The sequence below is a fragment of the Streptomyces violaceorubidus genome, from assembly GCF_000717995.1.
GTDB lineage: Bacteria > Actinomycetota > Actinomycetes > Streptomycetales > Streptomycetaceae > Streptomyces > Streptomyces violaceorubidus.
Genome location: NZ_JODM01000008.1, coordinates 1 through 115,343, shown reverse-complemented (window position 1 = coordinate 115,343; position 115,343 = coordinate 1). Strand labels below are relative to the sequence as shown.

92 protein-coding genes and 7 pseudogenes (1 of these 99 running past the window's edge) are annotated in these 115,343 nt (G+C 71.7%); 48 read left to right on the top strand and 51 right to left on the bottom strand.

Annotated features, from left to right (window positions below):
* From IE94_RS0113810 to IE94_RS0113735, 16 genes are all read right to left on the bottom strand, one after another.
* Nucleotides 1-608 carry the 5' portion of a glycosyltransferase family protein gene (locus IE94_RS0113810; protein ID WP_030183139.1) on the bottom strand. Its footprint begins 202 nt before the window's first position, so the window shows 608 of its 810 coding nt (coding positions 1-608); it begins with the start codon at nt 606-608; the stop codon falls past the left edge of the window.
* Entirely contained in the window at nt 605-1,855 is a 1,251-nt protein-coding gene (locus tag IE94_RS0113805; protein ID WP_030183137.1) for a class I SAM-dependent methyltransferase, read from the bottom strand. The genes IE94_RS0113810 and IE94_RS0113805 overlap by 4 nt, the downstream gene beginning before the upstream one ends.
* The gene (locus tag IE94_RS0113800; RefSeq protein WP_030183134.1) at nt 1,852-3,093 is read right to left on the bottom strand and encodes a glycosyltransferase; all 1,242 of its coding nucleotides are present in this window, start codon (nt 3,091-3,093) and stop codon (nt 1,852-1,854) included. Before IE94_RS0113800 ends, IE94_RS0113805 begins: the two co-directional genes overlap by 4 nt.
* Before the next feature lie 2 nt (nt 3,094-3,095).
* Nucleotides 3,096-4,328 carry a membrane protein gene (locus IE94_RS0113795; RefSeq protein ID WP_030183133.1) on the bottom strand — a complete coding sequence of 411 codons (1,233 nt, stop codon included), beginning with the start codon at nt 4,326-4,328 and terminating at the stop codon, nt 3,096-3,098.
* A gap of 1 nt (nt 4,329) precedes the next feature.
* Entirely contained in the window at nt 4,330-5,901 is a 1,572-nt protein-coding gene (locus IE94_RS0113790) for a right-handed parallel beta-helix repeat-containing protein (protein ID WP_030183132.1), read from the bottom strand.
* 26 nt (nt 5,902-5,927) lie between these two features.
* Entirely contained in the window at nt 5,928-7,895 is a 1,968-nt protein-coding gene (locus IE94_RS0113785; RefSeq protein ID WP_030183131.1) for a heparinase II/III family protein, read from the bottom strand.
* Entirely contained in the window at nt 7,892-10,090 is a 2,199-nt protein-coding gene (locus IE94_RS0113780; protein ID WP_030183130.1) for a bi-domain-containing oxidoreductase, read from the bottom strand. The genes IE94_RS0113785 and IE94_RS0113780 overlap by 4 nt, the downstream gene beginning before the upstream one ends.
* A 52-nt stretch (nt 10,091-10,142) precedes the next feature.
* Entirely contained in the window at nt 10,143-12,077 is a 1,935-nt protein-coding gene (gene asnB / locus IE94_RS0113775; RefSeq protein WP_030183128.1) for an asparagine synthase (glutamine-hydrolyzing), read from the bottom strand.
* Nucleotides 12,078-12,080: 3 nt separating this feature from the next.
* A complete protein-coding gene (locus tag IE94_RS0113770) occupies nt 12,081-13,643 on the bottom strand; it encodes a Wzz/FepE/Etk N-terminal domain-containing protein (protein WP_030183125.1) in 1,563 nt (520 codons plus the stop codon).
* Nucleotides 13,640-15,007: a Wzz/FepE/Etk N-terminal domain-containing protein gene (locus IE94_RS0113765; RefSeq protein WP_030183122.1), complete on the bottom strand. Its 1,368-nt coding sequence runs from the start codon at nt 15,005-15,007 to the stop codon at nt 13,640-13,642. Before IE94_RS0113765 ends, IE94_RS0113770 begins: the two co-directional genes overlap by 4 nt.
* Complete coding sequence (locus IE94_RS0113760) at nt 14,997-16,319, bottom strand: glycosyltransferase family 4 protein (protein WP_030183119.1); 1,323 nt, start codon at nt 16,317-16,319, stop codon at nt 14,997-14,999. The genes IE94_RS0113765 and IE94_RS0113760 overlap by 11 nt, the downstream gene beginning before the upstream one ends.
* The gene (locus tag IE94_RS0113755) at nt 16,309-17,634 is read right to left on the bottom strand and encodes a nucleotide sugar dehydrogenase (protein WP_030183117.1); all 1,326 of its coding nucleotides are present in this window, start codon (nt 17,632-17,634) and stop codon (nt 16,309-16,311) included. The genes IE94_RS0113760 and IE94_RS0113755 overlap by 11 nt, the downstream gene beginning before the upstream one ends.
* 70 nt (nt 17,635-17,704) lie before the next feature.
* Nucleotides 17,705-19,186: a sugar transferase gene (locus tag IE94_RS0113750; RefSeq protein ID WP_030183115.1), complete on the bottom strand. Its 1,482-nt coding sequence runs from the start codon at nt 19,184-19,186 to the stop codon at nt 17,705-17,707.
* Between the two features lie 418 nt (nt 19,187-19,604).
* Nucleotides 19,605-20,693 carry a MerR family transcriptional regulator gene (locus tag IE94_RS0113745; RefSeq protein ID WP_209441063.1) on the bottom strand — a complete coding sequence of 363 codons (1,089 nt, stop codon included), beginning with the start codon at nt 20,691-20,693 and terminating at the stop codon, nt 19,605-19,607.
* A gap of 224 nt (nt 20,694-20,917) precedes the next feature.
* Nucleotides 20,918-21,313 carry an ankyrin repeat domain-containing protein gene (locus tag IE94_RS0113740; protein ID WP_030183109.1) on the bottom strand — a complete coding sequence of 132 codons (396 nt, stop codon included), beginning with the start codon at nt 21,311-21,313 and terminating at the stop codon, nt 20,918-20,920.
* A 104-nt stretch (nt 21,314-21,417) separates the two neighbouring features.
* Nucleotides 21,418-22,881 carry a catalase gene (locus tag IE94_RS0113735; protein ID WP_030183106.1) on the bottom strand — a complete coding sequence of 488 codons (1,464 nt, stop codon included), beginning with the start codon at nt 22,879-22,881 and terminating at the stop codon, nt 21,418-21,420.
* Between the two features lie 122 nt (nt 22,882-23,003).
* Between IE94_RS0113735 and IE94_RS0113730 the strand changes: the two genes are divergently transcribed.
* The 3 genes from IE94_RS0113730 to IE94_RS0113720 all read left to right on the top strand — a co-directional run bounded on the left by IE94_RS0113730 (nt 23,004) and on the right by IE94_RS0113720 (nt 24,407).
* Complete coding sequence (locus IE94_RS0113730) at nt 23,004-23,417, top strand: Fur family transcriptional regulator (RefSeq protein WP_030183105.1); 414 nt, start codon at nt 23,004-23,006, stop codon at nt 23,415-23,417.
* Nucleotides 23,418-23,534: 117 nt separating this feature from the next.
* A complete protein-coding gene (locus IE94_RS0113725) occupies nt 23,535-23,873 on the top strand; it encodes a hypothetical protein (protein ID WP_030183102.1) in 339 nt (112 codons plus the stop codon).
* Nucleotides 23,874-24,407 (top strand): hypothetical protein, encoded by a 534-nt coding sequence (locus tag IE94_RS0113720; protein WP_030183098.1) that lies wholly within the window; start codon nt 23,874-23,876, stop codon nt 24,405-24,407. It begins immediately after the preceding gene.
* Between the two features lie 106 nt (nt 24,408-24,513).
* Here IE94_RS0113720 and IE94_RS0113715 read toward each other — a convergent pair.
* Nucleotides 24,514-25,047, bottom strand: a pseudogene (locus IE94_RS0113715) (nitroreductase family protein); the annotation flags it as partial.
* Between the two features lie 117 nt (nt 25,048-25,164).
* Nucleotides 25,165-25,596 (bottom strand): cold-shock protein, encoded by a 432-nt coding sequence (locus tag IE94_RS0113710; RefSeq protein WP_030183093.1) that lies wholly within the window; start codon nt 25,594-25,596, stop codon nt 25,165-25,167.
* Nucleotides 25,597-25,865: 269 nt separating this feature from the next.
* On the opposite strand from IE94_RS0113710, the gene IE94_RS0113705 reads away from it, so the two are divergent.
* From IE94_RS0113705 to IE94_RS0113685, 5 genes are all read left to right on the top strand, one after another.
* Entirely contained in the window at nt 25,866-28,880 is a 3,015-nt protein-coding gene (locus IE94_RS0113705) for a glycosyl hydrolase (RefSeq protein WP_030183092.1), read from the top strand.
* A 218-nt stretch (nt 28,881-29,098) separates the two neighbouring features.
* Nucleotides 29,099-31,687 carry a glycoside hydrolase family 127 protein gene (locus IE94_RS0113700; RefSeq protein ID WP_030183089.1) on the top strand — a complete coding sequence of 863 codons (2,589 nt, stop codon included), beginning with the start codon at nt 29,099-29,101 and terminating at the stop codon, nt 31,685-31,687.
* A 63-nt stretch (nt 31,688-31,750) separates the two neighbouring features.
* On the top strand, nt 31,751-35,146 hold the full coding sequence (locus IE94_RS0113695; RefSeq protein ID WP_030183086.1) for a glycosylhydrolase-like jelly roll fold domain-containing protein: 3,396 nt from the start codon (nt 31,751-31,753) through the stop codon (nt 35,144-35,146).
* 46 nt (nt 35,147-35,192) lie between these two features.
* Nucleotides 35,193-38,450: a family 78 glycoside hydrolase catalytic domain gene (locus tag IE94_RS0113690; RefSeq protein WP_030183083.1), complete on the top strand. Its 3,258-nt coding sequence runs from the start codon at nt 35,193-35,195 to the stop codon at nt 38,448-38,450.
* A 91-nt stretch (nt 38,451-38,541) separates the two neighbouring features.
* Nucleotides 38,542-39,276, top strand: a complete 735-nt coding sequence (locus IE94_RS0113685) for a YoaK family protein (RefSeq protein WP_245235246.1) — start codon at nt 38,542-38,544, stop codon at nt 39,274-39,276.
* A 44-nt stretch (nt 39,277-39,320) separates the two neighbouring features.
* Here the strand turns inward: IE94_RS0113685 and IE94_RS41020 are convergent, their stop codons facing one another.
* Nucleotides 39,321-39,554 (bottom strand): DUF4432 family protein, encoded by a 234-nt coding sequence (locus tag IE94_RS41020; RefSeq protein ID WP_245235251.1) that lies wholly within the window; start codon nt 39,552-39,554, stop codon nt 39,321-39,323.
* Nucleotides 39,555-39,761: 207 nt separating this feature from the next.
* Here IE94_RS41020 and IE94_RS0113675 point away from each other — a divergent pair, with 207 nt between their 5' ends.
* The gene (locus IE94_RS0113675; RefSeq protein ID WP_030183077.1) at nt 39,762-40,340 is read left to right on the top strand and encodes a hypothetical protein; all 579 of its coding nucleotides are present in this window, start codon (nt 39,762-39,764) and stop codon (nt 40,338-40,340) included.
* Between the two features lie 15 nt (nt 40,341-40,355).
* On the opposite strand, the gene IE94_RS0113670 is transcribed toward IE94_RS0113675, so the two are convergent.
* The 3 genes from IE94_RS0113670 to IE94_RS0113660 are packed head-to-tail and all read right to left on the bottom strand — an operon-like array spanning nt 40,356 to nt 43,623.
* A complete protein-coding gene (locus tag IE94_RS0113670; protein WP_030183075.1) occupies nt 40,356-41,378 on the bottom strand; it encodes a C-terminal binding protein in 1,023 nt (340 codons plus the stop codon).
* On the bottom strand, nt 41,365-43,155 hold the full coding sequence (locus IE94_RS0113665) for an IlvD/Edd family dehydratase (protein WP_030183071.1): 1,791 nt from the start codon (nt 43,153-43,155) through the stop codon (nt 41,365-41,367). The genes IE94_RS0113670 and IE94_RS0113665 overlap by 14 nt, the downstream gene beginning before the upstream one ends.
* 9 nt (nt 43,156-43,164) lie before the next feature.
* Nucleotides 43,165-43,623 (bottom strand): universal stress protein, encoded by a 459-nt coding sequence (locus tag IE94_RS0113660; protein ID WP_030183068.1) that lies wholly within the window; start codon nt 43,621-43,623, stop codon nt 43,165-43,167.
* Nucleotides 43,624-43,858: 235 nt separating this feature from the next.
* Here IE94_RS0113660 and IE94_RS0113655 point away from each other — a divergent pair, with 235 nt between their 5' ends.
* Nucleotides 43,859-45,685: a glycoside hydrolase family 15 protein gene (locus tag IE94_RS0113655; protein ID WP_030183065.1), complete on the top strand. Its 1,827-nt coding sequence runs from the start codon at nt 43,859-43,861 to the stop codon at nt 45,683-45,685.
* The gene (locus IE94_RS0113650; RefSeq protein ID WP_030183062.1) at nt 45,682-47,106 is read left to right on the top strand and encodes a glucose-6-phosphate dehydrogenase; all 1,425 of its coding nucleotides are present in this window, start codon (nt 45,682-45,684) and stop codon (nt 47,104-47,106) included. The genes IE94_RS0113655 and IE94_RS0113650 overlap by 4 nt, the downstream gene beginning before the upstream one ends.
* Nucleotides 47,107-47,465: 359 nt before the next feature.
* On the opposite strand, the gene IE94_RS0113645 is transcribed toward IE94_RS0113650, so the two are convergent.
* From IE94_RS0113645 to tap, 4 genes are all read right to left on the bottom strand, one after another.
* Nucleotides 47,466-47,921, bottom strand: a complete 456-nt coding sequence (locus IE94_RS0113645) for an SRPBCC family protein (protein WP_106977850.1) — start codon at nt 47,919-47,921, stop codon at nt 47,466-47,468.
* 151 nt (nt 47,922-48,072) lie between these two features.
* Entirely contained in the window at nt 48,073-48,615 is a 543-nt protein-coding gene (locus tag IE94_RS0113640) for a GNAT family N-acetyltransferase (RefSeq protein WP_030183056.1), read from the bottom strand.
* Between the two features lie 149 nt (nt 48,616-48,764).
* Nucleotides 48,765-49,322 carry a telomere-protecting terminal protein Tpg gene (gene tpg, locus IE94_RS0113635; RefSeq protein WP_030183054.1) on the bottom strand — a complete coding sequence of 186 codons (558 nt, stop codon included), beginning with the start codon at nt 49,320-49,322 and terminating at the stop codon, nt 48,765-48,767.
* A 6-nt stretch (nt 49,323-49,328) separates the two neighbouring features.
* Nucleotides 49,329-51,530 (bottom strand): telomere-associated protein Tap, encoded by a 2,202-nt coding sequence (gene tap / locus IE94_RS0113630; protein ID WP_030183052.1) that lies wholly within the window; start codon nt 51,528-51,530, stop codon nt 49,329-49,331.
* 180 nt (nt 51,531-51,710) lie between these two features.
* Here tap and IE94_RS0113625 point away from each other — a divergent pair, with 180 nt between their 5' ends.
* A complete protein-coding gene (locus IE94_RS0113625; RefSeq protein WP_030183050.1) occupies nt 51,711-52,202 on the top strand; it encodes a DUF2975 domain-containing protein in 492 nt (163 codons plus the stop codon).
* Complete coding sequence (locus tag IE94_RS0113620) at nt 52,202-52,459, top strand: helix-turn-helix domain-containing protein (RefSeq protein WP_051777498.1); 258 nt, start codon at nt 52,202-52,204, stop codon at nt 52,457-52,459. Before IE94_RS0113625 ends, IE94_RS0113620 begins: the two co-directional genes overlap by 1 nt.
* A 27-nt stretch (nt 52,460-52,486) precedes the next feature.
* Here the strand turns inward: IE94_RS0113620 and IE94_RS0113615 are convergent, their stop codons facing one another.
* Nucleotides 52,487-53,338: a helix-turn-helix transcriptional regulator gene (locus IE94_RS0113615; protein WP_030183046.1), complete on the bottom strand. Its 852-nt coding sequence runs from the start codon at nt 53,336-53,338 to the stop codon at nt 52,487-52,489.
* Nucleotides 53,339-53,474: 136 nt separating this feature from the next.
* Between IE94_RS0113615 and IE94_RS0113610 the strand changes: the two genes are divergently transcribed.
* On the top strand, nt 53,475-53,786 hold the full coding sequence (locus IE94_RS0113610) for an Atu4866 domain-containing protein (RefSeq protein ID WP_030183044.1): 312 nt from the start codon (nt 53,475-53,477) through the stop codon (nt 53,784-53,786).
* Between the two features lie 206 nt (nt 53,787-53,992).
* On the opposite strand, the gene IE94_RS0113605 is transcribed toward IE94_RS0113610, so the two are convergent.
* Nucleotides 53,993-55,501, bottom strand: a complete 1,509-nt coding sequence (locus tag IE94_RS0113605) for an FG-GAP and VCBS repeat-containing protein (protein ID WP_030183042.1) — start codon at nt 55,499-55,501, stop codon at nt 53,993-53,995.
* Between the two features lie 399 nt (nt 55,502-55,900).
* Here IE94_RS0113605 and IE94_RS0113600 point away from each other — a divergent pair, with 399 nt between their 5' ends.
* Nucleotides 55,901-57,412, top strand: a complete 1,512-nt coding sequence (locus IE94_RS0113600; RefSeq protein WP_030183040.1) for a carotenoid oxygenase family protein — start codon at nt 55,901-55,903, stop codon at nt 57,410-57,412.
* 23 nt (nt 57,413-57,435) lie between these two features.
* Here IE94_RS0113600 and IE94_RS35535 read toward each other — a convergent pair.
* Nucleotides 57,436-58,433: pseudogene (locus IE94_RS35535) on the bottom strand (aldo/keto reductase family protein).
* Nucleotides 58,434-58,633: 200 nt separating this feature from the next.
* On the opposite strand from IE94_RS35535, the gene IE94_RS0113590 reads away from it, so the two are divergent.
* Nucleotides 58,634-59,407, top strand: a complete 774-nt coding sequence (locus tag IE94_RS0113590; protein ID WP_030183037.1) for a glycosyltransferase family 2 protein — start codon at nt 58,634-58,636, stop codon at nt 59,405-59,407.
* A 9-nt stretch (nt 59,408-59,416) separates the two neighbouring features.
* Here the strand turns inward: IE94_RS0113590 and IE94_RS0113585 are convergent, their stop codons facing one another.
* Nucleotides 59,417-60,022: a dihydrofolate reductase family protein gene (locus IE94_RS0113585; protein WP_030183034.1), complete on the bottom strand. Its 606-nt coding sequence runs from the start codon at nt 60,020-60,022 to the stop codon at nt 59,417-59,419.
* A 111-nt stretch (nt 60,023-60,133) separates the two neighbouring features.
* On the opposite strand from IE94_RS0113585, the gene IE94_RS0113580 reads away from it, so the two are divergent.
* On the top strand, nt 60,134-60,727 hold the full coding sequence (locus tag IE94_RS0113580) for a TetR/AcrR family transcriptional regulator (RefSeq protein ID WP_030183024.1): 594 nt from the start codon (nt 60,134-60,136) through the stop codon (nt 60,725-60,727).
* Between the two features lie 14 nt (nt 60,728-60,741).
* On the opposite strand, the gene IE94_RS0113575 is transcribed toward IE94_RS0113580, so the two are convergent.
* The gene (locus IE94_RS0113575) at nt 60,742-61,773 is read right to left on the bottom strand and encodes an SMP-30/gluconolactonase/LRE family protein (protein WP_030183021.1); all 1,032 of its coding nucleotides are present in this window, start codon (nt 61,771-61,773) and stop codon (nt 60,742-60,744) included.
* Between the two features lie 171 nt (nt 61,774-61,944).
* Here IE94_RS0113575 and IE94_RS0113570 point away from each other — a divergent pair, with 171 nt between their 5' ends.
* The gene (locus IE94_RS0113570; protein WP_030183018.1) at nt 61,945-63,756 is read left to right on the top strand and encodes a flavin-containing monooxygenase; all 1,812 of its coding nucleotides are present in this window, start codon (nt 61,945-61,947) and stop codon (nt 63,754-63,756) included.
* Between the two features lie 94 nt (nt 63,757-63,850).
* On the opposite strand, the gene IE94_RS39905 is transcribed toward IE94_RS0113570, so the two are convergent.
* A complete protein-coding gene (locus tag IE94_RS39905) occupies nt 63,851-64,000 on the bottom strand; it encodes a hypothetical protein (protein ID WP_157849355.1) in 150 nt (49 codons plus the stop codon).
* Here IE94_RS39905 and IE94_RS41015 point away from each other — a divergent pair.
* Together IE94_RS41015 and IE94_RS0113560 are read left to right on the top strand one after the other, a co-directional pair.
* Nucleotides 63,941-64,078, top strand: a pseudogene (locus IE94_RS41015) (TetR/AcrR family transcriptional regulator); the annotation flags it as partial. The gene IE94_RS39905 and the pseudogene IE94_RS41015 overlap by 60 nt on opposite strands.
* A 7-nt stretch (nt 64,079-64,085) precedes the next feature.
* Nucleotides 64,086-64,361 (top strand): annotated as a pseudogene (locus tag IE94_RS0113560) (glycosyltransferase family 2 protein); the annotation flags it as partial.
* A gap of 99 nt (nt 64,362-64,460) precedes the next feature.
* Here the strand turns inward: IE94_RS0113560 and IE94_RS37990 are convergent.
* Nucleotides 64,461-64,813, bottom strand: a pseudogene (locus IE94_RS37990) (sulfite oxidase); the annotation flags it as partial.
* 377 nt (nt 64,814-65,190) lie between these two features.
* Between IE94_RS37990 and IE94_RS41725 the strand changes: the two are divergent.
* From IE94_RS41725 to IE94_RS0113530, 5 genes are all read left to right on the top strand, one after another.
* On the top strand, nt 65,191-65,283 hold the full coding sequence (locus tag IE94_RS41725; protein WP_342450755.1) for an Ms4533A family Cys-rich leader peptide: 93 nt from the start codon (nt 65,191-65,193) through the stop codon (nt 65,281-65,283).
* 193 nt (nt 65,284-65,476) lie between these two features.
* Nucleotides 65,477-67,201: an ABC transporter substrate-binding protein gene (locus tag IE94_RS0113545; RefSeq protein ID WP_030183013.1), complete on the top strand. Its 1,725-nt coding sequence runs from the start codon at nt 65,477-65,479 to the stop codon at nt 67,199-67,201.
* 19 nt (nt 67,202-67,220) lie between these two features.
* Nucleotides 67,221-68,219, top strand: coding sequence for an ABC transporter permease (locus tag IE94_RS0113540; RefSeq protein WP_030183010.1), 999 nt, complete (start codon nt 67,221-67,223; stop codon nt 68,217-68,219).
* Nucleotides 68,220-68,224: 5 nt separating this feature from the next.
* On the top strand, nt 68,225-69,223 hold the full coding sequence (locus IE94_RS0113535; RefSeq protein ID WP_030183008.1) for an ABC transporter permease: 999 nt from the start codon (nt 68,225-68,227) through the stop codon (nt 69,221-69,223).
* Nucleotides 69,220-70,854, top strand: a complete 1,635-nt coding sequence (locus IE94_RS0113530; RefSeq protein WP_030183005.1) for a dipeptide ABC transporter ATP-binding protein — start codon at nt 69,220-69,222, stop codon at nt 70,852-70,854. Before IE94_RS0113535 ends, IE94_RS0113530 begins: the two co-directional genes overlap by 4 nt.
* Before the next feature lie 103 nt (nt 70,855-70,957).
* On the opposite strand, the pseudogene IE94_RS0113525 reads toward IE94_RS0113530, so the two are convergent.
* From IE94_RS0113525 to IE94_RS0113495, 7 genes and pseudogenes are all read right to left on the bottom strand, one after another.
* Nucleotides 70,958-71,290: pseudogene (locus IE94_RS0113525) on the bottom strand (SDR family NAD(P)-dependent oxidoreductase); the annotation flags it as partial.
* 48 nt (nt 71,291-71,338) lie between these two features.
* Nucleotides 71,339-72,310: a fumarylacetoacetate hydrolase family protein gene (locus IE94_RS0113520; protein WP_030182999.1), complete on the bottom strand. Its 972-nt coding sequence runs from the start codon at nt 72,308-72,310 to the stop codon at nt 71,339-71,341.
* Nucleotides 72,311-72,408: 98 nt separating this feature from the next.
* Nucleotides 72,409-73,347, bottom strand: coding sequence for a VOC family protein (locus IE94_RS0113515; protein WP_030182998.1), 939 nt, complete (start codon nt 73,345-73,347; stop codon nt 72,409-72,411).
* A gap of 13 nt (nt 73,348-73,360) precedes the next feature.
* Complete coding sequence (locus tag IE94_RS0113510) at nt 73,361-74,386, bottom strand: amidohydrolase family protein (RefSeq protein WP_030182995.1); 1,026 nt, start codon at nt 74,384-74,386, stop codon at nt 73,361-73,363.
* Complete coding sequence (locus tag IE94_RS0113505) at nt 74,383-75,513, bottom strand: FAD-dependent oxidoreductase (protein ID WP_030182993.1); 1,131 nt, start codon at nt 75,511-75,513, stop codon at nt 74,383-74,385. The genes IE94_RS0113510 and IE94_RS0113505 overlap by 4 nt, the downstream gene beginning before the upstream one ends.
* A 23-nt stretch (nt 75,514-75,536) precedes the next feature.
* The gene (locus tag IE94_RS0113500; protein WP_030182991.1) at nt 75,537-76,499 is read right to left on the bottom strand and encodes a cyclase family protein; all 963 of its coding nucleotides are present in this window, start codon (nt 76,497-76,499) and stop codon (nt 75,537-75,539) included.
* Nucleotides 76,496-77,497, bottom strand: a complete 1,002-nt coding sequence (locus IE94_RS0113495; RefSeq protein WP_030182990.1) for a fumarylacetoacetate hydrolase family protein — start codon at nt 77,495-77,497, stop codon at nt 76,496-76,498. The genes IE94_RS0113500 and IE94_RS0113495 overlap by 4 nt, the downstream gene beginning before the upstream one ends.
* Nucleotides 77,498-77,624: 127 nt before the next feature.
* Between IE94_RS0113495 and IE94_RS0113490 the strand changes: the two genes are divergently transcribed.
* Nucleotides 77,625-78,542 (top strand): LysR family transcriptional regulator, encoded by a 918-nt coding sequence (locus tag IE94_RS0113490; protein ID WP_030182987.1) that lies wholly within the window; start codon nt 77,625-77,627, stop codon nt 78,540-78,542.
* A gap of 111 nt (nt 78,543-78,653) precedes the next feature.
* Here the strand turns inward: IE94_RS0113490 and IE94_RS0113485 are convergent.
* Nucleotides 78,654-79,709, bottom strand: a pseudogene (locus tag IE94_RS0113485) (VOC family protein); the annotation flags it as partial.
* Between the two features lie 23 nt (nt 79,710-79,732).
* Here IE94_RS0113485 and IE94_RS0113480 point away from each other — a divergent pair.
* Nucleotides 79,733-80,842 (top strand): hypothetical protein, encoded by a 1,110-nt coding sequence (locus tag IE94_RS0113480; RefSeq protein ID WP_030182984.1) that lies wholly within the window; start codon nt 79,733-79,735, stop codon nt 80,840-80,842.
* 51 nt (nt 80,843-80,893) lie between these two features.
* Nucleotides 80,894-81,754: a DUF3592 domain-containing protein gene (locus IE94_RS0113475; RefSeq protein WP_030182982.1), complete on the top strand. Its 861-nt coding sequence runs from the start codon at nt 80,894-80,896 to the stop codon at nt 81,752-81,754.
* Nucleotides 81,755-81,844: 90 nt separating this feature from the next.
* On the opposite strand, the gene IE94_RS0113470 is transcribed toward IE94_RS0113475, so the two are convergent.
* Nucleotides 81,845-82,969: an SMI1/KNR4 family protein gene (locus IE94_RS0113470; RefSeq protein ID WP_030182980.1), complete on the bottom strand. Its 1,125-nt coding sequence runs from the start codon at nt 82,967-82,969 to the stop codon at nt 81,845-81,847.
* Between the two features lie 344 nt (nt 82,970-83,313).
* Between IE94_RS0113470 and IE94_RS0113465 the strand changes: the two genes are divergently transcribed.
* The 3 genes from IE94_RS0113465 (at nt 83,314) to IE94_RS35520 (ending at nt 87,214) form a co-directional block, all read left to right on the top strand.
* Nucleotides 83,314-83,703, top strand: coding sequence for a hypothetical protein (locus IE94_RS0113465; protein WP_030182978.1), 390 nt, complete (start codon nt 83,314-83,316; stop codon nt 83,701-83,703).
* 171 nt (nt 83,704-83,874) lie between these two features.
* The gene (locus tag IE94_RS0113460) at nt 83,875-84,876 is read left to right on the top strand and encodes a hypothetical protein (RefSeq protein WP_245235245.1); all 1,002 of its coding nucleotides are present in this window, start codon (nt 83,875-83,877) and stop codon (nt 84,874-84,876) included.
* A 1,126-nt stretch (nt 84,877-86,002) separates the two neighbouring features.
* Complete coding sequence (locus IE94_RS35520) at nt 86,003-87,214, top strand: M48 family metallopeptidase (RefSeq protein ID WP_245235244.1); 1,212 nt, start codon at nt 86,003-86,005, stop codon at nt 87,212-87,214.
* 361 nt (nt 87,215-87,575) lie between these two features.
* Here IE94_RS35520 and IE94_RS0113450 read toward each other — a convergent pair whose 3' ends face one another.
* Both IE94_RS0113450 and IE94_RS0113445 read right to left on the bottom strand, forming a co-directional pair.
* Nucleotides 87,576-91,337 (bottom strand): S8 family serine peptidase, encoded by a 3,762-nt coding sequence (locus tag IE94_RS0113450; protein WP_106977842.1) that lies wholly within the window; start codon nt 91,335-91,337, stop codon nt 87,576-87,578.
* A 594-nt stretch (nt 91,338-91,931) separates the two neighbouring features.
* Complete coding sequence (locus IE94_RS0113445) at nt 91,932-92,120, bottom strand: hypothetical protein (protein WP_030182971.1); 189 nt, start codon at nt 92,118-92,120, stop codon at nt 91,932-91,934.
* 232 nt (nt 92,121-92,352) lie between these two features.
* Here IE94_RS0113445 and IE94_RS0113440 point away from each other — a divergent pair, with 232 nt between their 5' ends.
* The 5 genes from IE94_RS0113440 (at nt 92,353) to IE94_RS0113420 (ending at nt 96,252) form a co-directional block, all read left to right on the top strand.
* Nucleotides 92,353-92,559, top strand: coding sequence for a hypothetical protein (locus tag IE94_RS0113440; protein ID WP_245235243.1), 207 nt, complete (start codon nt 92,353-92,355; stop codon nt 92,557-92,559).
* 542 nt (nt 92,560-93,101) lie between these two features.
* The gene (locus tag IE94_RS39900) at nt 93,102-93,251 is read left to right on the top strand and encodes a hypothetical protein (protein WP_157849354.1); all 150 of its coding nucleotides are present in this window, start codon (nt 93,102-93,104) and stop codon (nt 93,249-93,251) included.
* A gap of 73 nt (nt 93,252-93,324) precedes the next feature.
* The gene (locus IE94_RS0113430; RefSeq protein ID WP_157849353.1) at nt 93,325-93,534 is read left to right on the top strand and encodes a hypothetical protein; all 210 of its coding nucleotides are present in this window, start codon (nt 93,325-93,327) and stop codon (nt 93,532-93,534) included.
* Between the two features lie 128 nt (nt 93,535-93,662).
* Entirely contained in the window at nt 93,663-95,468 is a 1,806-nt protein-coding gene (locus IE94_RS0113425; protein WP_030182967.1) for an NHL domain-containing thioredoxin family protein, read from the top strand.
* A 232-nt stretch (nt 95,469-95,700) separates the two neighbouring features.
* Nucleotides 95,701-96,252 carry an EF-hand domain-containing protein gene (locus IE94_RS0113420; protein ID WP_030182965.1) on the top strand — a complete coding sequence of 184 codons (552 nt, stop codon included), beginning with the start codon at nt 95,701-95,703 and terminating at the stop codon, nt 96,250-96,252.
* Between the two features lie 45 nt (nt 96,253-96,297).
* Here the strand turns inward: IE94_RS0113420 and IE94_RS0113415 are convergent, their stop codons facing one another.
* The gene (locus IE94_RS0113415) at nt 96,298-97,311 is read right to left on the bottom strand and encodes a serine hydrolase (RefSeq protein WP_030182963.1); all 1,014 of its coding nucleotides are present in this window, start codon (nt 97,309-97,311) and stop codon (nt 96,298-96,300) included.
* 226 nt (nt 97,312-97,537) lie between these two features.
* Nucleotides 97,538-97,885: a DUF6281 family protein gene (locus tag IE94_RS35515; RefSeq protein WP_157849352.1), complete on the bottom strand. Its 348-nt coding sequence runs from the start codon at nt 97,883-97,885 to the stop codon at nt 97,538-97,540.
* A gap of 306 nt (nt 97,886-98,191) precedes the next feature.
* Between IE94_RS35515 and IE94_RS0113405 the strand changes: the two genes are divergently transcribed.
* Nucleotides 98,192-99,028, top strand: coding sequence for a MerR family transcriptional regulator (locus IE94_RS0113405; RefSeq protein WP_030182957.1), 837 nt, complete (start codon nt 98,192-98,194; stop codon nt 99,026-99,028).
* A gap of 34 nt (nt 99,029-99,062) precedes the next feature.
* On the opposite strand, the gene IE94_RS0113400 is transcribed toward IE94_RS0113405, so the two are convergent.
* Nucleotides 99,063-100,310 (bottom strand): MFS transporter, encoded by a 1,248-nt coding sequence (locus tag IE94_RS0113400; RefSeq protein ID WP_030182954.1) that lies wholly within the window; start codon nt 100,308-100,310, stop codon nt 99,063-99,065.
* Between the two features lie 122 nt (nt 100,311-100,432).
* Here IE94_RS0113400 and IE94_RS0113395 point away from each other — a divergent pair, with 122 nt between their 5' ends.
* Together IE94_RS0113395 and IE94_RS0113390 are read left to right on the top strand one after the other, a co-directional pair.
* Nucleotides 100,433-100,990, top strand: a complete 558-nt coding sequence (locus IE94_RS0113395) for a TetR/AcrR family transcriptional regulator (RefSeq protein ID WP_030182951.1) — start codon at nt 100,433-100,435, stop codon at nt 100,988-100,990.
* A gap of 213 nt (nt 100,991-101,203) precedes the next feature.
* Nucleotides 101,204-101,671 (top strand): hypothetical protein, encoded by a 468-nt coding sequence (locus IE94_RS0113390; protein WP_245235241.1) that lies wholly within the window; start codon nt 101,204-101,206, stop codon nt 101,669-101,671.
* Between the two features lie 279 nt (nt 101,672-101,950).
* Here IE94_RS0113390 and IE94_RS0113385 read toward each other — a convergent pair whose 3' ends face one another.
* A complete protein-coding gene (locus IE94_RS0113385) occupies nt 101,951-102,934 on the bottom strand; it encodes an alpha/beta hydrolase (protein WP_037922580.1) in 984 nt (327 codons plus the stop codon).
* A 159-nt stretch (nt 102,935-103,093) separates the two neighbouring features.
* On the opposite strand from IE94_RS0113385, the gene IE94_RS0113380 reads away from it, so the two are divergent.
* Nucleotides 103,094-103,459 carry a hypothetical protein gene (locus tag IE94_RS0113380; protein WP_030182943.1) on the top strand — a complete coding sequence of 122 codons (366 nt, stop codon included), beginning with the start codon at nt 103,094-103,096 and terminating at the stop codon, nt 103,457-103,459.
* A gap of 320 nt (nt 103,460-103,779) precedes the next feature.
* On the opposite strand, the gene IE94_RS0113375 is transcribed toward IE94_RS0113380, so the two are convergent.
* A complete protein-coding gene (locus IE94_RS0113375; RefSeq protein WP_030182940.1) occupies nt 103,780-104,412 on the bottom strand; it encodes a TetR/AcrR family transcriptional regulator in 633 nt (210 codons plus the stop codon).
* A 52-nt stretch (nt 104,413-104,464) separates the two neighbouring features.
* Here IE94_RS0113375 and IE94_RS0113370 point away from each other — a divergent pair, with 52 nt between their 5' ends.
* On the top strand, nt 104,465-105,229 hold the full coding sequence (locus IE94_RS0113370; protein ID WP_030182938.1) for an SDR family NAD(P)-dependent oxidoreductase: 765 nt from the start codon (nt 104,465-104,467) through the stop codon (nt 105,227-105,229).
* An 858-nt stretch (nt 105,230-106,087) separates the two neighbouring features.
* Here IE94_RS0113370 and IE94_RS0113365 read toward each other — a convergent pair.
* Nucleotides 106,088-107,509: a hypothetical protein gene (locus IE94_RS0113365; protein WP_037922577.1), complete on the bottom strand. Its 1,422-nt coding sequence runs from the start codon at nt 107,507-107,509 to the stop codon at nt 106,088-106,090.
* 664 nt (nt 107,510-108,173) lie between these two features.
* Here IE94_RS0113365 and IE94_RS0113360 point away from each other — a divergent pair.
* The 3 genes from IE94_RS0113360 to IE94_RS0113350 all read left to right on the top strand — a co-directional run bounded on the left by IE94_RS0113360 (nt 108,174) and on the right by IE94_RS0113350 (nt 109,512).
* The gene (locus IE94_RS0113360) at nt 108,174-108,509 is read left to right on the top strand and encodes a hypothetical protein (protein WP_245235240.1); all 336 of its coding nucleotides are present in this window, start codon (nt 108,174-108,176) and stop codon (nt 108,507-108,509) included.
* 115 nt (nt 108,510-108,624) lie between these two features.
* Nucleotides 108,625-108,933 (top strand): hypothetical protein, encoded by a 309-nt coding sequence (locus IE94_RS0113355; RefSeq protein ID WP_157849351.1) that lies wholly within the window; start codon nt 108,625-108,627, stop codon nt 108,931-108,933.
* Between the two features lie 237 nt (nt 108,934-109,170).
* Nucleotides 109,171-109,512 carry a hypothetical protein gene (locus tag IE94_RS0113350; protein ID WP_157849350.1) on the top strand — a complete coding sequence of 114 codons (342 nt, stop codon included), beginning with the start codon at nt 109,171-109,173 and terminating at the stop codon, nt 109,510-109,512.
* 866 nt (nt 109,513-110,378) lie between these two features.
* On the opposite strand, the gene IE94_RS0113340 is transcribed toward IE94_RS0113350, so the two are convergent.
* A complete protein-coding gene (locus IE94_RS0113340; protein WP_030182921.1) occupies nt 110,379-110,780 on the bottom strand; it encodes a hypothetical protein in 402 nt (133 codons plus the stop codon).
* A gap of 515 nt (nt 110,781-111,295) precedes the next feature.
* On the opposite strand from IE94_RS0113340, the gene IE94_RS37980 reads away from it, so the two are divergent.
* The 4 genes from IE94_RS37980 to IE94_RS0113320 all read left to right on the top strand — a co-directional run bounded on the left by IE94_RS37980 (nt 111,296) and on the right by IE94_RS0113320 (nt 115,260).
* Nucleotides 111,296-112,003, top strand: a complete 708-nt coding sequence (locus IE94_RS37980; protein ID WP_157849349.1) for a class I SAM-dependent methyltransferase — start codon at nt 111,296-111,298, stop codon at nt 112,001-112,003.
* Between the two features lie 51 nt (nt 112,004-112,054).
* A complete protein-coding gene (locus IE94_RS0113330) occupies nt 112,055-113,149 on the top strand; it encodes a PLP-dependent transferase (protein WP_037922574.1) in 1,095 nt (364 codons plus the stop codon).
* Nucleotides 113,150-113,505: 356 nt separating this feature from the next.
* Entirely contained in the window at nt 113,506-114,783 is a 1,278-nt protein-coding gene (locus IE94_RS37175; protein ID WP_051777492.1) for an ATP-grasp domain-containing protein, read from the top strand.
* Nucleotides 114,784-114,954: 171 nt separating this feature from the next.
* Nucleotides 114,955-115,260: a transposase gene (locus IE94_RS0113320; RefSeq protein WP_030182909.1), complete on the top strand. Its 306-nt coding sequence runs from the start codon at nt 114,955-114,957 to the stop codon at nt 115,258-115,260.
* Nucleotides 115,261-115,343: the final 83 nt, after the last annotated feature.

The window sequence follows — 115,343 nt, the reverse complement described above, 5'->3', positions numbered from 1 at the left end:
TTCTCCGGGATGTGGTCGAAGACCTCCTGACGGAGCACGAAGTAGCCGCCGTTCTCCCACAGCGGCAGATCGCTCACGGGGGTGATGCCACCCACCAGACCGTCCTCGCCCAGGTCCACGCAGTGGAACGAGGACTGCGGCGGCACCACCATCATCGACGCCCCGGCGTCCCGCCGCGCGAAGGAGTCGATCATCTGCGGCAGGGGTGCGTCCGTGAGCACGTCGGCGTAGTTGGCGAGGAACATCTCGTCGCCGTCCAGATGGTGCCGCACCCGGCGCAGACGCTCCCCGATCGGTGACTCGATGCCGGTCTGCGCGAACGTGATCGTCCAGTCGGCTATGTCGGCGGACAGCAACTCGGTCCGCCCGCCCCGCAGCACGAAGTCGTTGGACGTCGTCTCCTCGTAGTTGAGGAAGAAGTCCTTGATGTGGTGGGCGCCGTAGCCCAGGCACAGGATGAACTCCCTGTGCCCGAAGTGCGCGTAGTAGCGCATCACGTGCCAGATCAGCGGCCGGGGACCGACCATCGCCATCGGCTTGGGCACGTCGTCCAAGGCGCCCTCGCGCATCCGCATCCCGTAACCGCCGCAGAACAGTACGACCTTCATGCTGTGACCTCTCGGGACGCGGCCTCGACGATGCTCAGTTCCGGAACGGGGAACACCAGCCGGCCGCCCCACTCGTGGACGAACGAGAGCTGTTCGACCAGTTCGGCCCGCAGGTTCCACGGCAGGACCAGGACGTAGTCCGGTCGGTCGGCGGCGATCCGCTCGGGCGGCAGGATCGGGATGCGGGTGCCCGGGGTGTACCTGCCGTGCTTGTAGGGGTTGCGGTCGACCGTGTAGGGGAGCAGGTCGGGCCGGATGCCGCAGTGGTTGAGCAGGGTGTTGCCCTTGCCGGGCGCCCCGTAGCCCACCACCGTCTCACCGCGCTCGGCCGCCTCGATCAGGAACCGCAGCAGGTCCCGGCGCACCTTGGCCACCCGGGCGGAGAAGTCGGTGTAGCCGGACAGCTCCCGCAGTCCGGCCGCCTTCTCCCGGTCCAGCACCTCGGCCACCCGTCTGCCCGGCTCTCCGGCCACCTCGGCCGGCCGGGCCCACAGCCGGACGGACCCCCCGTGCGTGGGCAGCAACTCGACGTCCACGAGGGCGAGTCCGCCACTGGCCAGCGCCCGGATCGCGGAGGCGACCGTGTAGTACTGGAAGTGCTCGTGGTAGATCGTGTCGTACTGGTTCTCCTCGATCAGCGTCAGCAGGTGCTGCACCTCGATCGAGACCCAGCCGTCGTCGGCCACCAGGGCGCGCAGCCCCTTGGTGAACCCGATGACGTCCGGGATGTGCGCGTACACGTTGTTGGCCACGACCAGGTCGGCCGGGCCGTGCTCGGCGCGGACCGCCGCACCGGTGTCCGGGCTCAGGAACTCCGTCAGCGTGGGCACGCCCGCCTCCCGGGCCGCCGCGCCGACGTTCACCGACGGCTCCACGCCGAGGCAGCGGATCCCCCGGTCCACCATGTGCCGCAGCAGGTACCCGTCGTTGCTCGCGACCTCGACGACGAAGGCGTCCGGGCCGAGGCCCAGCCGCTCCACGGCGCCGGTGACGAAGGTCCGCGCGTGCTCCACCCAGGAACTCGAGTAGGAGGAGAAGTACGCGTACTGCGTGAACGTCTCCTCCGGCGTGATCAGCGCGGGAATCTGCGCCAGCCAGCAGTCGGTGCAGACCCGCAGGTGCAGCGGGTACGCCGGTTCCGGCCGGTCCAGTTGGTCCGCGGCGAGGAAACTCTCGCACGGCGGAGTCGCTCCGAGATCGACGACGCTCTCCATCGCCGCCGAACCGCAGAGTCGGCATCGTGTCATCTACTGCCCCCATCCCCCCTGCCCGCGCGGGTGTCCCCGCCACGAGCCAGTGCCGACCGCCCCGCGATCGCGGTGCGGTACCCCTCCAGCAGGCGCTCCAGCCCGACGGCCGGGCTGAACCCCTGCTCGTACCGGTGCCGGGCCGCCCGGCCCATCTCCTGGTTGCGGTCCGGCTCCGCCGTGATCCGGCGCAGACACGCCGCGAGCGAGGCGGGCTCGCCCGGCCGGTGCAGCAGCCCCGTCACCCGGTCCTCGACGAGTTCGGCGAAGGCGCCGTGTCCGGCGGCGACGGCCGGGACCCCGGCCGCCATCGCCTCCACGACCACCAGACCGAACGCCTCCAGCCAGGTCGAGGGAGCCACCACGGCCACCGACCGCGCGAGGGCCCGCCTGCACTGCCGCGGGTCGTACAGACCGACGTACCGCACGTCGTCCCGGCCGGCCGCCCAGGCGGTCACCTCGCGCTCCAGCGGTCCCGTGCCCGCGACGACGAGCGGGACCCCGACCCCTCCGCCCGCGGCGATCTCGTCCCAGGCGGTCATGAGCAGCCGTACGCCCTTGGCCTCGGCGAGCCGGCCGAGATACAGCAGCTGCTCGCCGGCCCCCGTGCGGCGCTCTTCCGGCTCGGGCACGAAGTTGTGCTTCACCGACAGCCGCCCGGCCGGCATGCCGGACCGCACCAGCACCTCGCGCTGCGCCGCGGAGATGCAGAAGAACCGCTCCACACCGGACCACCAGCGCCGCCGGTTGGCCGACAGGCTGACCGCGAGCGGCACCGTCGCCAGCCGGGAACCGCGGTAACAGCCGTGCCGGACGGCGGGCAGCGGCGTCGACCCGACGCACTCGGTGCACGGCCGCCCCTCGCGTTGCAGCGTGCCGGGCGGGCAGACCTGCGTGTAGTTGTGCAGCGTGGCGACGGCGGGCACCCCGGCGTCGGCGCAGGCGGCCAGCACCGCCGGGGACAGGAGCGGGAAGACGTTGTGGACGTGCACCACGTCCGGCCGCTCGGCGCGCAGCCGGGCGGCCAGCTCCTTGCGGACCGCCGGGTTCCACGGCACCAGGAGCGGCACGGCGACCTTGCCGGGCAGTGACCGGCCGCCGATGTCGTCGCTGCGGCGCTCGAACACCCCGACCCGGTGGCCGGCCGTGCGCAGCAGCTCCACCTCCTGGTCGACGACGTTGTTCTCGCCGCTCGGCTGGGCCGAGTTGTACCGGTTGTGCACCACGAGGACGTGCATGTTCAGGTCACCTCCGAGGTCCGCGCCCAGCGCGGGACGCGGCGTCGAGGGGGGTCGGGCACCGGCAGCGGCGTGGCCGCCGCGGGCTGCGCCAGCAGGGAGGCGGCCACGGCGAGGTGCAGCAGGTACGGCGAGGCGTCGCCGAGGCCCGCCTCGGTGTACGACGCGAGCGCGCAGTAACTGATCAGGAAGATCGCGCAGGCCCTGGCCAGTGACGGCGGCCGCAGCAGTGCGACGCCGCCCAGCACGACGAAGACCCCCGCCACCAGGGTGACTCCGGTCAGCCCCTGCTCGTGGTAGACGGCCAGCCAGCTGTTGTCGATCGGCAACCCGTCGAACGACTTGTCGCCCAGGCCCATGCCGAAGACCTTCTCCCCGGTCGTCCGGGGCGCCGCCAGCAGCGCGTCCCACACCTTGGCCCGGCCGGTGAGATTGCTGAAGTTCTCCTCGCTCTGCCCCCGCAGGAACCACGACCGCAGCGCGGCGGCGAACACCACGGCGGCCACCGCGGCGCACAGCACCGCCCAGGAGAAGAACCGGCGGGCGGCGGCGCTGGTCAGGGTGAGCGAGCCGATCGCGAGCGTCAGGCCGACCAGCAGGCCGAGCGTGGCCGTCCGGGTGTGGGTGAGCACGAGCAGGACGAGTGAGGGCACGACGACCAGCGCCGCGCTGCGCCGGTCGGTGCGGTGGCCCACCACGAGCAGCACCGCGAGCCCGATGATCACCGCGGCGTACTGTCCGATCTGCGGCGGGGTGAGGGGCCACAGCGCGCCGACCAGGCGCCCGCCGTAGAGGTCGGGCATGGCAGCGCCCGGCGAGACGAGCGCGCCGGCGGCCACCGAGCACAGGACGACGAAGTACATCCGGATGTGGTGCCGGACGAACGTCACGCCGCCGTCCCACCAGCGGCTGAGCAGCCACAGCGTGGCGACGAAGAGGGCCATCCGGCCGCAGCGGAACAGCGCGCCGAGCCCGGATTCGAGGTCCGCGCTGGCGATCACGCCGGGTACCAGCAGCAGGGTGAGCAGGAACAGGAAGGCGCTGGGGCGCACGCGCAGCCGGGGATTGAGCGCGAGCGCCAGCAAGAACGCGAGGACCAGCGCGCCCATGGTGACCATCTGGATGAGCGAACGGGGGAGCGGGACGACGGTCTCCGCCCCGGTGGAGCCCAGCGTGTTGAGGATCAGCAGGCCCCAGGCCGTCCCGACCAGTCCCGGTGTGCGCCGCTCGTCCATCTCAACCACCGTCCCGGGCGCGCAGGGTGCTGCCCGCGTCCTGGCGGTAGGGCGCGCCCTGCCACTGTCCGAAGTCGAGGACCGTGCTCGGGTCGTGGGCGACGAACTTCCACGGACCGACGTAGACGTTGTCGTGCCAGCGGTTGTCCTGCCGGTGGGTGACGGCCTCGGCCACCCGCTCGCCCTGGTACGGCGACCAGTCCGGATAGGTGCCGTAGTTGGCCAGCAGCGCCATGCGGTCGCAGTTGCGCGTGCACTCGACGACGGTCTTGTCCAGGACGAAGCGGTTGTCGTGGACGTCCACCCGCTGGGTCTTCCAGCGGCAGTCGGCGTACAGCGGTGCCTTGGCGATCGCCGGGCGCGCGCAGCGCCCGACGTCCTTCACCAGCAGTGTGCAGTCGCCGGAGGAGGTGTTGGCCGGACTGTTGCAGAAGCGGTCGGCGTTCTCCCACAGGGTGATGCCGGACCAGTTGTCCTCCATGAGGTTGCCGTAGATCTCGATCTTGTCCGTGCGGGCCTCGACCCGCGGTTCACCGCCGGACTCGGAGACGTAGACGGTGGCGAACGGGAAGTCGTCGCCGCCGTCGGTGTTCGCGCGGCCCTCGACCCAGTTGTTCCGCCGGATCGTGTTCTTCCGGACGACCGCGTTGTAACTGGTCTCGTAGATCAGCGCGGCGCCGTCGTTGGACTCGACGACGTTGCCCTCGATGAGGAAGTCGTTGTTGTTGGTGTCGGCCCACAGGCCGGTCCCGCGGTTGTCGTGCACCCAGTTGCCGCGGATGTCGGCGCCCTGGACGGCCCAGAACTTGACGCCCCCGGTGCAGCCGCAGCCCGGCCGCTCGCGCTCCCAGTCGCCGGTGTTGTTGCCCACGATCTCGTTGCCCTCGACCACCAGGTCGTTGATGGTGCCGTCGCCCTTGTACGCGTTCAGGCCGTACTGGCCGTTGCGGCGCAGACAGCTGGCGCGGACCACCTGGCGGTCCCCGGCCATCAGCCCGGCGCCGGAGTTGTCCTGGACCGTGGCGTGCTCGATCACCCACCCGTCGGCCGAGTCGTGGTTGACCACGCCCTCGTCGTGCGGCGCGACGAAACCCCGCACGGTGAGATGGCTGACGGTGACGTCGTGCGCGGTGCCGCCGAACGCGTACCGGTTGGTCCTGGCCCCGTCGAGTACCGCGCCCGGTGCGCCGAGGTAGCGGTTCCCTTCCTTGGGGACGACCTGCGCGTACGGGTCGGGTGCGAGCCGGTGCTTGCCCGGCCGCAGCCAGAAGGTGGTGTGCGCGGGGCTGTCGCGGGTCTTGGCGGCCAGGTCGCCGACGACCGCCGGGTCGACGGTCACCGCACCCGCCGGCGCCTTCGCCGGTCCGGCCGCGGGCTTCGCGCACACCCGGGCCACGGGCCGCGCACCGGACGGGTAGGAGGAGTCCGAGGAGGAGTCCGAGGAGGAGGGCGGGGCCGAGGCGGACGGTCCGGGCGACGGCTTCTCGGACGTGCCGACACAGCCGGTCGCCAGCAGCGCCAGCGCCAGTGGTGCCGCGGCCGACAGCCCCCCGCGCCGCCAGGTGATCCTCATGCGTCCTCCTCCCTCCCTTCCTGCTCCTAGTTCCGGAACCCGAGTACGGTCGTGAAGGCCCGCGCGCCGTCGGTGGAACCGGTGCCGACCAGCGTGGTGGCGGGTTCCTTGCGTCCGAAGCCGGGGGAGTACCAGCCGAGCGGCGGGTCGCTCTCCCCTCGATGCGCCCGCCAGGACAGCTCGCCCGGCAGGTCGAGCACCGCCGAGCGCTCCTCACCGTCCCGGGCCCAGGTGAGCACGGCGCGGCTCCCGGTCAGCTCGGCACGGACCGCCGGGCCGAGGTGGAACGCGAGGCGCACGGCCCGGCGCGGGCCGCGCACCTCGTCCACCACCCGCAGCTCGCGGCGGGCGGCCGTCAGCTCCACCCGGCGGCGGTGCAGGGAACCCCCGTAGCCGTCGTGCTCGGCGCACCAGCGGGACACCCCCTCGTCGGAGGTGTCCACGGCCAGCACGCGGCTGCGGGCGTGCCGGGTCCACAGGAACGGGCCGCCGGAGACGGACTGGTCGGTGCCGTCCAGCTCCAGCGTGTTGTGGCCGAGGGTCGAGCGGAAGTACCGCCGCCACGCGGGCTGCCCGTGGTAGCAGTACGTCCCCGGGTCGGCGAGCACGTCGACCCCGTCGTGCCGCACCTCCACCGAGAGCGCGTCGGCGTGGGCGTGCGCGGCGATGGACAGGAAGCCGTGCGGACCACCGTCGCAGCGGCACCAGATGCCGTCGGGGCCGCGCAGCACCGTGAGTCCCGCGTCGGCGAAGTGGGCCGGCCTGCGCGCCGGACGGGTCACGGCCGGGTCCGCTCCCTCCTCGCCGTACGGGTGGATCAGCGCGGCCAGCAACGGGGTGCGCACATCGGTGCCGGTCACCGTCGGCCACCAGGGGAGGGAGCCGAACACGGCGTCCCCGGTGGACAGCAGCGAGGCCCAGCGGTCGGTGCCCGCGCCGTCCACCACCAGGCCGTGACCGTCGTCCGCGTCGCCCTGCCGCGGCGGCCGCAGCGAGTCGTCCACGACGGCGGCGAGCGCGTCGGTCATCCGCAGCAGCACCAGCCGGACCGTCGGGGGAACCGGCACCCCCGCGGCGTCCGCCTCCGCGACCGCCGCCAGGCCGAGTTCCAGCACCAGCCCGTGGTACTCGGTGGCCAGCTCGCGGTTGAGGCCGGAGAGGAACGTGTTGCCGCGCAGGTGCCGCTCCAGCGACCGCATCGCCTCGTCCCGCAGGCGCGCGGAGTCGGGGAACCAGCCGAAGGCGCAGGACGCGGCCAACTGCCCGGCGGCCTCCGCCACCGCGTGGTTGTTCGCCGAGGACCCCCGGCTGGGGAAGGCGGCCAGCCAGCGCTGGTGGTGCCAGATCTGCTCCAGGGCCACCGGGTCGTCCTCGAAGAGGGCGGCCGCACCCGGCCAGCCGTCGAGCAGCCGGCGGATCCACACCCACGACAGCAGCCGGATCCCCAGCTCGATGCCGCTGACCCAGTGCACCGAGCGCAGCGGCGCGTTGGACGCCCACCACGACCGCAGGTGCTCCGCCACCCGCTCGGCGTACCGCTCGTCCCCGGTGACCGCGTAGGCGGCGGCGAGCACGGTGAGGTACTGGTGCCGGGACGGCTCCCAGATCTGCTTGATGTCCCCGACCGCCTCCTCGTCGCGGTACGGCACGTCGAAGGCGTAGCCCGACGGGGCCCGGCGCCCGGTCTTCGGGTCGAACCACCAGTCCGGGTCGACCAGGTCGTCGCGGACCACGCCGAAGTACTCGACCCGCCCGGCCATCAGGCGGTCGGCCTGCGCGACGAGGCGCTTGGCGGCGTCCGGCGGCACCGCGGCGATGGTCCCGGCGGGCAGGACCGCGGTGAACCGGGCCCCGGTCACGCTCGGGGCGTGGGGCCGCGCCGACCGCCAGCGCCGCCTGCGCACCGTGTCGCCCACCCGGCCGCCGACCTCCCGCGGCCCCATCCGGGACAGCCGCCGCAGGTACCAGCCCACACCTGTCGGAGTCGCCGTCATCGCACCTCCGCCAGGGTCACCGGCGCGCCACCGGTCAGGGCGGCCCGTACGGCGAGGGTGGCCGTCGTGGTGGCGACCAGCGAGCGCAGCGGCACCGGCATCGGTCCGCCGGTCCGCACCGCCCGGACGAAGGCGGCCAGTTCGGCCGACTGGCCCTTGTCCCGGGCCTTCGGCAGCCGCGAACTCACCCACCGCTTGCGGCCGTCGTAGACCGAGGTCCGCACGAAGTCGTCGAGCTGCAGCACCTTGCCGTCCGCGACCAGGTCCAGCGTCTCCTTGGGGAAGCCCGCCGCGCCCGTGGTGACGTAGGCGATGGTGGCGGTCGACCCGTCCGGATAGCCCAGCACCACCTGGAGGTCCTCGTTGCCGGACGGAGCGAGGGCGTACACCGAGACCGGGTCGGCGCCCAGCAGCCAGCTCGCCGTGTCGACGAAGTGCCCGCCCTCACCGGCGAACCGCGAGCCCTCGGTGCCCTGCTGGAGGTACCAGCTGCCGTGGTCGAGCCGCCCCGCGTTGACCAGGTAACGCAGGCTCGCCGGCCCGGTGCGGGCGCCGAACCGCTTCCTGGCCTCCTGGAGCAGCGGTGCGAACCGGCGGTTGAAGCCCACCTGCAAGCGGTCGTTGCCGGACTCCTCCACCGCGGCGAGCACGCCGGTCAGCTCGTCCTCGGTGAGCGCCAACGGCTTCTCCACGAACACGGCCTTGCCGGCCAGCAGCGCCCTGCGGGTCAGTTCGGCGTGCGAGCTGTGCCGGGTGACCACGAACACCGCGTCGAGTGACGGGTCGCCGAGTACCGCGTCCAGATCGGTGGTGGCCTCATGGAAACCGAACTTGCGCTGCGCGTTGGCCGCGGACAGCGCCGTCGTGGTGACGACCGTCGACAGCTCGACACCGTCGCGCCGGGCCAGGTGCGGCAGCAGCATCGACGTCGCGTAGTTCCCCGCGCCGACGAACGCGAGGCGCACCGGCGTCTTCGCCGCCCGCACGGGCGCGGAGGACCCCTTGCCGCCGCCGGGCACCGAGGGCACGGTCACCGCCGGGGGATCGGCCAAGGGCCCTTCCTCGGCCGCCTGTTCGGGATACCGGAACAGCACGGCCACGGCCTTCAGGTCACCCTCCTTCAGACCCCGGTACGTCTCCACGGCGTCGTCGAAGGCGGCCGTGCGGGTGATCAGGGGCTCCACGTCGACGCGGCCCCGGGCGACGAGATCGAGGAAGCACGCCAGGTTGCGCCGCTCGGTCCAGCGCACGTAGCCGATCGGGTAGTCCCGCCCCTCGATCTCGTACTCCGGGTCGTAGCGCCCGGGGCCGTAGGAGCGGGAGAAGCGGACGTCGAGCTCCTTCTCGTAGTACGCGTTCCACGGCAGGTCCAGTCGGCACTTGCCGATGTCGACGACCCGGCCCCGGTCCCGGCACAGGCGCGCGGCCAGCTCGACGGGCTGGTTGCTGCCACCGCCGGCGGCCAGGTACACCTGGTCCACCCCGTGGCCGTCGGTGAGTGAGGCCACGGCGCTCTCCACGGCCGGGGACGCGGGGTCGCCGCAGGCCGCCGCGCCCAGCCGCTCGGCCAGCACGCAGCGCTCCGGGTCGGGGTCGGCGCCGACGACCCGGACGCCCGAGGCGGTGAGCAACTGCACCACCAGCTGCCCGATCAGCCCGAGCCCGATGACCAGGGCCACCTCGCCGAGCCGCGACTCGCCCTGGCGGACCCCCTGGAGCGCGATCGACCCGACGGTGCCGAAGGCCGCGTGCCGCGGCGCGAGGCCGTCCGGCACCGGGGCGTACAGATTCTTCGGGACCCAGTTCAACTCCGCGTGCAGGGCGTGCTCGTTGCCCGCGCAGGCCACGAGGTCTCCGGCCTTCACGTCGTCGATCCCGGCGCCGACCTGCTCGACCACTCCGCACAGCGAGTAGCCGAGCGGTGTGTAGGAGTCCAGCTTGCCCATCACCTTGCGGTAGGTGGCGGGCACCCCGTTGGTGGCCACGCTCTGCACGACCTTGGCCACCTGGTCCGGCCGGGAACGGGCCTTGCCGAGCATCGACATGCCGGCCTCGGACACCTTCATCAGCTCGGTGCCCGTGGAGATGAGGGAGTAGGCGGTCCGCACCAGCACACCGCCCGGCTTGCAGCCCGGCACCGGCACGTCGAGCAGCGCCAGCTCGCCGCTCTTGTAGTTCTGCACAACCTGTTTCACCGAAGGTCCTCTTGTCTCTCTGCCGGTCTTGGTGCGGGGAGGTGCCGAGGTGCTACGCCGTCGACGGGGAGTGGTGGTCGGTCCCCGAGTTGGCACCGCGATACCAGTACTCGAGGGTCAGCACGTGCCACAGGTGCTTGGAGAAGTCCCGCTGCCCGGCGGCGTCCTCGGCGACGAGCCGCCGCAGCGCGTCGCGGCGCAGGAAACCGGACCGCACCAGCTCGCCGTCGTTCACCACCTCGCGCACCAGGGGCGCCAGGTCCCGGCTCATCCAGGCCCGCAGCGGGGCGCTGAACAGGCCCTTGGGCCGGTACACGATCTCCCGGGGCAGGACGGACGTGGCCGCCTCCTTCAGGACGGCCTTGCCCTGCCGCCCGACGATCTTGCGGTCACCGGGGACGGCGAACGCCGCCTTCACCACCTCGACGTCCACGTACGGCACCCGCACCTCGGTCGACGCGGCCATGCTGGAGCGGTCCGTGTAGGCCAGGTTCAGGCCCGGCAGGAACATCCGGGCGTCGCCCAGGCACATGCGGTTCACGAAGTCGTCGAGGTCGTTGTCCCCGTAGACGTCCGCGTGCTCGGTCAGCACGTCCCCGACCGTGCCCGCCAGGTCCGGATCGATCAGGCCGAGCAGCTCCTCCCGGTCGTACATCGTGTAACTGCGCCGGAAGGCGGTCTCCTCCGGCAGGTCGGCGAAGGAGAGGAACCGCTTCGCGAAGCGCACCGACCGGTAGCCCCGGCGGCTCGACGCGACCGGCAGCCGGTCCACGGCCGCCGACACCCCGCGCCGCAGCGGCCGCGGGACCCGCTGGTAGCGCAGCGCCAGTACGTTGGCCAGATGTTTGCGGTAGCCCGCGAACAGCTCGTCGGCGCCCATTCCCGAGAGCATCACCTTCACCCCGGCCTCCCGGGCGGCCGAGCAGATCAGGAAGGTGTTGATCGCGGCGGGGTCGCCGATCGGCTCGTCCAGGTGGTAGGTCATCCGCGGCAGCAGGTCGAGCACGTCCGGTGCGATCTCGATCTCGTGCAGGTCGACGCCGAACCGCTCGGCCACCTGCCGGGCGTAGCGCAGGTCGTCGGGCATCGCCTCGAACCTGGCGTCCTCGGCGCGGAACCCGATCGTGTAGGCGGAGATCCCCGGCCGCTCGCGGGCCGCCAGCGCGGTCAGATAGCTGGAGTCCAGCCCGCCGGAGAGGAACGTCGCCACCGGCACGTCCGAGAGCAGGTGGCGCCGGGTCGACTCCTCGACCACGGCGGCCAGATCGGGCTGCTCGCCGCTGAGCGCCCGCTCCCGGCCCTCGGCGGCGACGTCCCGCAGATTCCAGAACCGGCCGCGCTCCACCCGGCCGTCGGGCCGGCACCGCAGCCAGCTCCCCGGCGGCAGCTTCTCCGCCTCGCGGAACGCGCAGCGCGAGTCCGGCACCCAGTAGTACAGCAGCGAGGCCACCAGCGCCGCGTGGTCCACCTCCAGCTTCCCGCCGGTCACGGCGGCGAGCGCCTTGAGCTCGGAGGCGAACACCAGGCCCTGGCCGCGCCGGAGCAGGAACAGCGGCTTGATGCCGAGCTGGTCGCGGGCGAGCACCAGTTCACCGGTGCGCTCGTCGAAGACCGCGAGGGCGAACATGCCGCGCAGCCGGGCCAGGCAGTCGGTGCCCCAGCGCCGCCAGGCCTCCAGCACCACCTCCGTGTCGGAGGTGCCACGGAAACGCACCCCGGCGGACTCCAGCTCGGCGCGGAGTTCGGGCGCGTTGTACAGCTCGCCGTTGTACGTCAGGGCGAGACCGTCCGTGACCATCGGCTGGGCGCCGGTCCCGGACAGGTCGATGATGGCCAGCCGACGGTGCCCGAGCTGCACCTCGCCCGCGCCGGCCCGGTGGCCGTAGCGGCCCGCCCCGTCGGGACCGCGGTGGGCGAGGACGTCGGTGAGCCGGTCGGTCACGGCCTTGCCGTCCGGCCAGTGGTACGTGCCTGCGATGCCACACATGTGCTACCGCGCCTCCTGATCGCTGTCCGGGACCGTCGCGGCCGGCGCCGACGGCCGTTGTGGCCGGAGCCGGCCCTCTCCCACTGCCTGGACGGCGTGGGAGGCACGCCCGCCGTTGAGCCGCTTCGGCCGTTCCTCGTGGCCGCGCGGCGCGAGGTGCGGACCGTCCCACAGGGTGCCGTCGGTCCGGTCGCGCGGATCGGGGTCGATCAGGACCACCCCGATCACCGCGATGTGCTGGTCGGCGAGCTGCCGCGCCACGGTGTGCAGCCAGGCGGTGCTGCCGTGCCCGGCCCGGACGACGAGCACGGTCCGGCCGCCGAGGTACTGGAGGTCGGTCCAGGCCGTACCGGGCGCCACCGAGCCGACGCCGAGCCGGCGCGCGTGGTGCGGCTCGGCGTTGGCACGGTCCCCGCTCACCACGGTGGGGCCCCCGTTCGTGCGGCGGGCGCCCGCGAGGTGGGTGCCGGGCAGCGCGTCGACGACGACCACGGGCCCGTCCGCCTCCAGCGCCGCGGCGACGTCCAGGGCGATCAGACCGGTGCCGCGCGCGCAGCCCAGCTCCAGCAGGGACACCGGTTCCGGGGAGCCGCGCACGATGCGGGCCAGGGTGCCGGTGAGCCGTTCGCGGGCCGCCCGGGTCCTCCGGCCCCGCCATGCCCGGGCCGACCGGCGCGGCACGCGGCGCAGCTCCGCGAGGACCGAGGCGCCCAGGTTCGCGGCGATCTCCCGGCGCAGTACGGGGCGGTCCGCCACCACCGCGCCGACCGCGGCCAGCGCGAGCCCGAGGACGAGCCCGAGGACCAGCCCGATCGCGGCGTCGGTGCCCACGGCCTTGGGCAAGGAGTGCCGCACCGCGTGCGGGGCGTCCACGATCTTCGTGCCGGCGACGACCTCGGGCGTGCCGGTGAGCGCCTCCGCGGCCCGCTGGTCGAACTCGGCGATCCGCGAGTCGAGTTCGGCCCGGCGGGCGAAGAGCGACTCGATGCTCGCCGACGCCTCCGGTTCGTCGTCCGGTGAACGGTTCCCGATCGACTTGTTGACCTCGGCGAGTTCCTTGCGCATGCGGTCGCGCTGGTCCAGCAGGGACTCGGACTCGGCCTCGGCGGCCTCCCGCATCCGCCGTACATGGTCCGCGACGAACGTCTCGGCCAGTGCCTTGGCCCGGGCCACCGCTTCCGCCTCGCTGTCGCCCGACACGTCGATCCGCAGCAGGTTGTTGGTCAGGCCGGTGCCCCGGTAGTCCTGCATGAAGTCTTCCGGATCCTCGCGGGAGCCGAGGGAGCGCAGGGCCTCGGCGGCGATCCGCGTGGTGGCCAGCAGCTCGACGTCGGTGCGGATCAGCGTTCCGGTGTCGTTCGGCTGGTCGCCCTTGTGCGCGACCAGCACCTTGGTCACCGCGGCCGGGCGAGGGGGCAGCAGGACCGCCACCGCCGCGCCGGCCAGTAGTCCCAGCAGGGCCAGGGAGGCCCACAGGCGCCGCCGCCTGCGCACCGCCACCACCAGTGCCTGAAGGTCCAGCAGGGGAGCGGAGGCCGACGACTGCGAAGCCGTACTCGTCGTCACGCGGCACCTCCCGTCGCGTTCTCGTGCACCGGAGCCGTCGCGGTGGCGTTCTGCGCGGGACGGCCGGCCGACCCCGCCGTCCGGGCCCGGACCGCGCCGGCGACGACGACGCCGACGACCTTGTGTCCGCCGTCAGCGCACGCCTCGGCGATGCCGGCGAGTTCCTCCCCGGTGCGGCTGCCCGCGCCGAGCACGACCAGGACGCCGGACTCGGTGTCGCGGTCGGGCACCATCGGCCGGGACGCCGAGACCTCCACCACCCGCAGCAGGGGTTCGCCCTCGGCCTCGGCGGCGAGGTGCTCCGCGGCCCGTCGGGCGACCTCGTCGTCGTCCGGTACGACGACCAGCAGCCGCCGGGCGGCCGGCAGCCGCTCCCGCAGCCGCGCGCACACCCGCCGGTAGCGGATCCGCCGACCGGCCTCGTCGCCGGAGGACCGCGGGGCCGGCAGGTCCCACCGGACGTCGGTGCCCAGCAGCCGTCTGAGCCGGGCCCGCGCGCCGCGTGCCCGGGGCCGGTGGGCGCGCCGGTCACCGGGAACGTCGACGGTGCCCAGCAGCGGCGAGCGCAGCGCCGCGGCGATCTCGGGTTCGGAACGCAGCCGCCGGTTCACCCGCGCCGCGGCGAGATGACCGACGAGCGCGAGCACGAAGAACAGCAGTGCGCCGCCGCCGACGAGCTGCGGCCGCGTCGGCGGAGCCTCGCCGGCCGGGCGGGTCGCCGGGCCCATGACGACCAGGCCGGCCCTGTTGTTCGCCGGGTCGGCCTCCTCCAGCTTCTGCATGGCCTCCAAAAGCGTGGAGCGCAGCTTCTCCAGCTCGGTGCGGGCCTGCACGCTTTCCACGGACTGCCCGGGATCGGCCGCGCCCGCGAGGTCGGTGATGCGCTGGTTGGTCCGCTTCACCTGCTCCCGCAGCGCCTCGGGCCCCGTCGCCTCGTCGGGATCGGTGCTGCCGCTCGCGATCCGGGCCGCGAACGTCACGAACTGCCGGGCGACTTCGTCGGTGAGCCGCTGCGCACGCTCCGGGGACTCGGCCGTCCCGGAGATCTTGATGATGTTCCCGTCGGCGGCCTCGGCGCTCACCCGCTCGCGCAGCTCGCTGTCGCTGACCCCGTCCCAGCCGAGCGCCTCGCCCGCCCGGTCCACCACCGACGAACTGGTCGCGACCTCCACCTGGGTGACCAGCTCGCGCTCCTCCCACGGCCCCGGCAGCAGCACCGAGGCCGACGCGGTGTAGCGCGGCGGGAACAGGACCGAGACGCCGTAGCCGACGAGCGCGCCCACCACGACGAGGACGGCGAGCAGCCGTCGGCGCCGCCGGAGAATCCGCCCGACCGTGACCAGGCGTATCGTGTCATCGCTCAACTGCGCGGCCTTCTCCCTGCTTCGGACCTGCCGTGGATCCCGCGCGGACCGAGGCGCCCGCGGACACCGGCGTGTGGTTGCGGCAGGCGGCGGCGTACGCGGCGAGCAGCGCCGTCTGCGAGTTGCGCCAGGAGAGCCGCCCGGTGACGCGTTCCTGGCCGATCTTGCCCATCCGGGCGCGCTCGTCCGGGTCGTCCAGCAACCGCGCGACGAGCCCCGCGAACGCGGCCTCGTCGTTGGCGGGGGCGTAGAGGGCGGCGTCACCGGCGGAGACACGCGCCTCCCGGAGGTCGAACGAGACGATGGGCCGGCCCATCGCCATGTACTCCAGGACCTTGTTCATCGTCGACACGTCGTTGAGCGGATTGCGCGGGTCGGGGGAGAGGCACACGTCCGCCGTGGACAGGTAGCGCACCAGGTCGGCGTCCGCAATGCGCCCGGTGAACTGCACCTGCTCGTCGAGCCCCAGCGACCGGGACAGCTCCACCATCGCCTCGAAGGCGTCACCGGAGCCGACGAACACCGCGTGCCAGTCGGTGCGGCCGACCTCGTCGCGCAGCTTCGCCAGGGCCCGCAGGGCGTAGTCGACGCCGTCCTGGGGGCCCATGACACCGAGGTAGCACAGCAGATGGGGCTTGCCGCGCTTCAACTCCGGCTCGGGCGGCACCGGCTGGAAGCGGTCGGTCGCGGGCGCGCTGCGCACCACGAAGACGTCGTCCGGACGCCGGCCGCCCCGGCGGACCGCCACGTCCTTGTAGCTCTCGTTCGTGGCGATCACGACGTCCGCGGCCCGGTAGGTCATCCGCTCCAGGGCGCACACGGCGCGGTAGAGCAGGTCCTTGCCGCGGCCGAAGCGCGAGAGGTACAGCTCGGGTATCAGGTCGTGCTGGTCGAAGACGAAGCGTGCGCCGCGCCGCTTCAGCCACAGCGCCGGCAGGAACAGCAGGTCGGGCGGGTTGCAGGCGTGGACCACGTCGACCGGGCCGACCCTGCGGGCCAGCCGGGCCGTGTGCCAGAGGGCCGCCCCGTACTCCCGCAGGTAGCCCGCCGGTCCGCCGGTGGCCGCGCGCAACGGGTAGCGGTGGATGCGCACCCCGTCGACGACCGCTTCCGCCTCCGTGTCCCGCTTGGCGCCCCGGGGACAGATGACGTGCACGTCCCAGCCCGCGTCGCGCAGGGTCGTGCACTCCTGCCACACCCGCCGGTCGAAGGGCACCGACAGGTTCTCCACCAGGATCAGCGCGCGCCGCCCCGGCCGGTCGCCCGCGCCGCCGCCGAGCGGCGCGTCTGCAGACGTCGTGTCACCAAGCAAGGCCCATGTACCCCGGTTCGGTCCGGCGCGTGTCGGCGTCGGGAAGGTGGATGAGGTCGATCAGCAGCGGGCCGCCGCCGTGCGGCAGCGCCGACAGCACGGCCGGGTCCCTGGTGCCGACCAGGCACACCTCGGCGTGTTCGAGGACCTCGTCGACGGAGTCCGCGAGCAGCTGCGCGAGGTGCGGCAGCCGGGTCTCGACGTACTCGCGGTTCGCGCCGAGCAGCCGGGACAGGCTCACGTTGGCGTCGTGGATCCTGAGGTCGTAGCCCTTGCCGAAGAGCCGCTCCGCCAGCTCGACGAGCGGGCTCTCGCGGAGGTCGTCGGTGCCGGGCTTGAAGGACAGCCCGAACAGCCCCACCCGGCGCTTGCCGGTGCGCTCCACCAGCTCCACCGCGCGCTCCAGGTGCGCGGAGTTGGAGGGCAGCACATGGGCGAGGATGGGCACCGACACGTCGGCCCGCTGCGCGGCGTGCACCAGGCTGCGCAAATCCTTGGGCAGGCAGGAGCCGCCGAAGGCGAAGCCGGGCCGCAGGTAGGCGGAGCTGATGTTCAGCTTGCGGTCGGCCAGGAAGACGTCCATCACCTGGTGCGAGTCCACCCCGAGTGCCTGGCAGACCGCGCCCAGCTCGTTCGCGAAGCCGATCTTGAGACCGTGGAAGGCGTTGTCCGCGTACTTGATCGCCTCGGCCGTGGCGACCGGCACCCGGAACACCTCGCCGGGCAGGCTGTCGTACAGGGCCAGCACCGCGTCGCCGCTGGCCGGGTCGAGTTCGCCGACGACGGTCTTGGGCGGGTCGAAGAAGTCCCGTACGCTCGTGCCCTCGCGCAGGAACTCCGGGTTGACCGCGACCCCGAAGTCCACCCCGGCGGTGCCGCCGACGTACTTCTCCAGGATCGGCACCAGCAGGTTCGTGCAGGTGCCCGGGAGCATGGTGCTGCGGAACACCACCGTGTGCCGCCCGCCGCGCCCGCCACGCTCCGCCAGCGCGGCGCCGATCTCCTCGGTGACCCGCTCCAAGTAGGTGGTGCACAGACTGCCGTTGGGCTCCGACGGCGTGCCCACGCAGACCAGGGACATGTCGCTCTCCATGACCGCTTCGCGGACGTCACCGGTGGCGCGCAGGGCTCCGGTGTCCACGACCTCGGCGATCAGCTCGCCGATCCGTTCCTCGACCACCGGGGCCTTGCCGTCGTTGACCAGGTCGACCTTCACCTGGTTCACGTCCACCCCGATGACCTCGTGCCCCATGCCGGCCAGGCACGCGGCCGACACGCAGCCCACGTAGCCCAGGCCGAAAACGCTGACCCTCATGACCCGTTCCTCCCCCCAGGCAGACCTCGACGGCCTGCGCTCCGCGCGTCGGCCCGGCGGCCGCCGCGCATCAGTACGCCCCCTGCCCGTGGACCACCGCGCGCAGTGTCTTCCACAAGATCACCGCGTCCAGCGCGAGCGACCAGTCCTCCACGTACCGCAGGTCCAGCCGGACCGCCTCGTCCCAGGGCAGGTCGCTGCGTCCGCTGATCTGCCACAGTCCGGTGAGTCCGGGCTTGACCAGCAGCCGCCTTCGGATGTCCGGTCCGTACGCGGCGGACTCCTCCGGCAGCGGAGGCCGCGGACCCACGAGCGACATCGATCCGGTCAGTACGTTGAACAGCTGCGGCAGTTCGTCGATCGAGTACCGGCGCAGCACGGCCCCGACCCGGGTCACCCGCGGATCCCGGCGGAGCTTGAACAGCAGGCCCGCGCCCTCGTTGCGGTCGGCCAGCGCGGCACGGGCCCGGTCGGCCCCGGGGACCATGGTGCGGAACTTGAGAATGGTGAACTCGCGGCCGTCCTTGCCGACCCGGCGCTGGCGGTAGAACGCCCCGCCCCGGCTGTCCACCAGGATGAGCAGGGCGACGAACACCATCAGCGGCGCGAACAGCGTCAGCAGGATCGCCGCGCCCAACCGGTCGACCACGGCCTTGACGGCCCGGCGGCCCCCGGTGAAGGTCGGCATGCTGACCCGCAGCAGCGGGATCCCGAGCACCGCGTCGACGTGCAGCCGCGGACCGGCCACCTCCATCAGCACCGGGGCCACGACCATCTCGGCCTCGCTGCCCTCGAGGTTCCAGGCCAGCCGCTGCAACCGGTGCGGTGACCAGTGCGGGTCCGGGGTGACGGCGACCACCCGGTAGCCGTCCCGGCGGACGTGGTGGGCGACGTGCTCCAGCGGGCCGACCACCGGCACTCCGTCCAGCTGGTCACCGTCGAGCCCGGCACCGTCCGTCGTGCACACCGCGTCCACGCGCCAGCCGAGGTGCGGGAACCTCCGGGTCCGGGCGATCAGATCGCGCACCGTGGCCGGGCTGCCGGCGGCGAGCACCGGTCTCAGGCACCGCCCTTCCTTGCGCTGCCGGTGCAGTCGGACCCGCAGCGCGTAGCGCGAGATCATGGTGACGATCGCGATCGCGGGGACGGCGACGAAGATCCAGAGTTTGATGTTGCGCGAGGTCAGGGCGATGCCGCCGAGCGCCAGCACGACGGTCGCCATGAACAGCGAGCGTCCGAGCCTGCGGAACTCCTCGGCGCCCTGGCCCAGCACGGCCGGTGACCACGACCGGCTCACCGCGAGCGAGCCGAGAACCAGCAGCTCGGTGCCGAACGCGAGGATTCCCCACTTCTCGTGCCAGTTGGCCGCGTCCCTGACACCGAAGAAATTGCCGATGCCCGCCACCACGAAGGCGGTGGCCACGGTGTCGCCGGTGATCACGGCACGGCGGTACCGCTGTTCCCAGTCGCTCGCGGTCCGGCTGCTGTCCGCCCCGTCCGCCAGCTGCCCGCGCGCAGACGGAAACGCGCTGACCAATCCCCCTTGCCGCACAGAACCCCCCAGGTCCCCAGTGGTTCGACGTATTCGCCTAGCACTGTTCCTCCCCCTCGGGAGGCCCCCGCCTCCCGCGCCGCGCTGTTCCTCCCCACGGACGGCCCCCCGGCCTGTCCGCGCACAACGTTCCGGCTATGTCACAACAATCCGAGCCATGCACAGTGACAGCAGCAGACCCCCCTGCCCCGGACCTGAAGATCATTACCGGTCGCCTCGTGCCTGAACAGCTGAAGCACGGTCAATCTAGACCATCGGGGCCACCGTGTAGAGAGGATGTGTGTAATTCGTGCGCAGGCTTTGGGAGTTGATCAACGAACCTGTGAAGGTACGGGGGCGCCTTCCCGCCACCGTGTGCTCGGGGGCGTCGGGTTCCCCCGTGATTCTCCCGGCGTCCGGCCCTGCGCACACCGTGGGTTCAGGCCACGAGGAGCCGCAGGCCCAGCTCCGCCGCGTCGAGGTCCAGGAGTTCGGGGTTGCGCTCGGTCCAGCGGCCCGAGGAGAGGTCGTCGCCCAGGCGGGCCACCGCCCGCCGCTCGGCCTGCGGCCCGACTCTGGTCCACACCGAGACCGCGCGGCGCACGTGGTCCTCCAGATACGCCTCCGGTCGGCGCCAGTAGGCCTCCAGGAAGCCGTCGGCGCAGTCCCAGGGGATCAGCACCGGCTCCAGCCGGGCCCCGATCGCGCGGGCCAGCCGGTCCACCGGAGGCCGGTCCGCGACCAGGTGCGCCACCTCGGGCAGATAGTCCCGGGTCAGCCAGAACCGGTGCCGCCAGCCGGTGTCACTGGCGTCGTGCGTGAACACCACCACGCGACGGGCGACGCGGCGCATCTCCCGCAGCCCGGCGACCGGGTCGTGCCAGTGGTGCACCGTGCTGAAGGCCATCGCGGCGTCGAAGGACCGGTCCTCGAACGGCAGGCTCTCCGCCGCGGCGGCCACACACCGGGCGGCGCCCGCGGGGCGCTGCGCCCGCATGACCGCCGACGGTTCCACCGCGGTCACCTCGCGGTCCGGGGGCTCGTAGGAACCGGTGCCGGCGCCCACGTTCAGCACCGTCCGTGCGTCGCCGAGCGCCTCCCAGACCTGCGCGGCGATCCGCGGTTCGGTGCGCCGTGTCGCCGGGTAGGCGGCGCCGATCGCCTCGTACAACTGCGGTCCGAAAGCCCTCAGTTGGTCCTCCGGTGTCGTCCTGATCCCCATCGCCCGTGCCTCCAGTTCCCTGTCGATGGCCGTCACCATGGAGGCGGCGCGATCACGCCGGTCCACCAGCAGGCCGCGCAGCCGGCGCAGGTGGGCGACCGTGTCGGTGGCCGGGTCGTCGACCAGGTCCGCGATGTCGCGCAGGGGGAAACCGAGCCGCCGGTAGGCCAGCACCTCCCGCAGCCGTTCCACGTCGTCCGCCGAATAGGCCCGGTAACCGGCCGCGGTCCGCGCGGAAGGCCGCACGAGGCCGATCTCGTCGTAGTGATGCAGCGTGCGGACGCTCACCCCGGCCAGCACGGCCACGCGTCCCACGGTCAGGTGCTCCTCCACGTCACCGACGATGGGGCATCACGCCGCGTGAGGGTCAAGCGTTGCGCTCCCGGCGCCGTCCGTGGTGCGATCCGCGCGGTCCGGCCGGTGGGTTCGGATACGCCGTGCGGGCACGGGCACGGGCACGCCGGCGCGGACATGGACACGGGCACGTGAAGGCCGAGGCCGTCGGTTCCGGCCCCGGCGGCGTCACCGGATCAGTTCGCGAGCAGGTGGTCGCGACCGAACATGGCCGCGGCCGCGCGCGCGGTCGGCGTACCGGAGTCCAGGTCCGCGCCGGCCCGGAGCAGTACGGTCACCACCTCGTCGGCTCCCTTGAACAGGGCGCCGGCGATGGGGGACTGGTCCCTGTCGTTGCGGAGGTCCGGGTCGGCGCCGTGCCGGATCAGGGTCTGCACGGTGCCGGCGTGACCGTGGTACGCGGCGAGCATGAGGAGGGTGTTGCCGGCCGGATCGCGTACGTCCACCGGAAGCCCGTGCTCCACGAACTCCACCAGCTGCTCGGTGCCGCCCTCCCGGGCCAGGTCCATGGCGATGGCCACGACGCGCTCCGTCTGCTCGGGAGTCAGACCACCGCTGTTGTCCATGTTCATGATGTCTCCGTGGCGGTATACGCCCGCACCGGCGCGGGCACCCTCACTGAGGTGCCCGCGCCGGTGCGGTGCGCGTGTACCGCGCGTCCTTCCGACCGGTCGGGTCAGAGGTTGCCGGCGGCCAGGGCCTCGATCGCCTTGCGGACGCCCGCGCCGTAGGCCGGGTCGGCCTGGGTGCAGTTGCCGATGTGGCGCTCGATCGTCTGCTCCGAGGCGCCGTTGATGGCGCGCGCCGTGTTCTCGAAGAGAACCTGCTGCTGCTCCGGGCTCATCTGCCGGAACAGGTTGCCGGGCTGCTCGAAGTAGTTGTCGTCGTCCTCGCGGTAGTTGAACCGGTCGGCGACGGCGCCCACGGCCTGGCTCGGCTCGCGGTAGGCCGGCTGCTCCTGCCAGCGCCCGTAGGAGTTGGGCTCGATGCCCGGGGTGGCTCCCTGGTTGCCGTCGACGCGCATGCCGCCGTCGCGGTGGTAGGAGTTCACCGGGTTCTTCGGGGCGTTGACCGGGATCTGGTGGTGGTTGACACCGAGGCGGTAGCGCTGGGCGTCGCCGTAGGAGAAGAGCCGGCCCTGCAGCATCCGGTCGGGGGAGAAGCTGATGCCCGGGACGACGTTGGCCGGGCTGAAGGCGGCCTGCTCGACGTCCGCGAAGTAGTTGTCGGGGTTGCGGTTGAGCTCCCACTCGCCGACCTCGATCAGCGGGTAGTCCTTCTTCGACCAGACCTTGGTCAGGTCGAAGGGGTGGAAGCGGTAGTTCTCGGCGTCGGCCTCCGGCATGACCTGGATGAACAGCTTCCACTTCGGGAAGTCGCCGTTCTCGATCGCGTCGAAGAGGTCGCGCTGGTGGGACTCGCGGTCCTTGCCGACCAGGGCCTCGGCCTCGGCGTCGGTGAGGTTCTTGATGCCCTGCTGCGTGCGGTGGTGGAACTTGACCCAGAACCGCTCGCCCTCGGCGTTGATGAAGCTGTAGGTGTGCGAGCCGAACCCGTGCATGTGCCGGTAGGTGGCCGGGATGCCGCGGTCCGACATCACGATCGTGACCTGGTGCAGGGCCTCGGGGAGGTTGGTCCAGAAGTCCCAGTTGTTCTCGGCGTTGCGCAGGTTGGTGCGGGGGTCGCGCTTCACCGCGTGGTTGAGGTCCGGGAACTTCAGCGGGTCGCGGAAGAAGAAGACCGGGGTGTTGTTGCCGACGAGGTCCCAGTTGCCCTCTTCGGTGTAGAACTTCACGGCGAAACCGCGGATGTCGCGCTCCGCGTCGGCGGCGCCGCGCTCACCGGCGACCGTGGAGAACCGGGTGAACAGCGGCGTCTTCTTGCCGATCTCGGAGAAGATCTTGGCGCTCGTGTACCGCGTGATGTCGTGGGTCACCGTGAAGGTGCCGAACGCGCCCGAGCCCTTGGCGTGCATCCGGCGCTCCGGGATGACCTCGCGGTCGAAGTGGGCGAGCTTCTCCAGGAACCACACATCCTGCAGCAGCATCGGACCCCGCGGGCCGGACGTCAGCGAGTTCTGGTTGTCGGGAACCGGTGCACCGGCAACCGTGGTCAGCGGCTTCTGGTTGTTCTCAGGCAAGGCTTGCTCCTCGGTGTGGTTCTTCGAGGCACCACCCTACATTGGACAGGATCTAAGGCAAGGAGCCATCTAGAGCCATATCCGCTCTTGAGTTGATGCCGAACCCTGCTAGGGTGCTGCGCATGAGTGATCTCCTGGGGCGGCTTCGCGAACGCGGCTGGCGCCTGACCGCGCAGCGGCGCGTGGTCGCCGAGGTCCTCGACGGGGACCATGTGCACCTGACCGCCGATGAGGTGCACGCCCGCGCGGCGGAGCGGCTGCCCGAGATCTCCCGGGCCACGGTGTACAACACGCTGCGTGAACTGGTGCACCGCGGCGAGGTCCTCGAGGTGTCCACCGACGGCCGCGCCAAGCGCTACGACCCGAACGCGCGTCACCCCCACCACCACCTGCTCTGCGCGCGCTGCGGCTCGATCCGCGACGTGCACCCGACGGGCGACCCCCTCTCCGACCTCCCGGCCTCCCAGTCCTTCGGCTTCACCGTCCTGGAGGTCGAAGTGACCTACCGCGGCATCTGCCCCGACTGCGCCGCCTGACCCCGTCCACCGAGCCGCCCGCTCTCATCCCTTCGGGGCGTTCAGAGCGCCGTCCTCCGCGTGCGCCGACACAGTGGTTCCTGAGCCACATGTATCGGGGACGAGGAGAGGCGCGCCATGGAGATCGCGGTCATCGGCGGTAGGGGATCGATCGGTTCCCGGATCGTCGAGAACCTGAACGCGGCCGGACACCGTCCGGTACCCCACTCGCTGTCCACCGGGGTCGACGTCGCCAGCGGTGAGGGCGCGGGCGGCCACTCCGTGCGGCTCCCCGCGACGCCGCCCCAGCCGGTCGCCGCGAACGACGTGGCGGCCCCGGTGGCGGAGGTCGGGGGACCGGACGTGTTCTTCCTGGACGACCTGGGCCGCCTGACCCCGATCCGCCGCGGGGGTGACGGGCGTACGGTCGTGGCCGCCCACCCGGCCCCCACCCGCTACACCGACTGGCTCTCCTGAATGCCCGAGCACGCCGGTCGCGGCCCCACCCGGGGGGTCACGCCGAAGGGGATCCTCCGGCGCCGGCCGGAGGGGTGGCTGTTCAAGGGGATCTACGGCCTGGTACTGGCCAGCGCGCTGGTGGCGGCCCTGGACGTCCCGGGCGAAGAGGCCAACCCCGGCCAGGACGCGCTGTGGGTCCTGCTCACGGCGCTGACGTCGGGCGCCGCACACGGGTACGCGCACGTCATCGCCCGGCGTGCGTCGGGCGACGCAACGGCCGGGCCGGGCAGGGTGCGCGCGGTGCTCGCCGAGTGGCCGCTGGCCGCCGCCGTACTGCCGACCGTGGCGATGCTGCTCGCCGCGGAGGCCGGATGGTGGGCGGAGGAGACGGCCGCCGACACGGCCCTGGTGTTCAACACCGTCCTGCTCTTCGCGCTGGGCACCTCCGCGGCCCGCGCCGCCGGGCTCGGCCGGCTGTCCTCGTGCCGCGCGGGACTCCTGGACATGCTGCTCGGCCTGGTGGTCATCGCCGCGGACGCGCTGATCGGGTAGCGGGCGTGTCGAGCAGCGGGCCGCCCCGCTCCGACGGCGCCGCCGTCGACGTCGGCGGGACCGGTTCCGCCGGGGACACGCTCGGCTGCCGCCCCGCTCTGCCGCTTCAGCCGTGGAAGGTGGTGACCTCGTCGAGCGGGGCCCGCCCGGCGGTGACCCGGTTCACCGGAGCACTCTCGTCGGCGTAGCCGAAGGAGACGCCCACGAGCAGCCGTCCCTCACCGACGCCGAGTTCGGCGCGGACCGTGTCGGCGTAGAAGCTCAGCAGCCCCTGCGGGCAGCTCGCGACGCCGTAGGCGGTCATCGCCAGCAGGAGGGTCCGCAGATAGGCGCCCACGTCCGAGGCCAGCCCGGGCCCGCCGTCCCCGGCGACGAACAGGAAGGCGGCGTGCGGCGCGCCGTAGAAGCGCAGGCTTTCCTCTTTGTAGGCGGCGCGCGAGGCCTGATCGCCCGGAGCGATGCCCAGCGCTCCGTACAGTCCGGCGCCGAAGGCCGCCCGGCGCGCCCGCTGGACCTCGGAGTACATGTCGTCGGAGTACGGGAAGTCGACCGGGATCCGGTTCGCGGCGTGAGCCGCCCGCAGGGCGTCCGTCAGGCGCTCGCGCGTGGCGCCGCTCGCCACCTCCACCCGCCACGGCTGTGCGCGTAGAGCGTCCGCTTGGACACCGGTGCCGACGACTTCCGGGTGCTCGCCGACTTCGCCCGGTCCTGCGCGACGCCCGAGCGGGGAGGCCGCGGCGGATAGGCGGAGGCCGGCTCAGTCCTCGATCCAGCCGTGCCCCTCGCTGAACTTCAGGAGCGCGCCGCGGACGGTGAGGATCTGTTCCGCGGTCAACTGCGGGCTCGCGGTCAGCAGCAGTTCCGTCACGTCACGCCGGTACTCGTCGGCGCTCAGCACATCGCACAGCGGCTGGCCGTTCTCGTCGGACATCACGGCCCTGGGCACGGCCTCCTGACGGCGCCGCGCGGGCGGCTGGTGCCGCTCTCCCTCGGGGAGCCGGATGCCCGACGCCTTGAGCCCCCGCTCCCCGCTCTCCACCTCGAACTCCACGACCAGACCGGCACGCACGTACTCCTCGGGAATGAGCAGATCGTTCACGTGCAGGAAGATGTCCTCGCCGCCGTCCTCCGGCGCGATGAACCCATAGCCCCGCGTACTGTCGAAACGCACCACACGACCCGCGACCATGCGGACCCCCAACCTCTGGAAACCACAGGACTCCAGGGCCCTTCCCCGGAGCCGTTGGCATGCTATCCGGTGTCTTCCGGCCGTGCTCCCGGTGAACGCGCCGAGCCGGTCGAAAGGCGCTGCCGACGCCGACGGCCGCGGAAGTTACCGGTGCGACACATCTTGACCCCTTGATCGCCGCGGATTACCGTTCCCGCGTTTGCATCGGTTTGAAACGATTCAATCCGTATTCCATCCACGGAAACTCCTCCGAACCCTGGGGCGCACTCATGCACGAACTCGTCTCGCAGCGTGGCGGGATGTCCCGACGCGCGGTGCTGGCCGCCGCCGTGACGGCGGGGGTGACCGCCACCGCCGTCACCGCCTCGCCCGGCGCCGCCGCCCTCCCCACCGGCCCGGCCGCAGGCCCGGCCGCCGGACCGGCCCGGTGGTTCGCCGATCCCGCCCGGTCGGTGCGCCCGAAGTTCCGCTGGTGGTGGCCGGACGGTCTGGTCGACCCCGACGAGGTGGCCCGCGAGATCGACCAGATCGCGGACGCCGGGTTCGGCGGAGCCGAGATCGCCGCCGTCCACCACAGCATCCGGGACAAGTCCCTCCTGGACACCGCCCACCACGGCTGGGGCAGCAGGTCCTGGCGCGACGGCGTCGAGGCCGCCCTGCGCCGGGCCGTGCGACGCGGCCTGACCGTCGACCTCACCCTGGGCCCGAGCTGGCCCGTGGCCGTCCCCGGCGTCACCCCCGACGACGAGGCCGCCGCCAAGGAACTCGCCCACGGGCGCGCCTCGCTGGCCGCCGGAGCGACCTACCGCGGGCCCGTACCCGCGCCCGTCCACGAACCGGCGTCCGGCGTCCGCGCGCAGCGCCTCCTCGCGGTCCAGGCCGCCCGCGTCGACGCCGCCTACTCCACCCGCAAGGAGACCGGCCTCGACCCCGCCAGCATCCGCGACCTCACGGACACCGTCACCGACGGCGGTCTGACCTGGACGGCCCCCGCGGACGGGGAGTGGATGCTGATCTCCTACTGGCAGCGGGGCTCGGGACAGCAGCCGGAGTCCGGGCCGCACTCCGCGCCCGCCGCCTTCGTCGTCGACCACCTGAGCGCGGCGGGCACCAGCGCCGTCACCGACTACTGGGAACGGCACGTCCTCACCGGCTCACTGCGAAGCCTGCTCAAGGCCGCGGGCGGTGCCTTCTTCGAGGACTCGGTGGAACTGGAGTCCGAGGGCCTGGTCTGGACGGCGGGCCTGCCCGAGGCCTTCGAGCGGCGTACGGGCCGACCGCTGCTGCCCTGTCTGCCCGCCCTCGTCCTCGACCACAGCAACCAGGTGTTCGCCTTCGAGGCCCAGCTGACCCGGCAGATCCGGCACGACTTCTGGGCCACGGTCTCCGACCTCTTCAACCGGCACCACGTCGGCGCCCTGAAGGACTGGGCGCACTCCCTCGGCATGACCCTGCGCGCGCAGCCGTACGGACTGCAGACCGACGCCATCGCGACCGCCGCGATCCTCGACATCGCGGAGGGGGAGTCCCTCGGATTCAAGAACCTGGACGACTACCGGTGCCTGGCCGGCGGCCGCGACATGGCGGGGCACACCGTCCTGTCCTGCGAGGCCGGCGCCTACAACGGCTCGGCCTACAGCACCACGTGGGACCGCGTGCTGCGCACCATGGGCGGCGCCTACGCCGCGGGGGTCAACCAGACGGTGATGCACGGCTTCTCCTACGCGAGTGCCCCGGAGGCACAGTGGCCCGGCTTCGCCGCCTTCAGCCCCTACAACGGCACGCCGGGATACGGCGAGTCGTGGGGGCCGCGGCAGCCGACCTGGCGGCACGCCGGGGACATCGCCGGTTACCTCGGCCGCGTCCACGCGGTCCTGCAGTCGGGCACCGCCCGCGCGGACGTGGCCGTCTTCCGGCAGACCGGCTACTCGGCCACCGGCATCGGCGCCTCCTGGTTCACCTCGACCGGCGTCCCGCTCGGATGGACGCACCAGTTCCTCAGCGGTCCCCTCCTCGACCTGCCGAACGCCGTCGTCTCGGGCGGGCGACTGGCCCCCGACGGACCGGCCTACAAGGCGCTCTTCGTCGAGGGCGACTTCTTCTACGGCTCCACCCCGACCCTCGCCCTCGCCGACGCCCGCAAGATCCTCGGCTACGCGCGGGCCGGCCTGCCCGTGGTGCTCCTGGGCGCCTTCGACCAGGCGCTGACGCCGGGCGTCCCGGAGGCCGGCGAGACCGAGCGGCTGCGCGACGTGCTCACCCGCCTGCTCGCGCTGCCCCACGTCGTCCGCGTCACCGAGAAGACCGCCGTCGGCGACGCCCTCGCGGCGCTCGGCGTCACCCCGGACGTGCGCCACTCCGTACCGTCGACGCTCCTGAACGCCCACCGGGTCACGGCGGACGCGGACTACTACTACCTGGTCAACGGCAAGCACGCGGAGACCGTCAAGCCTCCGGTGGCCGCCATCGACCACGAGGTCACCCTGCGCCGCACGCACGGCCGCGACGCGGTGCCTTACCTCCTCGACCCCTGGACGGGCCGGGTCGTACGGGTGGGCCGCTACACGAAGGACGGTCAGGACGTGACGTTCCGCGTCGCCCTGCGGCCCGGCCAGACGCTCGTCGTCGCGCTGGGGCGCCCGGGCCTGTTCGGCGACCGGCACGGCAACCGCCCGCACGCCCTCTCCTCGGACGCGGACGACGTGCTGTTCACCGCCCGCGGCCTCACCGTACGGGCCGGGGCGGCCGGTACCTACCGCACGCGGCTGTCCCAGGGCCGGACCGTCACCACCACCCTCCCCGCGGTCCCCGACCCGATCGAACCGGACCGGTGGCACGTCGAGGTCGAGGACTGGCACCCCGGGGACCGCCCGACCCGGACCGAACGGGTGCGCCGCACCCTGACGCTCGACACCCTGCTGCCCTGGTCGGCCATCCCGGAGTTGGAGGACAGCGCGGGCATCGGCCGCTACCGCACCACGGTCACCCTCCCCGGCGACTGGGGGCCCGCCCACGGCGCACTCCTGGAGCTGGGGCAGGTCAGTGACACCTTCCGGGTGAGCGTCAACGGCGTGGACGCGGAGCCGGCCGACCGGCTCGACCCCGTCGTCGACGTGGGCCCGCTGCTGCGCCGGGGCACGAACACCATCGAGATCGAGGTCGCGACGCCCCTCGTCAACCGGCTCCGGGTGAGCCGTCCGGAGGTCTTCGCGGGGCTCGCCCGCCAGCAGTACGGGCTGGTGGGACCGGTGCGGCTGGTCCCGTACGCGCAGCAGACGGTCTGACCCCAGGAAAGGATTGAACGATTCAAAAAAGCGCGGACGGTGCCGAGGCCCGTCCGCGCCGAGTCATGCCCGATCCACCTCCACCGACCCCCGGTTTTAGGGACTTAGGGCGCGTCAGCTGGTTCTTGTGGGAACCCTTGACGCCCCTGGTGGGGCCACTTAGCGTCTGCGTCGAATCGAATAAAACGATTCAATCGAAGGGAGCTGAGCCCCGCACCATGCCCGCACCGCACAGCAGACCCGCCCCCTCCCGACGCCAGGTGCTGTTCACCGCGTCGGCCGCAGCGGCCACCGCCGCGACCACGAGCCTTCCCGCCGCGGCGGCTGCCCCGGAAGCCCCCGCCGGGGCGGCGCCCCCACCGACGAGAGCCGCACACCGCCCGGGGCCCCCGCTCGAGCCCTTCCCCCTCTCGGCCGTACGCCTCCTCGACAGCCCCTTCCTCGCCAACATGCGGCGCACCTGCGCGTACCTCCTCTTCGTGGACCCCGACCGGCTGCTGCACACCTTCCGGCTCACCGTGGGCCTGCCCTCCTCAGCCGAACCCTGCGGCGGCTGGGAGGCCCCCGACGTCCAACTGCGCGGCCACACCACGGGGCACCTCCTCAGCGCCCTGGCCCAGGCCCACGCCCACACCGGCGAGAGTGCCTACGCGGACCGGGCCCGCCTGCTCGTCTCGGCCCTGGCCGAGTGCCAGCGGGCGGCACCGGCGGCCGGGTTCCACCGCGGCTACCTCTCCGCGTTCCCGGAGTCGGTCTTCGACCAGTTGGAGGCCGGCGGCAAGCCCTGGGCGCCGTACTACACCCTGCACAAGATCATGGCCGGTCTCCTCGACCAGTACCGGCTCAGCGGGAACCGGGAGGCGTTCGACGTCCTGCTGGAGATGGCCGCCTGGACCGAGGCGCGCACGGCCCCGCTGTCGCGCGAGCGGATGCAGAGCGTGCTCAAGGTCGAGTTCGGCGGCATGAACGACGTCCTCGCCCGGCTCCACCTGGAGACCGGCGACCCGGTGCACCTGCGCACCGCCCGCCGCTTCGACCACGACGAGCTCTACGCCCCGCTCGCCGCCGGCCGCGACGAACTCGCCGGGCGGCACGCCAACACGGAGATCGCCAAGGTGGTCGGCGCCGTACCGGCCTACGAGGCCACCGGCGACCGGCGCTACCTGGACATCGCCGACACCTTCTGGACCACCGTCGTACGCCACCACTCCTACGCCATCGGCGGCAACTCCAACCAGGAACTCTTCGGACCGCCCGACGAGATCGCGAGCCGCCTCTCGGAGGTCACCTGCGAGAACTGCAACAGCTACAACATGCTCAAACTCGGCCGGGACCTCTTCCGCCACGACCCGGAGCGCACCGAGTACCTGGACCACTACGAGTGGACGCTGTACAACCAGATGCTCGCCGAGCAGGACCCCGAGTCGGCGCACGGCTTCGTCACCTACTACACGGGTCTGTGGGCGGGCTCGCGGCGTGAACCCAAGGGCGGCCTCGGCTCGGCCCCGGGCAGCTACAGCGGGGACTACGACAACTTCTCCTGCGACCACGGCACCGGCCTGGAGACGCACACCAAGTTCGCCGACACCGTCTACTTCCGCACCCCCGGCACACGCCGTCCCGTGCTCCACGTCAATCTGTTCATCCCCTCCGAAGTGCGCTGGGCGGAGCTGGGCGTGACCCTCCGCCAGGAGACCGACATCCCCACCGGCGACCGGACCCGCCTGACCGTCACCGAGGGAGCGGCCAGGTTCTCGCTGCGGATCCGCGTCCCCGGCTGGCTGGCGGCGAGCGACGCCCGCGCCGAGCTGAAGGTGAACGGCCGACGCACCGGTGACCGGCTCGAACCGGGCACCAGCACGACGGTGACACGTCACTGGCGGACCGGGGACCACGTCGAACTCCTCCTGCCCCGCGTCCCCGTTTGGCGCCCGGCGCCCGACAACCCCCAGGTGAAGGCGGTGTCGTACGGCCCTCTGGTCCTCGCGGGAGGCTACGGGGACACGCCGCTCGCGACGCTGCCCGCCGTCCGACCCGACACGCTGCGCCGCACGCCCGGCGAGCCCACCCGGTTCACGGTCCTGGCGGACGGCCGGCAGGTCACGCTCCGCCCCTTCCACGAGATCCACCACCAGCGCTACAACGTGTACTGGTCGGTCGCACCCCCGCCCGGGCCCGCCGGTGACGTGGCCCGCTACGCCCTCGACGAAGGACACGGCACCTCGGTGGCGGACCGCACCGGGACCTTCGCCGACGGCACCCTGACCGGCGGCGCGACCTGGAGCACCGAAGGCGGCACGACGGCGGTGACGCTCGACGGACGCGGCGGCCATGTCGTACTCCCCGCCGGACTGCCCGGTGGACTTGAGAAGTTGACCGTTTCCGCCCGCGTCCGCGTCGACACCCTCGCCTCCTCCGTCCGGGTCTTCGACCTGGGATACAGCAAGGACACGTACCTCTTCCTCGCGGCGACCACGGGCGCCGGGCGGGCCCGCGCCGCCCTGAAGATCGCGGGCATGGAGGCCGAGGACTTCGTCGACGCCACCGGACCGCTGCCCCTCGGCCGCTGGACCCACGTGGCGCTCACCCTCGCCGACGGCATCGGCGTGCTCTACGTCGACGGCGCCGAAGCCGGGCGGAACGCTGCCATGGTCGCCCGTCCCCTCCTGCTCGGCCGGACCAGCCGCAACTACCTGGGCCGGTCCCAGAACAGCACCCACCCCTACCTGCACGGCGCCGTCCGCGACTTCCGGCTGCACAACCGCGCCCTCACCGCCGACCAGGTACGGCGCCTCGCCCAGGGCTGATCACCCCCCCCGCGGCCCAGGCCGCCCCTCCTCCGCACCCCACCTCCACCCGGGAGCACAGCCATGCCCGAACACCCCCTGTCCAGACGCCGCTTCGTGGCCGCGGCCGGTGCCACCGGCGCCCTGGCCGTCGTCGGCCTTCCCGACGCCGCCCACGCCGCCGGTCCACCCGCCAAACCGGCCGGGCAGGAGCGGGACGGCTGGTCCGCCCGGCACTTCGCCGATCCGCGCCACGACAGCCGCCCCACCGTCTACTGGTACTGGAACGGCCCCGTCACGCCCGAACTGGTCGACCGCCAGCTGGCCGACCTGCGGTCCAAGGGCATGTACGAGGTGATCCTCTTCTCCTTCGACAACGCCGAGATGACGCCGGTGTTCTTCACCGAGGAGTGGTTCGACATCGTGGGCCACGTCCTGAGCACCGCCGAACGCACCGGCATGCGGGTCTGGTTGTTCAACGACGACCACTTCCCCAGCGGCCGGGCCGGCGAGTTCATCGTCAAGGGCGGACGGGTCGGCAACCGCACCTACGCCCCCCGGCCCGAGCTGCGCCTGAAGGCACTCGCCCGCTCCACCACCGTGGTGCGCGGGCCCGCGTCGATCGACCTCGGGCGCAGCACCGGCCTCGGCGTGGAGGCGGGGCGGCTGGTCGCGGACGCCGCGGTCCTCGACGGCGCCGCCGTGCTGAGGGACAGCCAGGCGTGGGGCGAGGTCACCGTCACCGGCAGCGCGAAGGCCGAGCACGGCGCGGCCGGACTCCTCGTGCGGGCCTCGGCCGACGGGCGCACCGGATACGCCGTCGCCTTCGACCAGACCGGCGTGGTCACCGTGGAGCGGCTGGGCGACGGTGCCGAACCGGCCGAACTGCTGCGCAGCAGCCGCACCGACGGCTTCAACAAGACCAAGTTCCACACCCTCCGGATCGCCCTGAGCGGCGGCGGTCTCTCCGTCACCCTCGACGGCAGGGACAAGGGGACCGTGGACGGCCTGGCCGAGCAGACGGGCGGAGTCGGGGTGCGCGCCGTCGGCGACCAGCGGGCGCTGTGGGAGAGCCTCGCCGTCGAGTCGGCCGACGGCACCGCCCTGTACACCGGCTCCTTCGACCGCTCCTCCGCCGCGGGCGACTTCCCCGAACGCGCGCTGCCCGCCGAGGGATTCACCCTCGCGGCCGCCGCCGCCCGGCCCACCGCGTCCACCGCCGCCACCGACGTCGTGGACCTGACCGACCGGCTCACCGGCCACCACACCTGGCAGGTGCCGGCGGGGGAGTGGCAGGTCGACCTCTTCGGCGGCGTACTCCTCGCCGACGACAGCCAGGGCTACAGCCGCAGCTACGTCGACCTGCTCGACGACGAACCCGTCGAGCTGTTCCTGGACATCGTCCCCGGCGAGTACCACCGCCGGTTCGGACGCTACTTCGGGACGGTCGTCCCCGGCTTCTGGGACGACGAGCCGTTCTTCGCCTCGGCCGAGGCCCACTTCAAGCGCCTGCCCTGGTCACCGGCTCTCGACCGTGCCCTGCGCGCCGTCGGTGTCACCCCCGGCCTCGCCTACGCCGCCGCCTTCGACGACCTCGGCCGCCTTGGCCGCATCGCCCGCGGCAACTTCTGGAAGGCCGTCTCCGACCGCTTCGCCACCGCGTTCCGCAAGCAGGCCCAGTGGTACGAGAAGCGCGGCGTCGCCCTGATCACCAACCCGCTCTACGACGAGACCGCCCCCGCCAAGCGCATCGCCTCCACCGGCGACCTGCACAAGGTCCACCAGTGGGCCCAGGTGCCCGGCGGCGACATCATCACCGCCGAGTACGTGGCCGGTGAGCCCACCATGATCCCGCGCAACCCGGTCTCCGTGGCCCACCAGATGGGCCGCGAACGGGCCCTGCTGGAGATGTTCGGCAACATGGGCTGGCAGGTCACCCCCGGCTTCGTGCACGCGACCGTCGGCGCGCAGGCCGCCCGCGGTGTCAACCTGACCGTGCTGCACGCCCTGTGGACCGACGAGAGCCGCGTGTACTTCCCGCCGCCCTTCGGCCCGCGCGCCCCCTGGTGGTGGTCCATGCGGCCGCTCGCCGAGTGGATCGGCCGGGTCATGGAGGCCGGCCGCGGCACCTCGGCCGCCCGTACCGCGCTGGTGCAGGCGCAGCGGGCCGCCGAGCAGTGGGCCGGCACCGACCTGCAGCAGGACGTGGACGCACCGCTCAGCGAGGCGGCCTACGCCCTGGAACGCGCCCAGGTCGACTTCGACCTGCTGCACGAGGGCGCCCTGACCCGGGACCCCGCGCTGCTGGCCCACGCCGAGGTCCGCGAGGGCCGCCTGGTCGTCGGGGCGGCCGCCTACGACCTCGTCGTCATCCCCCGGACACCGGTCCTGGACGCCGACGGGGTAGGCGTGCTGCGCGAGTTCGTCCGGGCCGGCGGCACCGTGATCGCGGTCGGCGCCCTGGACGCCGAGGAGGCCGACGGCGGCGACCGCACCCTCGCCCACGGACTCGCCGACCTGTTCGGCGACCGGGTCCCCGCCCGCAGGACCCTGGGTCGCGGACACGCCGTACGGGTCACGGACACCGGCGCGCTCGGGGTTGCCGCCGTCGAGGCCGGCGCCGCGGCGGCCGTCCTGGACCCGGCCCAGGACGCCGTCCGCGTGCTGCGGGTGCGCCAGGGCCCCGACACCGTCTTCCTGATCAACAACGAGAGCGGCGCGCAGGTGCGCACCGTCGCCGCCCTCCCGGCCACCGGCCTGCCCGAGACCTGGGACCCCGCGACCGGCACCGGCGGACCCGCCCCCGTGTACCGGACCGCCAAGGACGGTGTGCGGGTGCCGCTGGACCTGGAGCCCTACCAGACCGCCGTCGTCGTGGTCCGCGGCGGCCACCGCGAGCGGCCCCACCTCACCGAGTCGACCGTGCCCGTCCTGTCCGTGGAACGCCACGGGCCCGTGCTCCGCGCCACGGTGGAGGCCTCGGAGGCCGGCACCCACCGCCTCGTCGGCACCGACGGCGGCCACCGCTACCACGGCACCGTACGCGTCGACGACCCGCTCGCCCCGGTCCCGGTCGACGGCGACTGGACGCTCACCTTCGAACGCGAGGGCGCCCAGCCGGTCACCGCGCCCCTCGGCAGCTGGACCGAGCACGACGCGCTGTTCTCCGGCAGCGGCACGTACACCACCGACATAGATGTCGACGCCGCCCGGCTGCGCGACCGCCGGGTCCTGCTGGACCTCGGCGACGTCCGCGACGTCGCGGAGGTGACCGTGAACGGGACCGTGCTGCCACCGCTGCTGTGGGCCCCGTTCGTGGCCGACGTCACGGGCCATGTCGCGGCCGGGCGCAACACGCTGGGCGTCCGGGTCGCCAACACGCTGTCCAACGAGCGCAAGAAGCCACTGCCGTCCGGCCTGCTCGGCCCCGTGGCCCTTCGCTTCCGGCGCCGGACCACGGTCGAACTGCGCCGAGTCTGAAGCTGCCCGGGACCGCCCCGATCACCCGCCAGGCAAAGGAGCCGCCATGCCCACAACCAACCCGCTCGGCAGACACCGAACCGCCGCCGCCCTCGCCGGTGTCACCGCCTTCGTCACCCTGCTGGCCGGCGCGGTCACCGCCGACGCCGCGACCACCGGCACCCTCGCCCCGACCGGCCTGCGCACCCAGCACCTGACCGAGGCCCTCGGCATCGACGACACCACCCCCGACCTCAGCTGGCAGACCACCGCCGACGCCCCGAACACGCGCCAGGCCGCCTACCGCGTCCAGGCCGCCACCTCCCGCCAGCGGCTCCGCGCCTCCCGGCCCGACCTCTGGGACTCGGGGAAGGTCGCATCGTCGGTGCCCGGGACCACATACGCGGGCAAGAACCCCGGATCCCGGGCGAAGGTCTACTGGCGCGTCATGCTCTGGTCCGGCGACGGGAAGCGGCACGGCGGCTGGAGCAGCACCGCTGTCTTCGAGACCGGCCTGACCCGGCCCTCGGACTGGGGCGCGCAGTGGATCAGCCACCCCGACTGGCGGCTGAGCGACCGGACCGTCGAACCGGTCGTCGTGCATCTGCCCCGCACCACCGCCCGCTACGTACGACTGGACGTCACCCGGCTCGGCCTGCCCCTCGCCGAGTCCTTCCCGGACCGCACCTGGCGCCTCCAGCTCGGCGAGATCGACGTCCGCGACTCCGGCACCGCCACCTCCGGCCTGGCCCGCGGCGCCGCCGTCACCGCGTCCGAGAGCAACACCGTGCGCAAGACCTGGGAGCCCGCCCTCGCCGTCGACGGCCTGCCCAACAGCGCCCTGCAGACCGCGGCGGGCTACGCGAGCGCCGCGCACACCGGACCGGACGTCTCCGACGCGCCGATCACCCTCACCCTCGACCTGAAGACCGCGAAGACCTTCGACGAGGTGGCGCTCTACCCCCGCGCCGACGTCCTCACCGACGACGGCCGGATCCCCGGATTCCCCGTCGACTACACCGTCTCCGCCGCCGACAGCGCCGAGGGCCCCGCCACCCGGCTCGCCGAGATCACCGGCCAACGGCAGCCCACCCCCTACCTGCCCGCCGGACTGCCCCTGCTCACCGACGACTTCACCCTGCCGAAACGGGTCCGCAGCGCCCGCCTCTACATCGCCGGACTGGGCGTCTACGAGGCGAGTGTCAACGGCGAACCGGTGGGCGACGCGGTCCTGGAGCCGGCCAACACGGACTTCGCCGAACGCGTCCAGTACGCCACGTACGACGTCACCGACCGGCTGCGCACCGGCGCCAACACGCTCGGCGTCGCCCTCGGCAACGGCATGTCCAACGTCGTCAGCACCGCCGACCGCTACCGCAAGCTCTACGGCAACCTCAGCGATCCCAAACTGATCGCCCGCCTGGAGGTGACCCTGGCCGACGGCCGGGTGCGCACGATCACCAGCGGCGACGACTGGCGCACCACGCTGGGCCCGACCACCGCGTCGAACTGGTACGGCGGCGAGGACTACGACGCCCGGCGTGAGATCCCCCGGTGGGACGAGCCCTCCGGCGACCGGCGCGGCTGGCGGCACGCGGTCGAGGTGGCCGGCCCCGGCACCGCCGACCGGCCCGCCCTGCTCAGCGCCCGGGAGACCGAGCCGATCCGCGTCGTGGAGACCCTGAAGGGCGAGCCGGTCGACGGCGCCGAGGGCAGCCGCGTCTTCGACCTGGGCCGCAACATCGCCGGCTGGCCCGAGATCACCGTCCGCGCGCCGAAGGGCACCGCGATCCGCGTCTACCCGGCCGAGAGCCTCAAGGACGGCCACGCCTTCCAGTCCATCAGCAACGTCGGCGCTCCCGTCTGGGACAGCTACACCACCGCGGGCGGCCGGGAAGCCGAGACCTGGCACCCCCGCTTCAGCTACCACGGCTTCCGCTACCTGGAACTGCGCGGGGTGCCCGAGAACGCGACGGTGAGCGTCCGCGGCCACGTCCTGCGCACCGACAACGCCTCGGTCGGCGACTTCACCAGCTCCGATCCACTGATCAACGGCATCCACTCGCTGATCCGCCGCTCCGTCGAGGGCAACATGATGAGCGTGCTCACCGACTGCCCGAGCCGCGAGAAACTCGGCTGGCTCGAACAGAACCAGCTCGTCTTCCCCGCCCTCGCGGGCAACTACGACATGCGGGCCTACCTCCGCAAGATCGTCCGGGACATGGCCGACGCGCAGACCACCGAGGGCCTGGTCCCGAGCACCGTCCCGGAGTACACCAACCTGCCCGGCGCCTACCGCAACGACGCCAACTGGGGCGGCGCCTTCGTCCTCGTCCCCTGGCAGCTCTACCTCACCTACGGCGACCGCCAGACCCTGGAGACCTACTACCCGGACATGCGGCGCTACGCCGCCTTCCTGGAGACCCAGGTCGCCGACGGCATCCTCGACTACGGCCTCGGCGACTGGTTCACCCCCGACCGGACCTTCCCCCGCGCGGTGGCGGGCACCTACGGGTACTGGCGGGTGACCGACACCCTCGGCCGGATCGCCTCGCTCCTCGGCGACACCGCCGCGGCCGAGGAGTACCGCCGGAAGGCCGCCGCGAGCGTCGAGGCGCTGACGGCGAAGTACTACGACACCGCCACCGGCACCTTCGGCGGCGGCGGACACGGCGCGGAGGCACTCGCGCTCGACATGGGCGCCTACCCGGCGGGGGAGCGGGACCGTCTGCTCGCCCACTTCACCGGCGCGATCAAGGCCGCCGGGAACCACCTGGTCCTGGGCGAGATCTCGCTGCCCGCCGCCTTCCGGGTGCTGAGCGCGGCGGACCGCGACGACCTCGTGCACGCCATCGCCACCCGGACCACCAGCCCCAGCTACGGCTACCAGGTGCTCGCGGGCAACACCACCCTGGGCGAGTCCTGGGACGGCGGTCCCGGCCAGTCCCAGAACCACTTCATGCTCGGCGCCATCGACTCCTGGTTCACCACCCGCGTCGCCGGCATCGCCCAGACCGAGGACTCCGTCGGCTACGCGAAGCTCCTCATCGACCCGGCGGTGGAGGGCGACATGACCTCCGCCGCGGGCTCCTACCGCACCCCGTACGGCGTCGCCCGCACCGACTGGGAACGCTCGGACGACCGCTTCCGCCTCACCGTGGACGTCCCGGCGGGCAGCACCGCGGAGGTGCGCGTGCCGGTCCTCGGCAAGCACGCCGAGGCACCCGACGGCGCGCGGCTGCTGCGAATGACCGGAGGGGAGGCCGTGTACGAGGTCGGCTCGGGCCACTGGACCTTCCGGTCGACCGTGGCACGCGCCCACTAGGACGCGGAACCGGGCGGGGCGGCCGACGTACGTCGCGCCCGCACCGCCCGGCATGTCGCGGCCCGCGCCGCCACGGCGGTCGGCGAGGATTTTGTCCGGGGCCGGACGAGGCGAGGAGAGGACCACGAAGGGCAATCGGCGACGGCATCTCCGTCTCCCCGCGAGCTCACGGCAGGACCCGCACGCGTGGGCCGCGCGGCTGCTGACCGCCTCCGCGGGCGCCGTCAACGCCTGGGGCTTCCTCTCCCTCGGCGGCGTCTTCACCAGCGTGGTCACCGCCAACTCGGCCCTGATCGGGGTCGGTCTGGGCGGCGCGGACGCGAAACTCGGCGCCCTGGCCGCCGTCGCGGTGCTCTGCTACGTGCTCGGCGCGGCGGCAGCCGGCTGGACGGCCGGCCGAGCCCGAAGGGGTGGGCGCCCGCGCCCCTCCGGCTTCCTGCTGATCGAACTGCTCCTGCTGTGGGCCGTGGTGGGGTGGTGGCTCGCCGTGGACGGGGATCCGTCGGTCGGGGAGCGCACGGCGATGCTCGGCACGGTGGCGGCCGCCATGGGATGCCAGAACGCCGGTGTCCGAGTGGCCATGGGCGCCCAGGCGCCGACGGCGTACCTGACGGGCCTGCTGACCGGGGCCGTCACCGACGCGGTGACGGCCCGGCGCGTCCCCTGGCGCGTCCTGGCCACGATGGCGCTCCTGGTCCTCGGTGCGGCATCCGTCACGCTGCTGGAACGGCTGCTGCCCCGCGCCGCCCCGCTGCTCCCCGCGCTGCTCGTGACGGCGGCCTGGCTGACCGTCCACGCGCGTACGTGGGTCAGGCACGCGTCGTGACGGGTGCCGAACCCCCGCGGTCCCCCGGGCCGCGGCCCCGGTGGTCAGTCCAGGCGCCCCACCCGGAAGGCGGTCGTGCACTCCCGCTCCCCACCGGGGGCCGGCAACGTCATGGACCCGTGCTCGCGGGCGGCGGCCTCGCCCTGCACGGGGTGCGTGGACGGTTCGAAGCCGGCCGCGTAGGCCACCTCGCGCAGGTGCAGCCACGGGAAGACGGATGGGAACCGGGCCGTGTCGAACCCCGACTCGCCGTGGACGCCGACGCGTTCGTCGACCAGGCGGGCCGGGTCAGGCCCGCCGCGTCGGGCTCCGGTGCGTGCTCGTAGACCTGCTCGACGGAGCCCGGCGGCGGGGCGGGCACCTCGGTGTGGGACACGCCCTGCTCGGCGACGCCGTCACTGCGCCACAGCTGCGGTGCGGCGGCAGTTCGTAGCGGGCGCCCCCGTCCAGGCGGACCTGCGGTGGTCCGGGTGTTGGATGGGCGCATGAGCCAGACGACAGCAGCCCTGCGCCTGCGGCGGGCGATCGACCGGACCCGGCACGCTACACGGGAACGGGCCCGAGTCGGACGCCGCCCGGAGAAGGCGGACGACGTGCGGGGCACCTTCGCCACGGACGGGGCACTGGGCTTCGACCCCTTTCCCTTCCTGCGGGCGCTGCACGCCGCCGGATCGCACGCCGTGGTCATCGGCCAGGTCGCCGGCATCATGCACGGCTCCGCCGAACTGACCGGAGACCTGGACCTGTTGTGGGACGGCACCCACGACGAGGCGCGCGCCCTGCGTGCCGCCCTCGCCGCGTGCGGCTGTACCGAACCGCCGGACCTCGACCGGGAACAGGTGGCGTACCGCGTCACAGGCGCCGACGGAGACCTGTGCACGCCCGTCCTGCGCTGGGGCGACCTGGACGTGACGCCCTGCCTGACCCGGGCCGAGACGACTCACGACCCGGCCGGCTTCACCGTCCGCTACGCCGCCCTCGACGATCTGATCCGCATGCGCCGGGCCCTCGGCCGCCCGAAGGACCACCGCCGCGCGGACGAACTCGCCCGACTGCGCTCCTGACCGGGAGCGGCCCGCTCACGCGCGGTGCGCGCGGCGGGAGCCGGCGGCCGGTTCGTTGACGGGGTACCGCGCGGGTTCCCCGGTCAGGACCCGCACGGCCTCCTCCGCCGCGATGGTGCGTACCGTCCCGACGGCTTCCTCGGAGTAGTAGGCCGCGTGCGGGGTGACGATCACGTTCGGCAGTTCGAACAGGGGGTTGCTGGGCTGCCAGTCGCGTTGCTTCGCGGGCTCCTCCTCGATGTCGTCCAGCGCCGCCCCGGCGATCCACCCCTCGCTCAGCGCCCGGTACAGCGCCGCGTCCTCCACGATGGGCCCGCGCGCGGTGTTGACGAGGACGGCGGTGGGCTTCATACGGCGGAGCGTCGCGCGGTCGAAGGTGTGGTGCGTCTGCGGCGTGAGCGGTGCCTGCACCACGAGGTGGTCGGCGCCCTCCACCAGTTCGTCGAAGGAGACCGGCCGCACCTGGCACGCGCGGATCTCGGACGCGTCGACGAAGGGGTCGTGCGCCCACACCTCGACACCGAACCCCCGCGCCCGCTCGGCGATGAGCCGCGCGATGGCGCCGAACGAGAGGATGCCCAGCACCTGCCCCCTGAGCCTGTGGACGGGCCGACCCGTCTTCCAGTGCCATTCGCCCCGTCGCGTCGCACCGTCGTACCGGCAGATCTTGCGGGCCGCCGCGAGCCAGAGCGCGACGGCGTGGTCGGCGACCTCGTCGGCGCACCAGTCGTTGGGTGCGTTCGTGACCTGGATTCCGTGCCGCGTCGCGGCGTCGACGTCGACGATGTCCACACCGGTGCCGTAGCGGGCGATCACCCGGCAGTGGGGCAGCGCGGCGACGGCGCGGGAACCGACGCGCGCGTACTGGGTCAGGATGCCCCCGGCCTCCCTGCCCGCCTCGATCACCTCGTCCTCGCTCTTGCACTGCGCGGCGACGAGCCGGAGCCCGGCGCCTTCGACGATCGCGCGTTCGATGTCCACGTCGCCGAAGTCGGAGTCGGCGATCAGAACCGTTCGGTCCGGGTCAGTGCGAGTCACGCGGAATCCCCTTGGTGTGGACGAGATCCTGGTAGGACACGGCGAGTTCGAGGCAGCCGCCGGTGTCCAGCTGACCGACCGTGGCACGGTAGATCTCCTGCCACGGTGTCTGGTGCTCCAGTGCCGGAGGTTCGTACCGGGCCATCCGCTCGGCGATCTCCTCGTCCGGCAGGAGGACGTCCACGCGTGCCCGGTCCAGGTCGATGCGGATCCGGTCGCCGGTGCGCAGGACGGCGAGATTGCCGCCGGCCGCCGCCTCGGGGCTGGCGTTGAGGATGGACGGTGCGTCCGACGTGCCGCTCTGGCGCCCGTCACCGAGCGCCGGCAGCGCGGTGAGGCCCCGTCTGCTCAGCGAGGCGGGGAGCTCCATGTTCACGACCTCGGCCGAACCCGGGTATCCGACCGGCCCCGTGTAGCGGATGACGAGGATGCAGTCCTGGTCGATGTCCAGTTCCGGGTCCTCGATGCGGGCGTGGTAGTCCTCGGGGCCGTCGAAGACGATCGCGCGGAACTCGAAGACGGACGAACCGTCGGCGCCCGGCAGGCGACGGGCCCGGAAGTCGTCGGTGATGACGGAGGTCTTCATGATCGCGGAATCGAACAGGTTCCCGCTCATGACGAGGAGGCCGCCCCGGGCGGTCACGGGATCGTCGAGGGGACGGATGACCGCCGGGTCGGCGGACGGGGCGTCCTCCAGATTCGCGGCCACGGTACGGCCCGACACCGTCACCGCGTCACCGTGCAGGTGCCCCGCCGCCAGCAACGACCGCATGACCGCGGGCACCCCGCCCGCGCGGTGGAAGTCCTCGCCGAGGAACTCACCCGCGGGAGCGAGGTTCACCAGCACCGGGATGTCGCGGCCCACGCGCTGCCAGTCCTCGTTGCCCAGGTCCACCCCCACGTGACGGGCGATGGCATTGACGTGGACGGGCGCGTTGGTCGACGCGGCGACGGCCGACGCCACGACGATCGCGTTCTCGAAGGCCTGCCGAGTCATGACCTTGCGCGGGGTCAGGTCCTCACGCACCAGGGCCACCGCCCGGCGGCCGGTCTCGTAGGCCATCTGGGCCCGCTCGGCGTAGGGGGCCGGGATGGCGGCGCAGCCGGGGAGGGACATGCCCAGGGCCTCGGCGAGGCTGTTCATGGACAGCGCCGTGCCCATCGTGTTGCAGTGCCCGGCGCTCGGCGCGGAGGCGGTCACGCGCGCCATGTACTCGTCGTGGTCGATCTCCCCGCTGGCGAGCAGGCGTTTCGACTGCCAGATCACCAGCCCCGAGCCGGTGCGCATTCCGTTGTGGTAGCCGTTGAGCATGGGACCGCCGGACAGGACGATCGCCGGGAGGTTCACCGTCGCCGCCGCCATCAGGCACGCCGGGGTGGTCTTGTCGCAGCCCGTCGTCAGGACCACTCCGTCGAGCGGATATCCGTAGAGGACCTCGACCAGTCCGAGATAGGCGAGGTTGCGGTCCAGGGCCGCGGTCGGGCGTTTGCCCGTCTCCTGCAACGGGTGGACGGGGAACTCGAACGGGATCCCGCCCCCGTCCCGGACCCCGTCCTTGACCCGGTCGGCTAGACCCAGGTGGTGCCGATTGCAGGGCACCAGGTCGTTGCCCGTCTGGGCGATGCCGATGATCGGCCGTTGCGACTGGAGTTCCGCCGCCGTGAGGCCGTAGTTCAGGAACCGCTCGAGATACAGAGCGGTCATCTCCGGGTTGTCCGTGTTGTCCCACCAGGCTCGGCTGCGCAGCTGCCCCGGCGTCGTTTCCGTCTGTGCCATGCGGGCTCCTCAGCCGTCCTCGCCACGCACCACCAGGACCGGGCAGGGCGCGTTCTGCACGCAGTGCTGGGCCACCGATCCCAGCAGCAGCCCGGTGAAGCCCCCGAGTCCCCGGCTCCCGACCACGAGCAGCGCGGCGCCCCGGGCCGCGTGCAGCAGCACCCCGGCCGGAGTGCCGTAACGGGCCTCGGCACGCACCTCTGCCGGCGGCCGCGGTCCCACGGCCTCCTCGACCGTCCGGGCGAGTTCCTGCTGGGCCCGGGCCTGAAGCGCACCCTCGTCGCTGCTCGACGGGGGCAGCCAGCCGAGTGCGCCGTGGAACTGCGGCAACTCCCACGCCGTCACCGCCTCGACCACGCCGCGAGTGACCTCCGCCTGGCGCACGGCCCAGCGGACGGCCTGTTTCGACGAGTCAGAACCGTCCACCCCGACCACGATGCGGTCCGTTTCCTCGCGCTGGTCAACCATGAACGCTCCTCCACTCGGCGGTGGCGCACGGCCTGCGGGCATCAGTGAGCCCGCGGCCGGAGGACCACCCTCAGTATTGCCCGGCCACGCCGTACGCGCAGTTCGGCGATCCGGTCCGGCCGGTACGGCGGGAGCGTCCGACCGGCGGCCCGGTTTGCGGGACGGGCCGGCGTCGGTGAATCTGGAGCCGGATCATGAGCACCAGGCGCAGACGGGCTGCTGAGGAGCGAACCGTATGTACGATCCCGACCCGCCGTTCCGGCCGGTTCGCCGGCCGGACGGCTACCTGCCCCTGGAGGATCTCGGCCTGATCGGGGACGGCACCACCGCGGCGCTCGTCGGCCTCGACGGCACCATCCCCTGGATGTGCCTGCCCCGGTTCGACTCCGACGCCGTGTTCTGCGCGCTGCTGGACCACGCACGGGGCGGCCACTTCACCGTGACGCCGGAGAACCTGCGCGAGGCCCGGCAACGGTACGAACCCGACACCGGAGTGCTGCACACCGAGCTGCGCAGTGACACGGGGCTGGTGCGCGTCACGGACGCCCTGGCCCTGCGCTCCGGAGCCGACCTGTCGGACGACGCGCCGTCGGGCCGCGGGGAACTCGTCCGTTCCGTCGTGGTCCTGGAGGGACGGGTACGCCTCAGGGTGGAGGTGGAACCTCGCGGCGGCGCCCACGCCCACCAGCTGTACAGCGGACTGGAGGTACGGCCCGCCCGCAACGAGGGACTGCGCCTTCACCTGCGCTCCAACCGTCCCCTGAGCGGCCTGCGGACCGTGCAGGACCTGGCGCAGGGCGACCGCCTCGACCTCGTCCTGTCCTGGGGACGCTTCCACCGCCACCACCGCTTCGACCCCGACGCCATGCTCCGCCAGACGGCGGACGCCTGGCGGCGGTGGATGCGCTCGTGCGACTACGCCGGGCCCCAGGAGGCACTCGTCAGGCGGGCCGCGATCACCCTGAAACTGTGCGACGACTGGGCGAACGGGTCACTCGTTGCCGCCCCCACCTCCTCGTTGCCCGCTCCCGTCGGAGGCGTCCGCAACTGGGACTACCGCTACGCCTGGATCCGGGACGCGGCCTTCGCGGTCTTCGCGCTGCGCCGCATCGGCTTCGGCGGAGAGGCCGACGCGTTCCTCGGCTGGGTCCTCGACGCGTTCGAGCGCAGCCGTCGGCCGCTCATCATGTACACCCTGGACGGCGACCGGGTACCGGACGAGGTCGAGGACGCCGGGCTGGAGGGATACCGGGGCTCCTCGCCCGTCCGCTGGGGCAACGGCGCCGCCGACCAGCGCCAGCACGACGTGTACGGCGAGATCCTGGACTGCGCCGACCAGTGGCTGCGCCGCGGCGGCGAGATCCAGCCCGCCATGTGGGCCAGCCTGGCCGGGCTGGCCGACACGGCCGCCCACGCCTGGCGCCAGCCGGATCAGGGCCTGTGGGAGATCCGCAGCGAGGGCCGTCCGTTCACCTACTCCGTCGGCCTGTGCCAGGTGGCCCTGGACCGGGCGGCCCGGATCGCGGAACGCTACGGCCTGCCCGGCAACGTCGGCCAATGGCGCCGGGAGGCGGGCCGGCTGAGCGACCTCATCCTGGACCGGTCCTGGGACGAGGACGCCCAGACGCTCAGCGTGTACATGGACGGCGGAGGCGTCCTGGACGCCAGCCTGCTGAACCTGCCGCTGCGCCAGGTCCTGCCGGTCGACCACCCTCGGATGGTCGCGACCACCCGGGCCGTCGCAGAACGCCTGTCGGCGGGTGACGGACTGCTCTACCGCTACCTGCACGACGAGCACCCCGACGGCCTCCCCGGCGACGAAGGCGCCTTCGTGCTGTGCAGCTTCTGGATGGTGGACAACCTGATCGGCCAGGGCCGCCTCGAGGAGGCCGAGGAACTGTACGCGTCGCTGTGCTCGCGGGCGAGCCCCCTGGGGCTGCTGTCGGAGCAGATCGACCCCACCACGGGAGCATTCATGGGCAACGCGCCCCAGGCTTTCAGCCACATCGGGACCATCGCCAGCGGAGTCAACCTCGAACGGGCGAGGAGTGCTTCGCGATGACCATCCGACGACTCGTCGTCTTCGGCGGGACGGGCGACCTCACGGGCCGCTACCTCCTGCCCGCACTCGCCGCGCTGTACGCGGCGGGACACCTCGACCACCGGTTCAGCCTGCGCGCCGCCAGCCGGGAGGACTGGGACGGCGCACGGTACCGCGAGTGGGCCGAGGACCAACTCGCCCGGCACGGAACCGACTTCCCGACCGAAGCCCGGCGAGCCGTCACGGCGTCGGCGGACTACCGCAGGGCCGACGTCACCGACCCCGCCGACGTGGCCGCGGCAGTCGCCGGTGACGACCCCGTGGCCGTCTACCTCGCCCTCCCGCCGTCGCTCTTCCCGGCGGCGGTGACCGCCCTGCACCGGGCGGGACTCCCCCCGGGCAGCCGCATCGTCCTGGAGAAGCCCTTCGGGGAGAACCTCGCCGACGCCCGGGAACTCAACCGGCTGCTCGGCGAACTCGTGCCCGAGCGGGCGGTCTTCCGGGTCGACCACTTCCTGGCCATGACGACCGTCCAGAACGTGCTCGGCAGCCGGCTCGCCAACCGGATGCTCGAACCGATCTGGAACAGCACCCACATCGCCGAGATCGAGATCGTCTGGGACGAGACCCTCGCCCTGGAGGGACGGGCCGGCTACTACGACCAGGTGGGCGCGCTGAAGGACATGGTGCAGAACCACCTGCTGCAACTGCTGTGCCTGGTGGCCATGGAACCGCCGCTCACCCTCGGCGAGCGTGACCTGCGCGACCGCAAGGTCGACGTCCTGCGGTCGGTGCGCCCGCTGACCGACTACGACGTCGTACAGCGCACGCGCCGCGCCCGCTACTCGGGCGGCCGGGGCGTCGACCACGACGTGCCCGCCTACGTCGACGGGGACGGCGTCGACGCACAACGCCGGACCGAGACCTTCGCCGAGATCGTGCTGGAACTCGACAGCTGGCGCTGGGCGGGCACCCGGTTCCGGCTGCGCAGCGGCAAGGCCCTCGGCAAGGACCGCAAGGAGGTCGCGGTGCGCTTCCGCTCGGTCCCGCACCTGCCGTTCGGCCAGGACCAGGACGTCCGCCCCAACGTGCTGCGCTTCGGTCTGGAACCGGAAAGCCTGAGCATGGACCTGACCGCGACCGGCTCGCGTCCCGAGACCCTCGCGCAGCTCTCGCTGACCGCCCGCATGGACGCCCCCGACCTGCCGGCCTACGGCCGACTGCTGCTGGACGTTCTGCGGGGCGACCCCGCCCTGTCCATCCGCGGCGACGAGGCCGAGGAGGCGTGGCGCGTCGTCGAGCCGGTCCTGTCCGCCTGGGAGAGGGGCCTGGTGCCGCTGGAGGAGTACCCGGTCGGCTCGGACGGGCCACCGCCGCGCCACGTCATGCCCGAGCGACGGGACGACCTGCTGCACGAGGAGTCGGCGATGCCGGCCGACTGAACGCCCGCACCCGGCGGCGCCGTACCACCCGCTACGGCGGAGCGGTCGTCATGACCCGGTGAGGGCGGCCCCACAGCCGGTGTGCCACGGGTGTCCGGATCGGTCGCCGGAACCGGCATGTTCGGGAAGGTGTTCCGGCCCAGGGCGTGGTCGCCGTGCGGGAAGGGCTGTGCACCGCGCACGCGCAGCGTCACGCGGCCGCGGGCCGCGCCGAGGGGCCGCAGCAGGGGCCTGCGGCCGAGAGGGACGGAAATGGGGCCCATGATGGTCCTCTTCACCAGACGACAACGTTGTCAACCGAGGTCATTCTCGAACGCCCCGAAGCGGCGAGTCCATGGGTGCGGACCGGGCCGGGCCCCTCAGCCCGGTTGCGGGACGTTGCGGTGCTCGCGGACGGCGATCCTGGCCAGCTTGGTCAGCATCATGCCGTTGCGGACCTCCACGAGGTAGTCCACGGGCAGTCCGTGCATCCGGATGCCGGGCCCCCGCAACGCGTGCCAGTCCAGCACGAAGAGCGTGGCGTCGCCCCAGGGCATCAGCCTCATGGCGATGCGGGCAGCGCCGAACGGGTCGGCCTTCGCCTCCAGTTCCAGGCGGTGCTCGGGTTCGCAGACGCGGACGACGCAGGTGTCGTCGAGAACCAGCGGGCCCACACCGACCCTGACGCGCAGCCGGGCGCCCACCTGCGGCCAGTGCGGATCCGCGGCGAGGATCCGTCGGGTACCGGTCACCCACTCCCCGTAGCGGTGACCGTCGGACAGCAGGCTCCAGACCTCGGACGGGCTGCTCAGGATCAGGCGGCGGTTGCGGGCCAAGCTGAACACACTCCCTCGGGACGACGGACCGCCGACACTAGTCCGGCGATCCGGCCGTCCCCGGGAACGCGCCGGGGCGTGGGGCCGTACGGAGGAGTACCGCAGGCCCGGGGGGAGGTGTCGGCCGTGGGGATGCCCCCAAGTGCCCGGCTCAGGCGGGGAGGGGCGTGGCCGGGGGACGCAGCCCGAGCCACTGCTCGGCGTCCCAGGCCCGGAACCGCTCCACCTCGGTGAACCCCAGCTTCGCCGCGAGGCGCATCGAGCCGGAGTTGGCGGTCTGGGTGGTGAGCACCACCGGCTCGCCGGGAAGGACGTCGTCGAGCCAGTCGAGCGCCGCCGCACACGCCTCGGCGGCGTACCCGTGCCCCCACGCGCGCGGCAGGAACAGATAGCCGAGATCGACCGACCCCGCCGCAGCCGGACGAAGATGCTCCGGAGCCCTCCTGAGCAGGATCTGGCCGATCATCGCCCCGTCGAGGTCGACGACGAAACTCCCCGGCCACCGCTCGGGCACCACGGGCAGCTCGCGCTCGATCCGGTCACGCGGCCGGGGCCCGCCGAGATAGGTGTGCACCTCCGGTGACGCCAGCAACTCGACGAAGGCCGCACGGTCTTGGGCCGCGGACCCACGGAGCACGAGTCGCGCGGTCTCGATCGGCGCGGGCGGCCAGGCGATGGAACCCAGGTCTGACATGCGCGGAGGCTAACAGCCCTGGGGGCGCCGCACTTCGGCTTCCCAGGAGCAAGCAGCGTCGTGCGGCCCCGGGGCCCGGGTTCGCCGCCCCGCCGGCCACGGTCGGAAGTCCTGTCCGCCCGGCCGTGCCCGCGAGACCACGACGCGGGCTAGAGGCCGAACTCGACATGCTCGATGTCCGTGAAACGGACCTCCTCCAGACTGCCGGCCCGGCGGCCGCTGTCCTGGAAGTACACCTCCTTGAGTGCTTCCGCCGCGATCTCCTGGAGGCGGGCGTCGTCGGCTCCGGCTTCCCGGGCCTCGAAGAGGCGGGCCGCGTACTGCGGGGGCAGGGCGACGGTCAGGTGCCGGATACGGTCCTGGTCCGTCGACCCGATCGGCGCGGTGTAGCCCATGCGGGCGCGGGTGTCGATGACGATCCCGTCGGTGGTCGCCGCCCTCTGCCGGGCCCTGGCCCGGATCTGCGGCTGCCAGCGCCTGCGCACCTCGCGATCGAGGCGCGCGGCGAGATCCGGGCGGGGCTTCTTGATCTGGTCCTTCACGTACCGCTCGACGGTGCGCTGGGAGACCCGCAGCAACTGGGCGACCGCCTTGGTGCCCTTGAGCTGCTTGACCAGGTACCGCATCTGGGCGGGCGCGCCCTTGGGCGCCGGCCGTGTGAACGCCTTCTGCACCGCGGCGTCCAGTCCGTCCCCGAACACACTCATCGTCTGCTACTCCCCATGGTCGACGTCGGTGACGGTACCGTCCTTGATGTACCGGGCGAGGTTGAGGTCCGGGGCGCCGAACCGCTCGCGGACCTCCTCGCCCCACAACACGCTCTGGGTGCCCTCGTGTTTGACGAGCCCCGGATTGACGCCCAGCTTGAAGCCGCCCGGCAGGGGCTTGCCGTCCCGGTAGGGCAGGAAGTCCAGGGGCGAGGTGCCGTCGGCCGCGTAGACGACGCAGTCGGACAGGACCGCCACCGGGTACTGCCCGGTGAACGCCGCGTGCTTGACGATCTTCCGGTGGAGGTTGACCCGGGTGCGGGAGATGACCGCGGCACGGATGTCCGGCCGCCACGTCGGCCGGGACAGGGCGCGCCACGGCTCGCCGGGCCGCCAGCCCTCCCCGCGGGGCCGCTCGCGCAGCTTGCCCAGACCGCCCTTGACGGTCGCCTTGATGGCGGAGGCGACGACGGCGAGCTGCGGGTCACGTTCCCGGTAGCCGTCCATCGCCGCCAGGAAGTCGGCGGGCGCGAGATCGGTGCCGACGCCGAGGTCGGCCATGGTGGCGAGATAGGCGTCGCGCAGCCGCTGGTACCAGCCGTCCAGGTACCGGCCGTTCTCGTACCGGAGGTACGCCTCGACCGGCCGCACCTCGTACCCCAGCTCCACCGCGTACGCCACGGTGGGCGTCGCGTACCAGGCCGGCCCCGTGGGACGCTCGCCCTTCGGCGTGAACGGGCTGGGCAGCATGTCCGCGTCCAGCTCGGCCCACCTGTCCTTGCCGACCTTCACCCGGGCCAGGTCGACGTGGGACAGGTCCACCAGCCAGGAGCCCGGGAGCTTCGGATCGAACACCGGCGCCCTCACGTGGGTCGGCCCGCCGAGGCCGACGACCAGGCCGTTGGCACCGGCGGCGAAGGCCATGTTGACGTCGATGCCGACCAGGTGCCGCAGCGTGCACTCGGCGTCGGTCATCGGCCGCGCCCAGTCGTACGCCTCCTCGAACAGCTTCTCGCCGGGCCCGCGCACGTGGAACCGGGGGAGCCCGCTGAGCAGTGGATGTCCGTCGGGTGCCTCGCAGGGCGCGCAGTCCACCGGATCCGCGCCCAGCGAGCCGGGATTGTGCTCGGAACGCCGCTTGCCCGTCTCGTCGGGTCCGGAGGCGCGGGTCGCCGGGTGCAGTGCGGTCATCAGCTCCAGGCCGGTCACCGCGGTCGATCCGCGCGGCGTCATCACCCGGGACGCGTACACGCCCAGGACGCGGGCGAGTTCGGCCGGCGGGAGCTGCCCGGCCCCGCCCCAGTGCCGGGGGTCGAGCGCGTGCCAGGACGGGATGCACAGCTGCACGCAGGCCCGTGCGGATCCGGTGGCCGGGCGGTAGATCCGCGCCCACGGCCCGAAGCCGCGCTTGGTCAGCTTCCACTCCGCGCGGGCCAGCTGCTTGATCACCTTGTGGCCCTCGCGGAGCCGCCCCGCGAGCCTCTCCTCCTCGGTGAGAGCGGCGGGGAGCCCGTAGCGCTTCAGTGCGGCCTCGGTGAGCACGAGCAGCGGGTCGGCGTCCTTGCCGGGCCCGGACAGCCGCGCCTGCCCGAGCCGCGCCTCGTGCAGCGTCCAGTCCACCAGGGCGGGGATGCTCCTGGCGGGGACGTCCAGCACCAGACCGTCGCGGCAGTACGCCAGCACCTGTCCGTCGCCGTCGACGTCGACGACCGCCAGCGGCCCGTTCTCGAACCGCGCTTCGCCGCCGCCCGCCGCGGCATCGGCCGGCGCCGTCTGCCGGGTAGCCGGGCGGCGCGCCGCCGAGGACGGTCCGGTGGAGGGCGTGGGACTGGGGACGGCAGCCGGAGGCTGTTCCCCGGCCGGGACGACCGGGCCCTCGGACGACTGCCCGGTGGACGGATCGCGCTCCTCGGCCGGCTCGGGGGCGCTGCCGTCCGGCGGTGCGGGGTAGAGATCCGACGGCGCGGGGTAGAGCTGCGCGAGCTTGTCCAGCAGCCGCGCGTACGCCTCGCGCTCCGGCCCGCGGGGCTCGGTCGGCTTCTTGGGCGACTCCCACCCGGACACCGTGGCCCGGCGCACCCGCAACGCGGCGGCGACCTCGTCCAGGGTCAGACCGTGCGCGACCCTCAGCCGCTTGCGCTCCTCCGCCGGCGGCAACGGAGAGCGGGACGCGACCAGCGCGTCGACCGCGTCGAACAACTCGGACATGGGACACCTCCGGGCCGACACGCTACCCGGAAACCGCACGGACACCGTACGAACCGCGTACCCATGCCGTCCCCAGGGTGGCCCCACGGTGGTCCGGCCGTGGCCCATCCGTGAGCCCCGTCTTGCTCGCTCTATCGAAAAACGATAGATTCGCATCGTGGTTCGATAGAAGGAGTGGTGATGGGAAAACTGACCGTGCTCGCGCTGCGCGCCGTGCTCGTGGCACTGCTGGTCGGCTCGGTGTTCGTGCAGACGGTGATGGCGGTCCTGCTGGCCGTCGACGTCGGGGACAGCGCCCTCTCCGGCCGGGTCGTCCCGATCCTCACGATCATGGTGCTCGGCGTGGTGACGGCCCAGATCGTCCTGGTCTGCGTGTGGCGGCTGGTGACGATGGTGCGGCGCGGCACCGTCTTCTCCCTCGCCGCGTTCCGGCACGTGCACCGGATGATCGGTGCGTTCCTGGCCGCCTCCCTGCTGATCTTCGCGCTCGGCGTCGTCCTGGCGCCGGGCGAGGCCGTCGCCCCGGGCGTCGTACTCCTGCTGGGCGTGGCCGGGCTGGCCGTCCTCGGGGTCGCGCTCGTCGTCCTGGTGCTGCGGGTGCTGCTCGCCCAGGCCGTCGCGCGGGACCTGGAGGCGTCGCGGATGCGGGCCGAGCTGGCCGGGGTGATCTGATGCCGATCGTCGTGGACATCGACGTGATGCTGGCCAGGCGGAAGATGTCCGTGGGCGAGCTCGCGGACCGGGTCGGCATCACCCCCGCCAACCTGGCCGTGCTCAAGAACGGCCGCGCCAAGGCGGTGCGGTTCACCACGCTCGCGGCTCTGTGCGAGGTACTGGACTGCCAGCCGGGGGACCTGCTGCGCTGGGAGCCCGGAACACCGGCTCGGACCGTCACCTCCGGGACGTCGTCCGCCGACCGGGACACCTAGCCTTGCTGCGCCTCGACCGGGTGGCGCTCACGGCCGGCCGGAGTCGGGCGCGTTCTGCCGCTCACCGGCGTGCAGGGAGCCGAGGAGGGCCAGGGCGTGCGCCGAGGGGCTGCCCGGCTCGGCGTGGTAGATGACGAGTTGCTGCCCCGGCGCGTCGCGCACGTCGAAGGACTGGTACGTCAGTGAGAGAGCGCCGACGTCCGGGTGCAGGATCTGCTTGACGTCCCGGGTCTTGCCGCGCACGGAGTGCTCCGCCCACAGGCGCCGGAACACGGCACTGTGCTCGGTGAGTGTGTCGACGAGGTCTGCCAGACCCGGGTGTTCGGGATCGAAGCCCGCCGCCTGGCGCAGGTTGGCGACGACGGCCTGGGCGGCCCGGTCCCAGTCCGGATAGAACTGCCTGCCCACCGGGTCGAGGAAGACCATGCGGGCCAGGTTGTCCGCGGGCGTGAAGGGGGCGTGGAGCGCGTCGGCCAGGGCGTTCGCCGCCAGCAGGTCGAGGGTGCGGCTCATGACGAAGGCGGGCGTGTGGGCGTAACCGTCCATCAGCTGACGCAGCGCGGGACCGACCCGTTCCGTGACGTGCGGCGAGCCCCCGGCGACCGGTGCCACCCCGGCCAGGCGGTGCAGGTGCAGGCGGGCGTCCGTGTCGAGGAGCAGCGCGCGGCCGAGGGCGTCGAGTACCTGCGGTGAGGGACGGCGCTCACGTCCCTGCTCGAGCCGGGTGTAGTAGTCGGCGTTGACCCCCGCCAGGACGGCGACCTCCTCGCGGCGCAGCCCGGCGACCCTGCGCACGCCGTAACTCGCCATGCCGACGTCCTGCGGCCGCAGTCCGGCGCGGCGTGCCCGCAGGAACTCCCCGAGGTGGTTGTCGTCCATGCCCCCAAGGCTAGGCGGTGGTCCGGCGCGCATCCTGGGTGTGCCGCACCCAGGCGGGGAACGCCCTGGTACCACCTGGTCGGCCCGCGCAGACTCGGTCGGGCACACACCACCGCTCACCGAGGAGGGCGAACCCATGACAGCGAACGCGCCGGGCCACCGAGACGGCGACGACGCCGACGTGGTCGGCATGTGGGTGACCGCGGACGGCCACATCCGTCAGGAGCTGCTGCCGGACGGGCGCTACGACGAGGCCCGGGGGGATCGGCGCAGCGCGTACACGGGCCGGTACACGGTGACCGGCAGCCACCTCGACTACGTCGACGGCACCGGCTTCACCGCCACCGGAGAACTCCGGGACGGCGTGCTCCACCACGAACACCTCGTGCTGTACCGCGCCGACGTGCAGCCGACGCGGACGCTCCCGCCCGGCGCCGGCCGGCGGTAGCGGGCCGGGACCCCCGGGCCCCGCCCGCCGAGCAAACCCTCGACCATCGCCGTGCCCACGTCGTTCGGTCAGGGCGTCGCCGGGATGGAACAGGGACGCGTCCACCGGGAAACCGCGCTCGGAGCGGAGGAGACGGTCCACAGGCGCTCGGCGGTGGCGGCGTCGATCGCCTGCGGAGTGGGGACGAGAGGCGGCCCGCCCCGCCGCTACTCGTCGATCGCCGCTCCGAATCGCGCGTCGGCCGTCGGTGCTCCCAGACGCGCACCGTCGTAGGTCCAAGTGCCGCGGGCGACCAGGCCCGACGACGACGCGGGCAGGACCCAGACGAAGCCGTCACCGGTGTTCTCGCCCGGTGCCGCCGCCAACAGGCCGAAGAGGCCGTCCTTGTCGGCGTCGATCAGCCGGACCTGACCGCCCCAGCGGTCGGACTTCTCCGCCGTTCCCGGGATGTCGGCGAGCTGCTGGTCGAAGCTCTTCACTCCGACGTCGCTGAAACCCGTCCGGTCCCCGCGCAGCACCCACACGGCGCCCGCGTCCGCCACGGTGCCGATGTCCTCGCCGGGCGCACCGACGGCGAGGTCGGGATGGCCGTCGCCGTCGGTGTCCCCGGCCGACAGTTCGGCGCCCCACTGGTCACCCGGTTCCGCGGTCCCGGGCACGCCGGGGGAGTCCTGGGTCCAGTACTGCGCCGGTTCGGGTTCGAGCCCGGACAGGTCGCCGCGGCCGAGGTAGAGGGTGATGCCGCCGCCCGTCGGCGCGCCGGCCGCGGTGTCGCCGACGACGAGGTCGTCCTGCCCGGTGCCGTCCCAGTCGCCGGAGACGACGGCCGGACCACCCGGGAACGTGCCCCCGTCACCGAGTTGGGCGACGTCCGCCGCGCCGTGCAGGACGTGCACCGTGCCGGTGCCCGGCTGCTCGTCGGTGGTGACGCCGGAGACGGCCAGGTCGGCCCAGGAGTCCTCGTTGTAGTTGCCGTGGGTGAGGCTGCGGAACTCGAAGCCGCTGCCCGCCGGTGCGAAGTCGCTCGCCGGCACACGCTGCTCCGAGAGCGTCGGGCGCTGTGCCGTCTGCCCGGGCGTGAGGGTGAAGAACAGCAGGGCGTCGTCCTCCAGGACGGCGAGGGAGTCACGCGGGTCGGCGTCCGGGTCCGCCGGGTCGGGGGCGAAGTACCGGGCCGCTTCCACGGCCCGCCCGAAGTGGGCGTCCGAGCGGAGGTCGCCGTTCTCCAGCCAGGTGCTGTCGGAGCCGTGCAGACCGGTCGGCGAACCCCAGAAGACGACGGCACCGCCCGTGTCGGGCAGGCCGGCGAGGTCTTCACCCGGGATGCCCACGACGGCGTCGTCGTACCCGTCGTCGTCCAGGTCGCCGGAGGCGACGGCCCCGCCGAAGCCGTCGCCCGTCTCGACGCCGCCGGGTACGCCGGAGACGTCCTGGTGGAGCAGGCTCCTCGACGTCGTGCTCAGGCCGCTGGACGAGCTGTACTGCACGGTGACGTAGCCGGCGCCCGCGGCGCCGTTCACCGTGGCACCCGGGGCGCCGGTCAGCACGTCGTCGAAACCGTTGCCGTCGTAGTCGCAGTTGCGCTGCTGCCACCCGATGGACGGAAAGGGCACGACGGCCGGGGCCGCGGGGGCGGCGGGGGCCGCGACCACCGCGCCGCCCGCGAGGGTGAGGAGTGCGGCGGCCGTGACGGCCGCTCGTCCGAGGTGATGCACGGGAGGACCTCCCTGGTCTGCGGATGCCCACGGCTGCCCGCCTGCCGCGGCGGGTGTGGGCGAGAGCCGAGTGCGTCTCCCGCTGTGCAGCAGTGCGGTGAGGGCACGGACCGTGCTGCGTTCACCGAGTAGACATCCGTACGTCGGCGAAGGTTGTACGAGGCCGGCGCGGACCACCTTGACTTGACGCCGAGTTGAGAGGCCGATCGTTCGTTCCTGACCGGAACCGTGCCTCCGTGCGACCCACGACACCGCGCCCGGCGACCTGGGGGTGGTGCCGGCACCCCTGGTGATCCGGGGCCTGGGACCCCTGTCTCACCGGCGATCGCGGAGGAGGGTTGGTCCCGTCACCACGCATCCGGCCACGGCGGGACACCGACCACGGAACGGGGAACCATGATGGCCAGTCACACGCGGCGCAAACTCCTCAAGGGCGCCGCGGTCGCGGCGGTGGGCAGTGTGGTGGGGAGCGGCCTCGGGCCGGGCTTCTTCACGTCCGCGGCGCAGGCGGCTCCCGAAGCCGCGCGGAGCGGCGGGACAGGGGCGACCCCGTTCCTGGAAGGGGCCTTCGCGCCGGTCACCGAGGAGCTGACCGCCTTCGACCTCCACGTCGTCGGCCGCATCCCGCGCGACCTGGACGGCCGCTACCTGCGCAACGGCCCGAACGCGCTCGGCGTCGAGGACGTCCGCGCCCACCACTGGATGATCGGTGACGGAATGGTGCACGGGGTCCGGCTGCGCGGCGGGCGCGCGGAGTGGTACCGCAACCGTTGGGTGCGGTCCTCGCAGGTGACGGCGAAGCTGGGGGAGACCTACCCGGGCCGGGTGCCGCCGGACGACTTCGCCTGCAACACACACGTCATCCCGTACAAGGGCCGCGTTCTGGCCATGCAGGAAAGCGGGCCACTGCCGTACGAGCTGGACGGCGAACTCGGCACCGTGCGCCCGTACGACTTCCACTCCACGCTCAAGGGCCCCCTCGCCGCGCACACCAAGTACGACGAGGCGGCCGACGAACTGCACGCGATCGCGTACTACCCCACCTGGGACCACGTGCGTCACATCGTGATCGATCGGACCGGCAGGGCAGGGCCGGCCACGCGGATCCCGGTCGCGGACGCGCCGATGATGCACGACTTCGCGCTCACCGAGAAGTACGTCGTGATCGTGGACGTTCCGATCACCTTCGACGGTGCCGCGGCGGAGGCCGGCGCGATCGTGCCGTACGTGTGGAACGACCGGCACCCCATGCGCATCGGGCTGCTGCCGCGCACCGGTGGCACGACGCGCTGGTTCGAGATCGACCCCGTGTACTACTCGCACACCCTCAACGCCTACGACCACGGCGACACGGTGGTGCTGGAGTACATCGGTTTCCCGGCGCCGTTCCACACGGCCGGGCGCGGCAGGGGCGGACCCTCGGCGACCGGAGCCCCCACGCTCGACCGATGGACGGTCGACCTGCGCGCCGACCGGGTCCGCAGCACTCGGCTGGACGACCGCCCGCAGGAATTCCCCCGCATCAACGAGTCCCTGGTCTCGCGACGCCACCGCTATGCCTACACCGCGAGCGCGGCCGAGATGTGGCGCGCCTACGACGCCGTCGACGGGGCGTGCCCGGACGAGCGGCTCAGCAACTGCCTGGTGAAGCACGACATGCTGCGGAGCCGCAAGCAGGTGCACCGGTTCCCCGGGGGCGCGGCGGTCAGCGAGCCGGTGTTCGTCCCGCGACACGGAGCGCGGGACGAGGACGACGGCTACATCCTGTCGTACGTGAACGACCCCGACCGGGGTGCGACCGACCTGGTGATCCTCTCGGCCCAGGACTTCGGCGGTCACCCGCTCGCCCGCGTTCAGCTGCCCGGCCGGGTGCCGCTGGGCTTCCACGGCAGCTGGATCGCCGACGCCTGAGCCCGACGCCCGCGGGGCCGGCGTCAGCGGTGCCGGACGCCGGTCCGGGCGCCGGGAGCGAGGGTGGGCTCGGTGACCGGTACCTCCCCGAGCGCCCGGTCCACGGCGGCCAGCAGGTCGTCGGACAGCGCGACACCGGAGGCGGCGGCGTTGGCGTGGACCTGTTCGGGGCGCGAGGCTCCGGTGATGGCGGAGGCGACCTCGGTGCGGCGCAGGACCCAGGCGAGCGCCAGGGTGGGCATGCTCATCCCGGCCTGCTCGGCGATCGGGACGAGGCGCTGGACCGCTTCGAGCGTGGCGTCGCTGTAGACGAGGTCCTTCGAGACCGCCATGTCGGCGGAGGCGAAGCGGCTGCCCTCGGGGACGGGCTGTCCGGGCTTGTACTTGCCGGTCAGCACGCCCTGGGCGAGCGGGGACCAGACGATCTGGGAGATGCCGTTCGCGGCGCACAGGCCGAAGACCTCGGCCTCGGGGGCCTGCCACAGCATGGAGTACTGCGGCTGGGAGGAGACGAACAGGTCGGGGCCGGCGAGGTCGACGGCGGCCTGGATCTGCTCGGGGGTCCACTCGCTGAAGCCGATGTAACGGGCCTTCCCCTGCTCGACGACCTTCTGGAACGCCTCGACGGTGTCCTCGACCGGCATCGCCGGGTCGAAGCGGTGCGCCTGGTAGAGATCGACGTGATCGGTCTTCAGACGGGTGAGGGAGGCATCGATCTGCCGGGCGATCTGTGCCGGGGACAGGCCCTGGTCGGCGGGGTCGTCGGACATCGGGAAGCAGACCTTGGTGGCCAGGACGTAGGAGTCGCGGGGATGCGCCGAGAGGATCTCGCCCCAGGCGGTCTCGGCGGCGCCCTGGCCGTAGACGTTGGCGGTGTCGAAGAAGGTGATGCCCGCCTCGACGCCGCCTCGGTGCAGGCGCGGGTCCGGTCGGCCTCGACGCCGCCGGAGTAGGTGAGCCAGGAGCCCAGGGAGATCTCCGAAACCTCGAGGTCCGAGCTGCCGAGCTTGCGGTAGCGCATGGTCGCTCCTCGTGCGGGTGGATGCCTTTGGAGCAAGGATCGCGTCGGCGGCGGGCCACTGCGACTCCGGGGGCCCGGGTGAGCGCTGCGCCGGGGAAGGCTGAATCGGCACCGGAAGATCAGTGGCCGGGCGCCACTTGATACGGTGCAGGTCCACGTCGTAGCCGACGACAGATCCGACCTGGGTAAGGAGCACGGCGGTGCCCCTGGTTTCCGTGGTGATGCCGGTACACAACTCGGCAGCCACTCTCGGCGCCTCCGTGCGCTCAGTCCTCGCGCAGACCCACACGGACGTGGAGCTGCTGGTCACCGACGACGCGTCCACCGACGGCTCCATGGACCTGCTGCGGGACTTCGCGCGCCAGGACGAGCGCGTGCGCCCGCAGGCGGCGCCCGAGCAGGGCGGCGCGGCCAGGGCCCGCAACCTCGCCATGGAGCGGGCACGGGGGGAGTACGTGGGTTTCCTGGACAGCGACGACATGTGGCTGCCCGAGAAGCTGGAGCGACAGCTCGCGTTCGCCGCCGAGGGCGACGCTCCGCTGACGTTCACCTCGTACTACAAGGTCGACGGCGACTACACGGGTGAGGCCCGTGACTTCACGCCGAACGGCCGCGTGGTCGCGGCCAGGGACCGCGTGACGTACAAGGACATGCTGGTGCAGGACCACATCGGGGCCCTGACCGCCATGTACGACCGGGCGGCGCTGGGCACGAGGCTGATGCCGGACATGCCGAAGCGGCAGGACTACGCGCTGTGGCTGTCGATCATGAGGGACGGCCACGCGGCCCGGGGGCTGCGGGAACCGCTGGCGGTCTACCGGGCCGGCCGGGCCGGGTCGCTGTCCTCGAACAAGCTTTCGCTGGTGGAGCACAACTGGCGGCTGTACCGAGAGCACGAACACCTCTCGGTACCGCGGTCCACGCTGGCGCTGTCCGGGGCGGTGTGGCACTCACTGCGCAAGTCCCGGATCTAGACGTCGGACCTAGTAACTGTCGTAGCTCGGCTTGCCGCTCGGCCGGTACACACCGACGACGGTGCCGCCCCGTGTCGTCGAGACGCTGACCGGCTCCAGTGCGGTGGGAACCGCGCCGTCGGCGAACAGCCGCTTGCCGGTCCCGATGATCACCGGGTGGATGGTCAGCCGGTACTCGTCGACGAGCTCGTGCCGCATGAGGGTCTGGGCCAGATCGCCGCTGCCGACGACGTTGATGTCGCCGCCGTCGGTCTCCTTCAGCTTGCGTACGGCGTCGACGACATCGCCCTCCAGCAGGCTGGAGTTCTGCCAGTCGACGGACGTCAGGGTCCGGGACGCCACGTACTTGTCCATACTGTTCATCCGCCCGGTGAACGGGTTGTCGGGATCCGCGGTCGGCCAGTAGGACGCGAAGATCTCGTACGTCTTGCGGCCCAGCAGCATCGCGTCCGCGTTCTCGTACCAGCCGGCGATGGCCGCGCCGACCTCGTCGTCGACCACCGGCTTCTGCCAGCCGCCGTGCCGGAAGCCGCTCTCGGCGTCCTCGTCCGGGCCGCCCGGCGCCTGCATCACGCCGTCCAGCGTCAGGAACGTGCAAAGGATGATCTCGCGCATGGTGCGCTCCCTTCATAGAGCTTGGTCGGGCTTCGTCGAGCTCCGTCGAGCTCCGTCGGGGGGTAGACCGCGCAAGCACCGCGAACTCATCGGCGCGGGTACTCTCTCGGGGTGACGCAGCACCGAGTTCCCGAGGAGCGGCGGCCCGCGAACGAGGGGCGCAGGGCCGCAGCCCGCAACCGGGCCGCTCTGGTCGCCGCCGCACGGGAGATCTACTCGGAGTACGGCCTGGACGCCCCGCTCTCCGCCATCGCGCGCCGCGCCGGGGTCGGCCAGGGGGTTCTGTACCGGCACTTTCCCGACCGGGCGGCCGTGGCGACCGCGGTGCTGGAGGAGAACGTCCGGCAGATCGAGCGGGCGGCCGGGGCCGAGGACACGGACCTGCCCCGCGTGCTCGGCGTCCTGACCTGGCACCTGACTCAGTCGGCGGCGTTCATCAGCATGCTGCACGCCGACCGGGCCGGCAGCGCCTGCGGTGTCCCCTCCTACGCGCACGACCTGTCCGAGCGGGTCGAGCGCGCCCTGCGGGCACATCTTGCGGACGGCCACCGGCTGGCCGCCGCGGAGGACGACCTCATGATCGCCGTCGCCATGGTCTCCGGCGCCGTCAACGGCCCCACCCGCGAGCAGCGGGAACGCCGGGCTCGGGAGGCATGGCGGCTTCTCGGCGTCGAGGTGGGGCCGGTACGCCCCTTTCCGGGGTGAGCGAAGGGGAGGCGTCAGCCGCCGTTGGACTGGCGGATGCCCTCGCCCAGGGCGTCGAAGCCGTAGAGGTAGCCCCCGCTCGGGCCGCTCACGGTCATGTAGGCCTTGGTCCCGCCGGGCGTGATGGCCACGTTGGTCGCCGATTCGAGCCCGCGGGCCGCGCGGTCCGGCACCTCGACGGTGGCCAGACGCCGACCGTACTTGTCGTAGACCGCCATCGCGGGGCGGCCGTGCAGGCCCTGGTACAGGTTGCCGTCCGCGTCCACCGCGATGGAGTCGGTCTGAGCGATCCCGCCGTCGACCCGGATGGCGGTGTGCCGCGAGGCCACCCGGCCCTTGCCGTCCAGGAGGAGGTAGGAGACGCGGTTCTGCGTCAGTTCGCTGAACCACAGCCCCCGGTAGTCCGCGTCGAAGGAGATGCCGTTCGGCGATGTCAGGCCGTGCGCCAGGACGGTGGCCTCCTTCCCCGTACGGTCGATCCGCACCACCCGGCCCTTCGCCTCGCCCTCGGACATGCCCCGTGAGTCGCTGAGGTACAGGTTTCCCTCCCGGTCGAAGGCGAGGTCGTCGGGGTTCATCCGCGCTCCGTCGACCTCGCCGGAGAAGAAGGTTCGCGGATCGCCGCCGTCCGGTGCCAGGCTGACGATGTCTCCGTGGGAGAAGTCGGTCAGGTAGATCCGACCGTCGTACGGGCTGAACTGGGCCGAGGTGTAGGTGCCGCGAGCGTCCGTGTGCACGGGCTGCGACGTCTTCTTCCGGACATTCACCCGCAGGACCTTCGGCTCGCCGGCCGGTGCGGTGACGTCGACGACGAGCAGTTCGCCGTCCTCGGTGAAGACCGGTCCCTCCAGCAGGGTCGTCCCGGTCTGTTCGTGCACCTCCGTCAGGCGCATGACCTGGTGCGCGCGGACGGTCCGGCCACCCGCGGTGGTGCCCGGGTCCCGCGGCGCGCCGGCGGCCTGCGTGCCGCACCCCGCGAGGGCCGGCAGCCCGAGCGCGGCGAGGGCGGTGAGGGCGGCGAAGGTGCGGATCGGGAGCCGTCGCATGTGCATCACTCTTCCTGTCCGAAAGTATGCGGAAGCAACCTGCAGCCAACCGGACAGTGTTGTCCGGTGCTTGCTACCGTAAGGCATGGCTGCTCAAGTCCCTTTGTGTTCGGACCGGTTCACGGACGAGTGGCTTCCTGACGGTGAAGCGGAAGGAACAAGGTCCCCCACATGGCACATTCACAGGAGCTGACTTCCGAGGTACTCGCCGATCTCAGGGAGCGCTACCGGCGCGAGCGGGAGCGGCGCGTACGCCCCGACGGCACCCGGCAGTACCTCGGCGCGGAGGCCGAGTTCGGCTACTACGCCGCCGACCCCTACGCCGGGGAGACGGGCGGGCGCGAGCCGGTGCGGGACCGGGTGGACGTCGCGATCGTCGGCGGCGGATTCGGCGGCATCCTCGCGGGGGCCCGGCTGCGTCAGCAGGGGGTCCCGCGCGTCCGCGTCATCGAGAAGGGCGGCGACCTCGGGGGCACCTGGTACTGGAACCGCTACCCCGGCATCCACTGCGACGTCGAGGCGCACGTGTACCTTCCGATGCTCGACGAGACCGGCTACGTACCGGAATGGAAGTACGCCCCCGGCGAGGAGATCCGCCGGCACGCGGTGCGTATCGGCGAGAAGTTCGACCTCTGCGCGGACGCCCTGTTCTCCACCGAGGTCACCTCGCTCACCTGGGACGACACGACCGGGGCCTGGATCGTCAGGACCGACCGGCAGGACGAGTTCCGGGCGACCTACGTCATCACGGCCACCGGAACCCTGTCGGAGCTGAAGCTGCCGGGCATCCCCGGCATCGAGCGGTTCGAGGGCCACACCTTCCACACCTCACGCTGGGACTACGCCTACACCGGCGGCGGACCGGAGGGCGGTCTGACCGGCCTCGCGGACAAGCGCGTGGGGGTGGTGGGCACCGGCGCCACCGGTATCCAGGTCGTCCCGAAACTGGCCGAGGACGCCGGACATCTCTACGTCTTCCAGCGGACTCCGTCCACCGTGGACGTGCGCGCCAACCGCCGCACCACCGCTCGGGACGTCGGCGCCGGCCGTCCCGGCTGGGCGAGCGAGCGCCGCGACAACTTCCTGCGCATCGTCTCGGGCGAGGCGGTGGAGGAAGACCTCGTCGCGGACCAGTGGACCGCGACGGCCGGTCTCCTGGAGAAGCTGCTGCCGAGCTTTCGCCGGCCGGGCGACCGGGCGGCGTTCGAGGCGGCCTACGAGGTCGCGGACGCCGCCAAGATGAACGAGATCCGTGCCCGCGTCGACGAAATCGTCACGGACACGGACACGGCGGACAAACTCAAGCCCTGGTACCGGTACGCGTGCAAGCGCCCGACCTTCTCCGACCTGTACCTCCAGGCGTTCAACCGGGACAACGTCACCCTCGTCGACACGGCGGACACCCACGGCATCGAGCGGATGAGCGAGCGCGGTGTCGTGGTCGGCGGCACCGAGTACCCCCTCGACTGCCTCGTGTTCGCCACCGGCTTCTCCGTCGGCGTCTCCGGCATCCACTCGGGCCGACTGCCCGTGCGGGGGCGCGGCGGCATCCTGCTGCGGGACGCATGGGCCGAGCGCGGACCCCGTACGCTGCACGGATTCACCAGCAACGGCTTCCCCAACCTGATCCAGCTGGGCGGGACGCAGAGCGCCAGCAGCGTCAACTACACCCACGTACTGGACGAGCACGCCGTCCACGCCGCGGCACTCGTCGCGGCCGCCGAGGCCGAGGGCGCCCTCCTCGAACCGTCCCGCGCAGCCGAGGACGCCTGGATCGCGAGCCTGGCCGAGCACGCCCCCGACCACGCCTGGTTCCACGCCGAATGCACCCCTGGCTACTACAACGCCGAGGGGCGCGGCAGGCCGAACGGCCCCACCGCCTATCCCCACGGCGCCGCCGCCTTCCACGCCCTCCTCAAGCGGTGGCGCGAGGAGTCCATGGACGAGGTCCTGCTCCACCCCGGGGCACCGGCGCGGGGGTAGAGCCCCGCCGGAGCATGCGGGGGCGTGACGCCGGTGGCCGCCGGCCCTTCCCACGCGGCAGGACGACTGTACTGCCGGACGATTGGACGCCGTATCAGACCGCGGACCAGCCGTCGTCGACGGGCAGGATCGCGCCGTTGATGTTGCTCGCGGCGTCCGAGGCGAGGAACAGACCGGACCGGACGTGGGCGCCCTGCTCCGGCTGACCCGCACCGAACCGGGCCTGCGCGCGGTCTGGTTGCACACCCGCGACAAGGCGGAACCGGTCTTCGCCCGCGCTCTCGCCGAGCGTGCGGGACTGCCCGACGACGACGTACGCCCCGCCAGATCCCTGGACGTCTCCGGCCCGGCATGCGGTCTTCTACCGGATGACGGCCCGCAACCGCGTGTGGTTGGCCAAACGGCGGCTGCCCGCACCCCTGGTCCCGGCCTACCTCGGGGTGTGGATCCTGCTGACCCTCGTCCGGACCCGTTCCTGGGGCGGGCTGCGCGCCTGGGCGGCGGGCTTCGCCGAAGGTGTCCGTATGCCGGGCGGCCCGCGGCGGCCGATGCGATGGGCGACCGTGGCCAGGATGACGCGCCTCGGCCGGCCACCCGTCGTCTAGGCCTGAACCGAGGTGCCTCGGCGGGCCCCCGTCGGGTAGCGTGCGGGGCATGTCGAGTCCTGAGTCGGACGAGGTGGGGGCTTCCGGTCACGCCGTCAGCCCCTGAAACCTCGAGCTCCAGTCGGCCGCGTCCAAGAGCGGCGTCGAGGTGTGGTTGCGCACGAAGAAGCGGTCGTTGGGGGTCTGGTAGCCGGTGCCGAGCAGTGCGGCGAACCGGGTCTCGGCGTTCGTGCCCCGCACGTGAACAGGTCCTCGGGCAGGGGCTTGACGATGCCGGGCGCGGTGGGGCCGGCGGCGGCCGGAGTGCTCAGCGCCACCGGTGCGGCGCCGGCGAGCCCGGCCGCGGCGAGCAGCCTGAGCATGTCACGCCTGGAGACACCGTCGGCCCGGGCTTCTCCGGAGAGCCACTGCCGCAGTCTGCGTCGGTCGTAGGACGATTCGGGGGTCTGCATCGGAGACTGCATCGGGTGCTGCCTTTCGCGGGCGGGCGGGGACATGACCCCGTGCGACGGGAAGCGCAAGGGACCACCGCCCCGGAGGGACGAGGGGACGGCGACGAAGACGGCCGGGGACGCGGAAGTCGCCCCCGGCCGGGAGCGAGCCGCCTTCACCTGGTGAGGATCAACAACAGCCGTGCGGCATGAGCACGCGGGACCGCGAGGCGGCGGCGCGGCGTCGGCTGCGGATCATGGCGCCATCGTACGAGGGCGACGCCTTCCCGGGAAGAAGTGGGCAACTCCCGCACCGCACACGGGCGATGACGCCGGTCGCAGGTCCTGCGCCCTCGGCCGTTTTGACATCCTTCGCAAGTTCGTTCATATTTCCTCTCATGTCGTCTGTCCACGCCACCGCACGCGCCGCCATCGAGCTGGCGCTGATCGGCGTGACCCCGCTCTGCGTGGCCGACATTCTCTGTCGCTGACGTCCGCCTTCGGCGCGTACGTCGCGTTCCTCGACCTTCACGACCTCCTCCGAGCACGCTTCACCCTGCCTCGGGGCAGTCGATGTCCGGTGGCCGCCGTGCCCGCGCCGGGGCGATCCCCCTCGCCAGCCGTCCCCCGTGCCATCCAGCCGTCTCGAGACCCGAGACGGCCCATCCGAGAGGTCGTCCTCCCATGCGTCACCCGTCCCGCAGAACGCGCCGCGTCACCGCCGCGTTGACCGTCAGCCTGATCGTGACGGCCGGTGCGGCCGCCTGCGGACCCGACGACAACGATGCCAAGGCCGGCGGCACCGACGCAAAGCCCCACAAGGGCGGCACCCTGACGGTGCTGAACTCCGCACCGCAGCAGGACTTCGACCCGGCCCGCCTCTACACCTCGGGCGGCGGCAACGTCCCCTCCCTGGTCTTCCGCACGCTGACGACCCGCAACCGGGAGGACGGCGCCAAGGGCGCGCAGGTCGTCCCCGACCTCGCCACCGACACCGGCCGTCCGAACAAGGACGCCACCGTGTGGACGTACACCCTCAAGGAGGGGCTCACGTACGAGGACGGCACGAAGATCACGTCCGCCGACGTCAAGTACGGCGTCGAGCGGTCCTTCGCCGCCGAACTGTCGGGCGGCGCCCCCTACCTGCGGGACTGGCTGGTCGGCGGCGCCGACTACCAGGGTCCCTACAAGGACAAGGGCAAGGGGCTCGACTCGATCGAGACGCCGGACGAGCGCACCATCGTCTTCCACCTGAACAAGCCCGAGGGCGAGTTCCCCTACCTGGCCACCCAGACCCAGTTCACGCCGGTTCCCAAGTCGGCCGACAAGGGCACGAAGTACGAGGAGCACCCCGTCTCCTCCGGGCCGTACAAGGTCGTCGAGAACCAGAACGACGGCGAGCGGCTGATCCTGGAACGCAACGAGCACTGGTCGGCCAGGACGGACGAGGAGCGCAAGGCGTACCCGGACCGCGTCGACGTCCGTTCCGGCCTCGACTCCTCGGTCATCAACCAGCGGCTGTCCGCCTCCCAGGGCGCCGACGCGGACGCCGTCACCACCGACACCAACCTGGGACCCGCCGAACTCGCCGAGGTCACCGGCGACAAGGAACTCGCGAGCCGGGTGGGCACCGGTCACTTCGGCTACACCGACTACATCGCCTTCAACCCGAAGGTGAAGCCCTTCGACAACCCCAAGGTGCGACAGGCGATCGCCTACGCGGTGGACCGCACCTCCGTGGTCAACGCGGCCGGCGGCTCCTCCCTGGCGGAGCCCGCGACCACCTACCTGCCGAACCAGAAGTCCTTCGGCCACACGGCCTACGACCACTTCCCGGCCGGCAAGTCCGGCAACGCGTCGAAGGCCGAGGAACTGCTGAAGCAGGCGGGTTACGCCAACGGGCTGACCGTCACACTCACCCACTCCAACGCCAAGGACTTCGAGACCAGCCCGGAGATCGCCACCGCCATCCAGGACGCCCTGAAGAAGGCGGGGATCACGGTGAAGCTGGAGGGCCTGGAGGACAACGACTACAAGGACACCATCCAGGACGTGAAGACCGAGCCCGGGTTCTTCCTGGCGCACTGGGGCGCCGACTGGCCCTCCGGCGGCCCGTTCCTGGCGCCGATCTTCGACGGTCGGCAGATCGTGAAGGACGGCGCCAACTTCAACACCGGCCAGCTGAACGACAAGTCGGTCAACGACGAGATCGACGCCATCAACAAGCTCACCGACCTCGACGAGGCGGCGCAGCGCTGGGGCGCCCTCGACAAGAAGATCGGCGAGCAGGCGCTGACGGTCCCGCTGTTCCACCCCGTCTACAAGCGGCTGTACGGCAAGGACGTCAAGAACGTCGTGATCAGCGACTGGACCGGCGTGCTCGACGTGTCCCAGGTCGCGGTGAAGTAAGTACGGGTGAAGCACGTCCATGAGTGAGGTCCGTGTGGCCTCCGAGGGCGCGAGGGCGAGCACCGAGACGGTGCTCGCCCCCGCCTCGGGGGTCCGACAGTTCTGGCGGCGGCTGCGCGTGCAGCGAGCCGCCCTCGTCGCGGCGTCCGTCGTCGCGCTGCTCGTCCTGCTCGCGCTCGCCGCGCCCCTGCTCAGCGCCGTCGAGGGGCAGGACCCGACGACCTACCACCCCGATCTCGTCGACTCGGCACGCGGCGGTGTGCCCGTCGGCACCTTCGGCGGGCTCAGCGCCGACCACTGGCTCGGCGTCGAACCCCAGACGGGGCGCGACCTGTTCGCCCGCCTCGTGTACGGCGCCCGGGTCTCGCTCGGGGTCGCCCTGGCGGCAACGGTGGTGGAGGTCACCGTCGGACTCGTCATGGGGATCGCGGCCGGTTACGGCAACCGGTGGGTCGATCAGGCGTTGAGCCGGTTCACCGACGTGGTGGTGGCACTGCCGCTGATGGTGATGTCCCTCGCGCTGCTCGCCATCGTGCCCAGTGGCTTCCCGCGTCCGGTGCTGGTCGCGGTCGTGATCGGGCTGATCGGCTGGGGGTCCATCGCCAAGATCGTGCGGGCCCAGACCCTGACGCTCAAGCAGCTCGACCACGTCGCGGCGGCCCGGCTCAGCGGCTGGAGCTCCTGGCGGATCGCGCGCCGCGAACTGCTGCCCGCGCTGGCGGCGCCCGTCATCACCTACGCCGCCCTGCTCTTCCCGGTGAACATCAGCGCCGAGGCCGCGCTCAGCTTCCTCGGCGCCGGAGTGAAGCCGCCGACGCCGTCCTGGGGGCAGATGCTCACCTCGGCGAACGTCTGGTACCAGGCGGCACCGCAGTACCTCCTGCTGCCCGCCGGGCTGCTGTTCGTCACCGTGCTCGCGCTGACCGTCCTCGGCGACGGAGTGCGCAGGGCCCTCGACCCCCGCGCGGCCTCCCGGCTGTCCGTGGGAACCGGCCGGAAGAAGGAGGCACGGGCATGAAGGCCCTGCACGGCTTCGCCGGCTTCGCCCTGCGCCGCACACTCGGCGCGGTGGTCACCCTGCTCGCCATCTCGGTGATCGTGTACGTCGTCTTCTACGCCGCTCCCGGCGACGTCGCCCAGATCACCTGCGGGCCGCGCTGCTCGCCCGCGCAGGTCCACCAGGTGGCGGAGCAACTGCGCCTCGACGACCCGCTCTACGTCCGCTACCTGCACTTCCTGCAAGGAGTCGTCGCCGGTCACGACTACTCCACCGGCACCTCGGTGGAGCACTGCTCCGCACCGTGCCTCGGGCTGTCGTACCAGAGCGACCAGCAGGTCACCCAGCTCATCCTGGCCAAGCTGCCGGTCACCGGCTCCCTCGCCCTGGGCGCCATGGTGCTGTGGCTGCTGCTCGGCGTAGGCACCGGAGTGCTCGCCGCGTGGCGGCGCGGGCGGCTGGACGAGCGCATCCTGACGGGCATCACCCTGGCCGGCTGGGCGACGCCGGTGTTCGTCATCGGACTGCTGCTGATGGTGCTGATCTGCGGGCAGCTGCAACTGCTGCCGTTCCCGCAGTACGTACCGTTCACCGAGGACCCGGAGCAGTGGGCGTGGAACCTGCTGCTGCCCTGGCTGTCGCTGGCCCTCATCGAGGCCGCCAAGTACGCGCGCCTGACCAGGTCGGCCATGCTGGAGACGCTGGCCGAGGACCATGTGCGGACCTTCCGCGCCTACGGTGTCGGGGAACGCGCCATCGTCGGACGGCACGCCCTGCGCGGTGCGGTCGGGCCACTGATCGCGCTGAACGCCAACGACCTGGGCTCGCTCTTCGGCGGGGCGGTGCTCACCGAGTCGCTGTTCGGCCTGCCCGGGATCGGCCGCGAGCTGGTGCACGCCGTGAACGTCGTCGACCTGCCGGTCGTCGTCGGCTTGGTCGTGCTGACCGGCTTCTTCGTAGTGCTCGCCAACGCCGTCGCGGACCTGCTGTACGCGGTGGCCGACCGAAGGACGGTGCTGTCGTGAGTACGGACGGGACACTGGTCGAAGTCACCGATCTGTCGGTCGGGTACGGCTCCGTGCGCGCGGTGGACGCGCTGTCGTTCCGGCTGGAGAGGGGAGCGGCGCTCGGACTGGTCGGCGAGTCCGGTTCCGGCAAGTCCACCGTGGCATCCGCCCTGCTGGGCCTGCACCGCGGCACCGGGGCCGTCGTGCAGGGCACGGTCCGGGTGGCGGGGGTCGACGTCGGTGCGGCCTCCGAGGCGGAGCTGCGGCGGTTGCGCGGCGGCACGGCGGCGATGGTCTTCCAGGACCCGCTGTCCTCCCTCGACCCCTACTACGCCGTCGGCGACCAGATAGCCGAGGTGTACCGCGTGCACCACAAGGCGTCGCGACGAGCGGCACGCGCGCGGGCCGTCCAGGTACTGGACCGGGTGGGCATCCCCGACGCGGTTCGGCGTGCGCGTGCGCGCCCGCACGAGTTCAGCGGCGGCATGCGCCAGCGCGCCCTGATCGCGATGGCCCTGGCCTGCGAACCGGAGCTGCTCGTCGCGGACGAGCCCACCACCGCGCTCGACGTGACCGTGCAGGCCCAGATCCTCGACCTGCTGCACACGCTGCGCGAGGAGACGGGCATGGGGCTGCTGCTCGTCACGCACGACGTGGGCGTCGCCGCGGAGAGCGTCGACGACGTCCTGGTCATGCGCAACGGGGTCGAGGTCGAACACGGCCCCGTCGCCACCGTCCTGGGATCCCCGGCCCGGACGTACACGCGACGGCTGCTGAAGTCGGTGCCCCGGGTGGACGTGCCGCGCGCCCGGCGCCCGGCCGAGGCGGAGCAGGGGCAGGAGCCGACGTCCGCGGAGGTGGTGCTGGAGGCGGTCGGAGTGCGCCGTGTCTTCGGGCGCGGCGCGAGGGCGTTCGCCGCCGTCGACGACGTGTCGCTCCAGGTGCGGCGCGGGGAGGCACTGGGCATCGTCGGCGAGAGCGGCAGCGGCAAGACGACGCTCGGCCGGATGCTGGTGGGGCTCCTCGATCCCTCGGCCGGGCAGGTCCGCCGCGAGGGCGTGGCCGTGCGCGGCGTGCGTCCGGACGTCCAGATGGTGTTCCAGGACCCGGTCTCCTCGCTCAACCCCCGGCGCAGCGTGGGCGAGTCGGTGGCCGACCCGTTGCGCGCCCGGGGCGAACGGGACCCCGCCGTGCGCGAGCGGGTCCTGGCACTGCTGGAACGGGTCGGTCTCGAACCCGCCCACTACGACCGCTACCCGCACGAGTTCAGCGGAGGCCAGCGGCAACGCATCGGCATCGCGCGTGCGCTGGCGGCCGACCCGCGCGTCCTGGTCTGCGACGAGCCGGTCTCCGCGCTCGACGTGACCACCCAGGCCCAGGTCGTCGAGCTGCTGGACGAGCTGCGGCGCGAGCTGGGCCTCGCCCTGGTGTTCATCGCCCACGACCTCGCCGTCGTGCGCCAGGTCAGCGACCGGCTGGCGGTGATGCGACGGGGCCGGGTGGTGGAACACGGACCGGCGGACGAGGTCTACGAGTCGCCACGGGAGGCGTACACCCGCCAACTGCTGGCCGCCGTACCCGTACTCGACCCGGGACTCGCCGCACTGCGCCGGGCGGAGCGCCGAGAACTGACCGTGACCCAGATGTAGCGGTCACGGGCGTGGTCAACGCCGGGGCGGCTCGGTCATGACGAGGACCTCCGGTGCCCAGGTGTACCGGAGCGGTCGTGAGACGACCACATGTCCGGCCGCCTCACGGCAGTTCCCCGCGCAGGCCGTCGGAGACGGACTTGACGCCGCCGTGCGCGGTCATGCCGCCGTCCACCGGGATCTCCGCGCCGCTGATGAACGATGCGTCGTCGGAGAGCAGGAACAGGACGAGGGGGGCCACCTCGTCGACGGTTCCGGTGCGGCCGAGCGGTGTCTCCCGGATGTTGGCCTCGCGGAAGGCGGGCGCGGCGGAGGCCGTCATCCCCGTCTCGATGTGACCGGGGTGGATCGTATTGACGCGGATGCCGCACGGGCCGAGCTCCAGGGCGGCCGTCCTGGACAGGCCGCGCAGCGCCCACTTGCTGGTGGTGTAGGCATGTGACGACCACGACCTTGCCGAGCAGCCTCGTGGTGCGCGGGCCGCTCACGGGCGCTCCCGGCCCCGGCGCCGGCCGGCCGGCAGCGGTACGGGCGCCGCACCGGGCACGACGGTGCTGGACACGGTGCCGATGCCCTCGACGGTGAGGGTGACGGTGTCGCCGGGCTTGAGAGGCGGCGGGGTCCGTTCGCCGCGCCGGCCCCACAGCTCGGCCAGGCAGCCGCCGTTGCCGCAGGTGCCGGAGCCGAGGACGTCGCCGGGGACGACGCGGGTGCCCCGGGAGGCGTAGGCGGTCATCTCCTCGAACGTCCAGCTCATGTGGGACAGCAGATCCTCACCGACCTTCTCGCCGTTCACCGCGGCGGTCAGCGCGAGCCGCAGGAAGCCGTCGCCGTCGCGGTGGGACGCGAGTTCGTCGGCGGTGACGAGGTACGGGCCGAGGGTGGTGGCGGTGTCCTTGCCCTTGCAGGGGCCGAGACCGACTTTCATCTCCGCCGACTGGAGGTCCCGCGCGGACCAGTCGTTGAACACGGTGTAGCCGACGATGTGGTCGCGGGCCTGCTCGGGGGTGAGGTCACGGCCCTCGCGGCCGACGACCGCGGCGACCTCCAGCTCGAAGTCCAGCACGGCCGAGCCGGGCGGCATCGGGATGTCGTCGTGGGGGCCGTGGATCGCGTGCGGGTTGGTGAAGTAGAAGGTCGGGGCCGCGTACCACTGCTCGGGCACGCCACCGGTGCCCTCCACGGAGCGGCGCACCCCTTCGACGTGCTCCTCGAAGGTGACGAAGTCCCGCACGGAGGTGGGCTCCAGCGGGGCCAGCAGCCGGACCTGGGAGACATGGGGTCCGGGCGGCACGTCCAGGGCCGCGGCGCCGGCGGCGAGCAGACCGGGCAGCCCGTCGGTCTCCCGGATCAGTGCCGTGAGCGAGGTGACACCCGGCAGGGGCAGGAGGGTGCCGTCCTCCTCCACGACCGCCACCCGGCGGCGGTGCTGGTGTTCGTAAGCGGCGAAACGCATGGTGCGGCTCCATCGGCGTGCGGTCGGGGGTCGGGGACGCGCCGGCGGGCGTCAGAGCGGGGCCGTCGAGGCCGCGTCCCCGGAGTCGGTGGGGTGGCTCAGACGGGCGGGGCCACGAACACACCGCGGTCGGGGTCGTTGAAGGACTCCTTGGCGACGAGCTCGTTCATGGCGTTGGCGGTGCCCCACTGGTCGGTGACCTCGGGCTTGGAGAAGTCGTAGACGTGGGGGTGCCAGGTGTCCTCGTCCAGGCACTCCAGTTCGGTGGTGTACTCGACGGTGTTGCCGTGCGGGTCCAGGAAGTACGTGAACGTGTTGTCCCCGGCCATGTGCCGGCCCGGGCCCCAGATCTTCCTGAAGCCCGCGCGCATGACCCGGCCCGAGCCGCGCATGTACTCGTCGAGGCCGCGCATCTCGAAGGAGACGTGGTGCAGGGCGGTGTGCGGGCCCTGGGCGATGGCCATCGAGTGGTGCTGGTTGCTGATCCGCATGAAGTGCATGACCTCGCCCATGTGCGGCGAGCTGAGCGTGTCGGAGAGGGCGAAACCGAGGTGGCGCTCGTACCACTGGCGGGTCCGGTTCAGGTCGGGGGAGTTGAGGACCACGTGGCTCAGCTTGACCGGGATGGACTCCTTCTCCTCGATCCTGCGGTGCTGCCTGACCTCGACGTCGGCCGAGACCTCGATGGTGCGGCCGTCGACGTCGAAGAAGCGGAAGCCGTAGCCGCCGCCGGGGGTGTCGACCCGGCCCGGCCGGGACACCAGACGGACGCCGCCGGCGAGCAGCCGCTCGGCGAGGGTGTCCACGTCGGCGGCGGACGCGGCACCGTAGGAGACGAGGTCGAGACGCTTCTCCCCGGCCCTGCGCAGCCGGACGACGTACTGCTCGGGGGAGCCCTCGGCGGCGAGGAAGGAGATCCCGGAGTCCTCGGCGACCTTGGTCAGGCCCCAGACGCCGGCGTAGAAGTCAAGCTGCTTGTCGTAGTCGGGCACGGCGAGATCGACGTGCCGCAGGTGGGTGAGCAGGCGTGCGCTCATGGGGTGGTCCTCCTCAGGCGATGGCGAGGTTGAGCAGGGCGGCGGCGTTCCGGCCGCGTACGGCGTCGAGGTCGGCCTCGGACAGGCGTGCGGCGCGCAGGGCACCGACCGGGTCCTCGGCACCCATGTCGAAGGGGAAGTCGGACCCGAGGAGCACCCGGTCGGCCCCGGCGACCCGGACCAGCTCCCGCAGCACGTGCGGATCGTGGACGAGGGAGTCGAAGTACAGCCGCTTGAGGTAGCTGCTGGGCGGGTGGGCGCAGCCCGCGCCCGCGTCGGAACGGGCCGACCAGGCGTGGTCGGCGCGGCCGATGTGCGTGGGCAGGTAACCGCCGCCGTGCGCGGCGACCAGCTTCAGCCCGGGGTGCCGGTCGAGCACCCCGGAGAAGATCAGGTGGGAGAGGGCGACGGCGTTCTCGGTGGGCTGGCCGACGCTGTTGGACAGGTACCACTGGTCCAGGCGCTCGTCGAGCGTGCAGCCGAAGGGGTGCAGGAAGACGATCGCGCCCGTCTCCTCGGCCCGGGTCCACAAGGGCTCGTAGGCCGGGTCGGACAGCTCCCGCCCCGGGGCGTGGCTGGAGATCTCCACTCCGCACAGGCCCTGCGCCAGGGCGTGGTCGAGGGCGTCCACGGCCGGCCCGGGATGCTGGAGGGGCACCAGCCCGAGCCCGCGCAGCCGGTCCGGGGCGGCCGAACAGTGCGCGGCCGTCGCCTCGTTGGCCAGGCGGTACACCTTCTCGGCCGTCTCCTGGTCCGCCCAGTAGTGGTAGTGCGAGGGCGAAGGGCTGACCAACTGCACGTCCACGCCCCGCGCGTCCATCACGGCCAGGCGCACCGCGGCGTCGGTCAGCAGCGGGACGCGTTCGCGCACCATCGGCCCACTGACGGCGAGGGCCGCGGGGCCGTTGCGCCGGGCGTCCAGCTCCCCGGCCTCGGCGTGCCCGGGCAGGCCCGCGACGAGCGCGTCGACCTCGGGCAGCAGGACGTGCGCGTGCACGTCGACGGCCGGTGCGGTCCCCGCAGAGGTGGGCGTCCTCACGGCAGCTCCCGCAGCATGGTCATGGTGCGGCCCATGAGGCCGGGTATGTCGGCGTCCCGGACTCCGTCGAGCTGCCACTGGCCGAGCTGCACGGAGGCCTCGACGACCGGCCGGACCCGGGCGATCCGCCGCTCGTGGTACGCCTGGAACAGGGCGTCGTCCCAGCTGTCGGCACCGGCCAGCATCTCGGCGAGGACGAGGGCGTCCTCCAGGGACAGGGCGGCCCCCTGGGCGAGGGTGGGCGGGCAGCAGTGGGCGGCGTCGCCGATCAGCACGACGCGGCCGCGGTGCCAGGACCCCTCGACCAGCATGCGGTCGAACCAGGTGTAGTTGACCTTCGCCGGATCGGTCAGATGAGCGGTGATCTCCGGCCAGAAGCCGCCGTACGCCGAGGCCAGGCGCCGCATCTCCTCGGCGTAGCTCTCCGGCGGGATCGTGGTGCGGTCGCGGTTGGCCTCGACGACGTACGCGTACAGCGTCGTGTCGCTGGTGGGGCAGTAACCGGCGATGTAGGCGGGGCCGCCGTAGGCGAGGTCGGTGCGGACGACGCCCGCCGGACGCGGGGCGGCGATGCGCCAGATCGCCATGCCGGTGGGTTCGGGCCTGTCGGTGATGCCGACGGCGGCGCGGGTCGTGGAGCCGAGGCCGTCCGCGGCGACGACGAGGTCGTAGCGGGCCTCGGTGCCGTCGCTGAGGCGTACGGCGACACCGTCGGCGTCCTGGCCGAGGATCTCGGCGGTGGTGCCGAGGCGGACGGTGGCGCCACTGGCGCGCACGGCCCCGATGAGGATCTGCTGGAGGCGGGGGCGTTGCATGCCCACGGTGGCGGGCAGGTCGTCGCCGCCGGTGCGCAGGTCGTCCTGGACGTGCAGCACGGTGCCGTCGGGGGCGGTGATGCCGACCGAGTCGAAGCCGTACCCGGATGCCTCCACCTCCTGCCAGACACCGAGTTCGCGCAGCACGCGCAGGGCGTTGCCCTGGAGGGTGATGCCGGAACCGGCGGTGGCGTTCCAGTCGTCCTTGGCCTCGATCAGGTCCACGGCGACTCCGGCGCGGCGCAGCAGGATCGTCACGGCGTTGCCTGCCGCGCCGCCACCGACGACGAGGACCGTGCGGGGCTGGGTCATGAAGAACTCCTTCGTTCCTCGGTCTACTTGACCGCGATCGGGTTGACGGGCGAGCCGACCGCGCCCGTGATGGGCAGGGGCGCCGCGGTGAGCCAGAACGCGTACCGGCCGTCGTTCGCGCAGTCCTCGGCGAGGGCGTCCAGGTCCCACATCTCACCGATCAGCAGACCGAGGTGGGGGATCGCGACCTGGTGCAGCGGCTGGAAGGCGTGCTCGAACTCGTTGGGCCGCACCTCGAACCCCCAGGTGTCGGTGGCGATCGCGGCGATCTCGCTGCCGTGCAGCCAGCCGGCCGTGGTGAAGGACAGGCCGGGAGCGGGGCCGCCCGCGTAGTCGCCCCAGCCCTCGCGCCGGACCCGGGTGAGCTGCCCGGTGCGTACCAGCACGAGGTCTCCGCGGCCCACGCTCACGCCCTGGGCCGCGGCGGTCGCCGTCAGGTGCTCCTCGGTGATCGCGAAACCGTCGGGCAGCTCCCCGTCCTCGCCGACGGTGCGGCCGACGTCCAGCAGGACACCGCGTCCGGCCACGTGCGGGGCCATGTGCTCGATGCCGGTGACCAGGTCGCCGTCGGAGGTGACGACCTTCTCGGCGGCACGGCCGTTCCACGCCCTGCCGTGGTCGAAGATGTGGCCGAGCCCGTCCCACTGCGTCGAGCACTGCAACGGCATCGCGATGACGTCGTCGGCGCCGCCGATGCCGTGCGGGAGGCCCTGGTTGCCGAGCGCGGCGTCGGTGCCGGTGTCCAGCATGGTGTGCACCGGATTGGTGCGCCTGCGCCAGCCCTTTTGCGGGCCGTCGATGTCGAACCGCTGGGAGAGCGAGAAGCTGACGCCCCGACGTACGAGCGCGGCACTCTCGCGGCGTTTCGCCTCGTCGAGGAAGTTGAGCGTGCCCAGCACGTCGTCCTCGCCCCAACGGCCCCAGTTGGAGTACGCCTTCGCGGCGCGCGCTATCGAGCCCTCGGGGTCCGTGCGGTCCAAGGTCACTCGGCCACCTCCGCCACGCAGCGGGTGCGCTGGGCACCGAGCCCGGTGATGGCGGCGTCCATGACGTCACCGTCGCGCAGCAGCCGTCCCCAGTGCATGCCGTTGCCGGCGGGGGAGCCGGTGAGCACCAGGTCGCCGGGGAGGAGCCGGGCGGTCCGGGAGGCGTAGGACACCATCCGCGCCACGTCGAAGATCATGTCCTTGGTCGACTCGTCCTGCATGGTCTCGCCGTTCAGCTTCAGCGTCAGACGCAGGTCGCCCGGGTCCGCAACCGACCCGGCCGGCACGATCCAGGGGCCGAGCGGCGTGAAGCCGGGCGCGTTCTTGCTGCGCAGCCAGTCCGTGCCGATCTGCGGCATGTCACGGCGGAAGACCGTGGCGCGGTCGGTCAGATCGTTGGCGATCGTGTAACCGGCGACATGGCCGAGGGCCTCCTCGACGGACACCCGGTGCGTGGGCCGGCCGATCACCACCGCCAACTCCAGCTCCCAGTCGGGCTTGTCGGCCCAGTGCGGGAGCACCACGTCGTCGTAGGGACCGGTGATCGCGCTCGGCAGGCCGATGAACACGTACGGCAGGTCCTCGGCGGCCCGCCGGTCCATGATCTCGGCGGCCTCGGCGCGCCGTTCCTCCTCCGGACGCTCGTCCCCCGGGGCCCGGTGCGCCACGTGCAGGTCGATCACGTGCTGCCGGTAGTTGGCACCGGACTGGAACACCTGGCGCGGCTCGACGGGAGCGTGCACGCGGAACTCCGCCAGCGGCCTGCGCGCCAGGGCACCGTCACCGGCCAGTGCGGCCAGCCGCGGTGCCGCGGACTCCCAGTCGTCCAGGAGCGCGCGCATGCTCCGGCCGCTGTCGCCGAGGGCGGGACGCAGGTCGAGCACCAGGGCGTCGGGGGTGACGAGAGCGGGGAAGGCGGCATCCCCGGGAGCGGAAAGGGTGGCCAGGGCGAAGGGTCCGGCGAAGAGGGCGGACGCGGCTTCAGGTTTCACGGACATGTCCTCCTGATTGCGGTGGCACTAATCTGGACCCGCCCGTCGCGATCAGGGAAATCAATTCCGTGGATGACGATCATCCGCCGAACGAATTCCCGCAGGTCGTCGCCGTACAGCCAGGGAAGAGGCCATGAATCTCAGCCGTCTGGACCTCAATCTCGTCGTCGCCCTGCGGGCGCTCCTCGAGGAGCGCAACGTCACCCGTGCCGGGCAGCGCGTCGGTCTCAGCCAGCCCGCGATGAGCGCGGCCCTGTCCCGGCTGCGCCGCCACTTCGACGACGAGCTGCTCGCCCGGGTCGGCGGCCACTACGAGCTGACCGCCCTCGGCCAGGTCCTCCTGGACCGCACCGCCACGGCGTACGACGTGCTGGAGCGCCTCTTCGCCAGCCAGGCGGACTTCGACCCGGCCAGGGAGCAGCGGGAGTTCAAGCTGATCGCCTCCGACTACGCCGTCGCGGTCTTCGGCGCCGAGCTGGCCCGGGTGATGCACGAGGAGGCGCCGGGCATCCGGCTGCGCTTCGCGCAGACCCCGACCACGGTGGTGGACGCCACGGACACACTGCTGAGTACGTCCGACGGACTGCTGATGCCGTACGGCGTCATCAGCGACTTCCCCGCCACCGACCTGTACGCGGACCACTGGGTCTTCCTCGTCGCCGACGACCATCCGGGCGTCGAGGACCGGCTCACCCGGCAGGATCTGGCGCGCCTGCCCTGGGTCACCTACCAGCGCACCTACGACGCCCCGGCCGTGCGCCAGCTCGGCATGCTGGGTATCGAACCCCGGGTCGAGGTCTCCGTCGACAGCTTCCAGATCATCCCGCTGCTGGTGGCCGGCACCCGCCGTATCGCCCTCGTCCAGGCCCGTCTGGCCCGGCTCCTGGCACCGCTCGCGGCCGTCCGCGTGGTGGAGCCGCCGTACGAGGCGGTGCCGCTGCGGGAGGCGATGTGGTGGCACCCCGTGCACACGCACGACGCGGCCCACATCTGGCTGCGCGAGACCGCCGCCCGCGTCGGCAGAGGCATGGCCGGCGAGTCCGAGGGGTGAGGAGCCGCCGACGGCGGGGCGCCGACGTGCCTCGTTCGAGCATGCGTCCCGGCGGGCGGTCCGCCCACCCCCGCCGTGGCGCACGGTGCGGATGGCTTCCGTCCGACCGGTTCAGCCGCCGGCGAAGCCGCGGGCCGCGTGCTGTGCGGCCAGGCGCACCGGAGCGTTCGGTGGGCCGTAGCCGCGGTAGCCGCCGTCGCGCTGGACGAGTTCGAAGAGGACCCGGCCGACGGTGCGCGTGTAGCAGTGCCGGAAGGTGCCGTAGGCGTCGCGGTCGTAGAGGATGCCCAGCTCCCGGTACGTCTCCAGCTCGCCGTCGGCGAACTCGTGGCGGGCGGCGAGGCCGTCGTAGTAGTTGGCCGGGATCGGCAGCAGCTCGCCACCGGCCGCACGGTGGTCGCGGGCGGCGGCCACCACGTCGTCGGTGGCCAGCGCGACGTGCTGGGCGTGCGCCGTGTCGTCGGTGGGGGCCGCGCCGACGGTGAGGACGATCCGGACGGCGCCGTCGTCGGTGGAGACGGCGCGGCTGCGCAGCAGCCCGTGGGGGTCGGCGACGTCCACGCTCTCCTGCGAGCGCAGCCCGAGGACGGCTCGGTGGAAGAGCGCCGCCTCGTCGAACTGGTGCCAGGGCTGGGTCAGGGACAGGTGGTCGACCCGCCAGCCGCCGTCGTTTCCGGCACCGGCACCGGCACCGGCACCGGTACTGGCACCGGCACCGGCACCGGCCCGCGCACCGGCGTCGGCGGCTCCGACGTTCTCGAAGTCCGCTCGCCAGTCGGGCAGTCCGGGGCGCTCGGTGGCGCAGAAGAACAACTCCGTGCCGTCGGGTGCCGCGACCGCCTCCAGCGGGGCGTCCCCGGGTCCGCGGCGGCGTGGCAGCAGCGGGGCGAGCAGAGCCTCGGCCCGGCGGGCTCCCCGGGCGGGGTCGGGCGTCTCCAGGCCGACGGTGACCAGTCGGGTGCCGTCGCGGCGCTCGGCCCCTTCGGTGTTGACCAGCACCCGGGCGTCGCCCCGCTGCCACAGGTCGGTCCCGACGGAGGAACTCGGCGAGGACGTACGCCGCAGGGGGACACGGTCGGAGCCGGAGACGGTGAAGGCCTGACCCACGGGGCCGGCCTCCTTCGGCAGGCCCGAGGCCGGGACGTTCGAAGAGCTACCGGTCGGCACCCGAGCCCGGCACAATCACCCGTATGCCGATCACCACGGGTGCGCCGCCCACGCGCACCACCCCCGCTGCTGTCGCCTCGGGGTTCCTCACGGGCGGTGTGATCGGGGCCTCGCTGGCCGCTCTCGTCGTCGGCGGCATCGTCGGGAACGCGCCCCTGTTTGTGACGGGTTTGGCCCTGCCCGCGGTCTACGGCCTGCTCTTCCACCTCGCCGGCGCACCGCGAAGGGCACGGGAGGCGGCGCTCGCGCCCCGCACCGCGCTCGCGATGATCGAGAGCCGGGAGGCCGTCGGGGGTGAGGCGACGAGCGACGTGGCGGTGCGGTTCGAGCTCACGGTCGCGCCGGACGACGTACCGGCGTACCGCGTCGCGTTCACGCAGAACATCAACCTCGTCGAGCTGCCCGACTACCGGCCGCGTGGCGTCGTGGTGGTGCAGTACCCGCCGGACCGGCCGTGGCGGGTGAGGATCGTGAAGCGGCCGACACCTAAGTGGGAGGAGCGGGCGGCCGGGGCCCGCGTCGACTCCGCGCCCGGCCCCGCCATGGTGGGCGAGACCCCCGAGAGCAGTGCCGTCGGCGTCGTCACGCTGCTCGCCCTGCTGCTCGCCGCGGCCGGCGTCGTCCTGCTGTTCCGCGCCGACCTGTTCGACCAGGACACCTCCGCGCACCCACCCTCCGCCACGGGGCCGTCGCCGTCGGTCTCCTCCTCCACTTCCTCCTCGTCGACCACGGTGGTGTCGTCGGCGTCCGCCACGGTCGCCCTCGGCCCGGACCAGACGTTCCTCGACAAGGGTGAACTACGCCGCGCGGTCGGCTCGCTCGCCAAGGGCACCAACACGCGCGCGGCGCTCACCGTCGTCGTCCAGGAACGCCTGCTGTCGGTCGTGTACGCGTCCACCGACGCACAGGCTCCGACGTTCGACCCCGATCTGCTCCCCTACGACCGATTCCCCGCGCTGGTCAAGGAGGCGAGGAGCAGCCCGGGGGTCGGTTCCCCGCAGACCTGGCAGATCACCGTCGAACGCCTCACCGGCTCCCTCACCGTCAGGGTCGGTGTGACGGGAACCGAAGGAGCAGCCTCGCTGGAGGCGGACGCGCGGGGCGAGGTGGTGCGGCGCACCCCGGCGCACTGACGGGCGCCACGCCGACCGCATCGACACGGAAGAGAAGAAGAGGGAAGACGCGTGGGCTTGCAGGGATATCTGGCGCTGTGGTGCGGGGCGTTCGGCACCCTCGCGCTGGTCGGGTACGCCCGTTCGCTGGCTGGGGTGACCCGGGCGCAGCGGGCGGTGAGGGTCATGGGGCGGATCGAGCGGGTGCGCGAGCCCAGGCACGGAAGCTCGCAGCACGACGGGATCCCCGTGGTCGTCTCCTTCCAGGACCCGGGCACCGGCCAGGAGTTCACCGTGACGAACGACGGTGACCACGGGGAGAGGATCACGACGGCCTGGACGGGCCGGGAGATCGGAGTCCGCTATCCGCGGGGGAGACCGCATGCCTACCGGTTCGTCGGCGACCTCTGGGCGGGCCGACGCGGGCTCGGGTGGCCCAACTTCGCGATCTTCCTGATCTACGTCGGACTGGTCGTCTTCGCCGCGGTCGACCGGGCATGGCCGTGGGCCTTGATCGGCTTCGGTGTGCCCTGGACCTTGTCCGGGGCCTGGTACCTGCCGCAGAGCGACCGCGCGGTGAGCCGCCGTTTCGAGGGGCTGACCTCCCAACCCCCTGTCCGGGGGCGGGTCGTCGCCGTGCTCACGGACACCAGCACCGACGAGGACGGCCACACCAGTACCAGCCACACGCCGGTCATCGCGTTCACCACCCACGAGGGCACCACCGTCACCGCCTACTGCCCCGACGGGCTGCCCGACCCCGCGCAGTCCCACGGTCGCGACGTCACGGTCCACTACACGTCCGACGATCCCGCCGTGTTCACTGTCAACCTTGCGGCAGAACACCGATCCCGCTCCCTCGACACCGTCTTCGGCGTGGTGGCACTGCTCGTCGGCGTGGCGGCGGTCGTCGCCGGAGCGCTGCTGCTGTGACGCACGACGGGCGCCGGGCACGGCGGTTTCCCTGCCGTGCCCGAGGCGGCTTCTGCCCCTGTCTTGGACGGGACCGACGAGGCCGGTGACTCAATGCTCCTCAGCGGCCGGTTCCGGGTCGTAGGACTCGAACTCGATGTAGTCCAGGGGGTCCTCGTCGCGGCGTCCGAGCCGGGGCAGGCCCTCGGTCGCCAACCGGCCGCGCAGCCACTCCAGCAAGGTCTCGGTGAGGCCGGTACGCAGCGGTGGGCCTTGGTCGGCATGACGCGGCAGAACGATCAACGGCCAGCCCTCCGGTGTGTCCCCTTCGGTCAGCCAGCACAGTTGGTCGCCGTCGATGGAGTCGGCGAAGGGCAGGAATCCCCCGGGCTCGGGATAGACGGCCAGCGGGTGGTACTCAGGGAACTCGGCCCGCTGCCCCTGGTAGGTCTCCGCGTACCACTCGGCCCACGGTGCGAGCGCGTACCGGTCCTCGTCGAAGGGGATGTTGAAGCGCAGCCAGCCGCACCAGGAGCCGCCCCCGTACCGCTCCATCAGTCGTACGTACTCGCCGGGCAGGCGAGTGCCCAGCCGCTTGTACAGCCAGTCCCAGTCGTGCTTCCCGAGCGTGGGCGTCTCCGGCGGCGGGACGAGCTTGACCAGAGTCTCCAGCCCGCTGCCCGCGGTGAGGGCAGCCCGCTGCTGAGCGGTCGGTTCCGGTCGCAGGGGCGGCGGGGCCCACGGAGTGTCCTCCAGGTCGCTCTGCATGCCGCTCCGGGCGGCCACCGGGTGCATGCCGTCGGCCACGAGCCGGGCCAGTGTCGGCACGAGCGGGGTACCGAAGCGCCGCCAGGGGTCGCGGCCCGCGTTCTCGTCGTCCTGGCAGCGCATGACGACCGGCCACTGGTCGGGGTCGTCGGATGCGGTGGTGTCCCAGTAGAGGGTGTCGGCGGTACGGGTGGCGCCGAAGGGAAGGACGCCGGGGGCGTCACGTCGAGTCTGCTGGACCCAGGCACCGTAGTCGAACCAACCCCGGTTGGCACAGGGGACGTGAAGCCAGAGCCGGGCGCCGATGTCGAGGGGGCCGTACGCGGCGGCGATGGCCTTGTAGTCGGCGGGAAGGCGCGTCCCCAGCCAGGACTCGACCGCGGTCCAGTCGACGGGTATGGCGAAGTCGGCCGGTGGATCGCCGAAGATCTCGGCGAAGGCGCTGACATACGGGTCTGAAGCAGTCACGGGGCTGTGGACCTCTACCGGGGTGAACGGCCCCAAGGGGCCATGGGGTGGGGCTGACAAGGGCGGGCAAAGCCCTTGGTGGACAGGGGTTCGCGACCGAGGAAACCGTTCCACCAGAGCTTCGCATGCCTGTCTACCCGTCGGGTGCCGATGTGTCGAGGTCTGCCTCGCGCTTCCTCGGCGTCGACGGCCAGGCCCCAACCTCCCGTGCGGGAGGGCGACCACGACGTGCATCAGTATCCTGCCGTCGGGCGTTCTCTCTCCCCCGCCGTCGGCTCCGCCATCCGACGGGCAGTGGGCAGCAGCCATTGCCGGGGACCCGCTGTTCAGGCCAGGAGGAACCAGTGCCATATCCGCAACGACTCACCCCCGAGGAGAGGCTCGCCGACGCGAAGCAGTTGTTGAGCCTCCCGAGGATCGTCGTGATCTGCGGCTCCACCCGCTTCATGACCGAGATGAACGAGGCGGACGTGCGGGAGACCAAAGCCGGAAAGATCGTCGTCAAACCGGGCTACGACATGAAGTCGCCGCACGAACAGGGCTCCGATCCTGTCGAGGCCGCGGCGCTGAAGGTTCGGCTCGACGATCTGCACCGCTCGAAGATCCGACTCGCTGACGAGGTGCTCGTGGTCGGCGACTACATCGGAGACAGCACCCGAGCCGAAATCGCCTACGCCCGGTCGCTGGGCAAACCCGTGCGCTTCACCCACCCCGAGATCGACCCGGACACCTGACCGCCCGCCGCCCCCTCGACCGGTCGAGGGCTGTCCTCATGACCTGCTCGGGGGTTGCCCGTCTCGTGCCGTAGTGGGCGGCGACGTCGTGGAACTCGGCGCGGGCGGCCTTGGCTCTTCGGGAGGGTGTCAAGGACAATGACCACGCTACGCGGGGGAGCTGGCGGTGCGGTGCGCAGTGTTCTGCCCACCGCCATCAACCTTGCCGTGCTGAGTGCCACGCTGCTGCCAAGTCTGCGCAGTGTGCAGCCGTTCGAACGTCTCACCGGCCTGGCGGAGGGCAGGACCGCGGTGGCCTTTCTGTCGGCGTCGCTCATGCTGGGGCTGGTCCTCAACGCGCTGCAGAACCCGCTCTACCGCATCCTTGAGGGCTACCTTCTGTGGCCCTCCGCCGCCTACGAACGCGGCTGTCGTCGCCACCGCAGGCGGCGGCAGGCATGGTCGGACCGGCTGGCTGTTCTGCGCCTGGAGAGGCGAGCCGGGGAAGGCCCCCTTCCTCCGGCCCAAGCCGCTGAGCTTGCCCGCCTGCAAGGAGAGCGAAGCGTGGTCCGCCATCGCGAGCGGGATCGTCGCAGCACCATCATTCGACGCGCCTTGCTGCAGGAGCGTCTCGCCCGTTACCCCGTCGACGACGGCCAGTTGGCCCCCACCCAACTCGGCAACGCGATAAGGCGTTTCGAGGAGTACGCCTACGACAGGTACCGGCTCGATTCGCAACTGCTGTGGAATGATCTGACCGCCACGGCTCCTGAACAGGCACGCCGACAGGTGGACACGGCTCGCACCAGCGTCGACTTCTTCGTATGCCTGCTGTACGGTCACCTCGCCGTCCTGGCCGCAGCCCTGGCCACCCTCGCGTCCCGCCCCGCAGACACCCCCGTCGTGCTCGCGACGGTGGTGGCGCTCTCGGTACTCAGCCCGGTCTGGTACAGGTGCGCGGTCCACGCCACCGACGAATGGGCCGCGGCGGTGCGCGCCCTCATCAATGTCGGACGCGCGTCCTTGGCTGACGCACTGGGACTGATCATGCCCGCACAGCTCGCTGAAGAACGCGAGATGTGGTCGATGGTCTCCCGTCTCTCCCGGATCCCCTACCACGAGAGGGCGGCAGCCCTCGACCGATTCCGACGCGATCCCGCAGCCGCCACACAGGACGACGGGTCAACCGTGTGAGGGGTGGCGGCCCCTTGTGACCGCCCATCGCCCGTGGCACACCTCGGCCGGCCGTCCGGTCAAACCCTCAGCCGATCGCCCACGGACACACCGGCACCGTTCCGTGACTGCTCGCACGGTCCGGTTCGGTGGCGGAAGGCAGGAGGGTTACTCGCATGAAAGTCGTGGTGGTCGAGGGTGAGGGCCTCATGGACGTCGAGACCGCGCTCTGTGTCAGGGACCACGGACATGAGGTCACCCTCGTCCCGGCCCCCGGCCCCCGGCGGCCCGCACGCGCCCACCCCCGACGATCTCGCCGAGGCAGTGCGGGGCTGCTCCGTGGTCGTCGACCTCGCCCGTCAGCCGTCCGTGGACCTGGGAACACTCTCGGAGGAACACGGTCTGGCCGTGGACGAGCCGGCCCTCGTCAGCTCCTGGTCCGGTTCCACCCGTGCACTCCTCAGCGCCGGGGCCGCCGCCGGCGTCCGCCACCGCGCCACTCAGCCCTTCGACGCGGCGGAAGACATCGCGACAGCGGCCACCGAGGACTGGATCGTGTGGGTTCCACCCGCCGAGGTGCGCAACGGACCGAGCACGGTGGCCGACGTCACCACCTGGAACTCGTCGCCGACGAGGGCAGCCTCGAAACGGCACCCTCCGCACCGGACCTCGCGGTCCGCCAGGACTGGACCGGGTCCCGGTACACACCGAGGTCCTGGCGGCTTCGCTCCCGTCCCTGTCGCGCCTGCTGCGGCCAGGACACCCAGCCCTCTCAGCCGACAGCGGGCACATATGGTCTCATCCCCCCTCGGCCGTGCCGCGACTCCAGTGTCCCGAGCAGCACACGTGTTCCCGTTCCACGCTCCGTTCGTGGACACACGGGCAGCTGGGACACGTGTCTGGACCAGACGCCCACGACCACCCCGACGAGCGGCACGCACGACGTCTGCGTCAAGGCCCTGGCACCGCAACGGGCGTCGCGAACATCGAGCAACTGATGCGGATGCCGGGGCGGGTGATTGCGGTGGGATCACGGTCCGGCCTCACACGGGCACCATGTCCTCATCATGGCGGCAACGTGTGATCGGATCATGCCGAATCAGCAGGTGGCGGCTCGGGGAGGGTCGCCCAGGAGGGGACATACGCGATGTCGGCCGCAGTTGAAGAGACCACACAGCCGTGCCCGGAATGCGGCACGGAGATCCGGGGCGACAACCGGTTCACCCTCTGGTGCGCCGCCTGTGACTGGAACGTCGATCCAGGGGAGCCCCAGCCGGAAACGGGACGTCTGGACCGGGCCGAGCGCACCCTGGCCCGGCGCCATGGCGAGCAGTTGCTCGCCGAGATGCTGAGCGGCACCGACGCGCAACCGCGGCGTGACGCCTCGGCGGTGATCGCCACCGCCCTCGCGCTCACCGTGCACGTCGGTACCCTCGCGTTCGCCGTCGCAGGTGTCTGGTGCCTGGCGGCGGGCTGGGGCGGCGCCGGCATGGTGGCGGGCCTGGTACTGCTACTCCTGGCCTGGGCGTTCGCCCCGAAGTTCCGCGCGCTGCCCCACGACCGCCCCGTACTCCTGCGCGGCGACGCGCCCGAGCTGTTCGCCCTGGTGGACGAGGTGGCGAGGGCCGTCGGCACCCGGAGCGTGCACGCCATCGCCGTGGACGGGAGCGTCAACGCGGCGGTCACGACGTACGGAGTGCGCGGCAGACGGCTGCTGGTGCTGGGCATGCCGCTGTGGGAAGTCCTCACTCCCGAGGAGCGGATCGCGCTGCTCGGACACGAACTCGCCCACTATGCCAACGGGGACACGCGCAACGGCCTGGTGGTGGGCACCGCGGCGCGGACCCTGCACCTGTGGCACCACATCCTCCAGCCGCTTCCGAACTCGTCCGGCATCGAGATCTTCGTCAACGCCCTCTACGTCGTGCCACGTCTGCTGGTCGGGGGACTCCTGGCGCTGCTCGCCCGATTGACCTCACGGGCCGGGATCCGAGCCGAGTACCTGGCTGATCGGCTGGCCGCCCGAACCGCTTCCACGCAGGCCGCGGTCGGCCTCATGGACCGGTTGCTCATCGCGGGTTCGCTCGATCTCCGACTGCGCACCGAGGCGAACCGCGCCGCCCTGCGCGGACCGGAGGTCCGAAGGGCCAAGGCGCACGCCGACGACCTCTGGGCAGTGCTCACCGCGTACGCGTTGTCCATTCCCGAGCACGAGTACGAACGGCAGCGGCGCGTAGGAGCCCGTCGCGGCCACCAGGTCGACACCACCCACCCCCCGACCCATCTGCGTCGCGCCAGCCTCCTCGCGCACGTGCCCGAACCGGCCACGGTGACCCCGCAGAAGTGCCGGACGAGCTGATCGCCGCGGAACTCGCCCCGGCCCGCACCGAGGTGGCTCGACGCCTGCTCCGCGGCGACCTCGACGACTGAGCCCTCGCGGCCACGGGTTTCAAGGGGCATCCGCATTCGTGTCGACCGATCACTCCTGTGACACGATGTCACATGACGTTGTCCTTGTCGTCGTGCATCCCGAGCGCCGCCCGCCGACTGCTCGCTCACCCGCGAGTGCGGGACGTTCCTCCTGGTCCTCGCGACGGAACCCGCCGCACCACTTCGGAGGCCTCTGCAGCAGGGCCGACGCCGCCGACGCCTGGGACATGGCGGAATGCCCCGCCTCCGGTTCGACACCGGGGGCGGGGCACCTTGTGCCGCTCAGGCGCTCATCGCAGGCCGAAGGCGCGGATCAGGGTCTGGCTGACGCCGTTGCCCTCGGTGTCCTTCGCGGTCGTCCGCAGGCTCGCGTAACGGGCCTTGTCCGGTGCGTCGAGCCGTGCCGTCCAGCCGTCCGCAGACTTCCGCAGCGCCGTCCGGTGCCAGGTGGCGCCGTCGTCGTACGACACCTCCACGGTCGCCGTGCGGATCGCGCCGGCTCCGGCCGCGCCCTGGAGGTGCGAGGCCGTGACGGTCAGCTCCGTGCGCCGGTGGGCGCGGCCCGACAGATCGGCGTCCACCGCGTAGTCGAGCTGCACCAGGGGCAGCGGGGTGAGACCGGTGGGATCCGTGGTGGCCGAGGTGAAGTCCCAGACGGTGCGGGTGTGGCTCGAGTACGGGCGGTCCGGAAGGTTCCTGTTCCCCTCCAACACGAGCCGGTAGGGCTTGGGATCGGGCGACAGGTCCCCGGCCATGACGATCCGTTCGTTGACGTCCTCGCCCAGCAGTTCGTCGCCCTGGTACAGCGAGATCCTGGACGTGTCGCTGTCGGCCCAGACGACGCCCGCGTGCCCGCCGGAGTCGCCCCACGCGGTCATCACGGAGGTGCTGATGGTGTCACCGGCCCGGAAGGGGCCCTGCCAGCTCGTGCCGTTGTCGCTGAGCAGGCGCGGGTGCTGGATCGGGGCGAACCAGGTCTCCTGTGAGGTGCTGCGCGGCTTGTACGAGCGGGCCACGCCCCGCTGGCCCAGGTCGGACCTGGCGGCGAAGGAGACCCACTGGACGTCGTCGTCCGCGGTGACCCACGAGGTGAGTTCGCCCTGGGACCGGACCTGCGTGGGCGCGGTGCCCAGGGGACGGCCGAGGAGGGAGATGTCCTGCCGGTACTCCACCGCTTGGCCCTGTGACGTGTCGCGGAACGTCTCGTCGACGCGCGCCAGCTCCCCGGGGCCGGGTCGGTAGGACGGGTCCCGGGGAACCGCGCCGTCGTGGTGGCGGACCAGGTCGTAGGCGTAGCGGGGGGAGGGGTGGGAGACGACCTGGAGCGTGGTCGTGCCGGTCCCGCGGAGCCGGGCCAGCAGCCGCGTGCTGTCGTCGGTGCCCAGCGACGCCACCGGCAGCGGAGCGGCCTCCGGCAGGTCGGCCCAGGGATCGAACTTCCCGTACCCGTCGTTCAGGATCAGGAGCTGCCGCGCCCCGGCCCTCGCCGCCGCGGCTGCCTGGTCCGTCGGGGCCACCGTGTCGCTGCGGCGTACGACCGCGACGCGATCCCGGACCCCGGCCCGGCGGAACTCGGCCGCAGAGCCGTCACCCGCCCAGACGGCCCGGTCGGCACGCGTGCCCTCGGGCAGTCGGGGTGACAGGGTCTGGACCGTGACGTCGTCGAAGGTCTGTGAGCCCGCCGAGAACGTCAGCGGAGGCTGGATCTGCCGCCAGCGGGTCGCGAAGGTGTACGAGCCCGTCCGCACCTTGGGCGTGGGGGTGACCCACAGGCTGTCGTAGCGCCAGTACTCGGCCAGATAGCTGTCCATGAAGGGGAACAGTCCGGTGTTGCCGCGGTACTGGTCGATCCGCAGGAACTGGTTGGCCGTGGGCCGTGGTGTGACGGCGGCGGCCTTGCGCAGGTCGTCGGCGTCGAAGGCGACCGTGCGGTCCGCGCCGAGGTCGACGTCGGGTGCGGCGAACATCGCGAAGCCCAGCGTGTGCGTGCCGTCGACACCGGGCACGGCGGAGTTCATCCACACCGAGTAGGTGCTCGGGGACAACCGGAGGTCCAGCCGTCCCGAGGCGTCCACGGTGTGGATCTCCGGCGCGGTGTTGCGCTCGACGTCCTTGAGGATGACGGTCCCGGACAGCGGCTCGTCGTGGCGGTCCTTCGCCGTGAGCGTCAGGGTCGCCCGACGGCCCTCCTTGTTCACTCCGACCGGGGTGCGGGCCAGCACGGCCGCGTCGGCGCCGGTGGCGACCAGGCGCGTGGCGTACGCCCGGTTGTCCTCGGCCGCGTCGAGGTGTGTGATCACGCCGACGGTCGCGGTGCCGTGCGCGGGCACGGTCACCTGCGTGTCCGACAGGGTGAACAGGCCCTCGGGCAGCTGAGCCGGACTCAGCGCGAGGTCCAGCGTGAGGGGGGCGGGGCCCAGGTTGGTGTAGGTGACGTCCCGGCGGACGGTCTGACCCGGGGCGTACGGGTAGTGCGTCTGCGCGAACGCGTCACCGGACGCCAGCAGCGTCGAGCGCACCGCGGCGGCGACGTCCACCCGCCCGCTGCCCGCCTCGAACGGGCTGAAGCGCTGGGTGCCGGCCGTGGTGCCGACCAGCGCCTCCTTGAGTCGCTGCCCCGTCCAGTCGGGGTGCTCGGCGGCCAGCAGGGCCGCGGCGCCCGCCACATGCGGTGTGGCCATCGAGGTGCCGGACATGGACTGGTAGGCGCCCTCGCCCTCCGGCGCATACTGCGAGCGCGCGGCGAGCACGCCCACACCCGGTGCGGTCAGGTCCGGCTTGATGGCGTTGTCGCCCACGCGGGGACCGCGGCTGGAGAAGTCCGCGAGCTGATCGACGCCCTTGCCGGGACCGTTCACCGCACCCACCGTCAGCGCCGCGTCGGCGGCGGCGGGCGAGCCCACGGTGTACGCCTCCGGACCGGAGTTGCCCGCGGCGACGACGAAGAGCGCCCCGGTCTCTTCACTGAGCCGGTTTACCGCCTCGCTGAGCGGATCGGTGCCATCGGTGGGGGAGTCGCCCAGGCTCATGCTGACGATCTTCGCGTGCTGTTCGCGGACCGCCCACTCCATCCCGGCGAGGACCCAGGAATCCTGACCGCCCCCGCTGTTGTCGAGGACCTTGCCGATGTGCAGCGACGCGCCAGGGGCGACACCCTTCTCGACCCAGCCGGACGCGGCGCCCGTCCCGGCCACGGTGGATGCCACATGGGTGCCGTGACCGTTCCGGTCGGTGACGTCCTGGTCCGGCACGAAACTCGCGGTGGCGGCGATGCGCCCGGCGAAGTCCGGGTGGCCCGCGTCGATGCCGGTGTCCAGCACGGCGACGTCCACGCCCGCACCGGTGTTGCCGCCCGACCAGACCTCCGGGGCCCCTATCTGCGCCGTCGTGTCCGACAGTGTGGCCCGCACCTTGCCGTCCAGCCATACCTTCGCGATGCCGCCGGCCAGCCGGCCCCCGGACGCCGCCGACCGGGCCGCCGAGCCGCCGGCGGCGGTGTCCCCGGTACCGGTGAGCGAGGTCCAGAAGTCGGCCGCGCGGGAGTGCTCCGCGGAAAGGGCGGCACCCTGGATGCTGCTGAGCGCCCGGATCCGGCGGGCGCCCTCGGGCGTCCTCACGTCGCGCGAGCGGGCCGCCGCGTCGGTGTAGGTGACGATGAGCGGCAGACCGTCGGCGCGGGCGTCGTCGTACCCGTCCTTGAGCAGCTCCGTGACGTTGAAGAGCCGCTTGTCCAGGGCTCCCGACCCGATGTACGGGACGGCGGCCTCGGGGTAGACGTAGGTGTCGGAGCCCACCGACATCACATGTGCGCCGCCGCTCCTGCCGTGCGGATCGGTCACCGACAACACGGTCGCCGCGCCGCCCTCGCCGGTCACGGTGACCTTGTCGCCGGTGATCAGTGTCAGGGTGCGGGTCGGCCCCGCCGGGGTAGTGGGCGGCGCGGGGGACATCGTCGCCGGGTCGGCCGAGGCGGCCGGAGCCGTCGCGGTGAGCACCAACAGGGCGGCGATGCCGATGGTCAGCCCGCGTCCGCGGGACCAGGGGATGGGCAAAGGAACCTCATCGATTGGGATGCGATCTGGATGTGCAGGGATCGATCGAAGTCAGCCATCCCGCTCGCGAGGCTGTAAAGACACCCCTTTGGCACTTCTGCGCCATGTCGCCAAGTGGACACGATGCAAAAGGCGCATCCCTCCGCAAGCGCGACGCGCTGCACCGTGTGTAGTCCGAGTGTTCCGGCGTACGGTACGCAAGGCGCACCGGCTGTTTCGCGCCGTACGGGTCAGCGGCGGAAGAGCGATGGCGGAAACCGATGCGGCGCCGGGACCGCCGACAGCCTCGCGACGGCCGCGCGAGGTCGTGGCCGCCCCGAGTCACGTCGCTGGAGGGGCCCGTGATACCGACGGGCAGAGCGACTGCCCTTCGTGACTTGTGCGAGGTGATGCTCCTTGTCGAGGAATATGGGGCATCAAGGCGCGCGACAAGCGGCCGTGGGAGGCCGCGCCGGCGCAAGAGGACTGGAGGCGGGACGTCTATAGAAGGAAGTTGGTTGTAAGTGCCACGAGAGATGGCCTGGCTGCATACCGTGTGTTGTGACTCGCTCACCGGCGGCGCGGGTCCTCACGGTGACACGGCGGTCGTGCTCATCAGGAAGAGCGGAACTCCACGACGACGCGATAACCGGCGGGCTCGGACATGATGTGGAGTCCGGGGGCGTCGAACAGGTGCTTGAGCTCGGCGGGCCATTCACGATCCTCCTCCGCCGGCACGGTGCAGGTCTTGATGAGGACGACCGGATCGGCGGCGTGGGTCTTCGATTTCAGTGAGTCGGTCATGCCATCCAGACAGTCGACGGCTCGCGCTGTAACGAGTGGTCGAATCCTTTAGCAGTGGACTACCCACCGACCTGGCGGACGGCCGAGTGGCACCCGTTGCTTTCCGGCCTTCCTTGCGAGGGCGGGCAGACGACGCCGGATGACGGGCAGACGAAGAGTCATGATGGACACGCAACTTCGGAACCTTCGGAACAAGGAACGGACTCAGCAGGAATCCCGTGCCCGGGGAACCATGGCGATCTGGCGGTGGGCCAGGTGGGCGGCGCTCCTCCTCGCCGTTGGCTGGGCGCTGGACTCGGTCGCCAAGCTGGTCGAGGGCGCACAGGGACGGGAGCTGTGGTGGCCGTTGCTCAGTACCGTCATCTGGGCAGGAGTGACCGTGCACGGCTTCGCGACCTACCGGCGGATCAGGACCACGTCCGGACGACACCTCGGATGAACTCATGGCGGTCGTGCGCACAGGCCCGGCACGACAGCCAACGGCGACTCACCCGCGTCTCGGCCCTTGACCTCCATTTCCGACGTGGGTCCTCCACTGCTCTACGGCGGACCCGTCGCCTTCGCCGCCGGGGTCGTCGTCCTTGCGACGCAAGACGCCCGTCGTCGACGCGGGGAGCGCGGCGCGCGTCCGTAAGCCCACGCACCCAATGCCGCGACCGAGCTGTCCTCACGTAACCCATGACCGGTTCGCTCCTTCACTCCTCTGCGTGCGGGCTCCTCCACCAAAAAATGGGAGCGGTCATGGAGAAATGATGAGCCGGCTGTCGCAGCGTAGTTCAGCGTTCGGACACCATACGATGCACACGGTGTTAACCCAGTGGGGTCACGCCCGTCCATGCTCAGGCAGGGGCGCCCCGGATGAGCAGTTCGACGGCCCGGTGTCAGAGGCACCCCCGCGTGCCGGTAGTGGTCGACGAAGCCCCGGGCCCGATCGGGCCTGGTGCTGGCGAAGGGTTCTCCGGCGATGACGCCGACGGAGGTGTGGCCCAGGCTCAGCAGGTGCTCCGCGACCAGCCGTCCGCCCAGCCGGTCGACGCAGGTGACGGAGGTGTGCCCGGCGTCGGTCCGGCGGTCGACGAGGACGAAGGGCGTGGTGTGCGCAAGGCCGGCAGGGCGCCGTCGGTGGACTGACGACCTGGGGCGTCGTCTGGGAGGAAGGGCTCGCGTGGCTCTTGGAAGGTGGCTCTTGGAAGGGGATGTTCCCGTGGTCCCGGCCTGGGACGTGATCGCGGGTGCCTGGCACGCCGTGACGTCGGTAGGGGACCAGTACGGCAAGGAGTTCAAGCGGACCCACCGGCTGGAGATCCAGCCCGCGGCGGATCCAGGCTTTCGCGGTCGGATCCGGCTCGATCCCGGATTCCCCTGCGTGGCGGAGATCGCCGCGTTCGTCACAGCCCGGGGGTACGCCCCCTGAGGACTTCCGGCCGTCGCGGAAAGACGACCGAGGGAGATTCGCCGTGGCCCTCACCACCCCCCGGCCACTGCCGAAACGGCCCCCCTCCGGCCAGGGGCGGAGTGCGAGCGGTGTGATTGGCTTGAGGCATGGCAAAGCGTGCACGGGTCCGCGCCCCCGAGCTGGTGGGCAGGGGCGGCTGGATCAACACCGGTGACCAGGAGCTGAGTCTCGCGGCGCTTCGCGGACGGATCGTGGTCCTCGACTTCTGGACCTTCTGCTGCGTCAACTGCCTGCACGCCCTGGACGAACTGCGCGAGCTGGAGGAGACGCACAGGGACACCGTGGTGATCGTGGGCGTGCACTCGCCCAAGTTCCCGCACGAGGCCGAACACCGGGCCGTCCTGGACGCCGTCGAGCGCTACGGCGTCGAGCATCCCGTCCTGGACGACCCGGACCGGGTGACGTGGCAGCAGTACGCCGTACGTGCCTGGCCCACCCTCGCCGTGATCGATCCCGAGGGTTACGTCGTCGCCCAGTACGCGGGCGAGGGACACGCCCCCGCCATCCAGCGGCTGGTCGAGGAGTTGGAGACCAGGCATACGGCCAAGGGCACTCTGCGGCGCGGCGACGCCCCGTACGTGGCGCCGGAGCCGGAGCCGACGATCCTGCGCTTCCCCGGCAGGGCCGTGTCGCTGCCCTCCGGCACCTTCCTGGTCAGCGACACCACCCGGCATCAACTGGTGGAGCTCGCCGAGGACGCGGAGACCGTCGTGCGGCGGATCGGAAGCGGGAGACGGGGCTTCGCGGACGGCCCGGCCGAGAGGGCCTCGTTCAGCGAGCCGCAGGGACTCACGCTGCTCGGCGACGGCTCGGTGGTCGTCGCCGACACCGTCAACCACGCACTGCGCCGGTACGAGCCGGTCACCGGCGAGGTCACCACCCTGGCCGGGACCGGCAGGCAGCGGAGACCGGGCGAGCCCACCCGCGGAGCCGCCCGCGCCGTGAGCCTCTCCTCGCCCTGGGACGTCGCCCTGTGGAACGGCCGGGTGTGGATCGCCATGGCCGGGGTGCACCAGCTCTGGGCCTACGATCCGCGGGACGGGAGTGTCACCGTCACCGCCGGGACCGGCAACGAGGGACTCGTCGACGGGCCCGGCCCCGAGGCCTGGTTCGCGCAGCCGTCCGGGCTGTCGGCGACGGAGGAGCGGCTCTGGGTGGCCGACTCCGAGACCTCCGCCCTGCGTTGGGTGGACCTTGCAGGCACGGTCCGCACGGCGGTGGGTACCGGACTCTTCGACTTCGGGTACCGCGACGGCCCCGCCGCCCAGGCACTGCTCCAGCATCCCCTGGGCGTCACGGCACTGCCGGACGGCTCGGTGGCCGTCGCCGACACCTACAACCAGGCCCTCCGCCGCTACGAACCGCCCACCGGTGAGGTGAGCACGCTGGCGACCGACCTGCGCGAGCCCAGTGACGCCGTGGTCGTCGGCGACGACATCCTGGTCGTCGAATCGGCCCGACACCGGCTGACCCGGCTCCTGCTGCCGCGGGAGGCCCTGGGCGCGGGGGCAGGCGACGGCGTACGGCGGGAGACGACGGAGACGGCGCCGGGCACCCTGCGCCTGGAGGTGGCCTTCCGGGCACCCGCCGGTCAGAAGCCGGACCTGCGCTACGGGCCCGCGACACGACTCCTGGTCTCCGCCACCCCGCCCGAACTGCTGCGTGCGGGCGAGGGCGCGGGCACCGACCTGTCCCGCTCCCTCGATCTGAACCCGTCGGTGCCCGAGGGCGTGCTGCACATCTCCGCGACGGCCGCCTCCTGCGACGACGACCCGGACGTCCCGTACCCGGCCTGCCACGTCCACCAGCAGGACTGGGAGATCCCGGTCCGTCTCGTCGAGGGCGCGAGCGACCGTCTTCCGCTCGTCCTGGCCGGCGTCGACGCCGCCTGACCGGTCGGCGTCCGGGAGGACCGGCCGTCATGGCAGCCCCGGCCCGCCCCCCAGCCGCATCGCGGGCACCGGCGGCCACCCTCGAAGGGCGTGCCACGCGTTCAAACCGGCGCTCGGCGCTCGGGCAGGGCGCCCGGGGGCGCCGCTGTGACATCTCGCGCTCCCACACGCTGTTGGGTGGCCGACGGGCGTGGACAGCATCCTTTCAGCACCGCGAGAGAAGGGGCTTGTGATGGCCAGTGAGTTTCAGCGGACCAAGCTGCAGGACATGTTCAACGCCTTCGACGTGAACGGCGACGGCTGCCTGGAGGAGGAGGACTTCGCGGCCCTCGCGACCCGGTGGGGCCGGCTGCCCCGCGTGCGGGCGGACGGCGAACTGGCCGCGCGGGTGGAGGACGTGTTGCTCGGGTGGTGGCAGCACCTCTCGCAGGCCGTCGACACGGACAACGACGGCCGGATCGACATGGACGACCTCCTCGCCATGGTCGACCGGCTGCCCACCATGCAGGACGCGGTGGCCGCCACCGCCGACACGGTCTTCGACGCGGTGGACGAGAACGGCGACGGCCGCATCTCGAGGAACGAGCACCAGCGGCTCATCGACCTGTGGCACGGGCAGGGGATCGCGACCGGAGACGTGTTCGACCGCCTCGACCAGGATGCCGACGGCCACCTCAGCCGATCCGAGTTCGCCGCGCTGTGGATCCAGTTCTGGATCAGTGACGACCCCGCCGAGCCGGGCAACTACGTGTGCGGGCCCGTAGCGGGACACTCCCTCCGCTGACCCGCGGCCAACGAGGTCCTGCGAGCGCAGGCCCTGGGCGGGGCGTCAGGTGGCGGACTTCTCCCTGACTCTTCGGGAGAACGCCGCCGCGGACGCACGCGTTGCCTGCTCCACGATGCTGATGCCGACCTCCTGGGTGCTGCAGCCGTTGAGCAGCACCGCCATCAGATAGACGCGGCCTTCACGCTCTATCCGACCGATGCTGTTGACAACCCATTTCTTGGTCTGAGTCCGCTTGAGCCACCCGTTCTTCAGTGCGGTCGTGCCCGAGTCGGCCGCTGCGGACACGCCCCAGGTCTGGCTTCCCACGACGTGCCGCATCAAGTCCTGGATGTAGGCACGCGACGCCTCGCTCAGGGGCGACTCGTCGCCGAACACGGCCTGGAGCAGGCGTATCTGGTCTTCCGCTGTGGTCTGGGTGATGCCCCAGACGGTCCCCCCACCGCCCTGTGTCCGGGTCAGGCCGAGCCGTTCGTTGGCCGCGTCGAGTCCGGAGGCACTGCCGATCCGGGTCCACAGGGCACTGGTGGAGACGTTGTCGCTCTTCTGGATCATGGCAGCGGACTGGGCGCGCTCCTCGGTGCTCAACCTGCGCCCCTGGTCCTGGGCCTGAAGCAGCAGCGTCGCCAGGATGTCCACCTTCACGATGCTGGCGGTGTCGAAGGCATCGTGTCCGTACGTCGCCATGGCACCGCTCCTGACGTCCAGCATCGCCACGGACATCCGGTTGTCGCCGAAGAGCGCGGTCACGGGCGCCAGAGCCGGTCCGAGATCGAACGGTTTCCGTGTCGAGGTGGGCGACGGCGACGGTTCCGGTGCGTCCGCAGGCGCCTCGCCCGCCTTCGCCCGGGCCGAGACGGCCGGTGGGGACGGAGCCTTCGCCCGGGTGGACGAGGACGACTCGGCGGAGTCGGTCCCGGTGATGGCATAGGTGGCGCCGCCGGTCAGGATCACGGCCGACGTCACCGTCCACGTCATGTGGCGTCGCCTGTCCCTGCGGCGACGTCGTTGCTCCCGGCGGGAGCGGCCACGCCGCCGAGTAGGTGGGTTCTCATGCACGGGTGCGATGGTAATCGAATCAAAGTTCGAGATCGCCCGGTTTCTCGGCAGTGCGTCCGTTCCCGGTCGTCGACCGTTTCCTCACCGGGGAACCTTCAATGGCACCGACGCCTGCGCTCCGCCACCTCCAGACACGATCCGACTCCGGTCGAACGACCCCGCCCGCGACGGGCAGCGGCCCGCGACGCCGCACGGGAACCGGGACGACGCCGGGTGGCCGGCCGCCCTACCGGGCCTTGACCTCTGGAGGCAGGCTGCCCGCGGATGGGACAGCAAGGAGCAAAACCTGGTCCGAGGCGTACCGCACCGCGATGGCCATCCGTGGATTCACGCCGTCGACGGCATGGGCCGTGACCGGTTCGGACCTTGCCGCATCGTCGTCGTGGCCCGGCGTGTCATCACAGGGCGGGAACTCGGCCGGGCCAAGCGCTTGGCCGACGGTGAAATCGACGTCGGCCACCTGCGTATAGGTACGGCCCCCGTACAGGGCGACGATCGCGCACGAGCCTTCGGCCTCCCCACCACCGTCCTGCGCGGTGCAGGCGGTCATCAGCACTGCCGTGACCAAGACCATGCCCGAGTACCACGGCAACTGCCGCAACCGCGTCGACTTTGCGGGGTTTCGTCGGCTTGACTGGCTTATTCGCATCAGTGGGGCCCTTCTCTCTCTGGAACGTGCGCGCTCCGCCTCACCGGGTGGCGCATCACCCACGGGCGTTTCCGACCTCGGACGTGGCTCCCGGTCACTTCATGACCATGACGGAGATCTAGGCGAACTCGTTCGTTCCGCTTGCGGTGACTCGCCCATGGGGGAGTTGCACATGCCGTAACGGCATGTGGTGTCGTCGAGGGACCAACAGCACGGAAGGCCCTGTCTGCGATGTATCCCTCCGCCATGCCTCCCCGCGAGGTCAAGATCGGCGATGCCGCCGCCTTCACCGGAACCACCCCGCGCGCCATTCGTCACTACCACCAGATCGGTCTGCTGCCGGAGCCCGCACGAGGCGGAGACGGACGCCGCCGCTACGGCTACGACGACATGGTTCGCCTGCTGTGGATCCGCAAGATGTCCGACGTCGGCATCAGCCTGGACGACATGCGGGCCGCCTTCGACGAGGCCCGGGACGTCGGGGACGTCCTGGGCCGGCTGGAGGAGACCCTGGCCGCCCGGGAGGCAGACATCCGGCGCCAGCGCGCGGCGGTCCAGCGCCTGCGGTCCGTGGGCAGCCCGCTGGGCCTGCTCTCCCCGTTGGTCACGGACCGGCTCAGCCACCTGCCTTCCGGCGCGCTGCGCCCCGCCGACCTGGACGCCCTGTTGATCACGGAACGGATCTTCGGGCCGCTCGGCGCCGCCGTCCAGGCCGGCGTGTTCATCATCCTGGCGACGCATCCCGACCTACGGGCCGAGGCCGACCGCCTCGACGCGGCCGACGCCGCCCTCGACGACACCGTCCACCCCCACGACCCGCGGGTCGGAGAACTCGCCGCGCAGCACTGCGCCCACCACAAGGCCCTGATCGGGGCCATCGAGGCGGCCGGACTGGACCTGGCCGAGGAGCAGCTCTTCGAGATCGACGCCGAGGCGAGCGGCGAGGAGGACGCCCGGATGAGTGCCTTCGAAGCGGTGACCAAGATGCCCTACGACTTCTCCCTGGCCCGGACACGGTGCATGGAACTCACGGCACAGCTCATGGCCGTTGCCGCGCAGGGCGAGTGAAGCCTGCCGCTGGCGGCGGCGTGGGCCGGCCCGGTCATCCCTCGGCGCGCTGCCCCGGCCGCTCCACGGCGAGTTCGGCGGGGACGCCGAGGTCGGACTTGCGGTGATGGGATGTGCGGTCACCCGCGGCGGGGGCCGCGAGGACGGCCGTGGCGACGAACGCCAGGACCACGACCATCGCCGGACGAAGTCCGTAGTGATCGCCCAGGAAGCCGAGCAGGGGAGGTCCCACCAGGAACGCGATGTAGCCGATCGTCGCCACGAGGCTGACCCGGGCGGTCTCGTCGGGCCCCGAGTCGCCCGCCGCCGACAGGGCCACCGGAAAGCCCAGGGACGCGCCCAGTCCCCAGAACAGGACGGCGGCCGCGGCCACGACGGCGTTGTCGGAGAAGATGACCAGGGACAGGCCGATGGCTCCGGAGACCGCGCTGGCCCGCACGGCAGCCGCCCTGCTGTAACGGTTGAGGAAGTACGTGCCGCCGAAGCGTCCCACGGTCATCGCGGCGGCGAACCCGACGAAGACGAGCGAGCCTACGGCGGCGTCGAGACCGTGGCCGTCGACCATGAGCAGCGGCAGCCAGTCGTTGGCGGCGCCCTCGGCGAGAGCCATGGCCAGCACGATGGCCCCGATCGTCAGGAGCCGTCGGTCCTTCCACACCTGCGGGCCGGCGGGCCGGGGGGAGCCCGAAGCGGGCGACGCGGCACGGACTCCGGTCCCGGTGGGCACGGCACCGATGGCGTACCCGAAGATCGCTGCCGTCACCGCGGCCACCGCCAGGAGGTGCCAGTGGGCGGGGAACGCCGCAGCGGTGGCCGCCATGCCGGCCAGGCCGCCGATGACGGTGCCCAGGCTGAAGCACCCGTGCAGCGTGGGCAGTACCGCCGCGCCGGTGATCCGTTCCACGTCGGCACCGTCCACATTGATCGCCACCTCGCCCGACCCGACCCCCACGCCGAACACGCACAGCCCCGCGGTGACCAGGGGCGCGGAGCCGAGGGCGCTGCCCGCGCCCACGACGACCACGCTGGCGACGACGAACAGGGTGGCGAGCGCCGTCACGGGTCTGGTCCCGAACCGCGACACGAAACGGCCCGAACAGAGAATGCCTGCCATCGAGCCGACGGACAGACCGAACAGCACCAGCCCCATCTGCCCCGTGGACAGGCCCAGACGGTCACGGACGTCCGGGGTGCGCGTGATCCATGAGGACATGGCGATGCCGTTGAGGAAGAAGAAGAGATACAGCGCCCGGCGGCGTCGGCGTACAGCACGGTCTGTCAAGGCAGGGCTCCGCCGGTGTTGGAGACAATGAGGGGCAGGCAGACGACGATCACGTCACCCCCCGAGTATGAACAAATGTACACACCGGGTCGATGACCGAGAAGACAAGGCGGACAACTGCGATGACAGGCAGCACTCGTGGTCCCAACGACCCCCGGCGCCGCGAACGCATCCTGGACGCCGCGCTCGACGTCATCGCGGAACACGGCGCCATCAAGGTGACCTTCCGCAAGATCGCGGAGTCGGCAGGCGTGCCGCTCGGGTCGGTCACCTACTACTTCGACGACATGCGGCACCTGTTGACCGACGCCTTCACCCGGCTCGCAGAGACCGTGTCCACACGCTACGGCGCCCTTCTGGAAGCCGCGCGGACCCGCCAGGAGGCCGAGGAGGCGGTCGTCGAGATCATCTGCGGCAAGGTCTGGGGAACGGACCGCAATCTCCTGCTCACCTACGAGCTGTACGCCTTCGCCACCCGCCATGCCGAGGTGCGCGCCGTCATGCGCTCCTGGATGCAGGCCAGCCGCGACTCCCTGGCCAGACACTTCGACCCGCTCACGGCACGGGCCCTGGACGCGCTGGTCGAGGGATTCTCCATCCACAACTCCGTCGACCTGCGGCCCACCGACCGCGAGGAGGTCGCCGCCGTCGTCCGCGCCGTCGTCGACAGGCACCGCTGAAGGGCGCTTCCGCGAAGCGTGGTCAAGTGCCGCGCCCATGGCGGGAGCGAGGGTCATGGCTGCAGGTAGGACTGGTCCGTGCTCGCCCCGGAGTGGGCACGGACGACTCTCTTGCCCGGCGGCCCAGCCTTCCTTTGCCCCGGCCCTCACCATGGAGCCCGCCTGCCCCTGCGGACGGGTACCACCCGACCCGTATCTCTGCTCCTGGCGCCCGTGCTCGCGGCCGCAACGCTCACCGGCTGCGCGCTGCTGGAACTCTCCAGGGACTGCGAAGGGACCGACGACCGGGTGAAGGAGCTGGCGGCGCTCGACATCCTCGACTCCCGGCCCGACGGAGCCGCCCTCGCCCGGGGCTTCGAGGAGGTCGACTCCGGCTGCTGGGCGGACAGCGGCGATGTCGTGGTGTACGCCCGCCGGACGTACACCGTCCCCGGCACACAGGCCGAAGTGAGGGCGCACTACCGGACGGCGGCGGTACGGGACGGATGGATTCCGGACCCCGAAGCCTCACCCGGCGACCAGTACTTCACCAAAGAGGGCAAGGCCCTGTCGATCGTCTTCCTCACCGCCGAGGACCTCAAGCAGGACGGTCACGGAAGCCGCCCCGACCTCACCCACGGGGCCGGCTACTCGGTCAGCGTCGACTCGTACGTGAACGGCGGCGCCGAGACCGGTCGCTAGTGCTCTGACCGGGAAGGTTGGCCGGGTTGGCGATTGGAGCGGTTGGACGGGCGGTGACATCCGTACCGACCGCTGGAGGTGTGGTGGCTGAGCCTGTGCGGGTGCGACCGGGAGTGCCGGTGGGCCCGGTGGGAGTCGCTGCGGTCCTTGCCGGGGGGTAGGCTCGGCTCGGCTGCGGAAGCGATCACTGGTTGTTCGCCGGGGTTCCGGCACATGACCGGACCGGCGAGAGATCAGTCGGGAGGCCACTTGGCCCGCCGGGACGGAGCCCGGCCCCCCTTACTGCGCGAGCGTGTCCAGGACGTCCGTGACCGGGGTGGGATGCAGAGGGCCGACGTGTGACGCGCCGGGGAAGTCGTGCACGCGGAAACGGTTGCCGGGTGTGGATGCGTCGGCTTCCGCGATCATCCTGTCCTGGAGTGCGGTGGCGATCGTACGGTCCTTGCCGAAACGCAAGTACGTGCGGGGGATGCGTCCCCAGCTGCGGGCCCGGCCGACCGCTCGGCCCGCGTAGGCGGCGACGGGCTCGTCGGTCTGCATGCCGGCCAGGATCCGGCGGAAGTCGGCGTCGGGGTAGTCCGCGCAGATCATCTCCTTCAGGAGGGCCAACTCACCGCTGACACCCGTACGGAAGTTCAGCCGCAGTACCCCGAGCCGGTCCGGGTCGCCCACCGTCAGCTTCACCGGGCTGACGGCGTTCGCGTTCTCGGGCGCCGCGGTGCAGGCGTCGGCCGTGGGCAGGGCGCGGCTGGGACAGAAGGCCGCCATGTAGCAGATGTGGTGGAGCAGGTGCGGGACGGCGTCGGCGACACGGCTGACCGACACGCCGCCCAGGCTGTGCCCGACCAGCACCACCGGGCCGTTCCGTGCGGCCTGCCGCACGATGCCCGTGACACGCGCCTCGTAGTCGTCCAGCCCGAGGCCCTTCAGCGGGGAGGGCTCGACGGCCATCGCTGCGAGGTCCTGCCGCTGGTACGACTCCGCCACGAAAGCCTCCGCGCCGTGCCGCGGCTGGTCGACCATGACGACGCGGTGGCCGCGCAGCACCAGTTCCCGCGCGATCGGCATCCAGAACGCGCCGGCGCTGTGGGTGCCGTGCACCAGCACGAAGGTTCCGTGCCCGTGACGCGGGCGCGCCGTGGCCGGCGACGTTCCGACCCCGGTGGCCAGTGCCATGCCGCCCGCTGCGAGTCCCAGCCCACGCAGCGCCGTCCGCCGGGTGGCACCTTTTCGTTCTTCGTTCGTGTCATCGCTCATGAACACCACGCTATGAACGGCCCGTTCGGCCCACCAGCGGTCCAGCACCCCCACAGGAGTGGACCCAGAACCACCTTGACACCTTGCCCGTACTGACAGGGGCTGTGACCGGGCTGCTCCACCGTGATCGGAAGTCGGCTCGCGGAACGAGCGCACGCGGAACGGCTGGTATTACTGGGGCATGCAGGAAGAGACGGCGCGTTCAACGCCTCCGACGACAGCTATGTGACTGCCCTGCTCTCCCAGGCCCTGACGTCAGACGTGGTCTTCTGGGGGCCGTTGGGCCGCAGCGAGGGAATCGCGGCGGTGGAGCGGTTCGTACTGGACATCCGGCGCCACCCGGCGGGGTCGGGCACGATGGTGCGCTGCTCTGCGGTGGACATGCCCGATGAGTGGGCCCGGTACCAGTGGGTCTTCACCACGCCGGACGGCGGCCCCCGCCTGTCGGGAACGGATGTCGTCCATCTACGGCGGAGTCTCATCGAGCAGGTCATCGTCTTCGCGGGGGAGATCGAGGGGTCCGCCGCCTGAGCCGTCCTGGTGCCTGGGCTTGCGCGGGGTGGCCGCGAGGGTGGGAGGCGGCCAGGGTGAACTGCCGTAGCGGGCCGAAGCCGCAGGGAAGGCCGGGCTGCCCCCGGTGGTCTGAATGAGGTCGCCTGCGTCATGGCCGGCTCGCCAACTTCGTCCGGGTTCCACTGGGCACCGTCGCGGGACAACTGGCGTGCTGGCAGGGCCCCTTGGCTGTGCTCGTGAGTGTCGACAGCGAGGGTTCAACGCTTCGGGAGGGGAGGCACCGACACCGCGCTGTGTTCGATGGTCAAGAGGGATACCGACGCCCGGTCCGTGGCGCTTCAGTCCCTCCGGCGGGTGGCGACGGCGTCATCGCCGAAGGACGCCGTGAGTGCCTGTGCGATCAAGTCGGGCAGTTCGGTGTGTCCGTCGTCTTCGACCCAGCGCGTCAGCGCCGTGTGCATCGCGGCGAGGCAGGCACTGGTGGCCGCCTGGGCGCGGAACACGTCGTCGGGACCGGTCGCGTCATCCCCGAGGGCATCGACGATGGCCTGTTGCAGCGCGTACTGGCTGTCCAGGTGTCGGGCTCTCAGCGCAGGCGTCGAGACCATGAGGCGGAGGCAGTCCAGCAGGAATCGTTCGTTAGCTGCCTGCTGGTCTCCGTTGCCGCCAGTCGAGGTCGTGGCCGCGTCGATGAGCGCACTGCCGACGCGGCGTACCAGGGGCTGCGCTGCGGACGACGCCGCAACGTGCTCGGCGATGAGCTGGGCGGGCTGGTCTATGAGGACGAGGTCCTCCTTGGTAGAGAAGTGCCGATACACGGTCATTGCGGAGACGCTGGCGGCCTCGGCGACGTCGGCCACCGTTACCGCGTCGTAGCCGCACTCGGTGAATAGTCGCACCGCGTGCGCCTGGACCAGGCGCCGTGTCTCGGAACGCCGTCGTTCCCGCAGGCTTTGCTGTCGCTCACTCATCTGCTAGACACTAACACTATGTTAGTAACTAACATTAAGGCCAGGTGACGGCATGGGCGATCTGATGGGCAGAACAGCCCTGGTGACGGGCGCGTCGCGCGGCATCGGGCAGGCAATCGCGGCTCGGCTGGCGGCCGCAGGAGCCACGGTCATCGTGCACTTCGGCACGGACGAGGCCGGGGCCGCGGCAACGCTCGACGCGATGGAACACGCCGGCGGGACCGGCTTCGCCGTCCGAGCCGAACTGGGTGTGGACGGCGATGTCGAGACACTCTTCGCCGGCGTGGAGGCCGGCTTGGGTGGTCGGCCCCTCGACATCGTCGTCAACAACGCGGCGGCCGCACCAGCCGGTGCGCTCGGGGTCACGACGCGGGCGGAGTTCGACCGCTTGTTCGCGGTGAACGTCCGGGCACCGTACTTCATCATCGAGCGTGCACTGCCTCTGATGCGCGAGGGCGCCCGGATCATCTCGATCTCGTCGGTGGCAACCAGGATGGCCAACCCGTCCCAGACATCCTTCGCCATGACGAAGGGCGCCATTGAGACGATGACCAAGACCCTTGCCGGCCAACTCGGTCCCCGGGGGATAACGGTGAACGCGGTCGCTCCTGGGGCCACCAGGACAGCGAGCAACGGAGCTGTCTTCGACGTGCCGGGCCTCACGGAACAGATCTCCGGCATGACGGCACTCAGCAGGCTGGGCGCGCCCGAGGACGTAGCCGACGTGGTCGCCTTCCTCTCCTCCGATGCCGCCCGCTGGGTCACCGGGCAGATCCTCGACGCGAGCGGTGGCCTGTTCCTCGGCCCACGCATCTGACCAACGAAGATGTGGCGAGGGCAGCGCATCGCGCGTAACTCCACGCAGCCTTCCGGCTCCGCGACATCCGGCTACGGAGCCCGCGCAGGAACTCGTTCAGCAGGCCGCCCCGGCACTTTCCGTGGAGGGCTGACTGAGTGTGATGTCAGTGTGTGTGGTGGGATGGCCGGGCCTCCTCCCATAGTTTCCAGGCGTGGGTGCAGCCGTCGTTCCAGCGGTTGTCGAGGTGAGTCTTGTACTCGTCGAGGAGGGAGGTCCGGGACTGCCACTGGCCGGTGAAGAGGTCCTCTGGATTGGCTGCGTCCGCGGAGCGTTTGACGGTCCTGCCTCGTAGAAAACGTATCAGGTCCGTCCGGCAGCAGCGGTTGAGGTACCCATCAAGTGCCGTACGTGCACGGCGAGCCGGACTGCTCCGCCGAGGGTTCGGGTTTGGAAGTTTCCGCTCCCTCGGGGAGCAGAACGTGTAGGCATCGGCGGTGCTGGGTGATGTTCTGCTCGGTGGCCTCTTCGAGGTTGTGCCACGGATGCCACCGGTCTGCGACCCGGGCCGCCTGGAGTGTGCCGGCGGTGGCGTCCTCCGCGAAGAACGGAGCCCGGTTCCGGCAGACCACCTCGAGCCTGGCCGCTTCGCGAGCCAGGATGCAAGGCTGGGCGCTTCCGGGCCGGGCAGCAGGTCTGCCGGCCGACGGGTTTCGACATCAACCGGGACGGTCCCGTAGTGCCGTCCCTTGCGGTCGCGTACTCGTCGACACCGACCGCCCGCGGGGCGGGCGGCATGATGGCGATCAGGACCTCGCCGTCGGACACCGGGCCGCTGGGCGGTGAGTGCTGTGCAGAGTTCTGGACCGTGGTGCAGTCTCAGTTGTCCACTCCCGCTTCCCACTTGCGTCGGCGCAGCGTGTGGTCGCTGAGGAGATGTCGGCTCCGGTTGAGCAGTTCACCCACCTCGGTGTCGCCGGGCCGCCCGTCAGGGGAGGGATGCCAGCGTTGCACTGATTGCGCGGCCCAGGTGCGCAGCTTCGCATCGGGGTCCTCGAGCAGACGGACCGCCGTCCGTAGCGCCACGATGCCCCCGTGCGCGTCGAGCAGCCGGAACGCGCCGACGCGGATGTGCCGTGGCCGCTGGGGGCTGGTGCGCTCCAGTAGCCAGTCGGCGGACAGTTGTCTGGCCGAGGGCAGCAGCGCGGTGGCGGTCTCGCGGACGACCTCGGCGGCAGGGTCGTCGAGGAGCGGCCGCAGCTGCTTCGTGTCCGTGCAGTCCAGCGCCCGCAACCCGGCCACGGCTCGCGCCCGTACCCCGGCCGCCGGGTGCGAGAGCAGTGGCCGCAGCAGTCCGGCGTCCGCGCGGTTCCCGCACTCGGCCAGCCCGATGACCGCCCCGGGCGGCAGCTCGGGATCGTTGGGTGCCGTGCACCGCTCCCGGTACCAGGCTGCCGGATCGCCACCCTGCTGTCGTACGACGTAGCGAGCACAAGCACGCACGAGCGCGGAACGGTCGCTGAGAAACGACTCCGCCTGCTTCGAGTGTCCTGCCCGTCTCAGCGCGGTGACGCCGGCCGAACGGACACGGGGATTGCGTGCGGACAGCAGTGGAGGCAGCACACCCTCGTCACCGTCCTCGTCCCGCGGAGCCGTGAGCGCCGCTGTGGCACACAGGTCCTGGACCACCGTGTCCTGGTCCCGGGCGGCCGCACGGGCCAGCTCGGCGGGACGGAGCAGTCGGCCCTCGATGGCCAGCCGGTAGGCGAACCGACGGACGACGCGGTCGGGGTCAGTGAAGAGAACAGCGAGCTGCCCGGGAGATGCCTGACGCAGGGTGCGGCCGAGCACATCGACGCCGAAGGTGCCTCTGTCGCGGCGGCCGACGCGGAGGATGAGCGGCGCGAGATCGAGGGCAGAGCCCACGTTCAGGGCTTCACGGAGCAGCCGCCGGGCGTGCTCGCGCACCGGCTCGACCCAGTCGGTGCAGCGGATCACGACCAACGGCAGCAGGCCGGGGTACCGGACCGACTGGAGCAGCGCCTCCTGCCGGATGCGCCCGTCGCGGTGGCAGAGGGCGAGTGCGAGCCGGGACTCGCCGAGCTGGGTCAGCTCAGCGGGCGGCGGGGCCGAGTGCTCCCACCCCGGCAGGGAGTACGGCCGGTACCAGGCAACCTCGCGCACTGCTGCGTCCAGCGCGAGCCAGTCACCGGGGACGGCGACATCGAGCGTGCTGTGCAGCGGCGCACCTTCCGCGAGCCGCGTCGCTGCCGCTGTCCCGGCCTCACTGTTCTCAAGCATTCCCGCCCCTCCATTAGTCCTACCGGGTGATCGTAGGAGGCGGGGTTGGCGTAGAGCGCGGGAAATACGGCCCGTGATCACCGAGGGCCACCGCTCGGCACCTGCTCACCGGAAGCCGAACACGGTGACATCGCCCCAGCTCCTCCTGCCGCTGGTGACAGGCGGCGCGCCGCATCGGTGACAACTGGTGTGCTGCGCCCTGCTGAAGCCGCAGATCACCGGCAGGCAGCCACGCAGCGTTGCCGGCGAGGTGGGAATGACGGTATCGGGGGGAGCGTACGCATGGACATCGACTGGGGCGCCTACCCGTACGGCGCCGACCGCGCCGCTCACCTGGACCACCTCATGCGCTGCACTGAATGCGGCCCCACAGGCTGCAGCACGGCGGGCGCGGACCTGTGCTCCCGCTACCGCGCCACCCCACACGCACAGGGCAGTTCTTCCTGGCCCGGTGCCCGGTGCCCGGTGCCCGGTGCCCGGTGCCCGGTGCCGGGTGCCGGGAGGGGAGTACCGCGCTGATCCTTCCGGGACGGGTCTGCCGGGCGTCCGGGACTGAGCAGACGGGCGCACACTGATGGGGATCTCTGCAATCGGTTCTGTCCGCAGTTACCGTGAGCGGAGATATGGCGGGGAGCGAACGTGCCGTATGTGGCACTCTGACCAGATGGGGGAGAACAACCGGGAACGTGCGATGGAGGGTTGGGTCTGGAAAGAGAACGTCCTGACCTTTTTGGCTCTCTTGGCGGGTTACGCCGGCTACGACTTCGATGGCACCGACTGGCAGGCGGTCGGACTCGCTCTTGGGGCCACCGATGATGAGCACCCGGATCGTTGGTACAGCTATCCACTCGTCGGATCGAGCCTTCACCTCGAAGTGCACCTTGCGCAGGCCGTGGGTGGCCATGAGGTTTCTGTCCGCGTGGCGGGAACTTCCGACCCTGAGCTTCTGCTGAGGGCGGACACCCTGATAGCGGCCTTCGCCACCAGGCTCGTCGCATGAGGCGAGTATGAGTCACAGCCCTCATGGAGGGGCGAGAATCCGGGCCGTGAGGGGGCGGAGGGACTGCTGCGTGATCAGGTGACATGCGGTTCAGTGGCCTGCGATGCTGTGCGGCGTGATCATGATTGTTGGCGCTTCGTCCGCAGACGCATCCGACCCGATAGGCGTCCTGATCTTCCTCGCAGCGTTGGGGTTCGCAGCCGTCTTCGCCGGAGGGAGGTTGGCGTTCAATGTGCGCGGTGCTGTTGATGCGACGCTGGCGCGAAGACGAGCCGTCCTTGAGTTGAAAGCGCAGAGCACAGGAGATCTGGGGCTCCCAGACACCTGGAGTTTCAGCCCGTTCTTCTTCAAGTTTCTCGGCAGTGTCACTATGGTGGCGGTTTTTGTCCTGCTGGCCCTGGGTTTGGTCTTGGTGACCGACTGAGCCGGCTCCGAGGGGGGTCCGCTTTGGGGTGAGGGTTGCTGCCAGGCCATGCGGGCAGGGCCCGGTGGAAGTCTTGTTCTGTGCTGGCAGTTTTCGCCTGCGCGGTGAGTGGCCTTTGCGGGATGCTTCGGGCACGGGCTGTTCGGGCCTGTACACCAGTTGGTGAGTCGTGGGTGATGATGCTGAGGGTGTTGCTCGTGGTGGGCCGGGACCGGCGGTGGGGTGACGGTCCTGGAGGTGTGCGTCAGAAGTCCCGGCTGGAGCAGCGGCGGGGAAGAGACGAACTCCGTCTTCACCGTCCCCGTCTGCGGCAACCGCAGCGGCGAACCCGGCCACGGTACGGTCTTCGCCTCCTCGGCGCAGACGCAGGGCCGGCGCTGGAACCTCGACCACGTCGTGGACCCGTACAACGACGTGATGGCCCTGTACTACGCCAAGGGCACCGGCTACTACGCGCAGAACAGCAAGATCGATGATTCGGTCCCGTACATCCGCGGCGGCTACCTGAACCGGGTCGACTACGGCCTGGGGGCCGGCCAGGTCCTCACCACCGCCGGCCCGGCAGGGCAGGTCAAGTGAGGTGTGTCGGACCGGTGCGTGTCCAACTGCGTCCTTGACAAGGACCACGCCACCAACTGGCCGGACGTCCCGGTGGACCTGAACTGCACGGGGCGGGGCGGGTTTAGTCTGCTCGCGGGGCAGCTACGCGTCATGGTGGTTCTACGAGAACGCGCAGTACGGCGACGTCTGCTCCGGTTGGGGCAGTCCGGGCGGGTGCCGGATGTTTGCCGTTCCGGCCTTCGGCGGCCTGTGGGAGTTTTCCGTTCGGGGGCGCTGCGACACTTCGGGCGGCGTCTTTTGGATGTCCGCCGCGGGTGACGGGGCTGGGGTGTGGATGAATTCCATGAGGCCGGGCCGGACGTTCGCTTCACTCGGTGCGACCGCGAGCGGCCACTGCTGGATCGAGTATCCCAACGTGTGACTGGCTGACTGCTTCTCGCCAGGCCCGCTGTCCGTGGTTTTCACGGTCCGGTAGGCGGCGCGGAGTGCCGGGATGACCTCGGCGTGGGCTTCCGGGGTCGTTCAGGGATCCGGAGGTCCGCGTCTGCCGGTTGAGGAGGAGGCGGTCGGGGTGGAGCGGGGCGTGTGGGAGGGAGGAGGGTGGCCGCACCGGCGACGTGCGGTTTCGCTGTGTGGGTCCGCTGCGTGGTTTAGGCCGGTGATCGGGGCGTGGGTCTGTCGACCACCGGTGTCAGCTGTCGGGAAGAGGGTTCGCCGTCTGCGTCGGACGCGAGATCGCGGGGCCTGGTGGGCGGCGCGGCCGGGTCGACGTCCACGGATGTGGCAGGGCCGGGCTGTGGAGGCTGACCCACGCTGTTCGCAGCGCTTACGTGTGGCCCGCGCGTGCTGGTGGGCGCGTGCGGGCCGCAGCACCGTTGTCCGGTTCAGCAGGCCTTGATGGACGAGATGTTGTCGTTGAAGCGCGAGTACTGCGTGGCAAGCAGGTTCGGAATCTCATTTCCGCTGTCGAGCCACAGATAGTCCCCGCCGTACTTGTTGTCCATGTAGAAACACACGCGGTGGCCCGTGTAGTTCTTGATGGAGCTGATGCTGTCCTGCAGGCCCGACTCGGCATTTCCGAGGTCGTCGATCGGGTCCAGGAAGCTACGGCAGTCATTGAAGTAGTTGTTCTTGCACGCCGTCAGACCCGACAGCGACCCCTGTGCGGAGGCAGAGGCCGTACCGCCGGAGACGAGTACCGCAGCGCTGGCCAGCGTGGCGGCGGCGATGACGATGCCGGGCCTCTTCGTCCTGGACTTGCTCCGTCGCAGCATGGTGGAAAACATGAAGCCTCCTGAGTCGTTGCATCTCGGAATCGGGATGACGAGTCGGTCCGGTGGGTGAAACCGGGGAGCGACCGTGCTGATCGGTAATGCTGGCACCGTTCTCCGCACCGGTCCAGGCAACGTAATGCGGTGGAAACTGGTTCATCGTCCGCAGCACGCTTTTCGGCCAGATTTACCTGGGCGGACCCGTCGGCAGTGGCTCATTTGCGGTCGGCCGCCGAGACGGAGGGACCGGCCTCGTCCAGGCCCACGGCTTCACCCGTGGCCCCCTGCCTCGGCGTTCACCCGCTCAGGCACCACGTCGCGTGGTGCCGCCGGTGTCTCGCCGGCCCGGCCGGCCGCGGCACCCGCACGACTCGGCACCGGCCATGCCGAGCGTGACGGTTGGCCTTGCGTGCGCCGCTTCACGTGTGCTCGAATGATGGGAGCGCTCCCATAGCGGCGCTCCTATTGGGCAGACGTGCCCCCTCCCCTGATTTTCGCGCATTGAGAATTTCCTAGTAAGAGGTACGAGAGTGACTGCTGCCTGGTGGAGTGCCGGCACATCGGTGGAAGCATATACTGCCTTAGGAAACCCACTCGAATGGCAACTCGCCTACCCTGAACTCTTTGAGCGGATGGGCTTCGGGAATCCTTTGTTCGAAGGACCGGTTCTGGACTACGGATGCGGCCCCGGAAAGGTCGCCGCTCACCTTGCCGAACGTTATGGGTACGACGTCGTCGGATGCGATGTCTCGATAGAGATGATCGCTCTCGCGAAACGGGACAACGCGACCCCGCGGACGACCTTCACGAGTATCAGGAAGCCGGTTCTGGAAGATTACCCGAGTGAATACTTCGGGGCCGCGATATGCACGTTCGTCCTGTGCGTTCTCGGTGCGCCGGAGCAGCACGTGGACCTGGTACGCGAAGTGCGTCGGCTGCTGCGTCCAGGAGCGCCTTTCGGGCTCGTAGTGCCGCATCCGGACAGCTCGGGGGTGCAGTTCAGCACCTGCCGAAGCGGAGATCCGGATGTCACGTACCACGCGGGCGACCCGATGACGACCCGGCTGACCGCCGGCGGCACCGATCTGACGATCCAGGACTTCTTCTGGCCGACCGAGTGGTACAGGAGTCTGCTCGAGGACAACGGATTCTCCAGCGTGACCGCGTACGCTCCTCTGCCCAAGGACCCGGCGGAGCCGGACCGCGCTCCCTTCCTGATCGTGGCCGGAAGGCGCTGACCCGTGCGAAATGCTGTCGCCGTCACGGCGGGGTGCCCGCCCGAACTGGGCATGGGCACCGTGTGCGCGCACTACACCACGGCCGTTCCCGCCGAGGCCGGTCCACTGGTTCATTCTCCGTCTTTCTCGACGGCATATCACCAGGATCTCGACGATGTCGCCCCGACCCGGTATGGACGATGGGGACATGAATCCGCCGACTTCCTGGAGGGAGCGCTGGGCGCCCTGGACGGCGGGCTGTCCATCGTTTTCAACAGTGGCATGTCGGCGATCTCCGCAACCCTGTTGAGCCTTGTGCGCTCCGGCGAGGTTCTGGTCGTCGCTCATGACACGTACTACGAGACCCGTCAGATCGCCGACCAGTTGCGCGAGCGCGGTGTGTGCATACGTGTGCTGACCGATGTAGTGCGGCAGTTGCCCGAAGCGGTCGACGGCGCCCGCCTCGTGCTGCTGGAGTCGCCCACCAACCCGCTGATGAGTATCCATGACCTGAGGGAGTGTGCACGGCTGGTCCATGACGCGGGTGCGCTGCTGGCCGTGGACAACTCGGTGTCCTCGCCCCTGGGGCAGCGCCCGCTGGATCTGGGCGCGGACGTGGTCGTCACCAGCGACGCCAAGATCGTCGGAGGCCACAACGATCTCATTCTGGGACACGTGACAGTCAGGGACCCGGAGCTGGACTCCCTCCTGCGCGACTGGCGGCACCTCCACGGCTCGATCCCCTCGGCTTTCGACTGCTGGCTCGCCCAGCGCTCCATCGGCTCGCTGGAGATGCGAGTGGAACGGCAGACCGCCAACGCGACCGCGCTGACGGAGATCCTCGCCCGGCGCGACGAGGTCACCGACCTGCGCTGGCCCGGCTGGACGGGCGATCCCGGCTACGCGATCGCCTCCCGCCAGATGATCCGGGGCGGTGGACTGCTGGCGTTCCGGCTGCCGGGGCGCGAGCACCTCCACCGGTTCCTGCGGGCGAGCAGGCTCATCACCCCGGCGACCAGCTACGGGGGCTTGCAGAGCATGGCCAACGACATCGCGACCTGGCCCCACATCAAGGTGCCTGCCGGATACGTCCGCATCTCCTGCGGCTGCGAGACCACCGCCGATCTGGTCCAGGACGTGCTCCACGCGCTCGACGCCGCGCTCTGACCCCTCCTGCTGTGCGGTCTGCCTCCGCCTGCCCGCGCTCCCTGCCCGGTCCTGCCGGACGCGGTGGGCGGGCCACGCCGGTCGACCGGCCCGCGACGATGACCCGGCCCTTCCTCGCCTTCCGTCCGACCGGGGCACGGGGAATTGACGGACCCCGAGGCGGGGTCGACCACGCGTTTCCTCGGGCTGGGTGCGGTGCCGTCCCCAGCCCCGCGGGCCGGCCGACCACACCGGCCGGCCACACCGGCCGACCACCCACCGGCCGGCCACACCGGCCGGCCACACCGGCCGGCCCACGACGCCGGGCCCACAACGAAAAGTCCGGGCACAGGACGAAAGACAGGAGCGACGAGCCCATGACCGCGCAGAACCAGACGGTTCTCCTGCTGGAACCGGAGTCCTCCGGACTCGACCTCATCAAGGCCGCGGCTCGGCTGGGCTTCAGAGTGCACATCTTCGACCACCGGCCCCTGGAGGAACTGGGGGCAGCGGCCCGACAGGCGGTGAACGACAAAACGGCCGACTACCGCAGGGTTGACGTCCGGGCCACCCACACGGCCGTGGCCGCAGCCAAGGAGCTGTCCGCCCGGACACCGCTGAGCGCGGTCATCCCGGGATTCGAGTACGCGGTGCCTGCGGCAGCCGCCATCGCCGCGGCCCTCGCACTGCCCGGACTCGATCCGCAAGACGCCGAGGCGCTGCGCGAGAAGGACCTCATGAAGACGCGCCTGCAGGAAGCCGGTGTCGCCGTCGCAGCAGGCGTCTCCTTCGACCTGGCCCAGGCGGCACAGGCCACCAGGGAGTTCGCCCGCACCGTGGGTTTCCCCGCCGTGATCAAACCCGTCGACGGGTCCGGAAGCCTGCTCGTGCGCAGGGTGGACAACGCCGCACAGCTCAACGCGTACCTGGAACTGTGCCGACGCGGGACAGTGGACAGCATGGGCCGGCCCATGGGCACACACCTGCTTCTGGAGCGCTACGTCCCGGGGGCCGAGTTCAGCGTCGAGGGATATGTGTCAGGGCACGACGTCACGGTGGTGGCCGTCACCCAGAAGCAACTCGGCGCGGAGCCGGACTTCGCGGAACTCGGGCACATCGTCGACGCCCCTCTGGGGGCGGCCGAGCGGCACGCGCTCGAAGCAACGGCCACCACGGCGGTCCGGGCGCTCGGCCTGACCCTCGGTGTGTTCCACCTGGAGGCCCGCCTCGCCGACGACGGACCGGTCGTCATGGAGATAGGCGCCAGGCTGCCCGGCGACCGCATCCCCGTACTCGTTTCGCAGGTGCACGGGGTCGACCTGGCGCAGACCATGATCCGCTGCCACACCGGACTTCCCCTCAGCCCAGCCTCCCCCCGGCCCCGCGCCCGCGTGGCGGCCTCCCAGTTCTTCACCGTGGAGACGGCGTCAACGCTCCCGGACCCCGACCTGCTCGCCCGGCAACTGTCCACCCTCGAAGGCTGCGTCGAGGCCGTCGTCACCAGCGAGCCCGGCGCACTGCTCCTGCCCGCCACGGACTGGCGGCAGCGCTTCGGACGCCTGATCGTGACCGCTCCCGACCGTGCACGTCTCGAAACCGTCCTCGCCGATGCACACCACCTGATCCGGACGGCGGTCAGGGTCCACCACCGCTGAGGCCGCCTCACCTCGCCTCGTACTCGGGCGGCACCGTGCCGCCGGTACCGCCCGCCTGCCGCTGCGGGCTTGGTCAGCTAACGCTCGGAGGGGGTTTGTTGGTGTGGGCCTTGACCCTTGATGTTGGACACACGAGACACTGGGTCCTGGGGATCTGAGAACGGACATCTCGTGGTTGTGAAGAACTTTCCGCCGCAGTTCAAGGCCGACGCGGTCGCGTTGTACGAGTCGCGGCCCGAGGCGACGATCAGGCAGGTCGCCGCCGATCTGGGGATCAACCCGGAGACCCTGCGGAACTGGGTGAGGGCGGCCGGTGTGAGCCGGCCCCGGGGCCGGCGGGCAGAGACGCCGACCGAGCCGCCGACACCGCTGGAGGCCGAGAACGCCGCTTTGCGCAAGGAGGTCCGCGAGCTGGAGGAGGAACGCGAGATCCTGCGGAAGGCGGCGAAGTATTTCGCCGGGGTGACGCGCTGGTGAACCGCTTCCAGTTCGTCGGCGACCATTAGCGCCGCCACGGCGTGAAGCGGCTGTGCACGATCCTCGGAATTGCCCGCTTCAGT

What these genes read in the sequence shown, in the direction of transcription:
- IE94_RS0113695 (WP_030183086.1), top strand. Translation starts at nt 31,751, where the DNA reads ATGCCCGAACACCCCCTGTCCAGACGCCGCTTCGTGGCCGCGGCCGGT.
- IE94_RS0113805 (WP_030183137.1), bottom strand. Translation starts at nt 1,855, where the DNA reads ATGACACGATGCCGACTCTGCGGTTCGGCGGCGATGGAGAGCGTCGTC.
- IE94_RS0113620 (WP_051777498.1), top strand. Translation starts at nt 52,202, where the DNA reads ATGCCGATCGTCGTGGACATCGACGTGATGCTGGCCAGGCGGAAGATG.
- IE94_RS0113515 (WP_030182998.1), bottom strand. Translation starts at nt 73,347, where the DNA reads ATGAGCGCACGCCTGCTCACCCACCTGCGGCACGTCGATCTCGCCGTG.
- IE94_RS0113365 (WP_037922577.1), bottom strand. Translation starts at nt 107,509, where the DNA reads ATGCTTGAGAACAGTGAGGCCGGGACAGCGGCAGCGACGCGGCTCGCG.
- tap (WP_030183052.1), bottom strand. Translation starts at nt 51,530, where the DNA reads ATGTCCGAGTTGTTCGACGCGGTCGACGCGCTGGTCGCGTCCCGCTCT.
- IE94_RS0113440 (WP_245235243.1), top strand. Translation starts at nt 92,353, where the DNA reads ATGGCGATCTGGCGGTGGGCCAGGTGGGCGGCGCTCCTCCTCGCCGTT.
- IE94_RS0113650 (WP_030183062.1), top strand. Translation starts at nt 45,682, where the DNA reads ATGACCATCCGACGACTCGTCGTCTTCGGCGGGACGGGCGACCTCACG.
- IE94_RS35520 (WP_245235244.1), top strand. Translation starts at nt 86,003, where the DNA reads ATGTCGGCCGCAGTTGAAGAGACCACACAGCCGTGCCCGGAATGCGGC.
- IE94_RS0113655 (WP_030183065.1), top strand. Translation starts at nt 43,859, where the DNA reads ATGTACGATCCCGACCCGCCGTTCCGGCCGGTTCGCCGGCCGGACGGC.
- IE94_RS0113700 (WP_030183089.1), top strand. Translation starts at nt 29,099, where the DNA reads ATGCCCGCACCGCACAGCAGACCCGCCCCCTCCCGACGCCAGGTGCTG.
- IE94_RS0113420 (WP_030182965.1), top strand. Translation starts at nt 95,701, where the DNA reads ATGGCCAGTGAGTTTCAGCGGACCAAGCTGCAGGACATGTTCAACGCC.
- IE94_RS0113405 (WP_030182957.1), top strand. Translation starts at nt 98,192, where the DNA reads ATGTATCCCTCCGCCATGCCTCCCCGCGAGGTCAAGATCGGCGATGCC.
- IE94_RS0113740 (WP_030183109.1), bottom strand. Translation starts at nt 21,313, where the DNA reads ATGAACATGGACAACAGCGGTGGTCTGACTCCCGAGCAGACGGAGCGC.
- IE94_RS0113585 (WP_030183034.1), bottom strand. Translation starts at nt 60,022, where the DNA reads ATGCGCGAGATCATCCTTTGCACGTTCCTGACGCTGGACGGCGTGATG.
- IE94_RS0113495 (WP_030182990.1), bottom strand. Translation starts at nt 77,497, where the DNA reads ATGTCCGTGAAACCTGAAGCCGCGTCCGCCCTCTTCGCCGGACCCTTC.
- IE94_RS0113725 (WP_030183102.1), top strand. Translation starts at nt 23,535, where the DNA reads ATGGAGATCGCGGTCATCGGCGGTAGGGGATCGATCGGTTCCCGGATC.
- IE94_RS0113425 (WP_030182967.1), top strand. Translation starts at nt 93,663, where the DNA reads ATGGCAAAGCGTGCACGGGTCCGCGCCCCCGAGCTGGTGGGCAGGGGC.
- IE94_RS0113330 (WP_037922574.1), top strand. Translation starts at nt 112,055, where the DNA reads ATGGGCACCGTGTGCGCGCACTACACCACGGCCGTTCCCGCCGAGGCC.
- IE94_RS0113610 (WP_030183044.1), top strand. Translation starts at nt 53,475, where the DNA reads ATGACAGCGAACGCGCCGGGCCACCGAGACGGCGACGACGCCGACGTG.
- tpg (WP_030183054.1), bottom strand. Translation starts at nt 49,322, where the DNA reads ATGAGTGTGTTCGGGGACGGACTGGACGCCGCGGTGCAGAAGGCGTTC.
- IE94_RS37175 (WP_051777492.1), top strand. Translation starts at nt 113,506, where the DNA reads ATGACCGCGCAGAACCAGACGGTTCTCCTGCTGGAACCGGAGTCCTCC.
- IE94_RS0113790 (WP_030183132.1), bottom strand. Translation starts at nt 5,901, where the DNA reads ATGAGGATCACCTGGCGGCGCGGGGGGCTGTCGGCCGCGGCACCACTG.
- IE94_RS0113540 (WP_030183010.1), top strand. Translation starts at nt 67,221, where the DNA reads ATGAGTGAGGTCCGTGTGGCCTCCGAGGGCGCGAGGGCGAGCACCGAG.
- IE94_RS0113720 (WP_030183098.1), top strand. Translation starts at nt 23,874, where the DNA reads ATGCCCGAGCACGCCGGTCGCGGCCCCACCCGGGGGGTCACGCCGAAG.
- IE94_RS0113675 (WP_030183077.1), top strand. Translation starts at nt 39,762, where the DNA reads ATGAGCCAGACGACAGCAGCCCTGCGCCTGCGGCGGGCGATCGACCGG.
- IE94_RS0113480 (WP_030182984.1), top strand. Translation starts at nt 79,733, where the DNA reads ATGCCGATCACCACGGGTGCGCCGCCCACGCGCACCACCCCCGCTGCT.
- IE94_RS0113640 (WP_030183056.1), bottom strand. Translation starts at nt 48,615, where the DNA reads ATGTCAGACCTGGGTTCCATCGCCTGGCCGCCCGCGCCGATCGAGACC.
- IE94_RS0113340 (WP_030182921.1), bottom strand. Translation starts at nt 110,780, where the DNA reads ATGTTTTCCACCATGCTGCGACGGAGCAAGTCCAGGACGAAGAGGCCC.
- IE94_RS0113710 (WP_030183093.1), bottom strand. Translation starts at nt 25,596, where the DNA reads ATGGTCGCGGGTCGTGTGGTGCGTTTCGACAGTACGCGGGGCTATGGG.
- IE94_RS0113520 (WP_030182999.1), bottom strand. Translation starts at nt 72,310, where the DNA reads ATGCGTTTCGCCGCTTACGAACACCAGCACCGCCGCCGGGTGGCGGTC.
- IE94_RS0113360 (WP_245235240.1), top strand. Translation starts at nt 108,174, where the DNA reads ATGGGGGAGAACAACCGGGAACGTGCGATGGAGGGTTGGGTCTGGAAA.
- asnB (WP_030183128.1), bottom strand. Translation starts at nt 12,077, where the DNA reads ATGTGTGGCATCGCAGGCACGTACCACTGGCCGGACGGCAAGGCCGTG.
- IE94_RS0113370 (WP_030182938.1), top strand. Translation starts at nt 104,465, where the DNA reads ATGGGCGATCTGATGGGCAGAACAGCCCTGGTGACGGGCGCGTCGCGC.
- IE94_RS41725 (WP_342450755.1), top strand. Translation starts at nt 65,191, where the DNA reads ATGTCGTCTGTCCACGCCACCGCACGCGCCGCCATCGAGCTGGCGCTG.
- IE94_RS0113665 (WP_030183071.1), bottom strand. Translation starts at nt 43,155, where the DNA reads ATGGCACAGACGGAAACGACGCCGGGGCAGCTGCGCAGCCGAGCCTGG.
- IE94_RS0113705 (WP_030183092.1), top strand. Translation starts at nt 25,866, where the DNA reads ATGCACGAACTCGTCTCGCAGCGTGGCGGGATGTCCCGACGCGCGGTG.
- IE94_RS0113800 (WP_030183134.1), bottom strand. Translation starts at nt 3,093, where the DNA reads ATGCACGTCCTCGTGGTGCACAACCGGTACAACTCGGCCCAGCCGAGC.
- IE94_RS0113600 (WP_030183040.1), top strand. Translation starts at nt 55,901, where the DNA reads ATGGCCAGTCACACGCGGCGCAAACTCCTCAAGGGCGCCGCGGTCGCG.
- IE94_RS0113690 (WP_030183083.1), top strand. Translation starts at nt 35,193, where the DNA reads ATGCCCACAACCAACCCGCTCGGCAGACACCGAACCGCCGCCGCCCTC.
- IE94_RS0113570 (WP_030183018.1), top strand. Translation starts at nt 61,945, where the DNA reads ATGGCACATTCACAGGAGCTGACTTCCGAGGTACTCGCCGATCTCAGG.
- IE94_RS0113730 (WP_030183105.1), top strand. Translation starts at nt 23,004, where the DNA reads ATGAGTGATCTCCTGGGGCGGCTTCGCGAACGCGGCTGGCGCCTGACC.
- IE94_RS35515 (WP_157849352.1), bottom strand. Translation starts at nt 97,885, where the DNA reads ATGGTCTTGGTCACGGCAGTGCTGATGACCGCCTGCACCGCGCAGGAC.
- IE94_RS0113575 (WP_030183021.1), bottom strand. Translation starts at nt 61,773, where the DNA reads ATGCGACGGCTCCCGATCCGCACCTTCGCCGCCCTCACCGCCCTCGCC.
- IE94_RS0113660 (WP_030183068.1), bottom strand. Translation starts at nt 43,623, where the DNA reads ATGGTTGACCAGCGCGAGGAAACGGACCGCATCGTGGTCGGGGTGGAC.
- IE94_RS0113795 (WP_030183133.1), bottom strand. Translation starts at nt 4,328, where the DNA reads ATGGACGAGCGGCGCACACCGGGACTGGTCGGGACGGCCTGGGGCCTG.
- IE94_RS0113490 (WP_030182987.1), top strand. Translation starts at nt 77,625, where the DNA reads ATGAATCTCAGCCGTCTGGACCTCAATCTCGTCGTCGCCCTGCGGGCG.
- IE94_RS0113755 (WP_030183117.1), bottom strand. Translation starts at nt 17,634, where the DNA reads ATGAGGGTCAGCGTTTTCGGCCTGGGCTACGTGGGCTGCGTGTCGGCC.
- IE94_RS0113375 (WP_030182940.1), bottom strand. Translation starts at nt 104,412, where the DNA reads ATGAGTGAGCGACAGCAAAGCCTGCGGGAACGACGGCGTTCCGAGACA.
- IE94_RS0113395 (WP_030182951.1), top strand. Translation starts at nt 100,433, where the DNA reads ATGACAGGCAGCACTCGTGGTCCCAACGACCCCCGGCGCCGCGAACGC.
- IE94_RS0113445 (WP_030182971.1), bottom strand. Translation starts at nt 92,120, where the DNA reads ATGACCGACTCACTGAAATCGAAGACCCACGCCGCCGATCCGGTCGTC.
- IE94_RS0113545 (WP_030183013.1), top strand. Translation starts at nt 65,477, where the DNA reads ATGCGTCACCCGTCCCGCAGAACGCGCCGCGTCACCGCCGCGTTGACC.
- IE94_RS0113785 (WP_030183131.1), bottom strand. Translation starts at nt 7,895, where the DNA reads ATGACGGCGACTCCGACAGGTGTGGGCTGGTACCTGCGGCGGCTGTCC.
- IE94_RS0113615 (WP_030183046.1), bottom strand. Translation starts at nt 53,338, where the DNA reads ATGGACGACAACCACCTCGGGGAGTTCCTGCGGGCACGCCGCGCCGGA.
- IE94_RS0113505 (WP_030182993.1), bottom strand. Translation starts at nt 75,513, where the DNA reads ATGACCCAGCCCCGCACGGTCCTCGTCGTCGGTGGCGGCGCGGCAGGC.
- IE94_RS0113625 (WP_030183050.1), top strand. Translation starts at nt 51,711, where the DNA reads ATGGGAAAACTGACCGTGCTCGCGCTGCGCGCCGTGCTCGTGGCACTG.